This is a genomic window from Metabacillus schmidteae, from assembly GCF_903166545.1.
GTDB classification, from domain to species: domain Bacteria; phylum Bacillota; class Bacilli; order Bacillales; family Bacillaceae; genus Metabacillus; species Metabacillus schmidteae.
The window spans coordinates 3309953-3425295 of the sequence record NZ_CAESCH010000001.1 but is presented as its reverse complement, the minus strand read 5'-3'; the positions used below and the strand labels follow the sequence as shown (position 1 = coordinate 3425295).

Below are 115343 nucleotides of genomic sequence, written 5' to 3'. Positions count from 1 at the left end.
ACTCAGGACGAAGGAATGATCATTGGTTCAACTTCTGGTGGAGGGGTATTCGTTTGCTCTGAAACTCACTATCTTCCTTATATGAATCTTAGACCATTTCGTGTCAACGCTGGAGCTGTTCACTCATATGTATGGCAACCTGAAGATGCAGCTGAATATTTAAGTGATTTAAAAGCAGGAGATAAAGTGCTGTGTGTTAATACAAAAGGCGAAACACGTGTGTTAACAGTTGGCCGAATTAAAACAGAGGTACGTCCAATGTTACTAATCAAAGGAAAAGTAGGAGACCGTGAACTAAATGTAGTCGTACAAGATGACTGGCATATTCGTATTATGAGTGCAGACGGTAAACCACGTAATGCTTCTACGATACAACCTGGTGATGAATTATTATCCTATGTTTGTGAACCAGGCAGACACGTTGGCGTAAAAGTAAGTGAAACAATTATTGAAAGATAGAATATTGGAGGAATTAAAATGTCCGGAAAAGAAATTCGTCTAAAAAAGCTATATCATCATTCCGACAAATTACTCATTGTACCAATGGATCATGGGATTACAATCGGACCTGTAACAGGGTTAACGGATATTAACAAGACTGTTGAAGCTGTATTCGACGGTGGTGCTGATGCGATTGTTGTTCATAAAGGGCTTGTTCGATATTTAACGGATGCCATTGGTTCAAACAAAGGTGAGCTTATTATCCACTTATCAGCATCAACAGCTTTAGCTCCAGAATCTCAAACAATGAGAAAAGAACTCGTTTCCTCTGTAGAGCATTCCATTCGACTTGGTGCAACGGCTATTTCAACACATGTTAACCTGGGCTCTGAATTTGAAGCAGAACAAATAAAGGATGTAGGTCTTATCGCGGAAGAGTGTGATAAATGGGGTTTGCCTTTATTAGCCATGATGTATGTCCGTGACGGTTGCAAAACGCATGAGTTTGACCCGGAGCGAATCGGCCATGCTGCACGTGTAGCAGAGGAACTTGGAGCAGATATTGTCAAAGTCAATTATAGTGGTTCACCTGAAACATTTAAACAAGTCGTTTCCGGTGTGAAAATCCCAGTGTTAATTGCTGGAGGAGAAAGGTTATCGTCAAACCAAGATTTAATTACTATGATTGACGATGCTGTTAATGCAGGCGCGAATGGAATCTCAATTGGTCGAAATATTTTCCAAGATGAAGATCCACAGAAATTATGTGAAAATATACGATCTATTTTAAATCAATCATGAGGTGAAAAATGGATAAACAACAATTCACAAATGAAGCAATTGGAAATCTATCAAAAAAAATCTCTGAGTTAAAGAAACAAGGAGCATCTGGAGAACAAATTCAAGGTGCTGTATTTGATATGCTAAGTGAACTCGGTATTAAAATCCCATTAGATAAACTTCCTGAAAACTTAAGAGGGGGACAAAAGGATAATGGATAGAACGGAAATTAGACAAATCGTTTTAACTTTTAAAGAGCAAATTCAAACTGCGTTAGATGGTGAAAATCAAGCTGATGAAATTAAAAATGCAGTTAGGGAAATGTTAACTTCTTTAAATATTCAACAACCATAATTTATATTTTGTAAGGTGAGAAAGAGATTGGGTAGTTGTCCAATCTCTTCTTTAATTTAGGAATGATTTTTAGAAAATTAGCCATACTAACATGGGATAAAAAACCAAATATGAAATCGGAGGAAACCTCATGTTGAAAAAGCTTGTTTTCGCAACATTTGTTTTTTTTGTGGCAATGCCAACTGTATCACACGGGCAAATAAAAACATTTAAAGAACCGCCATTTGAGTTTTATAAAGTGTCAAAAGGAGATACTTTCTGGTACATAGCACAGCGATATGGCTTAGATTATCGAAAATTAATGGAATTAAATCCTAATGTTCAGCCAAGGAATATGCATGTTGGTGAAGTTATTCGTCTTAAAGCTTCAGCCGGGAGTGTTAGCAACTTCCAAGCGCAAGTTGTTCAATTAGTAAACCAGGAACGTGCAAAAGCTGGATTAAGACCTTTAACACATCGAGCGGATGTGAAAAATGTAGCACAGAAAAAAGCAGAGGATATGATTAACTCTAATTACTTTTCACATACCAGCCCAAATTACGGGTCACCTTTTGATATGCTGAAAACATTTGGAATTAGCTACTCATATGCAGGAGAAAATATTGCAAAAGGTCAAAAAACACCACAAGAAGTCATGAATGCTTGGATGAATTCCTCGGGCCATCGTGCAAACATTTTAAAACCGGAATTTGATGCTATCGGAGTAGGCTTCTATCATGGAGCATGGGTGCAAATGTTTATTAAAGGCAGATAATAAGGCGTGACAAAATCCTCTTTCTAATCTTAGAAGGGGATTTTGTTGATTTTTGGAGACTAATGTCTAATCGTAGATAAAATATCAGAATCGAAGATAAAACCCGCGTAATCGAAGATAAATTTTCAGAATCGAAGATAAAATGTCAAAATCGTAGATAAAACACAATTTCAAGGCAGGCAGCCACTTTTATTATCGCTGCCTGTCCATATTTAATTTTTGTTACTTAAAGACATCTCGACCATCTGCTCCTACTGAGTCATCAGTATTTGTTCGGGAATTAATTTTTTCATCATTTTTATAAATTCCATGTGACGGCTGTTTAGAACCAAGATATTGCGATTTATGTTTTTCCTCCGTTTTTATAAACTCATCAAAGTTTTCGTTTACCATGAGATTCACTCCTTTTTATAAATTCACTTTTAGGTTGTCCAATCAAGGTATTTTCATCACAAAGCAATAAAAAGAGCACCGCCTTAAGCGATGCTCTTAGCCATTTATATTTAATTAAAATCTACCAGTTCCGCCACTCATTGATTGTTGAGCCATAGATACTAAGCGTTTTGTGATTTCGCCACCAACAGAACCATTTGCACGAGATGTTGTTTCACCACCAAGATTTACACCAAATTCACTTGCAATTTCGTATTTCATTTGGTCGATCGCTTGAGAAGCACCAGGTACTACTAACTGATTAGAATTGTTGTTACTGTTGCTTGCCATAATAAATCCATCTCCTTTAGTAATGTATTGTGTGGTGGGTTAGGGTGGATTTGCACCATCCATTAACCAGCTAGGTTAACCCTTAAATGAGTTGCTTTGTTTAGTTCTCGTTTGTTGATATTTAATATTGCTCGGTTGCAAATCATTTATTCAAAGTTAGACTATGAAAGTTTTTCCAATTATATGGGTATTCAGATGATGTTGAGGAACACTACTTGTAAGGAATTGTATAAGGAGGAAACAACATGCCTACGGTAGAATTAAAAAATGGAAAAACAATAGCCTATGATGATATTGGAAACGGTATGCCGCTTCTTTTTATTCATCCGCCAGGAATGGGAAGACATGTGTTTTATTATCAAAGGAAACTTAGTCACAGTATGAGAGTAATATGTCCAGATTTAACCGGACATGGTGATAGTTCACGGATTGAGGCAACTAACATCTCATTAAAATATTATGGAGAAGAACTAATGTTACTATTAGATAAACTTGGAATTGATCGTGCGATAGTTTGTGGATATTCAGCAGGTGGAATGATTGCGCAATATATGAGTATTCATTTCCAAGATCGGGTAAGCGGGCTTATTTTATTTGGAGGATATCCGGCTGTTTTAGATCGATTATTTCAATTAGAACATAAAATAGGAATGAAGCTAGTGAAACACAATCGTGATTTCCTTAGTAAAATGTTGGCTAGAAGTCATACGAAAGATAAAAAAGTGAGAGAAGTACTCGTAACCCATATGAGAAAAGCACAGGTTGAAGTATGGTCAAAATATTACTTTGAGGTATTACAATCTAACATAATCAAAGAGCTTAAAAATATCTCAGCACCAGTTTTAATCATAGATGGTTCGAAATCAGAATTTACAAATAAATATCATCCTTATTATAAAAAAAGAATTAAACAACTCAGATTAGTGATTATAAACAAAACGAATCATCAAGTACCAACAAAAAGATGGAAGATTGCAAATAAAGAAATCGAATTATTTTATAAAAAACTAAAAAATAAGGCAGGAAAAACGGAATAATTGATTAATTATATATGTTAGTGCTTTTTTACTTTTTAAATTTTATCTTCCTTGCAGGAAAGCGCTATCTAATAAAAGATAAAATAGTTCAGCTATTGAAATATAGAAAACTGTAGGAAGAATGAGGAGAGGTATTGATGAAACTAATAAAAGAAATATTTGGAGAGTTAAAAGGGGAAACAGTCTACTCATTTACGTTAGAAAATCGTAATGGTATGAAAGTATCATGTATAACACTTGGATGTATCATAACAGACATAATTGTTCCAGATAAAAACGGACAATTTGAAAATGTAGTGCTTGGGCTTGATACTGTTGAAAGTTACATAAATGATTCGCCTTATTTCGGTGCTGTTTGTGGACGTGTAGCCGGAAGAATAAGTAACGGACGTTTTGAATTAGATGATCATATTTATGAATTACCAAAAAATGATGATAACAATCACCTACATGGAGGCCCGGAGGCTTTTGATCAAAAGCTTTGGAACGCAAAGGAAATAAATGATACCGACCTAGTTGGTGTGGAATTCTCGTATGTTAGTGAAGATGGTGAAAACGGTTATCCGGGTAATTTGTCTGTGAAAATTACCTACACATTAAATGAGCAAAATGAGCTTAAAATCTCATATCATGGAACAACTGATAAGAACACCTTGGTTAATTTAACGAATCACAGTTATTTCAATTTAAGTGGAAATCTAAAAGAAGATATCTTATCACATAAATTAGCTGTGAAGAGTAACGAAATTCTTGAGTTAAATGAGAATGTCGTTCCAACAGGAAATCTAATGAATGTCGCGAATACACCTTTCGATTTTAGAACGGCTAAAAGTATTGAAGAAGCTGTATCCTCCACACATGAGCAAATTAAACGTGTAGGACAAGGCATTGACCATCCATTTCTTTTAAATGATCATCAAAATGAAGAAATTATGTTAGTTGATGAAAAGAGTGGCAGAAAGCTTGTTATTGAAACAGATCAACAAAGCGTTGTCATTTACACAAGTAACATGTTGGAAGAGTCTATTAATATTAGGGGCGTAAAAGCAAGAAAGTACTTGGGAATCTGCCTTGAAACACAAGGTCTTCCTGATTCAATTAATCATCCGCAATTCTCACCATGCATTTTAAATGCTGGTGAAGAGTACAATACATCAACGACTTATAAATTTACTGTATAAAAAAAGCCCTTTTTGGGGCTTTTTCGTTGTTTACCAAGAATTTATAGATTTCTTAAACTGTGTATGCGTCTTAATCTCCATATGGATAAGATATATGAATACTATCTACTGTACCGGGCTCATCTTGTATATTGTTATTTGATGTCATATAGTCTTCAAACTCTTTTCGTATTTCTGCAGGAGCACCTTCTTTTAAATGCCAATTTCCTGGCTCATCAACGAAATAAATGCTATTCATAAAGTCAGGTCTTTTAATTGTCACGATATCCCCCATTCCTACTATTTTAGGATTAGTTTTACCTATTATAAAGGGAAAAACTCGCTTTTTTACCTGTTTAATATCTTTTCTTTTTCCTTTTTTTCGTCCGATTGCTCTTTGTTTCGTATTGAAGAGGATCTATTAAAAAGCTGTGAAAAGTAACCTGTAATTTGTCGGTAGTTTTCTTCTATTTTTTCGACAACAAAACTAATTCTTTCAAAAATAGTAGCCTTTAAGCTATCCAGTTCACGTGACGTTTTTAAATTGATGGCCTCTTGCTGGTCAATGCGCTCTAAAATTGTTTTGTGAAAACTTTCTTGTATTTCAATTGTATTTAAAATTTGATCATTAATTTCTTTTTGGCTTATTAACTGTTCACTTACGTTTGAATGTTGTTCCTTAAATTGATCTAGTTTTTTAGAGAGTTGATTCATGGCTGTATCTTGAAGGGTAAGTTGATCAATGATTGTCTGATTAATTAATCCTTCTTCTTCATATTTTTTAATTATATCCTGATTAAATGAGTCAATAGCAGCAAACCTTTGGATGAACATTTCGTATGCTTCCTCTTGTTTATTGATGTTTTCAAGTAATGGAATCGTTCTTTTTTCTTGTTCAACAAGTTGGTTTGTTAATTGATGATAATGCTGATGCTGTACATTTTTTGATTCCTCTAGTAGTGTATTTAAATGTGTAGAAGCTTTTTTTAGTTCTCCGTTCAAATATTCCTGATTTTTCATAAATTCATGTAAATAATTTCTTCTGAAAACTTGTTGATTCGAGCTGGCTTCCACATTTATTGGTTGTTTATATAGAAGAGGTTTTTGTTGATTTTTTATATAAACCAAAAAACTCACTCCTTCCACTCTTCGTTAGAAATGATGTTAATATCATATGTAAGGGCCTAGCTGTTTGATCATTCTTTTTTTGTTTGAACACGGAATTCTTATATATGAATTTTTGCTAAAAATTTATAAAGTTTACAAAAAGAAGGACATACTACAAATGAAATAACGAAAAAGGTGGTATGAAGGATGAGTATGGAGTGGTTTGATCGTGTTAGTAGTGAGCTTCAAGAACATTTAGAATCGATTTGTGAAAAATACGATCAAGAAGGGCATATGTCAATAGATCGTGGTGCAAAACATCCTAGAATTGAATTTTTTATTGAAACAGAGGATGAGGATCGTGAATATTTTTGCACATTGTTTTTTGACCCTTTTAATGAAGAATTCTATCTTGAAACATTTGATTTTGAATATGAACAAACCACTAGGACCATTTTAGCCGACATTGAAGACATTATCGAAGCGGTACATGAGAGTTTTCATATATATCAAAATGATGAAGACTTTGAAGATGTTGAATATGATGAAGAGGATACAGATATTCTGGAAGAAATTGATGTTGAATGGGAAACCCCTGAAGTGACTGCCTTTATTTATGAAGATGAGGTTGAGGTTACATATCAGTTTGGAGTTGTGCAAGAAACTGGAGATGGGGTACTGCGGCGTATTAATCGTATTAAAACAGAAGATGATGATCTTATTAAAGATGAAACTAATTTTATTTTTAGTAAGGAAGAAGCGAGTACGATAATCGCCATGATTGCGAGTCATATGGATTCCTTGTCTGAATTTGATTTTCAATAATCATTTTGTACAATAATGAGATGTTAAGAATGAAGGTATTCATTCTTAACATCTTTTTTAATTCCATCAGGCTGGTTTAAAATGTATAAGAGATGATGACAGAAACACTTTGTAAATGTAGGAATTTTTTGAGGTCAAATTGAACTATTAATACGTAAGAAATGAAAGGCGGGGTTAAATGGATTCAGTTGAATTTCTGGCACATCATCCTTATATGAAGGTTACAAGGGTAATTGAAGATAACATTCAAAAGCATAGGGAAGAAGAGCACATAATGAAGTTATCTACAAATGGAATCGAAACGACCTGTGATACCTTTTCACTTGATGAGGTATTAGATATTTCTTATCGTGATATTTCGCAACAACTTGGTCATCTCTACCTTCATACAACAAAGGGATTGTACGCCTATGTTGTAAGAGTAAATCCACATTTATTTATTTTGAAATTCAGGAAAATAAAAGCAATTTAAAAAATCGGGACAAATTCTTTAAGAATCTATCCCGATTTTTGTCCTTAATGTTTCATTTTCTCTATCGTTTTATTCTTTAAAAAAGAAGAAAATTCTTGTTTACTAATACCTGATTTCATCGCTTCTTTAACCAGCCGAATAATTTCATTATCTATTGTGTTTTTTTTCTTATTAGGCAAGTAATCCACCCCCGTGCAAATTTAAATTAAATCATATCTAAATACTTTACTCGATAACTAAATTGTTGAAACATAGTTTTTATAATGTTAACCAATTATACCATAAAGTTTACGTAAAAAGAAAAACCACCAATATTCTGGCAGCTTCAAAGTTACTTCATATCCTTACAAGTAAATCCTTGCTGATGTAACATCTGCGGAACATCAGGGTACTGATTATCATAATGCTTTACACGATAAAATTTCGAGATCCTATTTGACCAATTACTATCATGTTTTCCGTTCGTCTTTTTAAGTTGATGTTGTTTGAATATCTCATTATAAGATTTAATATACTGAATCTGATTTGTTTCATAAGTTTCATCATGTCTGAATGACTCCTTTGGAAGTCTTGGATTCAGTCCAGGATCTTCTGATGGATAACCTACACATAAACCTGCAATTGGTATTACGTATTTAGGGATTTCTAACAGTTCTATAACATCTAATGGATTTCTTCGTATGCCGCCAATTGGCACTGTACCTAGCCCTAATGATTCTGAGGCAGCAATTGCATTACTTAAAGCAATTCCAACATCAGTTGCCCCAACAAGTAATGCGTCAGCATCATTTACTATATCAAATGACTTCTCTTCTATCTCACTTGCCAGTTTTGCACGATAAAAATCAGCACAAAATACTAGAAAAATAGGGGCCTGGTTGATGTGTTCTTGATTTCCACAGAAGGAGGCTAATTGCTTTTTCTTGTCCTTATTTTTTATCACAATTACAGACACCTGCTGTCCATGAATCCAGGAAGGAGCAGCCTGTGCTGCTTGGAGAATAGCATCTAGATCTTCATCTGTTATCGGTGTATCATTATATTGACGAAACGAACGATGATTTGTTAAGGTTTTTAATACTTCGTTCAAAATATGATTCCTCCTTATATATATTCTAATTAAATACTTTACTTGAAATGTAAGTCACATTCAAAGATTGAGTTTTTGGATAATAAACAATCCTATAAAGGATGTGAAAGGCTATGGGTAAGAAAATATCAATTTTGAATTTTTTTAATAAAATAAAGACTATATCAACAATAAAAAGAAATAACAGCTTATTAATTGTGGCCCACCGAGGAGCATCAGGTTACGCTCCTGAAAACACGATTTCTGCTTTTGAAAAAGCCTTGCAAATGAAGGCGGATTATCTTGAGTTAGATATCCAAATGACTAAAGACGGGAAATTAGTTGTTATACATGATCCTACTGTTGATCGAACAACGAATGGAACAGGTGAGGTACATCATTATACATATGAGGAGCTATGCAAATTAGATGCAGGAGGGTGGTTTCATAACAAATTTTCAGGTCAAACTATTCCAACTCTTGAAGAAATTATAGAAACTTACAAAAGTAAAATAGGCTTACTAATTGAAATTAAGAATCCAATGATGTATCCGAACTTAGTTTTGAAGTTGGAGGAAGTATTAAAAAAATGTCATGTTGATCGTCCGATGAATAATGAGATTATCATACAGTCCTTTGACTTCGAATGGCTGGAAACTTTTCACAAAAGCTTGCCACATGTACCGCTTGGACTGTTAGTGAAATATAGAGTTCACGGAGTTTCAAATGTTCAATTAAGAGATTGGTCGTCATTAGTGCAATACATAAATCCTAATAAGGCGCTTGTTACAAAAAAATTAGTGAAACGAATTCACTCATATCATATGAAAGTAATCCCGTATACTGTGAGAGATAAAAAGTCAATTAAAAATCTAGTAGATTCTAACGTGGATGGGATCATAACAGATTTTCCAGATTATTTTACTTAGAAGGAAGTGACATTCAGGGAAGCCCCTGAATGCTCAAAGATTTTCTTGTTGTTGACCAATTTCTTTTTCTGCTAGTATTGAATTTGCTACTTCCTGCTGCTTATGTTTATTTACTGAATCTCCATCAATATTTTTCAGATTAGGAAATGTGCTGTCTGTTTGAATCGTAATATTTTCTTCCTTTGGAGCATTTGATAAGTATTGGTCTGCTTTTCGCATATAAATGTCCTCCTTTATTTAACTTGGCGACGAGCCAAGTTTTTCTTCTTTATCCTTTTCCAAATCATGAATTATCATACGAAAAGTGATTAATTGGAAGCGCTGTAACGGCAATATATAATAGTAGAAACTCGTCTTAATTGTAATCCCCATAATTTACAAAATATCTATCGGTTGATTAATGATATAATACAAAGTGGCCGACAATTGTGAAATGATCTTGTCAGCCCTTGTTTATTATTGATATTGTTCAAGCATTGAGAAAAAGTCTTTTACAAATTTATAAAATACTTTTTCTGAAGGTGCGAGCTCTCTTTTTTTAGAAACAATGATTCCAACTGATCTTCTAACTAGAGGAAGTTCAATTGGCACCTTTACAGTAAAGCGGGGGATGGATTCGTGAAACGTACTTTCTGGTAGTAGGGTAACACCCATTCCGGCGGAAACTAAACCTTTAATAGCATCAAAATCCTCACCAACTGAGGAGATATTAGGCACAAAGCCTGCTTGCTTACAAGCATCCACAACAATTTCCTGTAAAATATATCCTTTAGGAAATAAAACAAAGGAATCGTTTCTTAATTCATTCAATAGAATACTTTTCTTTGATGAAAGTGGATGTGTTGAAGGCAATAAGGCTAATATGCTTTCCGTAAATAAAATAGAACCTTCAATATCAGGATTGTTTTGTGGTACAGGCCCTAGAAATGCTAGATCTATTTCTCGATTAATAACAGCATCAATTAAAAAATTATAGGATCCCTGCCTCAAATGAAAGGCAACATTAGGGTGTTTTTCTTTAAATGCTGAGATGACAGTCGGAAGCAAATGGCTTGCAAGACTTGTTGGAAACCCAATTTTAATTGTTCCTCTCTCAGGGTCTAAATACTCATCGATTTGTTTTGTTGCATAATCGATCGCCTTCATGGCCGTTTTTGTATGTGTAAGAAATACCTTTCCAATTGGTGTAAGCTTAACGTTTCGCCCTTCTCTTTCGAATAAGGTAACACCTAATTCTGCTTCTAGATTCGCAATTTGTCTGCTGATAGCAGACTGCGCAACATGTAAATATTGTGCAGCTTCTGATACATGTTCTCGATCAGCAACTTCCATAAAATACCGTAATTGACGTAATTCCATTTTTGGCCTCCGATCATATATATCAATATTAGATTGATTTCATCTAAATTATATATTGTTAACATTAATTTTGAAAGATATAATGTAATTATCTGAAAATTATCGGGTGTAAGATTATCTAACGGGGGGAGATATACATGACTTACAATCAAATACCTAAAGCACAAGGTCTCTACCGTCCTGAATTTGAACATGACGCATGCGGTATCGGTTTATACGCTCATATTAAAGGCCACGCTACACATGATATTGTAAAAAAAGGACTAAATATGCTTTGCCAACTAGATCACAGGGGTGGACAAGGCAGTGACCCATTAACAGGAGATGGCGCTGGTTTAATGGTGCAAATTCCTGATGCGTTCTTCAAGAAGGCTTGCAAGGAAATGACTCTTCCTGAAAAAGGCCGCTATGGTGTGGGAATGATGTTTTTCTCAGACGACGATTCTGAACGCCAGCAAATTGAAGAGCAACTAAACAAATTTATTGAAGCTGAAGGTCAGACACTTTTAGGATGGAGAGATGTACCAGTAAATGCTGAGGAAATTGGACCAGTTGCAAAAATGAGCTGTCCGGTTGTACGCCAGGTATTCATTGGAGCAAATGAATCAATCCAAGACAATATTACATTTGAACGTAAATTGTATGTTATTCGTAAACAAGCAGAAAATTGGGCTAGAGAGCGTGAATTGCGTTTCTACTTTACTAGTCTTTCAAGCAGCACAATTGTGTATAAAGGACTTTTAACACCTGAACAAGTTGATGCTTTCTACTTGGATTTACAGGATGAAGATTTTGTTTCTGCATTTTCACTTGTACATTCACGTTTTAGTACAAATACATTCCCAAGCTGGGAAAGAGCACATCCAAACCGCTATTTAATTCATAACGGTGAAATTAACACTTTACGTGGAAATATGAACTGGATGAAAGCGAGAGAGCAACAGTTTGTATCAGAAGCATTTGGTGAAGATCTTGATAAAGTACTTCCAATTCTTGATGCAGACGGTAGTGACTCTTCTATCCTGGATAACGCATTTGAGTTTTTCGTATTAGCAGGGCGTAAGCCGGCACACGCTGCAATGATGATGATTCCTGAGCCTTGGACAGAGAATCCACATATGAGCCCTGAAAAAAGAGCTTTCTATGAATATCATAGCTGCTTAATGGAACCATGGGACGGACCAACAGCTATTTCATTTACAAACGGTAAACAAATAGGTGCGATTCTTGACCGTAACGGTCTTCGTCCAGCACGTTATTATGTAACAAAAGATGATTACATCATTTTCTCTTCTGAAGTAGGCGTTATTGAAGTAGATGAAAAAGATGTTCTATACAAAGATCGCTTAAGCCCAGGTAAAATGCTTCTAATTGATTTAGAGGAAGGGCGTATTATTTCAGATGAAGAAATTAAAGACGAAATGGCTAAAGAAGAGCCATATCAAGAATGGTTAAATGAGCAGCTTATTAAGCTTGATGATCAATCAGATGTTTTAGAAGAAGAAGTCGTAACTGATATTGCAGAGCGTCACCGTGCTTTCGGTTATACGTATGAAGATATCCAAAAGTATCTGCTTCCTATCATTACAGAAGGTAAAGATCCACTGGGCTCAATGGGTAACGATACGCCATTAGCAGTATTATCAGATCGCCCTCAATCATTATTTAATTACTTTAAACAATTATTTGCCCAAGTTACAAACCCGCCAATCGATGCGATTCGTGAGCAAATTGTAACATCTACAATGACATTGCTAGGAACTGAAGGGAATATTCTCCATCCTACTAAGGAAAATGCACGCAGAATTCAGTTGGATTCTCCTGTACTTTCTAATGTCCAACTAGCACAATTACGTTTAAATCTAAATCCTGGATTTAAGAGTAAAACAATTCAATCATTGTTTACTGATAATTTAGACGAAGCAATTGTGAAATTATGTGCTGAAGCAGATGAAGCGATCGAGAACGGTGTGAATATACTAATCATTTCCGATCGAGGAATGAATCCTGAAAACATTGCAATTCCTGCATTATTAGCTGTTGGTGCACTTCATCAGCACTTAGTGCGTCAAGGTACACGTACAAAAGCCAGCCTTGTTATTGAATCAGGTGAGGTAAGAGAAGTACATCACTTTGCAGCTTTAATTGGTTATGGTGTAGATGCGATTAACCCTTATCTTGCATTTGCAACTTACAAAGAGGCAGTATTAGATGGAAGCTTATCTAATAGCTATGAAGAGGTTGTTGCGAAGTATATCAAAGGTGTTACTGAGGGTGTAGTAAAAGTAATGTCTAAGATGGGGATTTCAACAGTTCAAAGTTATCGTGGAGCACAAATTTTCGAGGCTGTTGGTATTAGCAAAGATGTGATTGATCGTTTCTTTACTGGAACAGCATCACAGCTGGGCGGAATTAATCTTGAAACAATTGCAAAAGAGGCAGTTTTACGTCATCAGGATGCTTATTCAGAAAAAGTTGACAAAGCTTTGGATTCAGGAAGTGACTTCCAATGGAGAAAAAATGGAGAGCATCATGCCTTCAATCCAACAACGATCCACACTTTACAATGGGCTTGTCGCAAAAATGATTATAGTTTATTTAAAAAATATTCAGATGCAGCAAATGAAGAAAGAATAGGATTCTTACGTAATCTGTTCTCATTTACAAGCAATAGACCATCAATCTCAATTGATGAAGTAGAATCTGTTGATTCTATCGTAAAACGATTTAAAACTGGTGCTATGTCATTTGGTTCCTTAAGCAAGGAAGCACATGAAACGTTAGCGATTGCGATGAATCGTCTTGGAGGTAAAAGCAACAGTGGTGAAGGTGGAGAAGATCCTAATAGATTTATTGCTGATGAAAATGGTGATTTACGTCGAAGTGCAGTGAAACAAATTGCTTCAGGCCGATTTGGGGTAAAGGGTCATTATTTAGTAAATGCTGATGAGCTTCAAATTAAAATGGCACAAGGTGCTAAGCCTGGTGAAGGTGGGCAATTACCTGGAAACAAAGTATATCCATGGGTTGCTGATGTTCGTGGCTCTACACCTGGTGTAGGATTAATTTCACCACCTCCTCACCATGATATTTATTCAATTGAGGATTTAGCACAACTTATCCATGATTTGAAAAACTCTAACCGTGATGCACGTATTAGTGTAAAGCTTGTTGCAAAAGCAGGAGTTGGTACAATTGCGGCTGGTGTAGCAAAAGGTGCAGCAGACGTTATTGTTATTAGTGGTTATGATGGCGGTACAGGGGCTTCACCAAAAACAAGTATTAAGCACACAGGTTTACCGTGGGAGCTTGGCTTAGCTGAAGCACACCAAACATTAATGCTAAATGGTCTGCGTGATCGTGTTGTATTAGAAACTGATGGTAAATTAATGACAGGTCGTGATGTTGCATTAGCTGCTATCCTCGGTGCGGAAGAATATGGCTTTGCAACAGCTCCGCTAGTTGTAATGGGTTGTATTATGATGCGTGTTTGTCATTTAGATACTTGTCCTGTTGGTGTAGCAACCCAAAATCCTGAACTTCGTGATAAATTCACTGGAGATCCGGATCATATTGTAAACTACATGCGTTTTGTTGCTCAAGAAGTTCGTGAAATCATGGCAGAGCTTGGCTTCAAAACAATGGACGAAATGGTCGGCAGCACAGATGTACTGGAAGTTAGTGAACGTGCTAAAGCTCACTGGAAAGCTAAACACTTAGATTTATCTACACTTTTATACCAACCGGAAGGTGCTCGTACAGCTAGAATTAAACAAAACCATAAAATTGATCAATCTCTTGATATGGTTGAAATTTTACCAAAGGTTGAGGCATCTATTGCTGCTGGTTCACCTATTGATGCTTCATTTAACATTAAAAACATCAACCGTGTTGCTGGAACAATTGTTGGTAGTGAGATTTCTAAGCGTTATGGTGAAGAAGGCTTACCAGAAGATACAATTACACTACGCTTTACTGGATCTGCAGGTCAAAGCTTTGGAGCATTCGTACCTAAAGGTGTCACAATGCACTTAACTGGTGATGCGAATGACTACATCGGAAAAGGACTTTCTGGCGGTAAAATTATCGTTAAACCTTCAGATGATTCAAGCATAGTTGCTGCTGATAATGTGATTATTGGAAATGTTCCATTCTATGGTGCGACAAGTGGTGAAGCATATATCAATGGCCGTGCTGGTGAACGTTTTGGAGTTCGTAACAGTGGTGTAAATGTAGTTGTTGAAGGTGTAGGAGATCACGGTTGTGAATACATGACAGGCGGCCGTGTTGTCATCCTTGGTGAAGTTGGTAAAAACTTTGGTGCAGGTATGTCAGGTGGTATTGCGTACGTACTTGCTGATAATAAAGAAGAATTCAAAGCAATTTGCAATGATGAAATGATTGAGTTTGAGAGTTTAGTAGATGACAAGGAAATTGAATTCCTAAACGAAATGGTTCAAAATCATTTCCATTATACAAACAGTCCAAAAGCTCGATTTGTTCTAGACAACTGGAATGAAACACTTCCGAAGTTTGTTAAAGTCATTCCTAAAGACTACAAGCGTATGATGAATCGAATTGCTGAACAAATGGAAGCTGGTCTTACAAGTGAAGAAGCAATCATGAGTGCGTTTGAAGCAAATGCTAAATCTGATAAAAAAGGTTCAGTGACAAAGCCGTCACGTTCCAAAGCAGTAGTACAGTAGAAAGGGGAGAGGAAGATGGGGAAAGCAACAGGATTTTTAGAATTTAAACGTGAAGAGTCAGCAGAACGCGATCCTCTCAAGCGTTTAGATGACTGGAAAGAGTATTCAGCTCCTTTCTCTGAGGAAAAGTTAAGCAGACAAGGAGCGCGCTGCATGGATTGCGGCACTCCTTTCTGTCATATTGGTACTGAGATTAACGGTTTCACTTCAGGATGTCCAATTCATAACTTAATTCCTGAGTGGAATGACTTAGTCTATCGTGGTAGATGGAAGGAAGCACTTGAACGTTTATTAAAAACGAATAACTTTCCAGAATTTACAGGTAGGGTCTGTCCGGCACCTTGTGAGGGTTCTTGTAACGTTGCAATTTCTGACCCGGCTGTTACCATTAAAAACATTGAAAAAGCTATTATTGACAAAGGCTTTGAAATGGGATGGATTACACCGCGTATTCCTGAAAAACGTACGGGTAAAAAGATCGCTATCGTTGGTTCCGGCCCGGCTGGCTTAGCTGCGGCAGATCAACTTAACCAAGCAGGTCACACAGTTACTGTTTATGAGCGTGCTGATCGTGCAGGTGGTTTGTTAACTTATGGTATTCCTAATATGAAGCTTGATAAAGGCATTGTAGAACGTCGTGTAAACCTGTTAACTCAAGAAGGTATCACGTTTATTACGAATACTGAAGTAGGAAAAGATATTACTTCAGAAGAATTACGTGAGCAACATGATGCTGTAATCCTTTGTGTTGGTGCCCAAAAACAACGTGATCTACGTATTGAGGGAAGAGAAGCGAACGGAGTTCACTTTGCAATGGATTACCTAACAGATGTAACGAAGAGCTACCTAAATACTAATTTTGAAGATAATCAATTTATTAATGCTGAAGGCAAAGATGTTATTGTTATCGGTGGTGGAGATACAGGAGCAGACTGTGTAGCAACTGCACTTCGTCAAAATTGTAATAGTGTTGTTCAATTTGGTAAACATCCTAGATTACCAATGTCTCGTACAGTTGAAAATATGTGGCCGGAGGCTCCGCATGTCTTTACGATGGAATATGCGTATGAGGAAGCAGAAGCAAAATTCGGTGAGGATCCACGTCAATACTGCATCCAAACAACAAAGCTTGTATCAGATGAAAATGGTAATTTAAAAGAACTTCACACAATTCAAATGGAAAAACTAAAAGATGAACAAGGTCTATACTATTTTAAAGAGGTTCCAGGTTCTGAAAAAGTATGGCCAGCTCAACTAGTTTTCATTGCGATTGGTTTTGAAGGTGCTGAACAACCTGTATTAAAGCAGTTTGGAGTTGATCAAACTGCACGTAATGTTGTTGCAGCGAAATACGGCGATTTCCGTACAAACATTGATGGAGTCTTTGCTGCAGGCGATGCTCGTCGTGGTCAAAGCTTAATCGTGTGGGCAATCAATGAAGGCCGTGAAGCTGCACGTGAAGTAGACCTTTATTTAATGGGAAGTACCGTTTTAGCTTAATATTTCTCACAAAGGGATCAAGGCAAATATTTGCCTTGATCCCTTTTCCTATTCATTAAAGATTACGTTTATTTTAGCAATAATTCCTATTGGACGACATAAAGCTTTTTTAGTAGAATTAACAATTGGAACAAATTAAAAAGAGAAAAATAATAGTACAGGTAACATAAATGTTTAACCAATCGTTAAGGAGAAGCTTATGGTAAATAAGTATAAAATTCTATTGTATTATGTGCTATTCAGTTCACTATGGATACTTGCTACAGATAATTTACTTGTTCTATTAAACATACCTAAGGGGACATTATTAGTATTCCAAAATGTAAAAGGTTTCTTGTTTGTACTTTTCACAAGTATTTTTATATATTATTTAGTCTTAAAAAGAGAAGCATATAAAAATGAAAAGCTAGAAAAAGATAAATTAAATATCTTAATCAATTCAATGGTTGATTTTGTGAATTTTAAGGACGGAGAAGGCCGTTGGACGAAAGCGAATGATTTTGCACTTGCTTTATTCCAATTACAGGGTATAGATTATGTTGGGAAAAAGGACTCAGAACTAGCTGAGTATACGGAGTTTTATGCAGAGGCATTAAGATACTGTGAAATCTCTGATGAGCAGGCATGGCTTAAAGGAACAAAAAGCCGATGTATTGAAGAAATTCCAATGCCAGATGGAAGTGTAAAGACATTTGATACTATTAAAATCCCAAGCTTCTATGAAGATGGCTCACGTAAAGAATTAGTAGTGATGGGAAGAGATGTGACAGAAAGAGTTCTTGCTGAAAAAAAATTAGCAGAAAGTGAACAAAAATATAAATCTCTATTCGATTTTAATCCTGAGCTAGTGTACATGATTGACTTAAAAGGCAAGCTCACTGATGTAAATGAGCACTTTTTCCGTTTTACTGGATTTACAAGAGAAGAATATGTAAACAAAACGGTATTACCACTTATATCGAAGAGAGATCGGTGGAAGGTCTATAGGTCTTATAAACACATAATCCTTAAAAATCGATCTTTTACAAATGAAGAGATTGAAATTGTTATGAAAGACCATACGATGAAAACATTGAGATGTACTTCGGTACCAATGATTATTAATAATAAGACAGTTGGAATTATTGGATATGCTGTAGATATTTCAAAAGAAAAAGAAACAGAAAGACTGCTGCGGAAAACCGAAAAATTATCAGTAGTTGGTGAGCTTGCTGCAAGTGTAGCTCATGAAATTCGAAATCCTTTAACTTCATTAAAAGGTTTTGTTCAGATGTTAAAGGATAGGAACAAAGAGCAGGAATTTTATTATCGTATCATGTTGGATGAACTTGAGAGAATTAATATTATTGCGAGTGAATTACTTGTACTTGCAAAGCCTCAAAAAATTCAGTTTCAAGAAAAGGACATAAATCTTCTATTGAAGGATGTAAAATCCTTACTTGAATCAGAGGCAAATCTTTATGGAGTAACATTGGATATCCAGGTAAATGAGACTCTTCCAATCATTGACTGTGAACCAAATCAATTAAAACAGCTTTTTATTAACATAATGAAGAATTCAATTGAAGCATTATCTAAAAATGTACATGTTTATCTTGATATGAATGATGAAAAAACGATAAAGATACTTTTTAAAGATGATGGTTGTGGAATTGATGAGGAACGATTAAAGCATTTAGGCGAACCATTTTACTCTATGAAAGAAAAAGGTACAGGACTTGGTTTAACGGTGAGTTATCGAATTGTAGAGTTTCATAAAGGAAAAATATCCTTCAAAAGTTCTGTAGATCATGGAACCGAAGTTGAACTACTTCTACCTATTCATAAAGGAAAAATGCCCTAAGAATAACCTTAGGGTTTTTTTTATTGGGAAATTTGATATTGGAATACCTGGAAGTTTAACCAGTCAAGAAGGTTTAAAAAATGAGTGGATCGATTTTATCATTAATTTCCACCTGCCTTTATGCATTTTGTCATTTTTTATTCTTTATTCTTTATTACCTCGATTAGATTTGTCATCACAACTTTTAGTGATTTCCGTATATTGGTAGGAGAACCTTAAAAAGGAGCTGTAAATATGCTGCCAATATATTGTCATCCTATGTATTTAATAGTACCCAATTATTATGGACCAAGACAAGACTACCGTATGAACTATCCTTTCAACAGACAATTTCCTGATGTTAATCCGACAATGTTTGAACAATCTGCAAAATCGATGCAAATATTAATGAAAGAGGCAAGCCTGGTATTAAATAAGCTTGCTCAATCAAAGGATTTTGCTACAAAAGTTATGTACGCAGCACAACAGTCAAATATGAATGAAGTTGATAAATTAATAAAGTCAACTGGGATCAAATCAACTGTAAAAACTTCTTTTAATCCTGATGGTATTCAGATGAAACTAACCTCATCAATTGGTGAAGCAGAATGCTGCCATTTGACGGTTTCTTTGAGGTGGCTTTAGGTATTGGTTGAAAAGCTAAAGAAAATAAGCATAACAAGAATGGATGGATAAATAATAACTACCAACAAGCTTAAAGGAGAATAAAAGTGAGAAAAAGATCCATAATTCTATCCATTCTTTTTGTTTGTTTAGTTGTGGCAGTTGCATATTTTACAATTGTAGGAATTGAGTATGCGTATGTACCCCCGGACTCAAAAGTTGATAGCATAGAGAGTCATTCATTTGATGGATTTTAAAAAAATGACAAATAATGTGAAAAACCAACCTGATCATGAATTAATTCAAAGTGGCAAAAAAATGTTTTATGAAGAAACATTCGGAAATGAGGTTTTTTACAGATATTATGGGAGTGTTTGATGGTGCTTTCACGATTTCCAATTTAGCAAAAGCGATTATAAAATTAAACGGAAAAGGTACAGACAATCTTCAGGTACCTGCAGAAAAGACTATGCAAATTGGGGACATGACAATTAAAAAAAGGTGACTAGATTGACACAGGTCTTGATGTACCTAAGGGTGCATTAGTTCCTCTTGGTGTAAAGATTAGATATGAGGATGGACATGTAAAAGCAGGTATTAGTTGTGCGGTATGTCATGCTTCGGTAAATGATCAAAAAGAGGTTATTCATGGAATACCTAATAAAGATTTGAATATAGGTTTAATTGTTGCATTAGGAACAAATTCTGCATCGTATTTTACCCATACAGAGATGAAAAGTATTCAAAATTTCATCTATTCAACGGATCGCACAGTCAAAAGCTCAGAGGGGATAGATCTAAATTTACCCGATATGAAGCACTTGAGAAGTATGTTGATAAAGAACTCATAAAATGGCCAAGAGGAGGAAATGACACAACAATTGATTTTGTAAATAACCCTGTACAAACTCCAGACGCAAATACTTAACAAATAATCAATTACTTTCTCCTCAGGAGATTGGGACAGAAAGTTCACGAGCGATATCATTTAAAAAGACAGAAAGGTTCTTTACTAACCCTGCTTTATATGATCCTAAGACACCAGTACCATTACCGAAAAATCCAATTGCAAGAGAGCTAGAGATATCAGATAATCAGAAAAAGCATCTTAATAGAAGTTGGGCACATGATGGTTCAGATGGTGCATATAAGGTTCCAAGTCTATTTGGATTATATTGGACACCACCTTATTTACATGATGGGGGAGTAGCTGTTGGGGAGAATCTTAATTTGGAGATAGATGTTGCTGCTACTTTATATAGTGGAAAGAAAGCTAATCCTATGAATAGTCTTTTGGCTATGATTGATTCTGAGCTACGGGAAAGAGTAATTAATGAAAATAGTAAAAATTAAACGTTAAGGTCAGCTCATGTTACTGGAAGGGGTCATAAATACTGGGTTGATCAAACCACAGGTTTTACAAAAGAGGAGCAACAAGCCCTCATTCTTTATCTACTTACAGTAACTGATCAAAAACAGAGAGGTAATCAAAATTGAGAGCAGTAACATATCAAGGGTTTATGGATGTAAAAGTAAAAGACATGCCAGATCCACAAATAAAAAATAAGGATGACCTCATTGTTAAAGTAACTCATTCATCAATTTGTGGTTCTGATCGTCATTTCTATCACGGTATGGTACCGAGTATGAAAAAGGATTATATTGTTGGACATGAAGCAGTAGGAAATGTCCACGAAATTGGTTCTGAAGTACATCATCTCAAAAAAGGCGATAAAGTTGTTTTACCTTATAACATTGCTTGTGGAAAATGTATAAACTGCAAGAATAACCTCGAGAGTCAATGTATACGTTCGAACCAAGGTGGAGAAATAGGAGGCTGTTACGGCTGCTCCAGATTGTTTGGAGATTATAATGGAACACAAGCAGAATTTGTACGTGTTCCTTATGCAAATTATGGGACTTTCAAGGTACCCGAACATAACGAAGTAAAGGATGAGGAATTATTACTTTTAACTGATGCCTATTCATCAGCCTATTGGGGAATACAACAAGCAGGAGTAAAGAGTGGAGATACTGTAATTGTTTTAGGATGTGGTCCGCTCGGATTGATTACACAAAAGCTTGCTTGGTTTAAAGGGGCAAAAAGAGTTATTGCCGTTGATCACGTTGCATACCGACTGGAGCATGCAAACAAATGGAATCATGTAGAAGTTTTTAACTTCAAAGAAAATAAAGAGCTAAAATCTCACCTAAAGGAAATAACAAAGGGTGGTGCAGATGTAGTCATAGATTGTGTTGGCATGAGCGGGAAAATGAAAACGTTAGAAATTATGGAAACGGCTCTTAGGTTTCAGGGGGGAGCTTTAGGTGCGATTGAATTTGCAAGCCAGGTTGTACTCGCAGGTGGAACAATTCAATTAATGGGCATATATGGTACAAGATATAATCAGTTTCCATTGGGTGATTTATTTGCACGGAATATTACGCTAAAGATGGGGCTTGCTTCTGTTACACACCTAATTCCTTATCTGTACGAACTCCTTCAAACGAAACAATTAGATCTAATGGACGTTATCACACACCATTTTCCGTTAGAGGAATCAGAGCATGCCTATAGAATATTTAATGCGCATAAAGAAAAATGTTTGAAGGTTATTCTGGAACCGTAAAGCTAAGAAGAAGGTGTATATATAAAAAACTTTTAGGTCTATTAAGTGAAAAAGTACATATTGAGCACTGGTGAGGAATATGTAGTGTATAAATGGTTTGCATCATGAATCATTAATCGAATAAGAAAGAAGGTTTGAAAAATGGCCAATCATTTATACAAAATAGAAGTCGATCATCCTATACGTTCAATTTGGAACTTTGTAAGTGTAATGGATCATTGGGCACCATTAGTCCCGGGATATCTAGATCATGAGATAATTAGTTTAAAAGAATCCACTTGGAAATTTAAAACAGACTTAGGTGTTATTAAAAGAAAAATACATTTAAAAGTAGACATTACAGCATGGATTGCACCGTCAAAAGTGGAGTTCAACTTAACCGGAATCAATGAGAAGATTTCTGGAAAAGGATATTTTGAAGCACAATCACTTGGACCCAATAAAACGTTGATGACTGGCTTTCTTGATATTACACCAGAAGGTGCATTAGCAAAAATGGTAAGTGGTAAATTAGAAAAAAATTTAGTCGAAATAACAGAAGAATTAACTGAAGCAATAGTGGCAAAAATTGATGTAAGAGAAAATGTTCTTCGATAAAAAATTGTTGATGTTAAAAATATAAATGAACAAGTGCCGAATGGGAATGTCGTGCTAAAATTCCTTCATTCGGCTGCTTTTATCTCTCTATAGAAAAATCGGATAATTAGAGGGGTATTGAAAAAATTGTCTAACTGCAAGAGAAACTCCTTTGGCAATATTAGTTGTCATTGTATAAATTAGATGCAAATTTGTATGAAATAATGTGGAATGATCCTGGCAATCCTTTTCAAGGACAACCCCCATAATACTACAATCACCGATTGAGGGAAGCTTTTTTCCTAATCCTTCGCCAGGCAAGATAGGTCCTTCTTTAACGACGATAGACTGCATCATGTTTTTAGAGCCTAAAACACTATCAATTGCAATAACGAAACTATTTTGTGGAAAGCAGATCTTAGTGTATTCACTCACAAGGTTTGAGGCATCTAATGGAAATTGAAGATTTCCTAAGACAGTTAAATGACTTGGGAATTTGTGTTGCAGTAGTGTGCCAACAAAAGGACCGAGGCTGTCACCGTTTATTGAGTTCGATCCGATTCCTATTACGTAAATATGTTGTGTTGTTTTGGGGATTTGTTGGAATAAAGCATTTCGTATTAAAAACGGGGCAATCTTGTGATTATATGGAATAATACCTTGATGTATGACATTACTGCTTCTCTGTTGATGAACGAACAATCGCTTCCCCTCCAAAAAACAATTCTCTCTCAATAATATAATTTAGTAATGTATTCTCTCTTTTAGTTCAACTATCCTCCTTAAAATAATGATAAACTCTAATAGTTTATCTAGAAAATTTTTACAATTATTCTCTCTCGTGACCTTTAAAGAGAAAGTGTGCTACCAAACCTCAAGGTTGGTATACTAGAGAAAGATTAAGTTTAATTAGGAGGGGAATTAAGTGAAAATTGCATTTATCTCAGACATACATGGTAATGCTGTTGCGCTTGAGGCAGTGTTAGAGGATATGAAAAAGAAAAATATAGAAAAAGTATTTGTTCTTGGTGATATTTGCTATAGAGGTCCTGAACCAAAAAGAGCACTAGAACTTATTCGTTCATTGCAAACGAAAGTCATAAAAGGAAATGCGGATGAATGGGTTGTGAGAGGAGTTCAACAGGGAGAAGTACCTGATCATGCTCTTGATATGATGAGAAAGGAACGTGATTGGATATATTCTAAACTTGATGCAACAGACATCGACTATTTATCCCAATTACCAACAGAGTTATACTTAAATGAAAAAGGAATTGAACTCTATGCTTTTCATGCAACACCAACCGATCTTTTTGAGGTGATCCCTCCAAACGCAGAAGATAGATTATTACATGAAAAAGTGTTGTCAAAAAAAGATGCAACGATTTATCTCTATGCTCATATCCATAAGCCGTATATCCGTTATATTAATGGTAAGGTGGTTATGAATATTGGCAGTGTTGGTTTACCGTTTGATGGTGTTACAAAGGCATCCTACGGGGTAATTACAATAGCTGAGAGTGGGTTTAGCACATCAATTGAACGAGTTGACTACGATACTGAAAAAGTGATGAAGCAATATTCAGAAGTAAACTATCCAAATGCGGAAAAGATGATTCAGGTCCTTAAAAAAGGGAGTATATAAGTAGATTTATTTCTCGGGAAAGCGCAAAACTTGACAGGATTAAACAACTTTGTCGTAACTTGTTGATTTATGATATTGTTGATCCTTGATGTTATATGTAATAACAGATAGAGGCTCTACCGTTTGTTTTCAACAAATTGGTAGAGCAAATTTATTTCCTCTTTATGTGTGATACCTTCATCTGATGTGTTTCAAGAACAAAAGGAGTCGTTGATAGAAAATCTAATTGAAGTAATTTTGCAAAATCATCACTTTCGATGTAACCATTATTAAAAATATTAGCATGTCTATCTTTTCTTGATCTTAGTGGATATTTGGAATTATTCAAGTGTATGGCTGCTAGAGCATCAACAAAACCTAACTCAATAGCTTTTTCCCAAAATTCTGCATTTTGGTCCCCGCTCCATAAACCACTTGCAAACGCATGACAAGTGTCTAGACAAAAACCAATTTTTTCAGGATCATCGATAAGGTTTCTTATTTGAGTAAGTTCCTCTAATGTTGTCCCTAGAGCCCCTGCTGCACCTGCGTTATTTTCAATTAATAGCTTGCATGTTCCATTCCATTGAGATAAAACGAGATTTATCATTTCGATCATTAGTTGATAGCTTGTAAGTGGGTTATCTTTATCGATTAAATGTCCAAAATGGACAACGACACCAATGGATCCACAATATTCAGCAATTTCTAAGTCATTTAACAAAGATGCAATCGTTATTTCTCTTTTGTCTGAAGATGGAGTAAGTGAAGTTGGATAGGGTGTATGTGCTATAGATAAAAGATCATGTTCTTTGCAAAAATTAAAGCATTGAATCGCATCACTTTGATTAAAGCGTTTCACTGATAAACTTCTTGGATTCTTTGGGAAATACTGAAATGCCTTTGCGCCAATGTTGAAAGCGTGTTTGGCAGCAGCAAAGTATCCATTTTTTATACTTACATGACAACCAAATTTCATTTAATCATCCTATCTGCATCTTAAATTCATGTTCATCAACTTATTATTTAGTAAAATAAAACACTTTATTCGGTTATAAACTAGGAAGTATAGATGGTAAGTCATATCATTTGTTATTTCGTATTATAAATATTAACCTTATTAAATAAAAAGTTAGTTCATTTAATTAATAGAGGAGGGCTTTTTTGGATTCTCAGCAAACAAAAGCATTACATAAAGAAAAAATTTGGACACGTGACTTTATATTAATCTGTATATCGAACTTTTTCATTTTTCTTGGATTTCAAATGACATTGCCAACGATTCCGCTATATGTTGAAGAGTTAGGGGGAAATGATCAGTTAATAGGGGTAGTTGTGAGTATTTTCACCTTTTCAGCGTTATTAGTAAGGTCTTATGCCGGGCATGCTTTAGAATCTAAAGGAAGAAAATTTGTTTATTTAACCGGTTTATTAATCTTTATATTTTCTGTTGGTTCATTTGGATTCTTACCAGCCATTGTGTTTTTATTTTTTATGCGATTCGTTCAAGGGATAGGGTGGGGATTTTCAACAACAGCCTCCGGTACAATAGCAAGTGATATTATTCCACCTAAGAGACGTGGAGAGGGGATGGGATACTATGGCTTATCAGGAAACATCGCATTAGCCTTTGGCCCATCGTTAGGACTAACTTTAGCAGGAGTTTTATCGTTTACACAATTATTTATCATTTGCGCACTCTTAGGGCTAATAGCGTTCCTTCTATCATCAAAAATACGCTATAAAACCATTGAAAAAACACAACAAGTAGTTAAAAAAGAAAAATGGGATTTCTACGAAAAAAGCGCTCTAAAACCATCGCTATTGCTATTTTTTATCACAGTAACTTTTGGGGGAATTGCTTCGTTTCTCCCATTATATACAGCTCAAAAAGGTATCCCGGGAATTCAATGGTATTTCCTTGTTTTTGCTTTGGCTTTAATGGCGTCAAGAACGTTTGCAGGAAAAATATATGATTTAAAAGGACATCGCGCAATATTTATTCCGGGAGCCATCTTAATCGTCCTAGCAATGATTTTATTAGCTTGGTTATTAAATACGACCGTCCTTTTAATTGCTGCCGTACTATATGGATTTGGATTTGGTTCTGTGCAACCTGCTTTACAAGCATGGTCGATCGAAAATGCGCCGGTGCACAGAAGAGGGATGGCAAATGCAACTTTCTTTTCTTCCTTTGACCTTGGTGTCGGAATTGGTGCCTTAATGTTTGGTCAAATTGGCCATATGTTCGGTTATCATACGATTTATTTGGTATCAGCTTTTTCGGTTTGTATGTCAATCCTGTTGTATGTATTACTCGTCTATAAAAAATAAAAGGGAAAATGTAAGATATTCTATCAATCTGATCCTAAAAATCATGTGAGATAATCTCACAAACTACTTCTAACATGCGAATTTTCTGATAATATAAAAGCAATAGATCAGAGAGAAAGGGTTGTGGTCTTAATGACGATCAGAGAAATAAGAGAAAACATGGTAAAGAAAGTAGCAGAAGATTTTAATATTACTCCAGAACAAGCGATTGAACTAATAAACAGTAGTTTTGAAACAGGGGAACCTGAGTGATCCAATAAGATCTTCTAAAGTAGAAAACGTTCCCGGGTGATCAACACAAGTTTCATTTAAGAAAAAAAGTAATATAAGAGACATCTAAAAGTAGATGTCTCTTCATCATTATGCGCATTTTCTATTGTCATTTTTTCTTACGTAAAGGCTTTAAGTTTATGACATTGCAAAATGAAGAGTAAGTTGAAAACTCTATAGCTATTTTTTAGTTATAAAAGTCGAAATATTTCCAATTGATTTAAAATTTCGCAATTAATTCTTGTTAGAAAACGGTTACTGTTGTTAAAGTAATAAGATGATTCTAATGTAAAAAATTATCATTCATAAGAGGGGATTCATGTGGAGAAAAGTATGTCATATCGTGATAAAAAAGTAATGTCAATGGGAACAGTATGTGAAATTACAGGATTATCTGAGAGAAGAATCCGCTACTATGAAGAGAGAAAATTAATTTTTCCAGACCGAACTTCAACAGGTTTTCGTAAATACTCTTTTTCAGATATTGAAAAACTAATGGATATTGCTGAAAAGGTTGAAGAAGGTGTCCAAACAGACGAAATACGAAGAGATTACCGTAAAAAGGAAACGGATGCTGAATTAAAGAAAAAAATGATTAGAGGACAACTAAATTCACATTTTCAAAGAAGTGGTTTTAAGTAAATGTTCATAACTGAAAAAGGTAGAGAAGAAGAATGCTAGAATAAATGCATTCTTTTTTTAATCTATAAGTATATGAGAAGAACACTTCTTTATTCCCGTATAATGTTCAATTGTGATAAACTTATTTTCAGAAAAATAGCAATTGGGAAATAATTATTGGGGGTATAAAGGTGAAATTTTCAGTATCAAATAAAATGAGTTTTTTTCAGCCATCAATTTTTAGTGAGCTTGCTCAATATAAAAAAAAGAAAATGGAAGAGGGAAAACCTATAATAGATTTAAGCATTGGAAGTCCTGATATGGCTCCTCCATCCTTTGTCAGAGAGTCTTTATCAGAGGGGGTGTTAGCACAAGATCAGTATGGCTATTCTTTGACAGGAACGAAAGAATTTAATAAGGCCGTTTCCACATTTTATAAAAATAACTACAATGTTCAACTGGAATCAAGAGATGAAGTTCTATTGTTAATGGGATCACAGGATGGACTTGTTCATTTCCCAATGGTATTTGCCGATCCGGATGATATCATTTTAGTACCTGATCCCGGTTATACAGCATACGCTGCTGGCATTGCGATGGCGGGAGCAAGTCCATATTTTATGCCACTAAATAAGGAAAATGATTTTTTACCAGATCTAGAGAAGATCCCAGAAGATGTAGCGCAGAAAGCAAAAATAATGATTTTGAACTTCCCTGGAAATCCAGTGCCTGCATTAGCATCAAGTGACTTTTTCAAAAAGGTGATTGCATTTGCCAAGAAGTTTCAAATCATCGTTTTGCATGATTTTGCCTATTCAGAACTCTATTTTGAAGGCAACAAACCGATTAGTTTTTTGTCGGTTGAAGGAGCTAAGGATGTTGGAGTTGAGATGTCTTCTTTTTCTAAAAATTATAGTATGGCTGGCACTCGAATAGGTTATTTAGCAGGGAATAATCAAATTGTTCAAGCAATGAATCATTTAAAAAGTAATTTAGATTATGGTGTATTCCTCCCTGTTCAACAAGCAGCAATTCGTGCGCTTCAAGAAGGTGCTGACTTTTGCGAACAAAGTAGAAAAGTATATGAAGAACGCCGTAATATACTGGTTGATGGGTTACAAAATATAGGATGGGATATAACAAAACCTGATGCGGGTATGTTCATATGGGCAGAAATACCAAAAGGGTGGAATTCATTGGATTTTACATACACACTAATAGATCGGGCAAATGTCGTGGTTACGCCTGGACATGCCTTCGGACCTAATGGGGAAGGATATGTTCGGATTGCACTTGTTCAAGAAAAAGACAAATTAAAGCAAGCTATATCCTCTATAGAAAAAGCAAATATTTTTTGAAAAGAAATTATTCATTCGAATGAATTGTGAGAAGCAGCTAAGATATAAGATTCCTTCAACAAAATGCATGATCTATTTCAACAAATAACGACGAATTTTTGTAAAATTAACAAAAATATTACAAAAGTCTTAATCTAGCTTCAAATAAACCTAGTAACCTTTTAATGTTAAACAAAAATAGGGAGGTTGCTAGGTTGAAAATTCAGCATTTTATGAGCAAAACAATACTTGCTGCTGCGACAAGTGCACTACTTCTTTCTCCAGTTCTAACATCAGCAGCAAGTCTGGAAATGAAATATGATGAGAAAAATGGACAAAGTCTACATGTTGAATTACTTGGGAGATATTCAAGTGGAGCCGGAATTGCTGAGGGAGGGACTGAGATTGTTGCATACGATGCCGTTTCGAAACATGCTTTCTCAGTTAATGGTTCAGCAAAAGCATTGGATATTATTGATTTAAATATTCTTAACGAAAGTAATCAGGATATCCCCCGTTTAAAACAAGTCACTTTAGCTGATTTAGGTGTTGCTGCTTCTGATGTAACAAGTGTAGCGATTCATCCAGAAGGTGGTTATATTGCTGTTTCGGCACCTGCTGAAAATAAAGTTGATCCAGGGTTCGTCGTTTTCTTATCAACTGAAGGAGAATATCTTTCACATGTAACAGTTGGCGCATTACCGGATATGCTAACGTTTACTCCTGATGGCTCTCACGTACTTGTTGCAAATGAAGGAGAGCCGAGTGATGATTATCAAACCAATCCAGAAGGTTCAGTAAGTATGATTGATGTTTCGAATGGTGTAGAAGGATTAAAGGATGATGCTGTCACAAATATTCAATTTACAGATGATGTAATAGAAAAGGATGTACGAAAGGTTTCGGATTCATCTACATATGCTCAAGATCTTGAACCTGAATACATTGTTGTTGATGAAGAAAGTAAGTACGCTTTTGTTGCTTTGCAGGAAAATAACGCAATAGCAAAATTAGATCTTCAAGCAAAGAAGTTTGTCCTAGTAAAAAGCCTTGGATATAAGGATTTTTCTGTAGAAAAAAATAAACTGGATGCTTCAAATGATGATAAAAAGATAAACATTACGAATTGGCCGGTTTTATCGATGTACCAACCGGATGGCATGGCATCTTACAATGTGAATGGACAAACATACATATTATCTGCTAATGAAGGTGATGCTCAGGATTATGATGGTTTCTCAGAGGAAGAGAGAGTGGCAGATCTGACAGATTCCTATGAACTTAATGCTGAACTTTTTGAAGGGTTTACTCAAGAACAACTCGATCAGCTTGTAGAAAATGGTCTTTTTAATGATGAACAATTAGGAAGACTGAATACTACAACATCAGCACCAAAGAATGAAAATGGTAAATATGAAGCAATTTATAGTTATGGAGCTAGATCATTTTCTATTTGGAATGCGAATTCTTTAGAGTTAACTTATGACAGTGGTTCTGATTTTGAGGAAATTACACAGCAGGCATATGGTGAGAAAAATTTTAATTCAAATAATGATGAAAATAATTTTGACTCCCGCAGTGATGATAAAGGACCAGAGCCTGAAACGGTAACAGTTGGTCAAGTTCAAGGTAATCATTATGCTTTCATTGGCTTAGAGCGGGTAGGTGGAATCATGGTCTACAACATTGATAACCCTGAAAAACCGGCATTTAATAAATACTTCTCTTCTCGAAACTTCAATGGAGGGGAAGAGGTAACGGCGGCTAACGGTGACACTGCTCCAGAAGGATTAACATATATTCCGGCAAATGAAAGTCCTACAGGTCAAAATATTCTATTAGCAGCACATGAAGTCTCCGGAACAATTGCTGCTTATCAAATCGGGATTGAAGTCAATGAAGATCCTAAAGATCCGGTTCCAAATGAAGAAACTGAAGATAAAGAACCTGAAGATAAAGATCCTGAAGAAAATCAAAAACCAACGCCTGAGAAAGAACCAGAAGAACAAAATAATAATGATAATGAAAACAACAAAAATGATCAGGAAAAAGAATCAGCAGTGGATAGACAAGAAGAAAACAATAATGAACAAGTATCAACAGAGCAAGAAACTGACCAAAATGTAACAAACACACAAGATAAAACAGACAGTAAAAAAGAATATTCCTTACCAAATACTGCTACTAACAGCTACACTATTCTTATGCTGGGAATTGTAAGCATGATTTTCGGTATAGGTTTATTTGTAAAGAAAAAATTGATGGTGAAAAAATAAAGACATTAAATTAGAGCAGGATAAAACCTGCTTTTTTTAATATCTTAAATGATGTGGAAGTTTTTAGGTCCATCATATATCTAATGGAAAAAGTGGTGTGATTAGGTAGTTTAATATTTAAAAATAACGATAAAATTGGTCTAATATAATATTTTTATTGATTATTTTGAATCTTTTGTCGAAAAAGAGTTGTTATCTCCCTCATGAAAGTTATAAAATAGAGAAATATAGAAACTTGAATGAACATACTTTAATATGCTCATATGTTGTGTTGACGAAGATAAATTATTTGATTGGGAGAGTTAAGACATGATGACGAAAACTAAAATCGATGTAACATTAAGTAAAACGAAGAAGGAAAAACCACAATCAGATCAATTAGAATTTGGACGTGTGTTTACAGACCATATGTTTACAATGGATTATAGTCCAACTAAAGGTTGGCATGATGCTAAAATTGTTCCTTATGAGCCTATTTCCCTAAGTCCTGCTTCAATGGTATTCCATTATGGGCAAACTGTTTTTGAAGGATTAAAAGCTTACCGTACGCAAGATGACAAAGTATTGTTATTTAGACCCGAAAAAAATATGCATAGATTGAATTTATCAAATGAACGTCTATGTATCCCGCAAATTGATGGAGAATTTGTCATCGAGGCATTAAAACAACTGCTTGCAATTGAAAAGGAATGGATTCCAACAGCTGAGGGCACTTCATTATATATTCGTCCATTTATTATTCCGACAGAGTACTTTTTAGGTGTAGCACCATCTAAATTCTACCGTTTTATGATTATTCTTTCTCCTGTTGGTTCTTACTATAAGGAAGGAATTCATCCTGTAAAAATCTTTGTAGAAAACCATTATGTGCGTGCAGTCGAAGGTGGTACAGGTAAGGCAAAAACTGGTGCAAACTATGCTGCAAGCTTAAAGGCACAGGAAGAAGCTACACAAAAAGGTTATTCACAAGTACTATGGTTAGATGGTGTCGAGAAGAAATATATTGAAGAAGTAGGCAGTATGAATATCTTCTTTAAAATCAATGGTGAGGTTGTCACACCTGTCCTAAATGGGAGTATTTTAGAAGGTGTAACAAGAAATTCAATTATCGAATTATTGAAATACTGGCAGGTTCCAGTGTCAGAACGTAAATTATCGATGGAAGATGTGTATGAAGCCTATAAAAATGGCCAGCTTGAGGAAGTATTTGGTACTGGTACAGCTGCTGTTATCTCACCGGTTGGTGAACTTTTATATAATGATGAAAAAATTGTCGTTAACGATGGTTTAACTGGTGAATTATCTAAAAAACTATATGATACGTTATCAGGTATTCAAAGAGGAACTCAGCAGGATCCATTTGATTGGGTGGTTAAAGTAAAATAATACTAAAAACCGCATGTTAAATGCGGTTTTTAGTTTGTAGACAAAGTAAAAATCGCTAGCCCTTCAGACTGATTGCTAACGCTTGCTTTCGAGGCACGAAGCCTTGTGAGGAGCGGAGTTACCGGGATTGGTAATGAGCACCGCAGCAAGGTGAGTAACGAAGAAAGCGAGCGTTTGTCAACAGTCTGAAAACCGCATGTTAAATGCGGTTTTTTTAATACCCCTAACTCTGAAAACAAAATCTACAATTCTCCTATAACGAACAAAACCCCTTAAACAAAAAACTTTTCTAACAGTTGTAATAAAATTGAAACATTTTATATCTGTCGTTCGTCTTACATATATATTGAATATACGTTTTCTCCAAGAAAAATATTTAATTATTTAAGGGAATTTTTAACAAACAGGAAGGATATTTTGATTAGAGGCGAAATATAATTGTAATGATTGTAAAAATAATGATGTTATATATAATATTTTTATAGTTTTCGAAAATTCAAAGGGAAATGTGGGAGTGCAATGCGAAAAAAATGTGTATCGACAATGATTCTCTTATTTATGATGGCAGGTTGTAGTTCGAATGTGGCAAGTGGCAGTCAAGAGGAAGAAATTTTACCTGTTAATGAGATGACCACACATTTGTCACAATTATCAGAGAAAAAAGTAGAGTTTGCAGTGAAATTATTACATCCAAAAACGAAAGAAATCCTCTATTCCTTTATCCCAACTGTTCATGAGAATCAAGATGAATATAAAAAAGAGATTGCTGAAATTGCAGATCATTTAGCAAACAGTTTAGACCAGGCGTTGGTCCCTGCAAAATATACAGGTAATGGAAACTTATCTGAAGGTAAGAGCCGTGTTCTTTTGGATGAAAGTAAATTAGTTGATATGCTTCTAAATGTAGGTCCGTTAGACAAAACTTTAGATCTTCCAATGGAAGTTACAGAACCTAATGTAACAGCTGAAACTGTTAAAGGTGTAAATGAAGCAGTAATCGGAAGTTATAAAACTTCTTTTGATCCTAGTGTTACAGGACGTTCACAAAATATTTTCCTGTCAGCAAATGAAATTAACCAAATTGTGCTGGGACCTGGAGATCGTTTCTATTTTAATCTTGTCGTTGGTGAACGAACAACTGCTAGAGGATATCAAAAAGCGAAAGAGATTGTAAATAAAGAATTTGTTTATGGAATTGGTGGAGGAATTTGCCAAACATCTTCTACGCTATATAATGCTGTTGCAGATGCAGGTTTGGAAATTATTGAGCTCCACTCTCATTCACGGTCTGTTGGGTATGTTCCGGCTGGTAGAGATGCAACAGTTTCCTGGGGAGGTCCGGACTTTAAATTCATGAATAACAAAGATTATCCAGTGATGATCAAAACAATTGTGAATAAACAATCTGGATCAATTGAGGTTCAAATTTTAGCATCAAAACAAAATGCTGCAAAGATATAATAAAATTATCTTATTTAAAACTGGTGTGAGTTTCTTACAACCAGTTTTTTTCAATTAAACAGGAAAGCATCCTTTCGATAAACACTCTCCCCAAAAAAGTCTTTTTATAGTACGATAGTAAAAGATTGCTTGAAAGAAAGGAACTTATAATATGTCTTATAAAATGATTGTTTTAGATTTAGATGATACATTACTTCGTGATGATCATACGATTTCTGATCGAACTAAAGAAGCTCTAATGAGAGCACAAGAAATTGGAGTAAAGGTTGTTCTGGCTTCTGGACGTCCTACATTCGGGATGAGGCATATCGCTCAGGAATTGAACTTGAGTCAATATGAAAGTTTTATTCTTTCATTTAATGGAGGGAAAATAATCAACTGCTCTTCAGAGGAAGAAATGTTTAGCAGTACACTAAGTCCTAAAAGTATCCATAAGTTATTTGAAATTAGTGTAAGAGAAGGCGTATATATTCACACGTATATTGGGGACGAAATTATTACTCAAGATGAAAATCCCTACACGGATATTGAAGCAAAGTTAACAGGTTTACCAATTAATGTTGTTTCTAATTTCATTGATGCAGTGAATGAACCTGTTGTGAAGAGCTTGATGGTGGGACCACCTGAACAATTAAAGGATGTAGAAAGTAAGCTACAAAGAGAACTTAAAGAAGAATTTAGTATTATGCGTTCAAAACCTTATTTCTTAGAGTTTACAGAAAAAGGTGTAACAAAAGGGACAAGCTTAAATCAATTAATTCAGGCTTGTGGAATCAAACGTGAGGAAGTTATTGCTATTGGTGATAGCTACAATGACTTAACAATGATTGAGTTTGCGGGACTTGGAGTAGCAATGGGAAATGCTCCTGATGATATTAAAGAAATAGCTGATTATGTAACAGATACCAATATGAACGATGGAGTTGCAAAAGTAGTAGAAGAATTTATTCTATTAGCCCATCAGGTTAAAGCGTAACAAATACAAATAAACGGAAGCAACCAAAACTACCTCTTTATTAGTTTTGGTTGTTTTTTTTATTTAACTTTAAAAAATCCCTAAAACTATGTAACAAAACCTTACAAATCTATAACGTTTAAACTCCTTCCAGTGTATAATTTATCTAATCTAATGTAGGAAAAACTTTACAAATCTATGATAACGAGCAAGAAATGTAGGAGTTTGTTATATTTTATAACATTTTACTAAATCAAAACGAATGAATTCACTCTATTAAACTAAACGAAAACAAACACATATGTCGGATGTAATGACAACTTATCGGTTCACGTAATAAATGCCGAAATGCGAAAAGGTGGGAGAGGATGAGAACAGATATTTACCAAATACTTGAAACGATCTCACAAACAACGTATAAAATGGTTTTGGCCACAATTGTAAATGTTGAAGGTTCTGCCTATAAGAAATCTGGCTCCATGATGCTTATAGACGAAATTGGGATACAAACAGGATTATTGAGTGGAGGTTGTCTAGAAGAAGATGTTCTTGCAAGATCAAATGAGCTAATGAATAAACAAACATCAGCCATGGTGACTTATGATTTATCTGCAGAAGATGATCTTTCCTGGGGGCAGGGTGTAGGCTGTAACGGTAAAATTAGTGTTTTGATTGAACCGGTATCATTAATAATGAAGACCCACATGGAAAAAGTAAAGAACTATATCGAAAATGGTCAACCTGTCACATATGTAAAAAAGATGACAGCTGAAGGTGTTGTTACAGACTATCTTTTTTTTACAGCAACATCAGAATACTTTGGTGAGTGGAATAGAGAAGTACCAAACATTAATGAATTACCAGAAAATAAATTAATCAATTCAAAAGATGAACTTTTCTTTAAACAGGTAATATCAGCAAGGCCGAGACTGTTTATTTATGGTGCAGGAATAGATGCACGCCCACTTGCCAATCTCGCCCATTTAGGTGGTTATCAAGTCATCGTTGCAGATTGGAGACAGGGATTTTGTCATAAAGACAACTTTCCTTTTTCACAAACGGAAGTTGTTACACCATCGGAATTTCTAGGTAAGTTTACCTTCTCAAGTTTAGATTCTATCGTTTTGATGACACATCATTTTCAAAAAGATGCTGAATTAATAAGGTTATTACTCAAGACTCGAATTCGTTATTTAGGATTATTAGGCTCAAAGGATCGAGCACGAAGATTATTTAATGGGATAAATCCTCCCGAGTGGGTTCATTTTCCTGTTGGGTTAGATATAGGAGCGGAAGGACCTCAAGAAATTGCCATAAGTATAATGGCTCAATTAATACAAATTAAGGCGAGAAGGAGGGATTTAAGTGTCCTCGTATAAGCAAATAGTCGGCATATATTTAGCCGCAGGTCATAGCTCAAGAATGGGAACTTGTAAATTATCCTTACCACTGGCTGGCTATCCACTTGGAACAATGGCACTAAAGGAAATTGTCCAATCAAAAATCAATTCCTTAATTATTGTAACAAAAGATATTCAAACATCATGGCTCAGATCAGTTGAATCGGTATTAACAAGCTCTGTACATTGGGAGAATATCATTTGTTTACAGGCACATTTAGGTCAATCCTATTCTCTGAAAATTGGTATTCAACGAGCAATCCAAATTGGAGCAGACTCGGTTGTTATTTTTTTAGCAGATCAACCATTTATAACCTCACATATGATCGACCACCTCATCCAACAATCAAAGAAGGAAAAGGATTTTGTGGCAGCATTTGATGGTGAACATATAAAACCCCCTATTTTATTTCATCAAAAAGCATTCCCATATTTGTTATCAATCTCTGGTGATCAAGGGGCAAGAAGCCTATTAAAGAAAGGAGTACTAAAAGGATTAAATGTCCTTGTAGATCCAGCAAAATTAATCGATATTGATACAAAAGAACACTATGAAAATATACAAAAGCGGTATAACGAGGTGATCATTTGAATAGTGAATATGCAGGGTCCATATTAAAATCTGAAATGATCGTAAAACATCCAATATTTATTAAGGATGCACTAATACACAAGAAAGGTCAAAAAGATTTATTTGTGGCAGGAGGCACGTTGCTTCAAGTGCAATGGGAGTCGGGAACTCCGCTTCCAAATACACTAATAAATCTCTTGTTACTTCAAGAGTTAAGAGGAGTTACCTGTCAAACTGAAGGTGATTCTTCAAGAGTAACAATTGGTGCTTTAACTACAATTGCTGAGTGTATAAGTCATCCAATCATAGCCGAACACGTCTCATTACTCAGTAAAGCTTGTCGTACTATTGCTGCTCCTGCCGTACGGAACCGTGCAACGATTGGAGGAAATGTGGCAAGTTTAGCAGGTGATACAATACCAGCACTTTTAGCGCTAAATGCAGAGGTAAAACTGGCATTAGAAAACGATATTTACGTTATGTCTCTACGGGATTGGCTAGCTAATCCAAATCAACAGCAATCCTGCATTTTACTGGAGATCATGATTCCCGTTTCTTCTAAAGGTACAACGAATGACTTTTATCGTAAGGTTGGGCGAAGAGAGGCGTTTATCCCTTCTCTACTTACAATAGGTGGACAATGGGAACTGAACAATAAGGGTGAAATTCAATTTGTCCGTATTGCAGTTGGAGGTGGAAGTCATCGACCTATCAGGCTTGAAAGAGTGGAGACAATTCTCAGAGGAAAAACAGTAAATCAAGAGATTTTGTATAAAGCAATAGTAGAAGAATTTCAATCTTATTCAGATCCGTTTGTATCAGAAACGTATAGAAAAAAGGTTGCAGTAAACATAATTATGTCAGAATTTTCAGAGGTTTTAGGAGGGAAGGGATAAGGTGAAATTAAACAGAGACAATTATGGAGAAAAATGGCGAGTGCGTCCGGATGGATTTGACAAAGTAACTGGATCCTTAAAATATTTAACTGACTATACCTTTCCAAATATGTTATATGGAAAAGTTCTTCGAAGTTCTTTTCCTCATGCAAAAATAAATTCTATTTCAACTGTAGAAGCAGAGAAATTAGAAGGTGTAAAAGCCGTATTAACATATAAAGATGTCCCGGGTATGAATCGTTTTGGACTTATTTTCCCAGATCAACCTGTGCTTTGTGAGGATGTTGTTCGTTATGTAGGTGATGCAGTAGCAGCAGTAGCGGCAACTAGTGAGGAGATCGCAGAAAAGGCTCTTTCTCTTATCCAGGTAGAGTATGAACCTCTTCCTGTAATGGATAGTCCGGAAAAATCACTAGGCAGTTCCAGTATATCGTTACATCCAGCTGGAAACATTCTTCATCGGGCAAGCTATAAAAATAGTGAACACGTGTTAAAAGAGCTCAAAAATTGTCCGTATGTTGTTGAAGATACGTATGAAACACCGAGGCAAATGCATGCTTATATGGAAACTGAGGGAGGAGTTGTCGTCCCTGAAGAAAATGGCAGATTGACAGTTTATGCAGCTACACAACATGGATTTAAAGACCGAATGCAGTTAGCGAGAATTTTATCCATGCCAGAAAGCAATATACGTGTCATTTCAAGTCCAATTGGTGGTTCATTCGGAGGAAAAGACGAGCTAAATATTCAACCGTATGCAGCTTTACTTGCAATAAAAACAAAACAACCGGTGAAACTTCATAATAAACGGAGTGAATCGGTTAGAGCAGGTATTAAACGACATCCAATGAAAATAAAAATGATCACAGGCGCAAATAAAGAAGGGAAGCTAGTTGGTCATTATGTCCGAATTACAGCAGATACCGGCGCATATGCAACGCTTGGTCCGGCTGTTTTAGATTTTGCAGTAGAGCATTCTACAGGACCATATATTATTTCACATATTGATGTTGAAGGCATATCTGTTTTTACAAATAACGGAGTAGCTGGTGAATATCGTGGCTTTGGAGGAAATCAAGTGACCTTTGCATTAGAGACACAGATTGAAAGGTTAGCAGAGTTAATGAAGGTAGATTCGATTCAGTTTCGTGAAATGAATATCCGCGAAGCCAATGATCCAGGGCCATTAGGCCAACGAATTGTTAAAAATGATGGGGCAAAATCAGTCCTTTCCATGATAAAAACATCACCTTTATTGCTTGATGAAACAAAAAAACATCCGAATAAGGTAACAGGAAAAGGAGTAGCGCTCACAATGCATGGAGGGGGGCTTGGTTTCGGTAGACCTGATCCGTCAGGGGCAAGGCTTTCGATAACAAAGGATGGGAAAATCGAAATTGCATTTGGATTTGAAGAGTTTGGGCAAGGCTTACTTGCATCGATTGAATTAATGGTGACGGAAGCACTGAATTGTAGCAAAGAAGATATGAAAATCGTAATTGGTGATACTGATCATGTTCCTTCATCTGGATCTTCAACAGCATCTCGTTCAACAAATATGATTTGGAGTGGAATTCAGAAACTAAAAGCCCCATTTATGGATAAAGTAATCGGATTAGTTGCCGACTATACGAATACAACAAAAGACCTTCTTTATTTAGGGGAAAAAGGAGTGTGGAGAAAAGGAAAACAAAATCAATTAGTCTTAAGTTACAGAGAGCTTGCAAATTATGCAGACCCGTCTCTTTTGACGTTTCAAACCCATTTTCATTTTCCCACAACACCTGATGCTGTTATTGGTGGACATTATTTATATAGTTTTGCTGCAGTTGCAGCTGAGATTGAAATTGATTTAGTAACAGGTCAAATAAAAGTGATCAGAATGGATCATGCTGTCGCTGCAGGGCCTGTAGTCAATCCACTTGGTTATTTAGGACAAATTGAAGGTGGAGCAGTTATGGGATTAGGTTTTACTTTATTTGAAGATTCAGTGATGGAAAATGGGCGCTATCATACAGAAAATTTCGATTCTTATTTAATACCAACGATTAAAGATATTCCAACCGAAACAAGTGTGATGGTTGACGAATTTTTAATGGAAGGTGATATGTTTGGGCCGCGAGGTGTCGGTGAAATAGGGACGGTTGCGATTGCACCCGCTATAACAGCAGCGATTCATCAAGCTTGTGGGATATGGGTGAAAAAACTTCCCGTTTCTTCCGAAGAAATATTGGATGCTCTTGCAATTCTTCCTTTACAGAACAAAGAGCAGGAGGTGCTTTAAGTGGCTGAAAGTGTTGAATATAGAAAAAGAATGGATGGGAATAAAATTGAAGTAACATTCAATTTAAATGGAGAAAAAACCGAAGTAATCATACCTGCTGCTTATCGATTAGTTGATATTCTCAGAAAAGATTTACAATTAACCGGAACCAAAATTTCTTGTGAAATAGGGAGATGTGGTGCTTGTTCTGTATTGTTAAATGATCAAGTTGTAAATTCTTGCTTAATTATGGCGTATCAGCTGCAAAATGCAAAAGTGGAGACGATCGAATACATTTCAAAAAATGATTTACACCCCATTCAGCAGGCATTCTTAATAGAAGGAGGGCTGCAATGTGGTTATTGTACACCAGGGATGATTGTAGCACTTTCAGATTTACTGGAAAAGAATCCTGATCCAACTGAGGAAGAGGTATTAGAGCATTTATCAGGTAATCTTTGTCGATGCACGGGATATACAGGCATACTTCGTGCAGTTAAACACTATAAAACGATAATTGTAAAAAAAGAGAATGATAACTCTATCTGAAAAATACAAGGGGAGAGTGATGGCTTGTGATAACTATACATGAAGTAAATGAGCTTTCTAAAAAGGACTTTGCTTTAAAGTTTAGCTGGATATTTGATCAAAAGATGGTTGAGAAAGTATCAGAATTACGCCCATTTCCTTCCTATCAATTTCTTCATCTTGCTATGAAAAAGCTTGTGAAAAAAAAGTCAATAGAACAGAAATTATTGTTATTACAAGCTTTTCCTGATTTTGTTGACATGATTACCAATGGCAGCTCACAAAAAACAGTCATTAAGCAAGCAGGACTTTACTCTCTTTCTTCACGTGAATATAAAAAATTTGTTTCGTTAAACAATAAATATGAAAAGAAATTTGGCTTTCCTTTCGTTATCTCCATCAGAGGCCATAATAAAGAATCGGTATATGATTCAATGAAAAAAAGGGTAAAGCAAACAGAATCTGAGGAAATTTTAACCTCACTTGACGAACTATTGCGGATTTATTTTTACCAACTAAGAGAAACCATTCAAAATGAAGAGAGTCTTCAATTAGAAAGAAAACCAATGTAAATACAATGTAATATAGAACATTTTAATGCCGTTCATCTATTGGACGGTATTTTTCTTTATGAAAATTTATCAATTAAACTCTTTTCTTTATTTAGGGTATTTTAACAAAACTATTTAGGGTGATTGGAGCGGAAGGTGCGAGACTCCTGTGGGAGTAGCGGGACAGGTGAGATCCCACAGGCGCCTGCGCCGAGGAAGCTCACCGCCCGCCCCACGGAAAGCGAGCATCCTGTAGAGGAAATCAACCACACCTACACTTTTTATAAAGTGTCAAAGTTTTCTAAAACAACAGTTAATAATAGGAAATTTGCAGGTGAAAATGCTGAAAAGTTGTTTTAAAAAAACTGGCTAAATGTTCAAAGCCAGTAATTTTTAACAAGGATTTTCTCTAATCTATTTACATCTTGTTTAAATCTCTGTAAGCTATTGTTTGAATAGTAAGAGTTTTTTTACTGCTTAGGAATTTATAAAATACTTGAACTGTGGATAAGCGCTTCGACATCCAGCTCTAGCGCCTAGCCCCTCGAGGTCATAAGCCAATTTAGAATTGAAGGCAAAGAACGCCTTCTATTCTAAATTGTCTTATGCTTGTCGGGGCTGGTCAAGGCGCTTGCGCTTTTGTTCATTAGGTAAAGTAAATATTGGGGGAATAAAAGTGATTAAAGCAATTTTCTTTGATTTAGATGATACGTTACTATGGGATCAAAAAAGCGTAAAGGAAGCATTTGTTGCTACATGTGAAGTAGCAAAGCAGAAATACGGAATTGATCCAGTTGAACTAGAGGAAGCTGTTAGAAAAGAAGCTCGGGAGCTTTATTCTTCTTATGAAACCTATTCATTCACACAAATGATTGGAATTAACCCGTTTGAAGGACTATGGGGAAATTTCCTTGATGATGAAGAAAATTTCAAAAAAATGAAAGAAATTGTTCCAACATATCGAAAAGAGGCTTGGACAAGAGGGTTAAAAGCATGTGGAATTGATGATTCTGAATTTGGTCACAAATTAGCTGAAGAATTCCCGGCTCAAAGACGAAAAAAACCGTTTGTATATGAGGAATCGTTCTTAGTATTAGATAAACTAAAGGAAGATTACCGATTGTTATTATTAACAAATGGGTCACCTGATTTGCAGAATACAAAATTAGAGATTACTCCAGAACTTGTCCCTTACTTTGAACAAATCATTATTTCTGGTGCATTTGGAAGAGGAAAACCTGACCCAACGATTTTTGAACATGCATTAGAAAGAATGAATCTTTCTAAAGACGAAGCGATTATGGTAGGAGATAATTTAATGACAGATATCCTTGGAGCATCAAGAATCGGAATGAAATCAGTTTGGATTAATCGTCATAATAAAGAGAGAAACGAAGTAATACCTGATTATGAAATCACTCATCTGGAAGAACTTTATCCAATACTTAATCAATTAAACAAAAATTAAAATTTGACTTCTAAAGCTGTCTGGGGAAGGTTTTTACCGTAATTAAGAATTCATCAAATCGAATTACTTGATTAATACAATCTATACCAACTATAGTATAAATGTGTAACAACTTGTGCTGGCAAGAGGGGGAAGGTAAATGTTATTTTTCATTGGGGGATTAGCACTTATTTTCATGATTTGTTTTCTTTTTGTACAAAGAACTAGATGGCTCAAAAACGTCCCATGCGTTGAAGTCGAGAATCATGATCAGTCAAGTCAAATTGTTGATGTTCGTGATTATAATAATCTGTCCACAATGATTGTATCAAATGCAATTGTGATACCAATACCATATTTAAAACGCTATTATCATGAGATTCCTACAAAAAAGGTTCATTTAATCGCAGGAAGTCAGCTTGAAAAAAATATTGGTGTAAGGTTTTTGCAAAAAAACGGCTTTGATGTAACAGGATATAGTCTTGCAGAATGCACCTGTTCAAGTCATTCCAAAAACATAGCTTTATAAAAAGCGTTTTATGAAAGTGGGAACTAGTTAGTTTCCGCTTTTTTTGGCATTTTATTATGTAACATGATATAGTATGGTTCGTTATAAATAAGCTATTGAAAAGCAATTTTTTTGTAAGGAAATGATCAAATGAAATCTACAAGTGTTTACATAAAGTTATGGCAGAAAGCATTACGGGCAGAAATAATGCATCTCAAAAAATATGGAAGTACAAAATACGCTTTGAAGAATGGGCAGTTAATGTCAACTACTGATGGCTTCACGTATTATTTTGAATCACTAATTCCTCTTAAAATACCGGTTGGTTCTACAATAAAGATAGAATTTGGAAAATTGAATATTAATGGAAGAATTTTATCATCAGAAGGGAAAAGTGTCATTCTTACCTTGGAGAAATCTTTAGGTTCTCAACTTTCTGATGTATATTTACTTCATGATCCTTGGGAATTATTAGATCAGCTTCATGAAAGACTTGATGAAATGAAGGAAAGTAAGCGGAAGCGGACAAGAGTTAAAAGGTTGATGGATCCTTCTAACGAAGCCAAACATCCTATTTCTAAGATAAAATCACCTGTTCACGAGCTAGTATTACGGAGTAAATACAATCCTGTAACATTTGTATGGGGTCCCCCGGGAACTGGAAAGACGTATACATTAAGCAGAGCGGCAGCAAATAAATATAACAAAGGAGATTCTGTCTTAGTTTTATCACAAAGTAACCAAGCTGTTGATGTTCTGATGATGGAAATCACCCGGTTTATCCATAAAAAGGGATTGTACCGAGAGGGAGATCTTGTACGATTTGGGTCACAATCAATGTTACATACAGACAGCCATTTAACAACAAATGAACTAATTCAAAAAAGACATCCTGATTTAGCTAATCAAAGAACTGAACTTTATGAAGAAAGAAGATTAATGAAATTAATTCTGGCGGATTCATACAGTCGAAGAGACTCTGAGCAGCTTCTGGAAATTGAGCGGAAATTAACAAATGTATCAGAAAAGATTCGCCAGAAAGAAATAGAACTCTTACGTGATGCAAATATAATAGGAACTACTCTAGCTAAAGCAGCCAGCGATCCCACCATCTATGAAAAAGAATTCGATATTGTTATGATTGATGAAGCTAGTATGGCGTATGTTCCACAAATCGCTTTTGCAGCATCGTTAGGAAAGCGAATCATTATCTGTGGAGATTTTAAGCAACTACCTCCAATTGCATCTGCCAAACATCCTCTTGTAGATGAATGGTTAAGAGATGATATCTTTCATAAAGCAGGTGTTGTTGATTGGTTAGAGAAAAACACAAACCAATCTATGCATCCCCATCTATTTCTTTTAAAAGATCAGAGACGAATGCACCCTGACATTTCTTCATTTACAAATAAATATGTGTACAATTCTCTCGTTGGCGACCACGAGAGTGTGAAAACGGCTAGACATGAAATTGTTGAACGTAAGCCATTTGCAAACTCAGCATCCATTTTATTAGACAGTAGTTTTACAGGAGAGCATAGCTTAAGCGAGAAATCATCAAATTCAAGATATAATGTATGGCATTTACTTTTATCTTTTCAAGTCATCCATGAATCTTTTATCTCTGGATCGAGATCAATTGGTTTTGTCACACCTTACCGATCACAAGCTATCTTGATGGAGACATTATTGAGTGAGATCTATTCTCTTGAATTGGGAGAAGCCGATATTATTTCCGCAACAGTTCATAAATTTCAAGGAAGCGAACGTGATGTGATGATTTTTGATACGGTCGATAGTTATCCACAAGAACGTCCGGGTATGCTTCTAATAGGAAAGGATAGCGAAAGGTTAATTAATGTTGCAATGACCAGAACAAGAGGGAAATTTATTCATCTTGCTGATAAGCACTTTATTCAATCCAAGGTCTATAGGGGCAAAATAATTCGGCAGCTTGTAGACCATCAAAGTGCAAGGAAACAAGAGATTTCCCCGCATCAGATTGGTACGTGGATTAAACATCAACATCCACGGGTCACATGGGTACATGCCAAGAAAATTGATTTAGCAAAAAAAGATATTCTTCAAGCAAAAAAATCAATTATCATTGGAATTCCAACAGGGAAAGAGCTCCCGGTAGATTGGAGAACAATATGTGATGAAAGAAAATCAACTGTTACCTGCTCAATTGTCACTAATGACTCTGCACCAGGAGTTCGATGTGACAGATTAGTAAAGAGAACTGTTCCGTTTCCATTCATCATCATCGATAAAAAATATCTATGGTTAGGAATGCCGTATGAACTTTCAGAACATGTAAAGCCTCCCTATGTTGCTGTTCGTGTAGTCTCAGAAAAGTTGGTAGAATTCGTTCTTGAACAAATAGTTGAATAACCAGCTTTGTTATAAAAAAGAATTGGCAGGCTTGACAGCTGCGAATTCTTTTTTTATCATTTAGTTATATAATATGAACATATATACATATTTGAATATATAATAAAGTAAGAGGTGACTGGAATGGATGAATCTAAAAATCATGAACAAAAGAATGCAGATCAGTTAGATGAGGAAACGCTATTTATCGTTTCACAGACATTTAAGGCATTAGGAGATCCAACAAGAATTCGAATTCTTCATTTATTGTCCCAAAAAGAGCATTCGGTTAATGATATTGCTGAAAAACTTTCTCTTCTTCAATCAACTGTTTCACATCAACTAAGGTTTTTAAAAAACCTAAGATTGGTTAAATATAGACGAGAAGGTACAACGCTATATTATTCTCCTGATGATAATCATGTGATGAATGTCCTGCAGCAAACCATTCACCATGCGCAACATCATTAAACACTCATTGGAGTTGAGAGGAAATGAATGAATACAAAGTCAAAGGATTAACTTGTGCTAATTGTACAAGAGAACTTCAAGAAGAAATTAATAAATTGCCATCAGGTGAATCTGCATCATTAAGTTATAATACCGGAAAGCTTAAGGTGGATCATTCTGTTGATTTAAATAAAGTAAAAAAGATTTTATCTTCTGACGGTGCATATATTGAAGCCGAAAATCATGACCATCATGACCATAGCCATCAGACAGGAATTAACTGGGTTGTTCTTTTAAGCATATCAGCTGTTTTGTATGTTGTTGGTTTTGTTACAGAGAATATGTTTAATGAGTATGTCGCAATTGGTATGTTCCTAGCGGCAACGGTTTTAAGTGGTTATCAAACTTTTTTAAAGGGACTTAAAAACTTAATTAAATTAAAATTTAATATTGAAACGTTAATGACAATTGCCTTAATTGGAGCATTAGGGATTGGTGAATGGAAAGAAGGCGCATTGGTTGCCATATTGTTTGGACTAAATGAATATTTAGAAGGCCTGGGAATGCAAAAAGCAAGGAAATCGATGGAAAAGCTGCTTGAAATCGCACCTAAAGAAGCGACCGTCATTGAGAACAATGAGGAGCGTATCGTAAGTATTGCATCATTGGACGTAGATCAAATTGTATTAGTTCGAGCTGGGGAAAAAATACCATCTGACGGAATCGTGATTGAAGGGAAAAGTTCAGTTAACGAAGCGGCGATTACAGGGGAAGCAATGCCTGTTGAAAAAGGAATAAATGAACCAGTCTTCGGCGGAAGCATTAATAACGAAGGTGTATTAAAAATAAAAGTAACAAAAGCATATGAAAACTCATCACTTGCGAAAATTCTTCACCTTGTTGAAGAGGCTCAGGAAACAAAAACTCCTACAGAATTATTTATTAATAAATTTGCAAAGTATTATACACCACTGATCATGATTATTGCAGCAATTGTTATGCTAATTCCACCATTACTAATGGATGGCAGTTGGGGTGATTGGTTTTATCAAGGTTTAGCTGTATTAATTGTTGGTTGTCCTTGTGCATTGGTCCTATCTTCACCAATTGCGATTGTTTCTGGAATTACGAAAAACGCCCGCAATGGAATACTAATAAAAGGTGGAGTATTTCTAGAACAACTAGGAAAAGTCAAAACCATTGCTTTTGATAAGACGGGAACATTAACAAAGGGAGAACCGTATGTAGAGGACTATATTGAGTATCACCACAGTTTTCTACAAATAGCTGCTTCTATTGAGAAAAACTCATCACATCCAATTGCAAAAGCCATATTGAAAAAAGCAGAAGGGATATCATACTTGCACGTAGACGAATTACAAACAGTGACTGGTAGCGGATTGGTTGCAAAAATAGATGGTATAACCTATTTTCTAGGTAATGAAGAACATTTGAAAGATTTCCCTTTCAAACAAGAGGTGACAGATCAGATTAACCTTCTTAAAGAAAGAGGAATGACAATTGTCATTTTAGCTACAAACGAAGAAGTTTACGGAATGATGGGAATTTCTGATGAAATTAGAGAAGAAAGTGCCAATGTGATCAAAAATCTTCATTCAGCTGGAATTCAACATACTGTCATGCTAACAGGTGATCACGAAAAAACGGCGGAAAAAGTAGCAAGTAAAGTAGGCGTAAAATCTTATTTTGCAGGTTTGCTTCCTGATCAGAAAGTAGAAAAAATAAAAGAGATATCTCAATGTGAAAAAGTCGCAATGATAGGTGATGGAATAAACGACGCACCTGCACTTGCAACAGCTGACTTAGGTATTGCGATGGGAAAAGGAACAGATAGTGCAATTGAAACCGCTGATATCGTCTTAATGCAAAATCACCTTGGAAAACTACCAAATGCGATCAAATCAGCCAAAAAGGTTAATTCAATCATTAAATTAAATATTGCACTAGCATTGGGTTTAAAACTCATCGCACTTCTCCTCACAATCCCGGGACTATTAACACTATGGATTGCGATTCTTTCAGATATGGGAGCCACTATTCTTGTTACACTGATCAGTTTAACTGTTTTGTACGATCAAAAGTAATATTTAAAAGGATTGAGTAACTTTTCTTGTTACTCAATCCTTTTTAATTCTATAATGAAACTTGTGTTTCATCTGTCTCAAATCCAATGGAAGTTGTTAAGTCAACAACGTCTATTGAGATAATGGCATATTCATAATCAGAAATATTATGAATGTCCTCTTCATTTAAAGAGAAGCTCAATTTAGTGGTTTCTTCTGATGTTATTTCATACAATTCAACTAACTGCTTACCACTTTGATAATCAAATAACTCGAGGTTTAATCGATATGCAACGTTTTCCCTTGATGAAACAGAGAAAATGATATCTTGATCATTCCACTCGATGAACTTCGGCGAGTCGAGAGTTCGTGATAAATCAATAGGTATTCCTGTTTCCTCTTCCAAAAAAGAGTGTAGCTTCTTGTTTTCCAACACATTTGGAATTTCCTGATTTTCATGCTGTGTACGTAAATAGAATGCTTCATTTGACACAATTTCATCTGAATCCAGTTCACTCGTGGCTCCGTATAAAAGAACATAATCATCTGCAATAATTTCTTGTGGATAAATCGCGTGAAATTGTTCGTCATAGTTCCAAAAAGCATCCCATCTCATATCCGTAACGTCAATGCCTCGTATTCTTTGCCACTTTGAGAATGGAAGGTGATGTGTTGGAAAATAATAATAAGCAAAATGATGTCCGTATTCATGTGATAATGTTTCACGGTAATCAAGGGGCTTATCAAATGTAGCACCTTGATATAAAACAATCGTTTGGTTTAGAGAATGATAACTTCCCTTAGTATTAGTACTTGAATGAGTCCCACCTAAAATTCTAATTTCGTTTAATTCCGTTATTTCTTCTCCATGTTTATTTAATAAAAGCTCTTTATATAAATCTTTTAACTTTTTTTCATCCCATGAAGGTGTATAGCTTGTGAAATAAATTCCTTCTGGCGATATATAGGAAGCGAGGGGCTGGTTATCTATGGTTTCAAAACTGACTAAAAGGGGAAATGATAATAGTAATATAATGAAAACTGACTTAAAACTCATTAATCTATCACATCCTTCAGTTTATTTTAACATGAAAAATAGATTAAGATATTGGTATCATTTGCATGTCAATAAGGGGAATAGGTAATAATACAGTTGTGAAAAAAATAGAGACTTGTGTAGAAAAATGGAGAAGATATTTCCATTAATAAATTTTTAAAAAATAGTTTTCAAAATGATTAATTTCGTGTATTATATAAATAATCAGAAAATACAGAATTGATTGAAAAATAAAAAGGTGAGGTGCTTTAAATGAATTATTTCAACACTCCATATGAAAATCTTCTAGAAACAAATCCTTTCGTTCACTATTTACAGGAGGGAGATCTACAATATACAACTGAAAATGAAATCATTTTAAAGCATTTACACGAGTTGCCACAAGATTTTATGGAAATGACATTATTTGATATAGACGGTTGTGGATGTGTTTACACATTCTCACATATAACACAGCAAACACAAGGGGATATCACCATACAGACGGCTGTATTTAAAAAATTATAAGAGAAAAGGAGTGACTTCTAAAAAGTCACTCCTTTTCTTTATTTGGCTGTAATTCTTCTATACTTTTGATCTGATCGAAATTCTCAATTAGCTTTATAAAAACTTCTGCAGTCATGATCGCATCATTCAAAGCATGATGGCGTTCACGTTCAGGAATGCCAAAACGAACGACAAGTTCATCCAAATAGTTTCGCAAACCCTGAAATTGTTCATTTGCAAGAAGATGTGAATCCACGTAATTGACAGAGAAATTAGGAAGGTTCCATAGTTTAATTGTCGTTTTCAAAAATTCAATATCAAAGGTAGCTGGATGGGCAACCAAAATACTCCCTTTACAAAAATCGAGGAATTTTGAGATGCCAACAGGAAAAGGTTCTGCTTTATTTAGGATATCTTCTGAAAGACCTGTCAGATCTTGAATTCCTTTTGGTATTCTGCCAATAGGTTTAACGATTGTATAAAAGGCTTCATCATATTGTATTTTGAAGTTTTTGACCTTAATAGCACCGATTGAAATGATTTCATCACCTATAGCTGGAAAAAATCCAGTTGTTTCCAAATCGAATATTGTAAATGTGCAAGAAGCAACGGGTTGTTTCATTAGTCCTTGTTGACTAGTTAGAAAATCTTCGATTGATTGACTTGCAGTACTATACGAGGGTAATTGGGCCATTTTTTTTATATGATATTTTAGAAAATAATGATCCCAAAGAAAATACTTTATGACTTTAATATCATCTGGCAAACTGACTACACCACCCGGTTTCTGTTGAAGCTAATTTTTGTTACTTGTTGCATTCGATGAGCAACCTGTAATGCTTCTTTGAGCTTCAATCGGTCCTCTTTTGTAAGTTCATGAATCGGAATGTCGTTTGAAACATAACTGTTGTTTTCTAATTCTTTCAGATTTTGCCTAAGTCTAAAATAATGCAAATAATGAAGGGCTGTTTTTGCGTTTTCAACATCTCGAGGATGCATCGCTTGTAAGTTTTTTAATGCATTTAATCTTTTAATCGTACTTACTTCATTAATACCATATTTAATCGCATTAATTCGAGTGGAATAGATAATTTGTGTGAGACCGGTTTTTTTGACATTAATTTTTTTATTCTTCTGCTTCAAATTTATTAAACCAAAAGGATGAGCGGAAACTTTAAATCGAAGGGCATCCTTCATTAAAAGCTGCTGCAGAGTTTTAGAATGCTGAGCTTTTTCATTTAAGAATGCTCTAACCTCATCAGCTAATGAAAAATCTCCATAAATAGGTCTGAAATCATAGAACATAGTGAAATTTTGGATTTCCTGAGCATCAAGTTCATTTCTCCATGTTTGAATATCAATTTTCCATTGTGATACCGATTTTCTCCATTTTTCCTCTTTCGCCATAATCCCGCCTGTACACTCCGGAAACCCTAATTCTCGAAGGGATGAATTCAATTTTTTAGTAAAGGTAATAAAATACTCTTCAATCCATTCTCGATTAGATAAGTGCTCATAATTGGCTAATATCATACCGTTATCTTGATCAGTACGAAAGCCTTGTTCATTTCTAGCTTGACTTCCCATAACGATAAAGCAGTAGTTAATTGGAGGTCTGCCATATCCTTGTTGTTTCATTTCATTTTCTGTTAGCTTTATCAATTGTCTATGAAGATTGTCATTATGGTTTGTTATCATTTCCGACACATTATAAGCATAGCTTTCTTTTTCAACCAGATTTTCTACAAAGGCATGTAAAGTGGTATTCACTAGAGGACCTTGCTTAACTAAGGCATCAAGTGATGTTGTTTTTTGTACATTGTAGGTTAGATCTAAATAGCTGGAATTTTCAAGATTTAAAAATGAGCGTGACGTCAATATACCGATCACATGTTGGTTGTTGAGAACAGGAATGCAATGACTGAATTTGTTTTTAATAAATGATAAAGCCTCGAAAGCAAAAGCATCTGCATCAACATATACAGGAGTTGTATTCATCCAATCACTAACAAAATGAGATGTTGGTGTAGTTGAAGTATAGTTTAAAATCTCATCGTAAGTTATTATTCCAAGCATCTTTGCAGAATCTTTACTTACGATTAATCCAGATTCATTTCGTTCTTTTAACATTTTGGCAGCTTGGTTCATCGTGAGATGTGGCTGAATAAAAAGCGGTGGTTCCATAAGTATTTTTACACGTGTCTTTAGTAAATGAACATTTTCTTCATCATCCGCTTGTGAAGCCTTATTCTTCATCTCATTATATAAAGACTTTGTTCGTTCGCCGATACTTCCCCAAATAACCTTAGAAAAATCATTGTTACGTGTCATAATTTCGAAAAAATGACGTTTATTAAATTTGAAAACTGTACAATCTTCAAGAGCTTGCACAGAAAAATTTAGTTCACCGCTTGTAAACATCACCATCAATCCAATAATATCACCTGGATAGTAATATCTTAGAGATAATTGTTTCCCATTTGATTGGTGAAGAATATTTTTTGCTAATCCTGAAACAAGAAAGTAGAGGTCAATCTCTTCAACAGCCTCATCTTCATGAAATATAAATTCATTCTTTGAAAAATGCTTTTGTGAGGCCTTTTCAGTTAATTCTTGAAGTTGATATTCAGTTAAAAGTGAAAAAGGGTAGTAATCCTTCAAAAGATGCTTAAGTTCAGACATTGTCAAGTTAGACACCACCTATATCAATCTTGTATACTTTAACGGTAACATACATAACGGCTTTTATGAAGGCTTGAGAAAGTATTCATACATAACAGTTTGGAAAGGAGCAAAATATGAAGAACAGGTTCAATCTATTAATTTTTTCTTTGTTACTTATCTTGTTAGTAGGCTGTGGTGCAAACGAGCAGGAGGGAACAGGCACAGAGCCACTCAAAAAAATTGAGGAAAATCCAATTGCAACGATTACAATGGAAAATGGTGATGTTATAAAAGTTGAACTTTACCCAAATGTTGCCCCTAATACAGTTAATAATTTTATTTCTTTAGCTAATTCCGGGTTTTATAATGGACTTATTTTTCATCGGGTTATACCCGGTTTTATGATACAGGGGGGAGATCCGGAAGGTTCAGGAATGGGTGGACCTGACTATAGTATTGAAGGCGAATTTTCTTCAAACGGCTTTGAAAATGATGTAAAGCACGAGAGAGGTGTCATTTCGATGGCACGAGCACAGGACCCTAATTCTGCAGGGTCACAGTTTTTTATCATGGTTGCAGATTCTGCTCAATTGGATGGAGATTATGCAGCTTTTGGGAAAGTAACCGAAGGAATGGATGCAGTTGATAAAATCGTCGCTGTAGATACAGACGAACAGGACAAGCCTTTAAAAGAACAAAAAATAAAAGAATTGACAGTTGAAACATTTGGGATTGAATATCCTGAACCGGAAAAAGTCGAATAATTTATAGTTTAAATGGAAGTAGTTAAAAGGCTTTATCACATGAGAACTCTGTTTATAGAGTCTATGTGTTAAAGCCTTTTTTCTATAAAAAACATAAGATTCCGAATACTTCCTATTGTATTGACCCGCGCTTCTTTGTGAGATAAGTTATTATAGGATAACAATGAACGGGGGCTTTATATGGATTTTATAAAAAAACTCGCTTTTGTCTTTATTGGTCTAACTTTAACTTCATTGGGCATTAAACTATTATCTGATCATCATTTAACATTTGGTGGAACAGCCGGTATTTCAACAATCTTCTCGTTTCTATCTCCTCTATCCTGGGGAACACTCTTTTTTATAGTGAATCTCCCTTTTTTCTTTCTATCAATTCGTGAGCTTGGAAAATGGTTTACGATTTCAAGTTTATTATCAATAACAGGTATCTCTTTACTTCGTGAATGGTTTGATCAAATCATACCTATAATGGAAATGAATATGGCGTTTGCTTCTATCATCTCAGGACTGCTTATTGGAATTGGAGTAACGTTTGTATTAAATAACGGATCTTCATTAGGTGGTATTCATATTTTAGGCTTATATATCGATAAAAAATTCGGAATTAATAGAGGCCTCGTTTTATTTGTTTGTGATTCTTTAATCATTTTATTTGCATTAACCTTAGTTGGTTGGACAGGTGCTCTTTTTTCAATATTATGTATTTTTATAGCAAGTAATATTATCGGAAGATATAAGAAATCACCTATAAAAGAAATGGATCGTGATCAAGAAGATACAGTAAAAAGCCATGCATAAAGATTGGTAACATTTAAAACTAGTATTTTTGTTCGAACTCAACTAATCTAGTAAAAAGAGGTGAGGGAGACAAATGAATTATCTTACAGTAAATCAAATCTCACAATCTCAAGCTTCTATAGAGGCAAAAACATATTTAAAAGAACTATGGTATGCGATTGTTGAGGGGCATTTTGCTATGTCACGTCATTATAGAATGTATAAATATCAATTGTTACACCTGCAAGCAAGTGCACCAGAAGATTGGCAGCTTGAATGGAATGGTATTCAATTTACTTTAACGAAAGATTTTGAACATCATGCAAGAGTAACCCTTATGTTAAGACCAAATGGTTCGATACAATATTATTTTTCTTAAAAAACCTAGGATTAGTCTAGGTTTTTTTTATTTGAGAAGATAAGAAAAATGAATGAATAATTCGATTTCGTTAGTGGGATTTTAAATTTGGCTTTAAAAAATGATTTAAGGGGGTTTTACCTTGCAAAGCCAAATGCAAATGAATCAAGTAAACATTGGTGCACATGAAATTATGGAGTGTCATGAAGTACTTAGCTGCATGATCAATGGAATAAATCAATTTCAGCTCCTAATACCACACTGTCAAGACCAAAACTTGAAGAATATTCTTCAAAATCAGCTTTCATTTATGACAAATGAGTATACAACTTTTGTCAACACGCTGCAGCAAAAAGGAAGTCAAGGTCAGCTTCAGTCTGTACAAACATCATTTAAAGCAACACCAACGTATGGAATAAAAATGAATGGAGTACCTGAAGCACCTAATGCTTCCGTGAATCAATTAAATGACCGAGATATTTCTGCTCTTATGCTAGGCACTCATAAATCTAGTGCTGTGGTGAAAATGCATGCTGCATTAGAATTGACGGACTCTCAAATGAGAGAAATGCTAGTTCAAAGTTCAAGAAATTGTGCAGATCAGGCATATGAAACTTGGATGTATATGAATCAAAATGGTTATTATCAAGTTCCTACCTTTGATCAAGCGACAACTAAAGCAATGATCAATAGCTATCAACCAAACGCACTTTATAGCAATCAACAACAAACATATTAATACACGGAGGGATTTTTATGCATACACCACAACATGCCATGCAACAAATTAATGAATGTCGTCAAATCGTTCAACAATTAATACAGCAAACACAGCAAGGTACACAATTATATAAGCAAATGCTGCAACAAGAACAACATAATGTACAAGTTATTCAACAAAGCTTACAGGGTCATAATCAAGCATTACAGCAATGTCAGCAAATCTTAAACGTTTGCAATCAAATGCAACAGGAAATTTCGGTTGGAGCATACAGTTCAACTCCAGCTTATATGCAAAATGAACAATTACACACTCAAAACCAAGTTCAATCACAAATTCCAAGTTACCGTCATTTCCAACAGCAAAATAGACAATTTATACAACAGTAAAAAAATAAGGGTTAACGAATCTCGTTAACCCTTATTACATAATAATCATAACTTGACGTGCTAATCATATTCATATATAATTATCTTGAAATCGAGATATTTTATATAAGATAATTAAAAATTGAATAGGAGATGAGTTTCATAATGAGCATAAAACCTTTAAAAGGGATTCATCATGTCTCTGCCATAACTGCAAATGCAAAAGCAAATTATGAATTTTATACGAAAGTGTTAGGACTTAGATTAGTAAAGAAAACCGTGAATCAAGATGATACATCTGTTTACCATTTATTTTATGCGGATGAGCGTGGAAATCCTGGTACAGATTTAACCTTTTTTGAAATCCCGCGTGCAGGTAGAACATATCCGGGAACAAACAGTATTTCAGGGACATCTCTTCGTGTCAAAAACGACGAAGCTATCCAATATTGGAAAAAACGTTTTGGGGAGTTAGAAGTCGATCATGATGAAATTCAAGTAGAAGGGGGACGTTCTACTCTCTCATTTCGTGATCATGAGGGTCAACGATTGATTCTTGTTTCTGATGAAACGAACTCCGGAGTTGAGGGGGGAATACCTTGGGATAAAAGCACTGTTCCAACTGAAAAGGGCATAGTTGGACTTGGACCTGTGGTACTAACAGTGTCTCGTCCTGAACGAACTATTAATACACTAACAGATTTAATGGGATTTAGAGAAAAGCAAGGCTATACAAGAAATGAAGATCAAAAACAAGTTCGTGTTTTTGAAACTGGTGAGGGTGGAACAGGTGCTGAGGTTCATATAGTAGAAGATGGTGAAAATAATCGCGAAAGACCTGGGAGAGGCAGTGTGCATCATGTTGCATTTCGGGTTGAAGATGAGGAAGAGTTAAAAAAATGGGTCGAACGTTTAAAAAGCAGTCACCTTCCTAACTCAGGATTTGTAGAATGCTATTATTTCCGCTCATTATACTTTAGAGAACCAAATGGCATTCTTTTTGAGCTAGCAACAGATGGTCCCGGATTTGAAGGGGACGAGGATTTCGAGCATCTAGGTGAGCGTTTAGCGTTGCCTCCTTATTTTGAATCACAACGACAAGAAATTGAAGCGAAATTAAAGCCGTTAGATACAAAAGAATCGTGACCAAAGGAGGAATAATGATGAAACATATTTATATTGAAGGAAAAAATATCAATGCTCCCACATTGCTTTTATTACACGGTACAGGTGGAAACGAAAAAGATTTATTACCGATTGCAGAAATGATTGCTCCAGAAGCATCAGTTCTTGGAGTTAGAGGTAATGTATCTGAAAATGGCATGCCTCGATTTTTTCGTCGTTTATCTGAAGGCGTGTTTGATGAAGAAGATCTAATTTTTCGTACAAAAGAATTAAATGATTTCTTAGATAAGAGTGCAAAACAGTACAATTTCAACCGCAATCGTATACTGGCAATTGGGTATTCAAACGGAGCGAATATTGCAGCAAGCTTAATGTACCATCATGAAAACACTTTACAAGGAGCTGTATTGCTACATGCTATGGTGCCTATAAGAGGTGTGCAAATTCCAAAACTATCAGGAACACCAATTTTTATTGGAGCAGGTGTGAATGATCCTCTAATACCTATGCAGGAAACGAAGGAATTAGCTGAAGCGTTACGAAATGCCGATGCAAATGTAACAGAACATTGGGGTCAAGCCGGCCACCAATTAACAAGAGAAGAAATTGAGCAAGCAAAAAACTGGTATGAAATGAACTTTAAATAAGCTAAAAAAGGAGTTGTCTACTACATTTCAACATATAAGTCGAAGTGTAAGTATAACTCCTTTTTATTTGCTATTAATAGGCTCCAGGCATTCTTTTACATCATGTAAAGGGGAGTTAACCATATTGGATACTTTATATGCTTCCATTGAATCTTCGTCAAAAGGTACAAGCAAAGATTTTAATTCTTTTACTTTATGAAAATTAGGATCGAGCCACATATTTAAGTCATCTTTCCGCAAAATAACAGGCATTCTATCATGAACATTCTCCGTTACTTTATTTGCTTCTGTTGTCAGAATGGTGCATGTGAATAGCGGTTTCTCATCTTGTTTCCAACATTCCCACAGGCCCGCTAATGCAAAAGGTCGTCGATCTTTCATGACAAATCGATAAGGTTGTTTATCCTTGCCATTCTTCTTCCATTCATAAAACCCATCACTGATAATTAAACATCTCTTTTTTAAAAAAGGTGTTTTGAAGGTAACTTTTTCATCAATCGTTTCTGACCGAGCATTAATCATTTTATACCCTATCTTCATATCTTTTGACCAAGGTGGCACAAGTCCCCAACGCATTAATCTTCCAATTCTGTCCTGTCCGTTGGAACCAATCACAAACACATCCTGAGAAGGAGCAATATTATATCGATAAGAAAGTTCTTCCTGAATCAGTACATCAAATTGTTCTTCAATAACAGATTGTTCTGTTGCTAACGAGAATCGCCCACACATGGACATGACCTCCATTAAAAGTTATACATACAGTTTATCTGATGAAAATGAAAAAAGGAACTAATAAAGATCTTATTTAATGTAATTTGCCTATAACGTGGAAGAGTATTGTTACATATAGTATATAAACAGTTCTGGAGGTGATAGTATGGGCGGCGCAGGCGGATATGGTTACGGAGCAGGATTTGCTCTAATCGTTGTATTGTTTATTCTTTTAATCATCATTGGAGCTTCTTATATTGGTTACTAAAATGTAAAAAAGGACCCAAGATCATGTACATGATCTTGGGTTTTCTTTTTTTAGCTAGGTAGGATAAAAACGAAAAGGTTGAAGAAATTAAAGTTTAGATTGAAAAAGGGAGTTTGGTCAAAATATGATTAAGAAAATTTGGTTTCTTTTGTTTTTAATGATAACTCTAATTACATCTACGTTTTCACTTAGCAAATCATATGCCATTGAGCTTAAAGCGGAAGGAGTAACAGAGCTTCAATCCTTTTTATCAAATGATCAAATGCTAAAAGGAGCGATTGCTGGTATAAGTGTACGATCAGCTTCAACAGGTGATATATTGTATTCTTATAATGGTGAGACAAGCCTAACACCAGCATCAAGTTTTAAATTATTTACAGCAATTGCATCGTTAACAACTCTTGGCCCAGACTATAGGTTTAGAACGGAAATTAGAACAAACGGGAATGTAAAGAAAAATGGTGTATTGAAAGGGAATTTATATATAAAAGGTGGAGGAGATCCTTCACTTACCGTAAAAGATATTGAATCCATAACAAAAAAATTAAAAGAAAAAGGCATCCGAAAGATTGTTGGTGATTTGGTTGCAGATGATACACACTATGATAAAGTTCGATATTCCATGGATATCCCTTGGTCAGATGAAACTGCCTATTATGGGGCACAAATTTCTGCTTTAACGGTTTCTCCTGATGAAGATTATGATGCCGGAACGATTATTGTCCAAGTAAAACCAAGCCAAAAAGGGAGAAAACCTGAAGTCACAATATATCCTATTACTGACTATGTCCTGGTACATAATAAAGCAAAAACAACAGAAGCAGGGAGTAAAGAAAAAATAAACATAACACGTGGTCACGGTAATAATGAAGTGTTAATTGAAGGATCAATTCCTGAAGAAGGTACATTGGTTAAGGAAAGGATTTCAGTTTGGGACCCTACAAGGTATACACTGGCGCTATTCAAAAAGGAATTAGCTAACCAAGGAATAGATGTGAAAGGAAATTTTATTACAGATAAAACCCCACTTAATAGCAAGAAGTTGCTTTTACAGGAATCAGAACCACTTTCAGAAATCCTTTTTCCATTTCTAAAATTAAGTAATAACACCATAGCTGAAACACTAGTGAAAGAAATGGGACAACTCACAAAAAATCAAGGTACTTGGGAAGCAGGTTTAGAAACCGAAAAAAATGCTTTAGCACAAATCGGAATTGAGATAGATAACACAGTTTTTAGAGATGGTTCAGGGATATCACATGTAAATACAACACAACCAAATACGTTAACTCTGTTATTATATAGGTCTCAAAACAAAGAATGGTTCCCTTTAATGTCTAAATCACTACCTGTTGCAGGGGATAAGGATAAATTAATAGGGGGGACATTACGTAAAAGAATGATAAATTCTCCTCTTCAACAAAAGGTTCAAGCAAAAACCGGCACATTGACAAATGTAAGTTCTTTAACAGGGTATTTGCAAACAAATAATGGTGAAAAAGTTATTTTTTCAATTATTTTAAATCATTTGCAGGATGAAGAAGAAGGGAAGGTCATTGAAGAAAAAATACTTTCTATCCTGCTAAATGGGTTAGAATAGAAACAAAATTTTTGAACTATTATTGATTGTTTGAAATAATTGTACAAAAGAAGGGAGATGAAATAATGAAGGTATTAGTAGTAGGTGCTAATGGACAAATTGGACAAAAGCTAACGGAAATGTTAAATACACATGAAGAACACACAGTTTTGGCTATGATTAGAAATCAAAATCAAAAAGAAGTATTTGCTAATAAAGGAATTGAAACGGTTATTGCCGATTTAGAGGGCAGTGTTACTGAATTACAACAGGCAATAAAAGGGTGTGATGCAATTGTTTTCACAGCAGGATCTGGAGGTAGCACAGGTGCGGATAAAACATTATTAATCGATCTTGATGGAGCTGTAAAAACGATGGAAGCTGCCGAATTAGCTGGTGTTGATCGTTTTATCATGGTGAGTGCACTTCAAGCGAATAATCGTGAGAATTGGAATGAAGCAATAAAGCCGTATTATGTCGCGAAGCACTATGCAGATCGTGTGCTTATGCAGTCAAATCTAACATATACGATTATCCGCCCAGGAGGACTTCTTAATGAACAAGGAACGGGAAAAATTTCAGTTGGTGAAAAGCTTGAAAGAGGCTTTATACCTCGTGAGGATGTAGCAAAAACGATTGGTGAGTCCTTAACAAATGAACATACGAAAAACCGTTCTTTTGATTTAGTAGCAGGAAAAGATCCAATTACAGAGGCATTAAATAATCTTTAAGCATCCAACTGGGGTGCTTTTTACATATCTATTCAAATCATAATAAATGAATAAGGTTATCTGGCTTTATTTAGCTTGGTTAGAATCAAATGATTGTCTTTTTTTAAAATGGGTAATATAAACATGTAAGCATGACTCGGTATAAATTTCATTAAGGGGGAAGAAAGATGAAACTGACTCCAGAACAACGCATTCAATTGCATGGATTTAATAATTTAACAAAATCGCTAAGCTTTAATATGTATGATGTATGCTATACAAAAACAAGGGAAGAGAGAGAGGCATATATTGAATACATAGATGAGCAATATAATGCCGAACGGCTAACGAATATATTAAAAAATGTGACCGATATTATTGGTGCCCATGTACTAAATATCGCCAAACAAGATTATGTCCCTCAAGGGGCAAGTGTAACCATTTTAGTATCGGAAGGTCCTGTTGTGGAAGTGCCGACAGAGTCTTTTGATGAATCCCCCGGTCCTTTACCAGAAGCGGTTGTAATGGGTCTGGATAAAAGTCATATTACCGTTCATACATATCCTGAATACCATCCAAATGAGGGAATTAGTACGTTTCGTGCGGATATCGATGTATCAACTTGTGGAGAAATATCTCCCTTAAAGGCATTGAATTATTTAATTCATTCATTCGATACAGACATCCTAACAATGGATTATAAAGTACGCGGCTTTACCAGGGATATTAAAGGAGATAAATTATTTATCGATCATGATATTAGTTCGATTCAAAATTATATACCTGATGAAGTAAAGGAAGAATTTGATATGATTGATGTAAATATTTATCAAGAAAATATCTTCCATACCAAATGTAAACTCAAGCAATTTGACCTAAATAATTATTTGTTTGGATATACGAAGGATAAGCTAAGCAAAGAAGAGCAGGAACAAATTACGGCTAGTCTGACAAAAGAAATGGATGAAATCTTTTATGGAAAGAATATGAACTAAAGGAAAAAGGGATTGAACTATTATCGTTCAATCCCTTTTTAATCAATTATGCTTTTGCAGCTTGAAGTTGAAGGGAAACCTTGATTTGATCTCCAACAAGTACTCCGCCTGCTTCTAATGTAGCATTCCAAGTTAAGCCATAATCGCTGCGTTTTAACTTACCTTCTACACCAAAACCTGCTTTTTCATTTCCCCATGGATCTAGACCAGTTCCTTCAAAAGTAACGGCAAATGTTTCGGATTTTGTTACTCCGTGTAATGTTAAGTCACCTGTAACGTTGTATTCATTATCGTCTGTTTTTTCAATTGAAGTTGATGTAAATGTCATTGTAGGGTGATTTTCTACATCAAAGAAATCTGCAGAACGCAGGTGATTATCACGATCTTCGTTACGTGTATCAACACTTGCTAAATCAATTGTAAAGGTAATATCAGCTGTTGTTAAATCTGTTGGATCAGCTTCGATGTCAGCATTAAAGCTTTTAAAGCCGCCTTTAACTGTTGCAAACATCATATGTTTAACTGAAAAATCAACGCCACTGTGTGTTGGATCAAGATTCCATTTCGTTTTTGTCATTTTTTTCTCCTCCAATAAAATAACTTAGTTTAAAATATCTCAACTTAAAGATTTATAACTCCGAGATAAATTATATAATGGAATAAATGGAAAGTCAACGAAAAAAAGTAGGGAGAGAACCTGTATTTTAAAGATAACTTATTGGAAAGTAGAAATATTTTATTTAAATAAGGTGGAGTTTATTGCATCCATAGAAGAGCAAACAGAAAAAGATTAAATCATCATGAACTTCTACTAGTACACTAGATTAATAAAGTTGAGAATAAAAAAAGGATAGCCATGAGCTATCCTTTTTTATTATTTTACAATAATTATTTTGAAAGTAATGCTTCGATTTTTTGGTTCCGTGTATTTTTCTCTTCATCGGTTGATAAATCATATTTTTTTAGTAAATGGAATAATTCATTTAAATCAGCTTGACTAATATCTGTGGATAAAAAACGGGAACATTTCTCCACTAATTGACTATTAAGGTACGTTGATTGTTCTTGTAATTTTTGCTTTACATCTTCAGTAGAATGATCGATTTTACATGTACTCATAATGATGAATTACCCTCCAATATGTGACATTTCAATTTTATTTCTTGTCGGGGATGCCTCACTACGCTCAACAGAATATTGATCTTTTCGTCCTCGCCATATTGCTTTAATATGCTCGGCAAGCTCAATGTCTGTTTTTGGGGAACGAATCTGCTCACGTAAATCATGACCAATTGAAGCAAACAAACAAGTATATAAAGAACCACTTGCCGATAATCTCGCTCGATTACATGTTGAGCAAAATGCATCGGATACTGATGATATCACACCAATTTCTGCTTCAGACCCGATATAGCGGAAACGACTTGCTACCTCGCCAGTATAATTAGGATCAATTGGCTCAAGCGGCATTACTTGGTGGATATCCTCAATGATTTGTTTTTTAGAATAAACATCCTTCAAATTCCATTGATTTGTATTTCCAACATCCATAAATTCAATAAACCTTAAAATATGGCCTTTTTCCCTAAAATACTTAGCCATTGGAATAATTTCATGTTCGTTCATTCCACGTTTAACGACCATATTAATTTTTACTTTTAAACCAACTTCGGCTGCAGCGTCAATACCATCGATAACAGATTTGACAGAGACACCGCGTCCATTAATTTTTCCAAATACTTCATCATTGAGGGAATCAAGACTAATTGATACTCTCTTTAATCCTGCTTCTTTTAATTCTTTCGCATATTTAGGTAAAAAATAACCATTTGTTGTCATGGCGATATCTTCAACGCCATTTATTTGGTTAATCTGATCTATAAGTATAGACAAATCCTTCCGCATTAACGGTTCTCCACCAGTAATCCGAATTTTTTTAACCCCTAGAGATTGGACAAAAATGCTAGTTAAACGTACTATTTCTTCATAAGATAGCAAGTCATGTCTCTTTAAAAAAGGATAATCCGGCCCAAATATTTCAGCTGGCATGCAATAGGTACAGCGGAAATTACATTTATCTGTAACCGAAATACGCAGGTCACGCAGGGGGCGATCAAAGTAATCATAAGTAGTATCACGATTGGTCAACACGATTCCTCCCTTATTAATTGTCAATAATCCGTTCTGGATGGGAATAAACATTAAATGAAGTTCCTCTAATAAACCCTACTGCTGTAATATTTAAATCATCCGCAAGTTTTATCGCAAGGTCGGTTGGTGCTGATTTTGATAGAACAATACCAACCCCTATTTTTGATGCTTTAACAAGGACTTCTGAAGAAATTCTTCCACTAAATACTATAATTTTATCACGTACAGGAATTTCTTTCAAAATACTATATCCGTATAATTTATCTAAAGCATTATGTCTGCCTATATCTGATCTGCTAACAATCATATTTTCCGGGGTACATAAAGCTGCGTTATGGACTCCACCTGTTTCTTGAAAAACAATACTGCTTTTCTGCATTTCTTTCATTAAAAAGATACATTGTGAAGGTGTTAGTGTTTGTTTACTCATTGAGGTCTTTGACGTTTTAACATCATTCTGAAAGTAAAACTGTCTGCTTTTACCACAGCAGGATCCGATAAATCTCTTCGAATAATATTGTTGATTTGTAGCAACATCATGATCGAGTTTTACATAGGCATAACCAGCAGATTCATCAATTGAGATCGTTTCGATTTCACGGTAAAAACGAATAACACCTTCAGATGCTAAAAAACCTACGACCATTTCTTCAAAATGTGTAGGGGTGCACACCATTGTTGCAAACTCCATGTCATTTACAAATATTGTTAATGGGAATTCGGTAACGATATGATCGGTTGTATCAAATAAATTTCCATTTGAATATTTACGGATATTTTGATTTACACTCATTTTCATGTCCATTCACCATCTCACCTAAACTATAAGATACATAACATATAATCATATTATGTAGACATTAACAAGTATGAAAGTTTGTTTTTGATAACAGGAGAAGGTGTATATAACGGAAAATTAATGTTGCATAAGAATTGATTACATGATACGATTTCGATACAATGTTCATGATATTGTAACATTTTGATCCCGAGATAGCGATCCTGTCGTCGGTTCAAATTGTCGCAAAAATGAAAGCGATTAACAGTTGGTCCGATAGTAGCGAATCCTGCTTGATACTAACCGTCAATCACCCTATAGATAGATAAGCAATTTTGTTATCTATTTAGGGGGATTGACGGTTTTCTTTGTTTTTATTGATGTAAAAAGTTTTAAAAGTGAGATAGAGTTCAGCACTAAAAACCACTGTTATTCCATTTATCGTTAAATATAAGGAACTTGGCTTTGCTGTTTTATTAATGATGCTCTTTTCTCGGTCTACAAGAGTGGCGATTTCAAGTTTCTTAAAAATGGGGGATTGACTATATGAAAAAGACAAAAAATCGATGGTTAATTGCTGCATCTGCAGTTGGGATCCATATTTCCATTGGATCTGTTTATGCATGGAGTAACTTTACAAATCCAGCTTATGGATGAGTTTGGATGGAGTGCTTCACAAGTACAATTAACATTCAGTATTGCTATTTTATTTCTTGGGTTATCTGCGGCCTTTTTAGGTCATTTTGTTGAAAAATATGGTCCAAGAGCTGCTGGTTTACTTGCCGCTGGTTTTTTTGGTGCCGGGATAATTGGTTCGGGCTTTGCTGTTAGTTTAGGCTCACTTCCTTTTCTTTACGTTACATATGGTGTTCTTGGAGGAATTGGGCTTGGTGTAGGTTATATTGCGCCTGTATCAACATTAGTAAAATGGTTTCCAGATAGAAGGGGACTTGCAACAGGTCTCGCGATTATGGGATTTGGATTCGCTGCAGCGATTGCCAGTCCAGTAATGGAAGGGCTGATTAATTCTGTAGGAACAGCCAACACATTTTATATTCTTGGGGTTTCATATTTCATTATTATGACATTATCCTCCCTCTATTTAGAAAAACCAGCTGCTGATTGGGAACCAAGAGGACTTGAAGATAAGATAAAATCAGGGAAAACACGAATTAAAGAAGATTTATCACAATTAACGGCAAATGAAGCGGTTAAAACAACACGATTTTATTATTTATGGTTTATGTTATTCATTAATGTAACATGTGGAATTGCAATTTTATCTGCGGCTAAGCCCTTAGCGGAAGAAAGTATTGGACTTACATCTGCAGAGGCAGCAACACTTGTTGGAATTTTAGGGATTTTTAATGGTTTGGGTCGCTTAGGTTGGGCCTCTATTTCAGACTATATCGGCCGTCCAAATACGTATACAACATTCTTCGTCTTGCAAATTGCATTATTTGCATTATTACCACATACAACAGAAGCATTTTTGTTCCAGGTTATGTTAGCTGTTGTGTATACTTGTTATGGTGGAGGATTTGCAGCTATTCCTGCATATATTGGAGATTTATTTGGAACAAAGCAATTAGGAGCCATTCACGGTTATATCCTAACTGCATGGGCTGCAGCTGGTTTAGCAGGCCCAATGTTTGCTGCTTGGATGAAAGATACAACAGGAAGCTATGGAACAAGCTTAACATTTTTCTCAGGATTGTTTGTCATTGCCTTAGTTGTATCACTTTTGATTCGCAAAGATATAAATCGACTTCGCAAGCAAAATATAGGTGCCAAAAATTCCATTGCAGGATAATAATACTTCCATTACTGCATGAAGATATGGTAAAATACCTCATGCTAAAACCTCTATTGGGTAGGAGGATATGATGAACAAGTACGAGGCAGAATTTAGTAATATCGTTCGCTCTTTTCGAAAAAAGCACATGGGCAAAGGTCCAAGTAAAATAACAACAACGTTCTGTAAAAACTGGGCAATTTGTGAAATGGAAGGAAATTTATCACCTGTCGAAAGATTTATTGCCAGTGCTGATGAAGGGAAACAGGCGTTACGATCTGCAAGAACGGAAATGGTAAAACAAATGTACAGAAAGAACCCTCCTATAGAGATGGAAGAGTTTTTAGGTTGTAAATTTGTTGATTTATTTGTTGATATCGATATTGACAGAGACTTCGGTATGTCCATCTTTGTCTTTGATGAAGATTTACAGCAAAAGTTTAATAAATAATGGCCATTATAAAAATTTGAGTAAGATTCATAAAAAAATAGTTTGAAAGACAAAATAATGCCCCAACTTGAAAAATATGTAATAAAATAATAATTATTGGTATGGCACTTAGTAGCGACCCTGCAAAAGACTAACCACCGTTTTACTCTGCATCTTATCATTGTTAGAGTCTACGGTGGTTTTTTCTATATCTACCATCTTAACAAGGAGTGATTCAAATGGGAGAGACCAAACATCAAGGACCAATAAAAGCGACTAAAACCCCACAACCAAAGCACTGGGTTAGTCCAATTCCATTTGGTCTTGGTAAAGTAAAGCCCCATCATTTTAGAGATACAATGAAAGTAGCTTGGGATAACAAAGACAATATTGGATATGCATCACGAATCTTAACACAAGGTGTTTGTGATGGTTGTGCCTTAGGTGTATCCGGTTTACAAGACCAAACATTAAAAGGGCCGCATATGTGTACAACGAGAATGAATGTTCTAAGACTGAATACCATGCCTGCTTTAAAAGAGGAAATTGTTCATGCTGACATTGATGAATTACGAAAATATAGTAGCACAGACTTGCGAAAATTAGGGCGTATTCCATACCCGCTTATTCGTCGTAAAGGTGAAAGAAGGTTTTCTCGCATAACATGGGATGAAGCAATGGACACCATTGCTAGTAAAATGAAGCAACTAGATCCGAAGCAGTATGCATTTTATTTAACATCAAGAGGTATTACAAATGAGTCTTATTATGTTGCAGGAAAAGTAGCTAGATTCCTAGAGACAAATAATATAGATAATGCATCACGCATTTGTCACTCACCAAGTAAAACAGCCTTAAAGCGTTCCATTGGGGTGGGAGCATCAACTGCCAATTATCAAGATTGGTTTGGTACGGATGTATTAATGTTCTGGGGAAGTGTTGCATCAAATGCATCTCCAGTTTCGACTAAATATATGCTTGAAGCGAAAAAAAGAGGAACAAAGATTATCGTGGTCAATCCATATAGCGAACCAGCGATGGATAAATATTGGATTCCATCAAATATGGAATCTGCACTGTTCGGTACTAAATTAGCTGATGATTTCTACCAAGTTAATATTGGCGGGGACATTGCTTTTATGCATGGAATTATGAAACATTGGTTTGAGATGGAAGAAGCCCAATATGGATCAGCAATTAACCATGAGTTTGTGCAACAGCATGTAAATGGATATGAACAACTAGTAAATCATGTGAACCAACAATCATGGGATGAAATCATTAAATCTTCCGGTATCTCAAGAGAGAGAATAATTGAGCTTGCAGAGTTACTAGCAAATAGTAAAAATGCAGTTTTTGCGTGGGCTTTAGGTCTAACTATGCATTCGTTTGCAACAGACAATATTTCTCAAGTAGCAAATCTCGCCTTATTACGCGGATATCTTGGTCGTAAAAACAATGGCTTAATGCCATTCCGTGGTCATTCTTCCGTACAAGGGGCAGGAGAAATGGGGGCAGATCCATTTGTATTGCCGGGAAGTGGGTTTGACGAGGAAAACATTAAGCGAATGGAGCAAATTTGGGGCTTTGAATTACCAAAATGGCAAGGTGATATCGTTGGGGTTACATTGGAAAACATCGTTCTGCCGGAAGATCACGAACGAAAAATTAAGCTTTATTATTTATCAGGTGGAAATTTCCTAGAAACAATGCCAGATCCTGATTTTGTTGAAAAAGCGTTATCTGAACTGGATATACGTGTGCATCAGGATATTATCTTCAATACATCTACACTTGTTGATGCAAAAGAAGCTGTTATTGTTCTCCCTGCAAAAACAAGGTATGAGCAAGAAGGAGGGGGCACATCAACCTCAACTGAACGAATGGTTTATTTTTCACCTCAAATTGAAGGGAATAAAAACGAAATAAAAGAAGCCCGAGCAGAGTGGAAGATTTATATTGATTTAGCGAAACGGGTTAAGCCGGAAACAGCTCATCTTGTTGACTTTAAATCTGGACAGGAAATTCGAGATGAAATTGCAATTGCAAATCGTGACTATGATGGAATTCAACATTTGAAAAAACAAGGGGATGTATTCCAATGGGGGGGCGCATGGCTTTGTGAAGGTGGAGTGTGTCCAACCTCTGACGGGAAAGGAAGCTTAATATCTGTAGAGATCCCTGAATTAGGGAAGAAAGAAGGACAATTTGTCGTTACTTCCCGACGTGGTAAACAATTTAACTCTATGGTTTACAAAGAAACAGATCCTTTCAACGGTGCTGATCGTTACGACGTGCTAATGAATGCTGAAGATGCAAAAAAATTAAGTGTTGCAGAGGGTGAAGGCATTGTTGTCTACAATGGTTTTGGTGTCTTCCAAGGAAGAGCAAAATTTGTTGACATTGCTAGAGGAAACCTTGAGGTACATTTCCCTGAAGGAAACTTTCTTTTACCTAGAGGAAGATATGAGAAATTTGCAGGAATACCGGATTATAATATATCTGTGACAGTTGAAAAAGCGGATCGTTATAATGCGCGTAAAGATATTCAATATGTAGAAAAACCAATAGATGATTTAGAAGTAAATGCACCCGTTTAAGTCAAAATAGGCAGAACAATTTTTGTTCTGCCTATTTTGATGAATCCCGATCATCTCCTAGAATGGATAATTGAAGTGTGATTAACTTTTCTTGAATAATTAGTAAGTTCTGTCTCATCTTCACTTTAAGAAGTTGATCTTCAACCTCAGTTGTCTTTAATTTATCCAATTCCTGCAGAACAGAAATGAATAATTGCGTCACTTCATTATGTTTAAGGATTAAATTCATTTTATCGAGATTTTGTTGGCTATTCATTGGCTCTCCTTTTAAGTTAAAAGTTTAAAGAATGTCGTTACTTTGTAACACAAAATGATATACCTTAATACCAACCATTCAAAGAAAAGTGTCCTCATCACACATGTGAGAAATCTTCGTCTGCAAAACCTCTAGTTTTATCATTCTACATTTGGATAAAATATCCTTTCAATCCTGTTCTTTTTATTCAAACACTCATAAATACCTATAAGAATGAAGAGCAACTGTTTTCTAACATAAAGACTCTGTTAATTGGATTAAGAATTTGCAAACGCTCTATTAAAATAGGAATGATACGAAAAATATGTCAAAGTATCACTACATAGGGAGGAGAATTCGGTATATGTATGTAGTTGTTAAAGAAAATTGTGTCATTTCTATTCCAAAGAATATATCAACGTCTGTCCAACATGCCATTGATATGATTAAAAGAGATCATGAGAAGATATTCGGCTGTCAGCCTATACAAAAATTAGGAGCAGATCAGGATGCAACGATTATACTTTATTATGCAAAGAGTGAAAAAGAATGTCCTATGCGACCAGAAGCATTTAGTTTCCGCTTCCATCAGAAAGATGGAAAATGGATTCTAAACATCATCGGGTATGATGATCTTGGATTAGTATATGGATTACTTCATTATAGCCGACAATATCTGGGTATAGATCCTTTTTGGTTTTGGGGAGATTTAAATGTTGAACAGAAGTCGGAAGTGCTTATTCCTGCTAACAATTATGAATCTAAAGAACAACATGTAAAATATAGAGGCTGGTTTGTAAATGATGAGGTCTGCTTAATTGGCTGGAAAGAAGAGTATCCACCATCTAAAGAGGTTTGGTATCCGGTATTTGAAGCATTATTAAGATGTGGCGGGAACATGGTGATTCCTGGAACTGACCTTCCAAAGGATGGGATTCATACCGAATTAGCAGCAGAGATGGGGTTATGGGTAACACATCATCATGCTGAACCATTAGGAGCAGAAATGTTTTTACGTGCGTATCCGGGTAAAACACCAAGCTATAAAGAACATCCTGATTTATTTGAAGCATTATGGTATGAGGCTATACAGAAGCAAAAGGAGCAAAAGATTGTATGGGTTCTTTCCTTTAGAGGACAAGGTGATGCACCTTTCTGGGAGTATGATCCGGAATTTGATACACCTGAGAAGCGGGGTGCTATGATATCGAAGGTAGTTCTTAGACAATACGAAATGTTATGTGAAGAGATTGATCAACCGGTTTGTAGTATGGCTCTTTATGGTGAAATAGCTGAGTTATATAAACAAGGACATATTCAAGTGCCTGATGAAATTATGAAAATATGGGCGGATAACGGATATGGAAAGATGGTATCGAGGAGACAAGGAAATGAGAACTATCGGATCCCTTCTTTACCTACCGAAGATGATTCTGGAGAGCATGGAATTTATTATCATGTCACATTTCACGACCTTCAGGCGTCGAATCATTTAACAATGTTTCCATCTCCACCTCAATTAATAAAAGAAGAAATTGAAAAATCATTTTCTTCAAGTGCTACATCTTATCTTTTGTTAAATAGTGGTAATATTCGTCAGCATTTATATCCACTAGATCTTGTCAGTCAATTATGGACATCTGGTACAGTTGATGTTGGAGAGCATTATCAACAGTTTATTAATCGGTTTTATTCAAGTCATCATGATGAGCTGATCAAGCTATATAAGAGCTTTTTTGAGAAAACAATCAAATATGGTCCGAATGAGGACGATCGGGCAGGAGAGGAATTTTATCATCACAATGCAAGAAAAATCATTGGTCATTGGCTTCAAGGAAGAGGAAATACACCTAACGGTAAGTTATTTTGGGCAACGAATGAAGTTCCATTTAGTGAACAAGTAAATTGGTTCTTACAAAAATGCCAAGAGGGTTTAAATGGCTGGCAAGACTTATTAAATCAATGTCGAAAACTTTCAGAACAGCTATCAATCTCTGATCAGCAAAGGTTTTATGATCTTTTTGTTTCACAGGTTGAATTACACGTGTCTGGCTGCAAAGGGTTCATCTCACTGTGTAAGGCTTATACAAGTTTTACTAATCATCAACATCCACTGGCGTTTGTTCAGGTGTCACAATCCATTTGGGATTATCAAAATAGTTTACTAACTTTTCAAGAGTCAGAACATGGGAAATGGAAGGGTTTTTATCGTGCAGACTGGCTAACAAATGTTAAAAGCACACTTTATTCACTTGAGGCTTTACGGAAGTATCTTAGAATGCAAGGAGACAGCCCTGATTTTTTCCTATGGTATAAAGAATATATAATGCCCGAAACTGAAAAATATATTTATTTAGAAAATACGCATCGAAAACCGTTAAGTGATGATGAACTAGCCAAAAGGTTATCTGAAAAGTTTTAGGAACTGATGGATTAAACGATGGCTCTATAAAAATATAAAACCTTAAAAAGCTCCTTTAATTATATAAGGAGCCTTTTATTTTTTAGGTTTATTCGTTCTTAAGTGTTTTAAAATTGTCTGAAGAGACCTGTCAAACTTGAGTAGCTCTTCGGTTTCCATCGATAAATTCTCAAGTAATTGTGTAGGAATACATGTTGCTTTTTCTTTTAAGACTTTTCCTTCATCAGTAAGAGAGATAATAACACTTCTTTCATCTTCTAAAGAGCGTTTACGTGTAATGAGTTGGTTCGCTTCCATCCTCTTAAGCATTGGGGTTAAGGTACCAGAATCCAAAAATAATCTCTGACCAAGCTCCTTTACAGTAACAAAATCATCTTCCCACAAAACTAATAAAACTAAATATTGCGGATAGGTAATGTCAAGGTCTGCAAGTAAATCACGGTAAAGGCGTGTGATTTCTCTTTCAGCTGTATATATTTTAAAGCAAATTTGATTTTCCAACTTTAGCATTTCACTCATCTTATAGTGATTCCTTTCAAAAATATACAATTATTATAGTACACAATATGTTTTAATTCAAAAATGATTGTGCACAATCATTTTGAGTGATGGAATTTTAGATAAATGGAAAATCATTTACATCCGAAAAAAGGTTGTCATGCTGTTCAAATATAAGTAAACCCGTTCAGTTTTTTCGTCATACTTCCAAGAAGGATAATAAAAAGTTACTGAACGGGCATTTTTCTATTTATTTATTCTTCATCATTAATTTCACCATCACCAATTTCGTCTTCCCCTGGCGCATCATCACATGCAACAACAGAAGTAGCAAGAAGAGCTGCAAGTAAAATAGCTAAAAGCTTTTTCATAATAAGGTTCACCTCATTTCACAATAACTTAAAAAATCAATTATTATTTTTCTCAAGAACATGTTTGATTATGTGCCTAGAGGTGTATTTATTATCCTTAGCAAATTTGATGTGAAGGCCAAGTTTTTTTAAAAGTACACAAATAATTGGAAACTATCTGGGCTTTTATCATATTGTATGATGTTACTAACTTTAAGGAGTGAATAGGATGTTCCATAATCATCATGGACTGGTTCTTGAAGCTGCAAAATACAAAATGTTAGCGGATTACTTTAGGTATTCGAATCCACACTTGCATAATTTCTATGAGCAAAAGCATCTAATATGTGTACAGCAGTTAGCACAAACTGAACTGCAAGCATATCACTACAGTTTAATGAGCAGGGCAGGAGAGCAAAATGCTTTTATTAGGTTATTCCATGCTTCACCTGATACATCCGGAGTTGATGTGTATGTAAATGGAAATAAATCTATCACAAATTTAGTATTCGAGGAAACAACGGATTATTTATCATTACCTGCTGGTAGGTATACTTTAGAGGTATATAAAACAGGTGATACAACAAGCCCAATTCTTAAAGAACAATTATCCCTTACAAGAAATACGTACTATACTGCGGCGGCAACTGGCTTATTAAATAATATTACATTATCTTTCTTTATTGATAAGCCGTATGTTAGTCGAAATCAAACGAAGATAAGATTTATTCACCTATCACCGGATGCTTCAAATGTGGACATTGCTGTACAAGGAGGAAATATTCTTTTTACAAATGTTTCATACGAAAGAGTAACGGATTATTTAACACTTTCTCCAATGACTGTAAATTTGGAAGTGAGAGAAACTGGTACAAAGAATGTAGTTTTCACAATTCCGCAGGTCCAATTAAAAGCAGGAGAAACATATACAGCTCTTGCAGTTGGTTTTGCCAGTGGATCTCCAGAACTAGAAGTGATTTTTTTAATGCCATAATAAAAAGGTACTTTTGCTTTATCTATTTATTTAAAAGGGGAATAGAGATGTTTTTTATAATAAGCATAGTCATTATTTTTATAATCCTCCTGATTATTTTAGGAAAGTCTTTTAATAAAAAGAAAATCGTGCAAAGTTATTCTGTTCAGAGTTTCTTACAAGGATCTAATCATGATGATGAAGACATCTACAAAGAGGAATCTATGTTTGAAAAAGTAAATCATTTTTTTGAGAGCAATAAGGAAAGCAGCGATAGTGGAGACGATGGTGATGATAGTTGTGATGAATGATATGGAATGGTGTGATGCTTACACATTTTCATACCCATTTATCGACAATCGTGATAAAATAAAGAAGTTCTTATACATAACAGGAGGAAAAGAATGGACGCTGTAGCCAAAAGATACATAGAATTATATCTTTGTTTTTCCGAAGAATTAGGCAGGTTTTTAACTGAACCTGAACAGGAATTCTTAAAATGGCTTGTATCAAGTGAATAAGATCTTTGATGAAAAGGTTAACAATGTAAAAGGGTTAGCCTTTTTATTTTGTAATGATTTGATTTGAAACCTTTTTAAACTAAATCCGTATAGTTAGTATACACTAAAATGTTTGGAGGGAGATCATTGAGGAAATTTCTTATGTTTTTTGCTATCTTTACATTAATGATAAGCTCAGCTTGTTCTGTAGTTGATGAGGTAAGTAAATCGGTTAATTATGTGGATGAAACAACGAGTTATTTAACTTCAGTAAGTGATTTTGCTGAACAAGCACCAGGATTAATACAGGATGCAGCGAATGATGAAGCTGCTAGAGATGAACTTGAAACAGAGCTTACTTCTCTACGTGAACAAATTGAAGAGTTCAACAAATTAGAAGCTCCGACGGTTGCTGAAGACATACATCAAGACATCGTGACAAAAAATGAAGAAGCATTACAAATGATTAATGATATTTATAAGGATGGGGAAGTGGTCGTTGAGGAGTTACAAAACTCAGAAGTGATCCAAACTTTCCAAGATCTAAGCTCACTTATGAATCAAGTGGAGAATTTAGAATTATAGAGAAAAATGGTGTTATGGAGCTAAGCTGATGCTGCACATGAATGTGTTTTGAGGCTTAGCTCCATGTTTATTTTTCTCCATTACTGATACACTCCGCTAACCTTTTCTTTTTCTTATATATAGTATAAGATATATCTATGTGATACTATGACCAAGTCATAATATTACTATTCTATTTTCTTATTTCTAATTAACACATTTATATATAGAACTATTTTTCACAAGAGGAGAGACTTTATATGAGGAAAAGAGTTGTTGTTACAGGTATTGGGGCTGTTACTCCGTTAGGTAATGATGTTCGTACGACATGGGAGCAAGCCAAAAATGGTGTTTCAGGAATTGCTGAATTATCAAGAGTAAATCCTGATCCCTTTAATGTAAAAGTGGCAGCAGAAGTGAAAGAATTCTCACCACAGGACTATATTGATCACAAAGAAGTTCGTAGAATGGCCAGATTTACACATTTAGCGATTGCAGCTAGTAAAATGGCAATCATTGATGCAGGGATTGATATTGGTAAAGATGTATCAGCTGAAAGAGTAGGGGTTTGGATAGGTTCTGGTATTGGTGGACTTGATGAATTTGAGGAACAGCATAAGCGCTATTTGAGCAAGGGGCCAAAGCGTGTAAGCCCTTTTATCATCCCTATGTTTATTCCTGATATGGCTTCAGGACGAGTGTCGATAGAGTTAGGTGCAAAAGGAATAAACAATTGCTCTGTTACTGCATGTGCTTCGGGTGCAAATTCGATTGGCGATGCTTTTCGGGTCATCCAAAATGGTGGTGCAGATGTAATGGTGACAGGAGGTGCTGAGGCGTCCATTACTGAAATGACGATTGCAGGATTTTCAAATATGACGGCCTTATCAACTAATCATGATCCTGCAAGTGCGAGTCGTCCTTTTGATCAAAATCGGGATGGTTTTGTTATTGGCGAAGGCTCTGGAATCTTAATCCTAGAAGAGCTGGAGCATGCATTAGCACGAGGTGCAAAAGTATATGGAGAGCTTATTGGATATGGTGCAACAGGGGATGCTTATCATATCACCACACCTGCTCCTGAGGGTGAAGGTGGCCAAAGAGCAATGAAGCTGGCACTGGATGATGCAAATCTCTCACCAGATCAGGTTGATTATATCAATGCTCATGGAACAAGTACGTATTATAACGATTTGTATGAAACAAAAGCGATTAAAGCCGTTTTTGGTGAACATGCTTACTCTCTTTCAGTAAGTTCTACAAAGTCCATGACAGGTCATTTGCTGGGTGCCGCAGGTGCAGTTGAAGCCATTTTCTCACTATTAGCTATAAGAGAAGGAGTTATTCCGCCAACAATTAACTATGTAACTCCTGACCCTGAATTAGACTTGGATTATGTTCCAAATCATGCGAAAGAGGCAAAAGTTGATATTGTTTTGTCAAACTCACTTGGGTTCGGCGGACATAATGCTACATTATTATTTAAGAAATATGAATAAAAAAGTAGATAAGCACGCCATTATGGCGTGCTATTTTTGTACATAATGCTATTTCTTCCTTTTCCTTTTTCCGATTTCTTCTGTTACGACAAAAGCAAGCTCTTCATTTCCATATAAAGATAAAACATTAAGAAGTGTTTGATCAGGGATATGTTCGGATTCTTCTTTTGGCACTGTTAAATCCATTGTTTGCTTTAATGCATAATTTGCTGGTTGGTCCGGATACGCTCTTACATATACCTCTGTTGGATCCAGATCATGATTTACACACCATTGGGCAAAAATCAGAATCATCATTTGCTCATCTTTTTGATAGTTTTCAATAATTTTTTGTTCTACTTCTTTAGAATTCACCCTAAAAACTCCTTTGTTAGATATACAAACATTATATCGAAATGAATATTGTTTTCCTACCTAGAATACTTTTTCAAATAGGCATTCACCCTTGTAAGATAATCTACATAAAGTATGGGTAAAGGTGTTGAAAGGGTGATAAGATGACAAATTCAGTTCGTCATTATTATGCAGGTGGAAATACAGCGAAAGGCTTTTATAGTTTATATGATTCTGTTTTAGCAGACTTAGAGAGAGTATATATATTAAAGGGTGGTCCAGGAACTGGTAAATCTTCATTGATGAAGAAAATTGGTCATCTTATGGAAGAGAAGGACCTGGAAGTAGAATATTTGCATTGTGCTTCAGATAACAAGTCGATTGATGGTGTTCTTTTACCAACATTAAAAATAGGAATCGTCGATGGAACAGCTCCACACGTTATTGAACCAAAAGCGCCAGGTGTAATTGAAGAGTACGTAAATCTTGGTGTTGCGTGGGACTCAAGTAAACTTTCCGAATATAAAGATGAAATACTGGCACTGAACCGAAAGATTTCTGATAAATTTAACGAAGCATATGATACATTTGCAGCTTCATTACGTGCACATGATGATATTGAAGAAATATATATTTCGAATATGGATTTTTCGAAGGCAAATCAATTAACAGAGGACTTAATTGTGCGTTTTTATGGAGAGCAATCACTTGCAAAGGAACCGAAAGTACAGCACCGGTTTTTAGGAGCAGCTACTCCAAACGGGGCTGTTGATTTTATTCAAAATCTGACAGCAGATATTTCAAAACGCTATTTTATTAAGGGGAGAGCGGGTTCCGGTAAATCAACGATGCTGAAAAAAATTGTCGCAGCAGGTGAAGAACGTGGCTATGATGTTGAAGTATATCATTGCGGGTTTGATCCCAACAGCCTAGATATGGTGATTCTGCGTGAATTAGGAGTGGCCATTTTTGATAGTACTGCTCCTCATGAGTATTTTCCTGATCGCGAATCAGATGAGGTCATTGATATGTATGAAACATGTATTACACCTGGAACAGATGAAAAATATGAAGCTGATATTGCAAGAACAACCAAAGCATATAAAGATAAAATGAAAGAAGCGATTTCCTATTTAGCAGAAGCTAAACAATTACGCGACAAACTTGAATCTTATTATATCGATGCTATGAACTTCGATATCATTAATCAAATAACAGAGAAATTAACAACTGAAATAGAGTTATTTATTTCAAAAGAGAAATAAAATGAAGGGGCAGTCTAAAAAATAGACTGTCCCTATTTTAATAGATAAAAACAGCTGATAAATTCGCTTCAATTTCGATTTTATTACTTTGGATAGGTGGAGCAGCCCCAGTAATAGATTCTGAAGTAAGAGCAAATGAAACTTGCCGTGGAGAAATTGTACCTGTCTCTTCATTTACTTTCACAGGAATCTGGTTTATGTTTACTCCAATTTGTTCTCCAAGCTTTGTTGCTTTTTCCGTTGCCTTTTTCATCGCTTGTTGTAATGCTTCCATATATAGAACATCACGGTTCGAAACATCAAAGCGAATGTTTTCAGCGATGTTTGCTCCTGCTGCAACTGCTGCTTCATATACAGGCCCAAGATTCATTAGGTTTTTAATTGTTATTTCAAGAATATGTTGAACCCTATATCCGGTCAGAATTGAAGCTCCTTCTGTAAATTCATAGACTGGTTGAATCGTATATGAAATCGTATTAATATCTTCGTTTAAAATACCTATTTTGTTTAATGCTGAAATAACATTGTTTGAAATAATTGCATTTTGTGATTGAGCGGTCTCGGCTTCTTTCGATTCGGTAACAATTCCAATTTGAATGATAGCCTGGTCTGGTGAAGCCGTTATTTTTCCACTTCCTGTAACAGTCATTCTTCCACGTTCTGTTGATGTCATTCTGGTCATTGAAGCGGTGGAATGGAAGTATGGGTTCGCATAAAAGGCCAAATTTTATCACCCTTTCAATAAATATTTATAAAAATTTGTATGAAGGTACCTGTAATTGGTAAGATAATGAAGTAATCGTATTAAATGTACGCGTGAAAGGGGCATTTATTCATGGATAAAATTGAAGTAGGGGAAATATTTTCGATCACAGATGAAAACAATGAAGAACATGAAGTCGAGGTGCTTGCTGCCATAACAGTAGAGGGGACTGACTATGTTGCTGTTGGGTTTGTTGAAGATATTCGTGATGAAACGGATGAAGATATCGATGTATTTTTTATGAAGTTAGACAATGAGGGAGATTTATCCCCGATTGAAAGTGATGAAGAATTTGAAAAAATCTCAGCCGTTTTCGATGATATCCTGGATGAGGAATAATAATTGCGCGGAATAGGGAGTAGGGGACCTCTCTATTCCGTTTTATTTTTTTACCATTATGCGTTTGATTTCGGAGTCAACTACGGTATAGCCAAGTCGAGATAGGTGTTTACGAATACCGCTTCGTTCCCATGTCATAAAAAGTGAATGCTCTAATGCATGTTTCGGATAAAAAATACCAATTCTTGTTAACTCATCGAATGAAATGCCCTTTTGGACAAATTTTTCAATTACTTCATCACGATGATCAATAATTGAAAGGTAATTGATCATAGCATGGTGAAATTCATTCTTTTGAAATGTCCCTTTTTGATGTCCGGTGATATAGTATTTTGCATCTAGAGAAAGCAGGCGCTTGGCTGAGGAAATAAATTCTTCAATGCTACCATCTGTGCCATTATACCAGGGCCCAAAAGATGTCATATCATAATCACCTGTAAAGACAATCCCTAAATCAGGAAAGTAAGGACAGCAAAACCCTTTTGTATGACCAGGGGTATGTAAAAAATGAACATGAATATTTCCAAATGAATATTGTTTTTCATATTCATAAAATCCGTTAATCTGAGTTAGACTTTTTATCCATATTTCAGGAATTTCTTTTTCCCATTTCTTTACACCTTCAGGACCCCATTCTTGAAAAATTCCATTTGCTTTTGCAATTCCTTCTATCGTCAGGGGCATATGAAATTCAATTGTATTAATCCACTTTTCAGTTTCATGAAAAAGAACATTATGACGAGTATGATCAGGGTGATAATGTGTATTTATAACCAAATCAACACCCGAATCCGCTTGAATCTGCTTTAATAGGGTTGAATCTGCACCAGTGTCGATTAATACTTTTTCAGCAGATCCTTCAATATAAAGACTTCTTGAAAAAGGAACTTTACTTTTGGATGGACCTTCAATTAATTTTACCGGACCAATTTGTTTCATGGCCATCACCTCTAATTGATTTATGAATGAATACTCATTCATTCTATCATAGGCATTTGGAAATGGAAACTAACTTTTATACATTCGTGAAAAAGGACAAGCATATGATAAGGAGAAGACAAAAGGGTGTGAGTGAAATTATGATGTTTAAAGGGAAAAAGATTGCTGCATCTTTATATGCAACAATGTCGATTACATTCTGGGGTGTCTCATTTGTATCAACAAAAGCTGTGTTAGACAAGCTGGATCCTTTTACACTATTAGTCATAAGGTTTGGAATTGGTGCTGTTTTTCTTTTCCTCCTCTTAATGGTCCTAAAAGAGAAATTGTCTATCAATATAACCTATATTCCTCATTTACTTATTTTAGGGATATTGGGAGTTTTTATCCATCAAGTTGTACAAGCAAGTGCACTCCTCACAATAGATGCTTCATCTGCAGGATGGATGATTTCATTGTCGCCCATTTTTACGGTTATCTTATCCATGGTTTTTCTACACGAAAAAATGACTTTTTTCAAAGCCATTGGGATGATTCTCGCATTATTTGGTGTGTTAATGGTGACGACAGCTGGAAGTGAAAAATCATTTGAACCGGCTTTAAATCTTGGCTATTTACTCATGTTATTAAGCACGTTAAATTGGGCCATTTATTCGGTACTTCTGAAAAAATTAAATATACCATTGTCTCCGCTTGTAATTACGTTTTACATGAGTTTGATTGGATTTATACTAACCCTTCCTTTCTTAATACGGAATAAAGGCTGGGAATCCATTCCACTATTACAAGCAGGGGAATGGGTTCATTTATTGTTTTTAGGCATCTTTGTTTCAGGAGTAGCTTATTGGTATTGGGCAAAAGCACTTCACGTGTTAGAGGCCACACAAGTGTCTGTTTTTCTATATTTAGAACCATTAGCAACGTTGATTGCCGCTGTGGTATTACTACATGAAAAAATTGTTCTCATAAGTGTATTAGGAGGCATCATAATTATTATTGGAGTTGTTTTTGTCAACGGGCAGCTACATTATATGTTGAAATTTTTTCATGGAAGAAATAAACGACCATAACCTATTTTTACTCCTTACTAAAGAATAGACAGATTTGCTCGTTCCAACATAAGGAGGTTAGTTGAATGCACTATCAAATACGACTTGATGGAATTTTAGGGAAATTGCAAAATCCTACAAGTGAACAGCTAAAAGATGCATTATTAGAGGCAAATGTTCAGCTTAAGGAATTACAACCTGAACTAGGGACGTCAAAGGGGAAACCGTATTATCGAAAATTAATTTATCAAAATGAACATGTTGAGCTGCTCGTTATGAATTGGTCTGAACTTGAATGTGCTCCACATGATCATGGTCATTCCTTTGGATGGATTCAAGTACTCGATGGAACGGCAAAAAACACAGTGTATAAAGTAAATGGTGACACCTTGCCACTAGAACTATTCACAGAATTTCAAGAGCAAGGAAAAGCATTTTTTGCACCTAAAAATGGTGTTCATAAAATGTCTGTATCAAATGATGGCAAATTAGTCACGCTCCACCTTTATTCACCACCAATAACCGGGATGAAGGTCTATGATTTAAAGAAATGTGCCGCATGTATCGTATCTGATGACTGTGGGGCATGGTGGCCAGAGGCTACAAGGCAAAAAGTAAAGGAAATAAAGCTAGAAAAAGCTGCAGATTAATTCTGTAGCTTTTTTTCACTACGCAAAACCTTAGATTATTTTAGGAAAATACTATATGATTATTATTTAAAAGAGAAACTGAATTAAGGAGTTTGTTAGATCCTATGAAACTTGTATCATGGAATGTGAATGGAATTAGGGCTTGCGTGAAAAAGGGATTTTTAGATTATTTTCACGAGGTTGATGCAGATATTTTTTGTATTCAAGAAACAAAAATGCAGGAAGGGCAATTAGATTTAGAGCTTGAGGGATATTATCAATATTGGAATTATGCGCTCCGCAAAGGGTACTCAGGCACAGCTGTTTTTACAAAGAAAAAACCTATACGTGTTTCTTATGGTGTTGGAGAAAATGAAGAAGAAGCAGAAGGAAGAATCATTACGCTGGAATATGAAGACTTCTATTTAATAAACATGTATACACCAAATTCAAAACGTGACCTGACAAGACTTGAAGAAAGACTTGCTTGGGAAGAAGATGTAAGATCCTATCTTACAATGTTGGATCAAGTGAAACCTGTTATCTTATGTGGTGATTTAAATGTCGCACATCAGGAAATCGACTTAAAAAATCCTAAATCGAATAAAGGAAACTCGGGGTTTACAGATGAAGAAAGAGAAAAAATGTCCCGTTTATTAAGTGTTGGTTTCGTTGATAGTTTTAGACATTTGTATCCGGACAAAACAGATGTATATTCATGGTGGTCTTATATGAGTAAGGTTAGGGAAAGAAATATTGGGTGGAGAATTGACTATTTTATTGTTTCAAACAAATTGAAGGATCAATTGATTGATTCACAAATACATTGTGACATATTAGGAAGTGATCACTGTCCTGTTTGTATAGAGATGAATCTGTAGAAACTTGTGTAAATTGGATATACTATTGTCATAGAAACTTTCGTGAATGGAGGACAAGCTTTGTTAAAGGAACGGTTACAAAAAGTAGTAGAGCAAGACAATATTGAATTATTTGAGGAAGAAAAAGCATTACTAGAGAACGATGGGTTACTTTCTAATAATCAGCTTTCAGGGTTAAACGTAAAAGAGTCGTCATCTAGATTTTCGGAGGTATATATTGAGAGAAGTCTGAAGGAAACAGATGAACTTGTCAGCACAGAAACAGGGAGTTTTTTAGAAAAGCCACTACATGATCTGAAAGAAAGTATGGCGGAATTTATTTATGTTGAATCAAAGTGGTTTGATGTGATCGGTATAGATGCCATTTCTTTGGAAGTAGATGATGTATTTGGCACCTATGAGGCAATGTTTGGCTTAAAGCTTAAGAAGAATGAAGAAACAAAAATCAGAGATTATGTAAATGAAAGCAGAATAGGTGAAACGATAAAATATAATCTGTTGTTTAACCAACAAGATGGGCTATGGGATATGAATCTTACGTTAGATCATATAAAAGGTTTTGATGAAAAGATGACATTCGGTGAGGTATTTTGTTTTATATATAAGTATTTATTCCGTTTGGTTTTACAAATAGAAAAAAAGTAGATGACGAAGAAAAAGGAAATGTTCTCGAATGTGAGCATTTCCTTTTAATCATATTATTGTTGAAGTCTTGTCCGTTTTTTATTATTCACTTAAATACGAACAGCAATAATCAACAACGGTATGTGCCTTTACCAGAAAAGATTCATTTGCCGGAACATAAAAAACACCTTGTCCATCAATTGTTTTCCAATCTTCACCTTGTAATTTATAATCTAATCGCCCTGAAACAATATCCATTTCTTCTTTCATACTTGTGGAAAATTCATATTCGCCAGGTTGCATGATTCCCAATGTTTTCTTCGTTCCATCACTAAAAAGAAGAGTTCGACTTGTAACTTTCCCTTCGAAATAAAGATTTGCTTTCTTTTCAATTGTTATATTTTCAATACTCGACATTATTCTACATCCTCTCCAAGTAGTCTCGTTTAATTTATCACAAAATTTAGAATAGTGGAATATAAATATTTTTTTATGTAGAATCGTAATTTAACAGTTTGCTTAAGTGATAGATATTAGGTAAAATGTACAGTATTGTTAATTAGGTGAAGTATGAATAGCAAGGAGAAGTTAAGTTGGACAGTTTTAATTTGCAATTTTTATATTGTGTTTTAATTATTTCACTAGGTTATATTTTAAAAAGAGGAAACATTATTAAGGAGAAAGATGGGGAAGGATTATCAAGAATTATTTTTAATCTCACCTTACCTTCTTTAATCATTGTTACTTTTTCTGATATAACATTAGAACCATCATTATTTCTACTCATTTTAGCTGGTTTTCTATATGGGATACTAATTGGGTTTTTAGGTCTTTTTGTTTTTCGTAAAAAGAAAAAAAATGTAAAAGGGATGCTGGGAATGATGGTACCCGGCTTAAATATCGGCCTATTTGCCTATCCGCTCGTTGAGGTTATCTTCGGGAAAGAGGGTATAACCTATTTTGGTATGTTTGATGTCGGGAATGCCTTTATTGTGTTTGGCTTAAGCTATTTAATAGGGAGCTTTTACTCAAATGAAGAAGTAAAAATGGATTTTAAGACAATTGTTTCAAAAATGACAAAGTCTATTCCGCTAATGACATATATTTTAGTTGTTATCATCAATTTAGTAGGTCTAACTTTGCCTTCAGTCATAGTAGATGTAGCAGGTATTATCTCGGGTGCTAATATGCCTTTATCTTTATTGCTTTTAGGAATCTATTTGAATTTTTCATTTGACAGAAGTTATGTCAAGTTGATGCTGCAATATCTAGGTCTAAGATATGGTGCAGGATTGCTTATAGGTATTTTATGTTTCTTTCTGTTACCATTTGATGATATGTTTAAATATACGTTACTGCTAGGCTTTTTATTGCCAACATCTATGTCCGTTTTACCCTACTCAGTTGAATTTGAATATAATCAAAAGTTTGTTGGAACTTTATCAAATTTGACTATTATCATTAGCTTTATTTTACTTTGGTTGTTAGCGAATCTTTTTATTTGATGGCTTACCTTTAGGGCTTTATTTTGGTAAAATCATTTTAATGTACTGCAAGAGAGAAAGAAGGAAAGGCTCCATGGAATCATTTTTACAACAGCATTGTAAGGAAATGCTGAACTTTATTGAAAGATTAGTAAATATTGATAGTGGCTCTTATGATAAACAAGGTGTTGACCAAATAGGAGAATTGTTAAAGACTTGCTATGAAGAATTGGGTTTTTATGTTAAGGTTATTCCTCAAAAAGAGTTCGGCAATCATTTAGTTATTGAACATAAAGATTCAATGAACCCTGGTATTGTTATTCTTGCTCATATGGATACTGTCTTTCCAAAAGGAACCGTTGAGGAAAGACCGTTTAAAATAGAGGGTAATCGCGCATATGGACCGGGTGTTATTGATATGAAATCAAGTCATGCTACGGTTTTATACGCGATAAAAGCGTTAATAAATGAGGGACAAGAGGCATATAAGCATATAAAAATTGTCCTAAATAGTGAAGAAGAGATTGGCTCACCAACCTCAAAATCGCTAATCGTAAAAGAAGCAAAAAATGCAAAATATGCCCTTGTCATGGAACCGGCACGAAAAGATGGTTCACTAGTCTCGGCACGAAGAGGAAAGGGAAATTACACGCTTATTGTTGAAGGAAAAGCAGCACATTCCGGTATTGAACCTGAAAAGGGAAGAAGTGCTATTGAAGAATTAGCACATAAGATTATACAACTGTATGAGCTTTCAGACCATGAAAAAGGAATTAGTGTGAATGTGGGCCTTATTGAAGGTGGATCAAGTGCGAATACTGTATCTGACCATGCTGAGGCCCAAATTGATGTTAGGATGAAGGAAATTGAACAAGTAGAGTTCATTGAAGATAGGCTTGAAAAAATTTGTTCAACGACAGAGGTAGCAGGCACAAAAATTCTTCTTGAAGGGGAAATGAACCGACCTCCTATGGAAAAAAATAAAAAAACACGTGCGTTGCTTAGATTAATACAAGCAGTAGGAGACGAAATTGGCATTGAAATTGAGGATACGTCAACAGGAGGTGGCTCTGATGCCTCCTTTACGTCCTCTTTAGGAATCGCCACAATCGATGGTTTGGGTCCAATCGGTGGAAACGCACATAGTGACAAAGAATATTTGGAAATCCCAAGCCTTGTGGAGAGAACTCATCTATTAGCAACAATCATGAAACGACTGGCTGAAAAACAACATGCGTAAAAAGACAAACATGATGTTTGTCTTTTTTATTTTATAGTTTATAATCTATTATTCTTATTTGGTAAAGCTGAAAAAGAACTATTTTTAAATCGTTCACCTAAAAAATACATAGGACTTATTTATTGTTAAAAATTAAATGGAATGATATATTGAATATAACAACTATACTAAAAGGTGAAAAAACATATGAAGACTCCACTTTATGAGCAAATCTATGACTACATTATTGAACAAGTAAACAAGGGATTTTTAAACTATGGTGATCGAGTACCTTCTGAAAAAGAATTATCAGATAAATTTAATGTAAGTCGAATTACCTCGAAAAAAGCGTTGGATTTACTTGCCCAAAATTTAATTATTGAAAGAATAAGAGGGAAAGGTTCATTTGTATCTAAACGAAGTAATGAGGAACAAGAATACGAATTAGTAAACACTTCTATCTCAAATGAAAGTGAAAAACGGTACACAGTTGCTCTTGTCATTCCAGGCTTTTCTGATAATTTTGGAACGACATTGGTAAAAGCAATTGAAAGGGCTTGTACTGAAAAAAACGCAAATCTAATTATAAGGCAAACACACGGGAAAATAGAAGAGGAAGAAAAAGCAATCAAACAGTTAGTAAATGATTCAGTAGACGGTCTTATTATTTTCCCGGTGCATGGTGAGAATTATAATGTCGAGCTGCTCAAGTTAAGCTTGAAAAACTTTCCGCTCGTTTTAGTAGATCGCTATTTAAAAGGAATTCCGGCCAGCTCAGTTTGTACAGATAATCGACTAGCCAGTGAGCAGATTACCAATTATTTATTCACTTTAGGTCATCAAAACATAGGCTTTATTTCATCCTCACCCATTGGTACTTCAGCAATTGAAGAAAGAATTCAAGGGTTTCAACTTGCCTATTCAAAGCAAGGGATTCAATTAAAACAAGAGTTTATGTTGTTGTCGCTTCTAAATAGTCTTGATCAGGAACAAGATAACGAAAGTTTATTTAAAACAAATTACGAAATCATCAAAAAGTTTATTCAGTCTACCCCTTCAATTACAGCCTTTGTAGCTTGTGAATATGATTGGGCTATATTGATTACAAAAGTATTACAAGATTTAGGGCACCAAATACCTACTGACTATTCACTTGTGTGTTTTGACTCACCAACCCACCCTTTCAAACGCCCAGATTACACTCATATCAAGCAAAGTGAAGGAGATATTGCAAATAAGGCAGTTGATATATTATATGAGCATATCTCTTTAGGGAAAAAAGACCCGAAACATATTGTCATTGATTTCACATTCCTCGAAGGACTTTCAACATAATCTTCAGTAAACATATAAGATTGATAGAAATAGGGAGCTAACTGAATTTAGTTAGCTCCCTATTTTTAATTTTAAAACTTTTCAAAATGTTATTGACATACTATTATTACCTTGTTAATCTAACAACATACCATTAATAATATGTTAACCAAGTTGTTATATCATTTATTCGGCGTGTAAATGTAAGCGCTATTATTTATTGGTGGTACATACAGCCTTGTTTTGACAGAAAAGAACGTAGAGAGAAAGGAGGACAAATGTTTTTCTAATAAGCTTTTCATCACAATTTTGAGGGGGATTGGAATGAAAATGAAAAGAAAGTTAGGATTTATAACAATGATATTTCTTATGTCTTTTTCACTTATTATGACAGGCTGTTCGTCAAACTCTAGTTCATCTGATAGCAAAGATAACGAAGGCAAAACAACCGTTACATTTTGGCATTCTATGACAGATGTTACTGGTGAAGCTGTGACAGAAGTTATTAAGGCTTTTGAAGAAAAAAATCCGGATATTAAAATTAATGCTGTATATACAGCCAATCAAGGGGAAGGTCAAAACGAAAAATTATTAACAGCTGTATCTGGAGGAAATCCACCGGATGTTGCTTATTTTGATAGATTTGAAATTGGCTCGTGGGCTGCACAAGGGTCATTGGAAGACTTGACAGAGCTTGCTGAAGAAAGCGGCGTAACAAAGGATATGTATTATCCATTTGCATGGGAAGAGGCAAGCTATCAAGGGAAGCTATATGGGTTGCCTACATCAACTGACTCTCGCTTAGTATATTTTAATATTGATCATTTTGAAGAAGCAGGCTTAGACCCTAATAACCCTCCTAAAACAATCGCTGAGCTGGAAGCTGCAGCTGAGAAACTAACGATTAAAGAGGGAAGTAGATTTCAACGAATTGGGTTTATCCCTTGGTTTGGTCAAGGTTGGTTATATGGCTGGGGCTGGGCGTTTGGCGGAGAGTTCTTCAACCCTGATACAAATACTGCAACAGCAAACGATCCAAAAGTAGTGGAAGCATTACAATGGATGACAGATTATGCTCAAAAATATGATGTGGAGGATATTGCAGGCTTTACAGATTCTCAAGGTACAGGTGCAATGGACCCGTTTCTAACGGGACAACTTAGTATGAAAGTTAGTGGTCCATGGGAGGTTTCTGCTATTAAAAAATTTAAGCCTGACTTGAACTATGGAGTGTTCCCAATGCCAACTCCAACTGGTGAAAACCATACAACATGGTCTGGCGGCTGGTCAGTCGTTATTCCAAAAGGAGCGAAAAATAAAGAAGCAGCTTGGGAATTTTTAAAATTCTTTAGTGGTGAAGAAGGACAAAAGATATTTAGCGGTATTTCAAGAGACTTTTCTGTGATTGACTCTGTCAATGAAGAGCTAGGATACAAAGAAGATCCAATTTTAAAAGAATTTGTTGAAATTTTACCTGTTTCTCATCATCGACCTGTAATGACACAAGGTTCCTTATATTGGAATGAATTAGCAAGTGCAGTTGAAAATGCAACAAGAGGAAATGGAACTCCTGAGGAGCTGTTAACAAAAGTGACTGATAAGGTTAACAAAGAGCTCAATAAATAAAAAGAGGGGAGAAGTTTTTCTCCCTTGCCTTTAATAGACGGGAGGGTATTGCAGGTGAAAAGCAATCCGATTAATGAAACAACGACACAACATGTCCAAATTCATCCAAAGCGTAAAAATATGCTAGCAAAGTTTACGGAGTATAAATATGGAATTTTATTTGCTTTACCATGGATTCTTGGACTTATTATTTTTTACGCAATTCCTTTATTTTCTTCAATCTATTTCAGTTTTACAACATATAGCATTCTTCAACCCGGGGAATTTATAGGACTGCAAAATTACAAGGATTTATTTCAAGATCCTTTGTTCTGGAAATCAGTGTACAATACGATTTATTTCACCGTACTTTTTGTCCCATTAAGCATTATTTTGGGTGTGGCATTAGCTATGATGTTGAATATGAAAGTGAAAGGTATGGCCATATACAGAACAATCTTTTTCCTACCGACTCTTGTTCCGCATGTAGCACTTGCAGTGTTATGGATGTGGCTTTTAAATCCTGGCTTCGGATTAGTTAATGGCTTATTAAATATGATCGGAATCGAAGGACCGGCGTGGCTTGGAAGTGAAACCTGGTCAAAGCCTTCCCTTATTCTTATGTCATTGTGGGGTATTGGGCAGGCTGTGGTTATTTATCTTGCCGGGTTAGGAGATATACCTGATGATTACTATGATGCAGCAGATGTAGATGGTGCCAATTGGTTTCAGAAAACCATTCATATCACGTTGCCACTTTTAACACCTGTTATCTTTTTTAACTTAGTTATGGGAATCATTGGTGCGTTCCAGCAATTTACATTGCCGTACACGCTAACTCAAGGACAAGGTACTCCTGCAAATTCGTTAACTTTCTATGTGATGTATTTATATGACAATGGATTTAAATTCTTTAAGATGGGTTACGCATCAGCAATGGCTTGGATTTTATTTATTATCATTATGGCTTTAACTGCATTCGTATTTATGACATCTAAGCGCTGGGTTCATTATCAAGGAAAATAGGGGGGAAGTATATGGATGGAACAGCGAAAAAAAACGTTTCTAAAAGTTTGGCACATATCGTTTTAATTGTCGCATCTTTCTTTTTTCTTATTCCATTTATTTGGATGGTATCAACCTCTTTAAAGCCTCTGGATCAGGTGTTTACATTTCCGCCTGAGTGGATTCCAAATCCTGTACAATGGAGTAATTACATTGATGCAATGAACTATATTCCGTTCTTCACCTATTTAAAAAACACGATTCTCATTACATTGTTCAGTACACTTGGTGCAGTGCTGTCCTGTCCACTTGTTGCCTATAGCTTTGCAAAACTAAAGTGGCCGGGCAGAAATGTTCTTTTCATCATCACAATTGGTGTCATGATGATACCAGGACAGGTTACAATGATTCCGCTTTTTCTACTGTTTGAGAAGCTAGGATTAGTTGGGACACCTTACCCTTTAATTATCCCTGCATTTTTTGGTATACCGTTTTATATCTTTCTATTAAGACAATTTTTTATGGGGCTGCCTGATAGTTTAAGAGAAGCAGCAAAAATCGATGGTGCAGGTGAGTTTAGAATCTACTGGCAAATTATGCTGCCACTCGCAAAACCGGCAGTTCTAGCAGTTGGATTATTTCAGTTTATGGCGAGTTGGACTGATTTTATTGGTCCATTACTCTATTTAACTGATTCCGTTCAGTATACGTTATCCCTTGGACTTCAGCAATTCCAAAGTCAAAAAGGCTCTGAATGGGGATTAATGATGGCAGTTTCAACAATGATGACAGTTCCAGTGATTATTTTATTCTTCTTTTTACAGAAGACCTTTATTAAAGGTATTACATTCAGTGGTATTAAATAGAATAATAGAGAACAAGTTGGAGGCGAAGAAAATGAACAGACAAATTGGAATGAGGATTCCACCAAAACTTGGAGCAAATGGATTTGAAGCACTAGCAAAATGGGCATCAAATATAGGAATCGATGTGATTGATGTCCCTTATTACAATGAGGAGGTTAAAACAACTCTAGAAACAAACGGGTTAGAAGTAGGATCAATAGATGGGGTTGGGGCAGTAGGGCAAACAAAGCTTTTAAGCGCTGACGAAAAGGTACGTTTGCAGGCAGTAGAGTTATTAACAGCTCAATTTAGTGAGATTGCAAGCTTAGGTGGTCGTGTTATCTTTATGTGCTTAGTACCGGAAGATATCACGATGAACAGAAAGAAAGCGTTGTCAATTTGGAAAGAAACATTTCCATCTATTGTGAAACATGCTGAAAAAGAAAATCTTTATATTGCTCTTGAAGGATGGCCAGGACCAGCTCCTTATTATCCGACACTAGGAACAACACCTGAAATGTTAAGAGCGATGTTTCATGAAATTCCGTCCAAGCATTTCGGTCTGAATTACGATCCTTCACACCTAGTAAGGCTAGGTATTGACCATTTGCGAGTATTAACTGAGTTTGGAGATCGAGTGAATTATTGTCATGGGAAAGATACAGAGATTCTTCATGAAGATTTGTATGAATATGGCATTCTACCGGCAACATTTGGTACAACATACGATTTCTCTGAAGGATCTTGGCGCTATACAATACCAGGTCAAGGAGAGGTTGATTGGGGGAAGGTTGCTGTTCGCTTAGAGAGAATCGGTTACAACGGTCCAGTTAGTATTGAACTGGAGGATCATCGTTATTGGGGATCAATTGAAGCGGAACGTCAAGGAATTATAAAAGCAAAAGAACATCTTTCTATCTATTTTAAATAATGTTTGAGGGGGAATTTAATATGTCAAAGACAGTAAAAGTAGCGATCATTGGTTGTGGGGGAATCGCAAATGGAAAGCATTTGCCAAGCTTAAGTAAAGTAGATGCTGTTGAGCTTGTTGCCTTTTGTGATGTCATAGTGGAACGAGCTGAAAAAGCAGCACAGCAATATGGAGCACAGGATGCAAAAGTGTATGAAAATTATCAAGACTTACTTGAAGATGGAACAATTGATGTTGTACACGTGTTAACACCGAATGATTCACATGCTGAAATTTCCATTGCTGCTTTAGATGCAGGGAAACATGTTATGTGTGAAAAACCGATGGCAAAAACGTCCCAAGAGGCACGCGGCATGCTGGAAGCAGCAAAGCGTTCCGGAAAAAAACTGACAATCGGATATAATAATCGCTTCCGACCAGATAGCCAGTATTTACATAAGGTATGTGAGCGTGGAGATCTTGGGGAAGTCTATTACGCAAAAGCGCATGCAATTCGCAGACGTGCTGTTCCTACATGGGGCGTTTTCCTTGATGAAGAGAAGCAAGGTGGAGGACCATTAATTGATATTGGAACACATGCACTTGATTTAACATTATGGATGATGAATAATTACAAGCCAAAATCTGTTATGGGCTCAACATTCCATAAGCTTAGCCAAAAAAGAGATGCAGCAAATGCATGGGGACCTTGGGATCCTGACAAATTCACAGTTGAAGACTCAGCTTTTGGATTTATTACAATGGAAAATGGAGCAACAATTGTATTAGAGGCTAGCTGGGCACTTAATTCCTTAGAGGTGGATGAAGCTAAATGTTCACTTAGCGGTACAGAAGGTGGAGCAGATATGAAAGATGGGTTAAGGATTAATGGCGAAAACTTCGGAAAGCTTTATACAACGAATGTTGATCTTGGACCTGGTGGAGTAGCATTTTATGATGGCAATGTGGAATCTGATGCAGATTTAGAAGCACGATTATGGATTGATACGATTCTTAATGATACTGAACCGGTTGTAAAGCCGGAGGAGGCTTATGTCGTAACGCAAATCTTGGAAGCAATCTATGAATCTGCAAAAACAGGTAAAGCGATTTATTTTGATGAAAAGGCAGCCCTTTTGTCAAAATCATAATGTATTAATCCACATCTAAATAGCTTTATGTAGATGATAAAGGGGGATCTTCATGACACAAGTTATTCAAATTGGCATCATTGGAAGTGGTGGAATTGCGGCTGCACATGCACGGGCTTATAAGCAAATGCCTGAGGTGAAGATTGTGGCTGTTGCCGATGTGGTACCCGGTAAAGCAAAGGAATTTATTCAAAGCCTTGAACTGACAGATGCAGTGGCATTTGATGACCATCGGGAACTTCTACAATTAGATATCGATGGAGTAAGTATTTGTACACCAAATGTTGCTCATCACTTTACAACAGTAGATTCATTAAAGGCTGGTAAGCATGTATTAGTTGAAAAGCCGATGGCAGTTACATTACAGCAAGCGATTGAAATGGTTGAAGCGTCAAAACAAGCTGATCGAATGTTAACCGTAGGCTTTCAACCAAGATATGATCCAAATATGCAAGCAGTAAAAGAATTAGTTCAATCAGGGCAACTAGGAAATGTTTATTATGTTCAAGCTGGGGGAGGACGCAGACGCGGCATGCCTGGTGGTACGTTTATTAATAAAGAGTTGGCAGGTGCAGGCGCCATGGCAGACATTGGCTGCTATTCTTTGGACTTGGCGCTGAACACACTCGGATATCCAAAGCCACTAACAGTCTCAGCGTATACATCTAATCACTTTGGAACCAATCCTCTCTACCATCGGGAGGCAGATAAATTTAATGTAGAGGATTTCGGTTCAGCCTTTATTCGATTAGAAGGTGGAATGGTCCTAAACTTTAAAATATCCTGGGCCATGCATATGGATTCACTTGGACCAACACTCTTTTTAGGAACAGATGCCGGATTAAAATTAACACCCGCAGGAAATGGACCATGGAGTGGAGTTTGGGACGGCGGGATAGGTGAAATTAGCTTGTTTCATGACATAAAAGGTCATCATGTTGAAACAGAAATTCCAGTTAAACAACATCAGCTTGATATCTTTTATGAAAAAGTCCGAGATTTTGTTATAGCCATAAAAGAAGAGAAATCTGCTCCAATACCTGGTGAGCAGATTGTGATTAATCAAGCTATTATTGATGGGATTCTCAGGTCATCAGAGGAAGGCCGAGAGGTATCAATTGAGATTCCGGATTTTAAATAGTAAGACCAAAGAGAGAAAGAGTGATCTTTCTCTCTTTGTATTGGGCAGTATGTTGTTCGAGAAATGTCTAGTCAAAAATATATTTCGGATTTCGAAAATAAATCTTTATATTTTTCAATAAAATGATAGAATCAAAGATAAAACCAACTATCCTAAAAATAAATTCCACAACATCCATAAGTTTTTAAGCCGAGAAAGGGAGATGAATTATTATAAATTCTCAAGATGACACCTTATCGACCAAAAAGATTCTCATGTTCTTTGTTCCATTAGGATTGTCAGCAAGTTTAGTTACGTTTTCCCATATGATTATTAATGGAACCTTAACGAGAGGGAATGACGCAGAAATTATTATTGCAAGTTATGTTGTAGCCATGAGTCTTTTTGGCATAACGGAACGTTTAGGGGTACTGCTGCGAAATGCTTGTTCAGCATTGGTACGTGACAAAGTTTCATTCCGTGCAATGTCAATTGTAAGCGCTTATGTAGTAGTGAGTTTGATGCTGGCTGCTGCTTCAGTTGCTTTTACACCTGTAGGAAAATGGATTTTCTCAACATTGTTTGGAGCAGATCAAAGCATGATCTCGGAAATTATTAGTGTGTACCAAGTTCTCATCTTTGTCACCTTTTTTTCAGCTATACGATGCTTGTTTCAAGGTGTCATTATTTTGAACAGGCAGACAAAATGGTTAACCATTGGAATGGCCATCCGTTTAATTGTTATGTATCTCTTATCACTGTATTTTATTCAAACAGGAAATATCGACGCAAGAACAGGTGCTATTATCTTTTTGTCTGGAATGGTGGTAGAAAGTTTAATCAGTTTTCTGGAGGGGAGAGTGCTGGTAAAAAAAATGGTCGATAAAGATCCAACACATTCGATCCGAACGAAGAAGCAGATTTTTCAATTTTATCATCCACTTATTCTTTCATCACTTATTATTGTTATGGTTGGACCGGTAATCAATGCTTTTTTAGGGAAAACGAATGAAATAGAATTAGCGATTGCGTCTTATGCAATTGCCTTGAGCATTGCTCAATTATTTCTAAGCTTTTTTACATATATACATCAAATCGTCTTAACCTTTCATAAAGATCATCCGCAAAAGGTACAGCAGTTTACGGTTATGATTGGCTTTATTCCGACTATTATACTAGCGGTTTTTTGCATAACACCGATTGGAGCGTTTGTTATTAAACATCTTTTAGGGGCAAGTGATCGGTTAGTGGCGGCAAGTCTTGAAAGTCTATATGTCTTCATGCTTATGACATTAGCTTTTCCGTTTATCGATTATTGTAATGGTTTACTAATGGTGAAGAAAAAAACGAAGGTAATGGTTTACTCACAATCTACAAATCTTATTTTTACGTTTATCATTCTTGTCGTTACTTCAGCTATTTTTCCGCACTGGAATGGAAAAATTGGGGCATTGGCACAATCTGTCGGTATGGTTTCGGAACTTTGTATATTAGCCTTCATTTTGTACAGCGGAGGAAAGAAAAATCAGCTTCGTCACACGGAGAAGAATTTTGTGAATGGATAATCAACTTATTCAATAAAACAATACGCCACAAAGCCTTAGTAATTAGGGGCATGTGGCGTTCTTTTGTTATCCATAGAAGAATACATTCAATTTATCTTTATTATCAACAGTAGCCAAGAGAACTTCTTTAACGTTTGTTTGGTACAAGTTCTCTAATTGAGAAGTAATCCACTCTTCATCCTTTCGAATTTCCTTTAATTCAGCGATAAGTATGATTCCTTCTTTAATGATGGTTCTTGGATGTGTGAAGGGTTCGGTTTTTATACCTAATGTCTCAGGTGTTACGTTTTGATACTTAGGATCCAGTAAATATGAGACTTTACCATTTGCTTCCCATGTTGCTAAAACGACTTTTTTTACATCTTCTATCTGATTTTCTCGTAATTCTTCTAGGAGAACATCTAAGGAGATTCTTGCCTTTTTCAACCCTTCGTAGCGAATTTCTCCGTCCTTTACAATGGTAACAGGAGGACTATTCACTAATTTTCTAAACCATGGCCACTTCAGAAGCATATAAACGCCGCTAATATATAAAACCATTAAGACAGTCGTAGTAATAATAGATCCTTTAAGTCCTAGATGTTGATCTGACAAGGGGTGGGCAATAATGTTTCCAATGACAAGGGCAATGACAAAATCTAGAATTCTTAATTGAGAAATTGTTCGCTGACCTAATGTTCTTGCGATAATCAGTAAAAAAATAAAACCTATAATAGCACGTAAAACCCATTCAAACCAAGTAAGAGTATCTTGGCTGCTGAAAAAATCCAATTTCTTACACATCCTTATTGAGAGGGATTTTATCCTTATTGTTCCAATATAACGGGGCAATAAACCTTTTACTTAATTAAATTTTATTGAAGGGATATTAGGAAAAGGTTAGATGGACAGAAGAGAATACTTTTCAACTTTCAATGAAAAGAAAATTGCCATGAATTTGATAACGCTTACATATAATGTTTTCAGTAGTATGTTTGACCAAAGGTGAAAATATCAACTGGGAGGGAAAAGCATGCATGCTGTATGGCTAGCTATTATTGGAACAATTGTATTTTGGTTAGGATATCGGTTTTACTCAAAGTTTGTCGCAGAACGAATTTACCGACTTGATCCAAACTTTGTCACTCCTGCACATGAGTATCAGGATGGGGTAGATTTTGTTCCTACAAAAAAATCTGTCTTATGGGGACACCACTTTACATCAGTTGCAGGGGCAGCTCCAATTGTTGGACCTGCAATTGCTGTGTATTGGGGTTGGCTTCCAGCTTTACTGTGGGTATTGTTAGGAACAGTTTTTGCGGCTGGAGTTCATGATTTTGGAACACTGGTCCTTTCAGTCCGTAATAAAGGCCAATCTGTAGGGACATTAGCAAACAAGTTGATCGGCAAACGGGCAAAGTTATTATTTCTATTCATCATTCTTATATTAGTATTAATGGTTAATGCTGTATTTGCCTGGGTCATTTCAAATTTATTTATCAAGTTCCCGGCAAGTGTTATTCCGGTGTTTATTGAAATTCCGCTAGCTATTTGGATTGGTTATGCGGTTTACAAAAAGAAAGGAAGCATGCTGATTCCATCGATTGTTGCTCTAGTAGTGATGTATGGATCAGCTGTATTAACAAGTAAAGTGCCGGCTTTACAAATTGATTTGGTGAAATACTTTGGCGGGGCCGAAGCTACGACTCTGTTTGGGTTAAACGGTGTTTCGCTTGCATTCTTTGTTTGGATAGTGGTTTTAATGATTTATTGTTATTTCGCTTCCACTTTACCGGTATGGAAACTCCTGCAACCGAGAGATTATATTAATTCACATCAATTAGTCGTTGGTTTATTGATTATGTATGGAGGACTTTTATTTTTAAATCCCGAGATAACTGCACCAATTACAAATCCTGATGCAACCGATAAATCATGGTTTCCGCTATTATTTATCACAATTGCATGTGGAGCCATTTCAGGATTTCACGGTCTTGTTTCGTCAGGAACTTCTTCTAAACAGCTAGACAAGGAAACAGACGCACGTTTTGTTGGCTATTTAGGTGCTGTAGGGGAAGGCTTTTTAGCTCTTATTGCTATTATTGCATGTGTAACGGTATTCTCTAGTGCAGGTGAGTTTAAAGAAGCTTATAGTTCATTTGCAGCAGCAAATGGCGGTGGTCTCGGCAACTTTATAGCGGGTGGTGCACAGCTTGCTACAGGAATAGGCATTCCAGCTGATATTGCAGGGACAATCATTTCAATCATTGTTGTGAGCTTTGCCGCAACAACTCTTGATTCGTCTGTTCGGTTAATGAGATATATCATTGCAGAGTTAGGTACAGAGTATAAGGTACAACCACTAACAAAACCACATGTTGCCACATCGATCGCAGTTATTTCAAGTGCGGCACTAGTTTTATTACCGAAAGGTCCGAATGGGTTTGGTTCTGGTGGCTATTTATTATGGCCTTTGTTTGGTACGTCAAATCAATTGTTAGCAGGTATAAGCTTACTTCTCATATCAATTTGGCTCAAACGCCTTGGCCGTAATTACCTCGTTTCGTTTATTCCAATGGTGTTTATCTTATTCATGACAATATGGGCAATGATTCAACAAGTTGTGTTTGAGTGGTCAGGTTTAGGTGCTGCTGATATGAATCTACTGTTGTTTATCTTCGGAAGCATCATCTTAGTTTTTGCCATCTGGATAATGTTAACAGCCTTCAAGGAATTAACCAAACGAGACAATCAAACAAACCTATAAATTGAAAGAGGGGGAACCTAGTTTAACAGGTTCCTTCTCTTAATAAGGAGTTGAAAAAAGTTCATGAAGAGTTTTTCCGCTATAAAAAAACTTCTCTTACTCTACGATGAAATCTTATCTGTACAACATAAAACAGAAGTTGCAAGAGAAATCCAGGATGAAGATGATTTATTTCTTTTTCTATGTTTATCTGAAACTTTGGGTCTTCCGAATCCTGCGTTTTACTATACGTTAGAACTTTATCCATATATGATTGAAAAATTCCATGATTGGCACTTGAGAATGGGAATGGATAAGTCGCCATTAGATGGATTTCGCTGTTGTTAAGGATGATAAGTAAGGAGGTTATCGTTTTGAGAGAAAAGATTTTATTTATAGGCGGAAAAGGTGGAGTGGGTAAATCAACAAGTGCAGCTGCGATCGCTTTAATGCTCGCACAACAGCGAAAGAAAACACTATTAGTTTCAACAGATCCAGCCCATAATATAGGGGATATTTTCCACCAGCCACTTAAAAATCAGCCAATAGAGGTTTTTCCAATGCTGTTTGCGTTAGAAATTGATCCCGGTATTGAAACAAAAAAGTATATAAAAAAAGTAAAAGAGAATATTCAAGGTGTAGTGAAATCCCATATGCAAAGCGAAGTATTTCGCCAAATTGATTTGGCAAGCTCCACTCCGGGTGCTGAAGAGGCCTCATTGTTTGATCGAATCGTTTCTATAATCCTTGATGAAGGTGAAAATTATGATCACATTGTCTTTGATACTGCACCAACTGGTCATACGATCAGGTTATTAACACTTCCGGAGATTATGGGTGTTTGGATTGATGGAATGCTGGAGCGACGAAAAAAACGAAATGAAACCTATACACAGCTACTAAATGATGGTGATCCAATTGAAGATCCGATCATAACTGTGCTGCAACATCGCAAGCAACGCTTTATGAACGTACGTCATATTCTTTTAAACAAGAAGCAAACAGGATTTATTTTTATTTTAAATGCTGAACGACTATCTATCCTTGAAACGTCAAAAGCAATCAAAATGTTGGCAGCTCATCAACTTAACGTTCATACATTATTTGTTAATAAAATATTATCAGAAAATGATGAAAGTCAATTCTGGAAAAAAAGACAACAAACAGAACGTGAATATTTAAAATGGATAGAAACCGAATTTGTTAATCAAGAAAAACATTATATTCCATTATTTGAAACAGATATTCATTCCATTTCATTATTAAAGGAATTCGCCAACTATTTAAAAGAGCATATATCTATATACTAGGTGGAGCTTTGTTGCTCCATTACCTATCAGTTAACATAATATAATTATGAAAACTTAAAATCCGAATGTGTATGTTTGTAAATAAACGATAAAAAAGGATACAATATAGAGGATTGGAGGGAGATCATGGATCGTCTAGATGAGTATATACAACAAGGTATCCACGGACCACGAGAAATAAATCCGGATGAACGTCGTAAGTTTTTAGGAACATTGCGTGAGCGAGTTGTTGTCGTCCTTACAAAGTCACAAGTCAGAGAGCCTGGTACATATAAGGAAGTGGAAAATTTAATGTCTAAAAACAACGAGGCCACACTTTTTCTCAATGGAAATATGAACTACTCCTACCTTTCTGACTATATTAAATTAGCCAACAAAGTTGGAAATAAATTTTCACTTTCAACAAATAAAGAGCATGATAGTGACTTGGGTCTTGTATTAGCATATGATCATGCAGTGAACATAGAGGATATCTACATAACAAAAGATGAGAAAACAGAACGAAAAGAAGAACATGATGAAAATAGTGTCATTCGGTTTTTTAAAAAGCTTTTTTAGAAAAATATAAAATGAAGTAAAAAACACACGTTTGTCCCAGAGCATTTCTTTATATCCATCCGTATTATATGGAAACAACCTATGGATGGAGTTGAAGAAAATTGGCAAAAAGATATAGAGGAAAAACATTAAAATCATTGCCTTCAAAAGGGCGGGGAACATGCCCCTTATGTGGAAAAACAAGAATTAAGCTTGTATATCCTCATCGAACAGTAGAAAATGAGCTAATAAAGGTTTGTAAATTTTGTAGAAATAAGTAAAAAAGCCAATGCAAATTGTGTTGGCTTTTTGTTATATTTACCTGATTTATCTAAATAATCAAAATACTATATTTCGATTATAACGTCCATTTTCCCGAATAAGATAGTAATAAGTAAAGAATTTATTATGTTCAATAAAAGTGAGGGGAAATTATGAGCAATATAGATGCCAATATGGCAGGTAGTATATGGAAAATTCTTGTGAGTGTCGGTGACAACGTGGAAGCTGGTCAAGAGGTCGTAATCTTGGAATCAATGAAAATGGAGATTCCAATTGCTGCAGACACAAAAGGGATTGTCAAAAAGATTCTTTTCAATGAAGGAGATTTTGTGAATGAAGGAGACACTTTAATTGAAATTGACTAAAAAGGAGAGGATATGTTGAAATGGCCGCAAGCTGTAACAATTAAAGAGGTAGGTCCTCGTGACGGGTTACAGAATGAAGAGATTTTTGTACCGACAGTAGATAAGGTGCATTTGATTAATCAGTTGTCACGTACTGGTTTATCATATATAGAAGTTACCTCCTTTGTTCATCCAAAGTGGATACCAGCTTTAGCAGATTCAGAACAAGTCGTCAAATCGATCAATCGTGAAAAAGGGGTACGATATGCAGCACTTGTACCGAATCAAAAGGGACTTGAAAAGGCTATAGAGTCAAATATTGATGAAGTGTCTGTTTTTCTCTCTGTAAGTGAGACACATAATATGAAAAATATGAATAAATCAATTCAAGACACTCTACCAATCTTACAATCTGTTATTCATGATGCAAAACGTTCAGGTAAATCTGTTCGAGGATATCTTTCTACAGTTTTTGGTTGTCCATATGAGGGAGAAATTTCTCATCAAAAAATCCTTAAACTATGTGACAAATTACTTGAAATGGGTGTTTATGAAATTTCTTTAGGTGACACAATCGGTGTAGCAACTCCCAAGCAGGTACAAGAGTTACTAAATACATTACTTAAAAGGTTTTCAGCAAAGCAAATTGCCATGCATTATCACAATACAAGAGGAACAGCGCTCGCTAATGTAACCGCTTCCTTGGATGCGGGGATCATAACATTTGATAGCTCTTTAGGTGGGTTAGGTGGTTGTCCCTATGCACCAGGGGCTTCAGGAAATGTCGCAACAGACGATCTTCTGTACATGCTCCATAAGATGGACATTCAAACAGGAGTTGATATGTCTGAACTCCTCAAAGCGTCGGTATATATTCAAGAGCGACTCGGCAGACCTTTATCAAGTCATAGTTTACTTGTTTATCAGAATAAAAAACACTAAAGGAGGGACTGTCATTGTCAAATGACGAAACATTAAGGAACCGCATTCAGCAAATAAAAACAGGCGGACCAAGCAAGTATCATACAAAAAACAAAGAAAAAGGAAAACTCTTTGTTCGCGAACGACTCCAATTATTACTTGACGAAGGATTATCATTAGAAGATGGTCTTTTAGCTAACTTTCAACAAGACGGATTCCCAGCTGACGGTGTTGTAACAGGAATCGGAAAAATCAATGGGCAAACTGTTTGTGTAATGGCAAATGATTCTACCATTAAAGCAGGATCATGGGGAGCAAAAACAGTTGAAAAAATGATTCGAATTCAAGAAACAGCAGAAAAGTTACTTGTTCCAATGCTTTATCTTGTTGACTCGGCCGGAGCGAGGATTACAGATCAAGTTGATATGTTTCCAGGTCGTCGTGGTGCAGGGAGAATTTTTTATAATCAAGTTAAGCTATCTGGAAAAGTGCCGCAAATTTGCTTGTTGTTTGGCCCTTCAGCCGCCGGTGGAGCCTATATTCCTGCTTTTTGTGATGTTGTAATTATGGTAGAAGGAAACGCTTCAATGTACTTGGGATCACCCCGGATGGCTGAGATGGTCATAGGGGAAAAAGTCTCGCTTGAAGAAATGGGTGGAGCTAGAATGCATTGCTCTGTCTCAGGTTGTGGAGATATCTTAGCAAAATCAGAAACTGAAGCGATCACTCTTGCACAACAATACCTCACATACTTCCCTGCAAGTTACCTGAAAAAACCACCAATTGTTGAAGCAGTACCTCCCAAACAATTTGAACAATCGATCGAAGAGATCATTCCAGCAAATCAAAATGCACCTTTTAATATGTATGACCTCATAGAGAGAGTCATTGATGAAAATTCATTTTTTGAAATCAAGCAACTTTTTGCTCCTGAGCTGATTACTGGGCTTAGTCGGATAAATGGTCAATCTGTTGGGATTATTGCGAATCAACCCCGTGTGAAAGGCGGCGTGCTTTTCCATGATTCTGCAGATAAAGCAGCAAAATTTATTTCGTTATGTGATGCTTTTCATATTCCGTTGCTATTTTTAGCAGATATACCAGGCTTTATGATTGGAACAAAAGTCGAACGGGCAGGTATTATCCGTCATGGAGCAAAGATGATTTCTAGTATGGCTGAAGCGACTGTACCAAAAATCTCGATAATTGTCAGAAAGGCATATGGTGCAGGTTTATACGCAATGGCCGGTCCGGCGTTTGAACCTGATTGTTGCTTAGCATTACCAAGTGCATCCATTGCCGTTATGGGTCCTGAAGCAGCTGTGAATGCAGTCTATGCAAATAAAATTGCTGAGCTTTCGGCCGAAGAGCGTGGTCGTTTTATTCAAGAAAAGCGTGAGGAATATCGGGAAGATATTGATATTTACCGACTAGCATCAGAAATGATTATCGATGGTGTCATTCCTGCGAATGCTTTAAGGAGTGAATTACAAGTTCGTTTTGAAGCATATTTTTCAAAGTATGTCATCTTTTCAGAAAAAAAGCACCCTGTTCACCCTGTTTAAACAATCATGTAAATCACCTTAAATGAAAGGGGTTTGTGAGAGGATGGATTTTACATTATCAAAAGAACAAGACATGATACGGAAATTAATACGTGATTTTGCTGATGAAGAAGTTGCACCAGGTGCAGATGAAAGAGATAAAACAGGGGCATTTCCAAAAGACGTATTTGATCAATTAGCAGAATTAGGAATGATGGGACTGCCTTTTCCAGAGAAATATGGTGGTGCTGATGCAGATACAACATGCTTTGCGATCGTTGTAGAAGAATTGAGCAGGGTTTGCGGCTCAACTGGTATCACCTATTCGGCTCATATTTCATTAGGAGCAGCACCGATTTATTTATTCGGAACTGAAAAACAAAAAGAAACCTATCTTGCTCCTTTATGTAAAGGAGAATATTTAGGAGCTTTTGGATTAACTGAACCAAATGCCGGCTCTGATGCAGGCGGGACTCAAACAACTGCCTTATTAAAGAACGAAAAATGGTTATTATCTGGAAGTAAATGTTTTATAACAAATGCCAGCTTCGCAAAGAATTTAGCGATCACAGCTGTGACAGATCGAACGAAAGGTACCAACGGTATAAGCGCCTTCTTAGTTCCGACAGATGCAGATGGATTTACAGTAAACGCTAATTACGAAAAGATGGGCTTGAATTCATCAAATACAGCTGAACTTATTTTAGAGGATGTGACAATTCCAAAGGAAAATCTTCTTGGAGAGGAAGGAAAAGGCTATAAGCAATTTTTAGCTACTCTTGATGGGGGAAGAATTGGAATAGCTGCAATGGCAGTTGGGATTGCTCAAGGTGCCTATGAAAAGTCACTACAATATGCTAAAGAGCGGAAACAGTTTGGCAAAAGTCTATCTAGCTTTCAAGCGATCCAATTTAAGCTTGCTGATATGGCCATGAATATTGAGCTGGCAAGAAATATGGTATACAAAGCTGCCTGGCTGAAAGATCAAGGTAAGGTTTTTAAAAAGGAAGCGGCAATCGCGAAATTATTCTCTTCTGAAATGTGTATGAAGGTATGTGATCAGGCTATCCAAATTCATGGAGGATATGGATATATGAAGGAATACCAAGTGGAAAGGTTTTTTCGGGATGCAAAATTATTAGAAATCGGTGAAGGGACTTCAGAAGTTCAACGAATGGTCATTGCTCGACAAATTGGGTGTTAGTAAAAAGGACAGAGAAAGTGAGCTGGGAATATGTTCAAGAAAATCCTTATAGCCAATCGAGGTGAAATTGCCGTACGAGTCATTAGGACATGTAAGAGGTTAGACATAAAGACAGTTGCGATTTTTTCAGAGGTAGACGAAAAAGCCCCACATGTAAATCTAGCTGATGAAGCCTATCTTGTCGGTGGCCCCCGGGTAACAGAAAGCTATTTAAAGATTGATAATATCATAGAAGTGGCAAAAAAGTCAGGTGCCGAAGCAATTCATCCCGGTTATGGCTTTCTCTCTGAAAATCCCTTGTTTGCAAAAAGATGTGAAGCAGAGGGAATTGTGTTTATAGGTCCCTCTGCTAAAGCCATTGCCTCGATGGGGAGTAAAATTGAAGCTCGACTTACAATGCAACAAGCTGGAGTTCCGATTGTACCTGGCGTCACAACTTCCATCACCAATACAGAAGAAGCTTTGGAAATAGCCCAAAAAATAGGTTACCCAATCATGTTAAAAGCCTCTGCGGGTGGCGGGGGTATTGGAATGCAGATTGTGAAGTCTGATACGGAATTGACGAAAGCGTATGAAGGAAATCAAAAACGGGCAAAAGCTTTTTTTAGTAATGAAGAGATGTATCTGGAAAAATATATTGAAAATCCAAGACATATTGAGGTTCAAATTTTGGCAGATACGTATGGGAATACTGTTTATTTAGGAGAAAGGGAATGTTCGATTCAACGTAGACATCAAAAAATCGTAGAAGAAGCACCATCACCGTTTCTTGATGATCATCTAAGAAGAAAAATGGGGGAGGCCTCCATTCAAGCAGCTAAAGCAATTGGCTATACAAATGCCGGAACAATCGAGTATTTAGTTGACGAAAACTCAACGTTCTATTTTTTGGAAATGAACACAAGATTACAAGTGGAGCACCCTGTCACAGAAGAAATAACTGGAATTGATATAGTCGAACAGCAGCTGCGGATCGCAGCTGGGGAACCATTACAGCTTGATCAAAGTGCTATAAAGTGTAATGGTCATGCCATTGAAACGAGAATTTATGCAGAAGATCCAGTTACATTTTATCCTTCGCCAGGAAGTATCACAAAGCTTAGTCTACCTGAAGGAGAAGGGATCAGACATGAACTGGGGGTACATGGAAAGTCAAACGTCTCACCGTTTTATGATCCAATGATTGCGAAGCTTATTGTGAAAGGGGAGAGTAGAAAAGAGGCCCTTACAAAACTTGAAAGCGCACTTTCCAACTATACCGTAGAAGGTATCAAAACCAATATCCCATTACTAAAAAAAGTGGTTGCACATCCTGCTTTTCATAAAGGAGAAACAACGACAGATTTTATTGATAAGTATATTAGAATTTAGGCATAGCTATATAAGTTTTAAAAAATGTCCATCACGCATGGGATAAAGGAAAATAAGATGTAACATGATTTTGTAGATAAACTGTAATATGTGTCATAAAAAGGTTATGATTTTGTATTCTTAACCAATCATAAGCCCTCAACGACTAAAATATAATATATTTGAGAGCAAATCTTACAAACTAATAGTTGAAGCATATCCTGTAGTTGCTAAATACGAATCTTTCTAAAGCTCCAATATTGAAACAGGAGGGCAATCATATGAAGTGTAAAAGCTGTGATGGAAGTAAACATTTCAATTGCAAAGACTGTTCTGGAGAAGGGTTTAGGCTTGTAGGTAACCAGCCATGTATTACTTGTGACGGTCAGGGGATTATCGCATGTGCCACATGCGAAGGCCAGGGCAAAGTTGGTTTATTAAAATGGTTAAAATCTAGTTAACTATAATTATGTTTATAAACAAAAGGTGAATGAAAAATGCTGGTAAACCACATTTTTTATTCACCTTTTTCTATGAGGTGTTTATGAATTTGCTTAACTCTACAGCGCAATGGAACGGACTAATTTTTACCTTGAACTGATAAAAAAAAATCAAATATGTGTAAACAGCTTTATTTAAAATGTGTTTATATATAAAGTCCTATTTTTTCGATATTAGTAAAGAGGTATGTTAAAATATTCCTATAAGATATTTTAAAAAGCAAAAGAGGTATACAATGGAATTCAAAAAGTTAGCCAATATGAATCGGGGTTCTGCATTTCTAGCAATCATTTTTCTTAGTTTATTTTTAGTCATCTTCTTTCGTTTTGTTTATATCATGGTCACTGGATCAATAGATGGTGTAAACCTTGTTGAAAATAAAGAAGCACGAATAACCAAAGAGGGTATTTTAGAAGGTAAAAACGGAGAAATACTAACAAGGGATGGTGAAAAAATTGCAGTAGATTCACAAGTATACACGATTATAGGTGTACTTAGTGATAAAGCTCCAAATCACATCAAAGATATTCCAAATACGGCAAAGCAATTAGCGAAAGTATTAGATACGGATCCTGAAGAAATTGAACAATTATTAAGTGATAGTAAAGCATATCAAGTCGAATTAGGTAAGATAGGGAGAAACTTAACCTTTTCGCAAATGAAAGAAATTAGTGATCTTGAACTTCCAGGCATAACATTTGCTCCAGACATTCGAAGAACGTACCCTTTAGGTGATTTTTCTTCACATATCGTAGGAATTACTGATTTTGATGGTAAGGGAATTTCGGGAATTGAGAAGGAATATTCCAAAGAATTATTGGGAACTGACGGGTACATAAAAAGGAAAATTGATGGGTTTAATGGATTTGGCTACGAACTACCACAAGAAGAAACAGAATCTAAGTCTCCTCAAAACGGGAATAATATTTATACAACTTTGGATATGAACATTCAGACGATTTTAGAAGATTCTATGAATAGTGTTGTTAAAAAATACAATCCTGAAAAAATTATCGGTGTTGTTATGGATTCTAAAACAGGTGAAATACTTGCACTAAGTAATCGCCCTTCAATCTATCCAAATAAAGAGAATGAAGTGAATTATTTAAACTATGCAATGTCATATCCATTCGAACCGGGTTCTACTATGAAAATTTTCACATTGGCAGCTGCCATCAACGAAGGTGTTTATCATGGCAGTGAAAAATATAAATCAGGTTCCATTGAAGTTACAGGTGAATTAATTCACGATCACAATGATAACGGATGGGGAATGATTACATTTGATGAGGGAGTTCAGCGTTCATCAAATGTTGCATTTACGATATTAGCTAAAGATAAATTAGGATTTGATCAATTTTATCATTACTTACAGGAATTTGGATTTGATAAAAAAACAGGTATAGAATTGAGTAATGAAGAAAAAGGTGAAATTTTGTACAAATATCCTGTTGAAAAAGCAACAACAGCATTCGGACAAGGGTCTATTTTTACTCCTCTTCAATTAGTAACCGCAGCTTCGTCAATCGCCAACGATGGTAAGATGATGAAGCCATACATCATAAAGAAAATGACTGATGAAAATGGAAAAACACTTAAAGAAAACGAACCTAAAGTAACGAATAAACCTATTAGTGTAGAAACAGCAAAAAAAACAAGAGATTTACTTGCTTCTGTAGTAACGGACGGTACAGGAAGTTATTTTCAATTAAAAGATTTTCAGGTTGCCGGTAAAACAGGAACTGCCCAAATACCTGATGGACAAGGGCATTATCAGGTTGGAAGAAACAATTATATCTTTTCATTTTTAGGTATGGCTCCTGCAAAGGATCCAAGGCTTATCGTTTATGTAGCCGTAGAAAAACCTAATCTGAAAGCAGATCAAGTTGGAGCAAATGCCGTATCTGAAATATTTAACCCGGTTATGGACTATGGTTTGAAAACGTTAAATGCTACATCAGATGTGAATAATACAAAAAGCAACAGTAATGAAGTAACATCAATCACGATGACTGCAAACAAAGATCAGTCTGTTAAGAATACTATCAGCATTCTAAAAGAAAAAGGCTTGGATCCAATCGTACTTGGCAAGGGAGAGAAAATAGTTCAGACAGATCCAAATGAAGGTACTGAGCTGTTAAAAGGGTCAAAAGTATTAATTAAAACAGACGGAAAAACAGTAATGCCTGATATCATCGGATGGAGCTTATCTGATGTTATGAAACTAGGCAGCTTAACCGGCTTAGAAATCGAGCATGAGGGGAACGGGTATGTGACCTCACAAAGTATTCCTAAGGGTAAAGAAACGAAAGGGAAAAAACTTTCCATAAAATTAGAAAGCAAAAGATAGTGTTTTATTTTGAGAAAAGGCAGCTAATGCCTTTTCTTGGTTTAGAAATGGATGTATCTAAGGAAATGAAAGGTCAAAATTGAAGTTTCCATTCAAAGAAGGCTAAATGGAATTTTTAGCGAATATAGTGTAAAGATAGAAGTAACTTGGATAGGAAGGGGAAAGCGACATGACAATTACATATAAATCAAGAGAAGAAGTACCAGACCAAGAAAAGTGGGATCTGTCTGATCTCTACTCAAACATAACCGATTGGGAAAAAGACTTTCAATCCATCACTGAAAAAGCGGAGGAATTAAAAAATTTTGATGGAGAAATCCATGATGGTTCATCACTATATTCCTTTTTAAAGCAAAAGGAAGAGCTCTCTTTTACGTTTAATAAACTGTATGCATATGCGATGTTAAAAGTGGATGAAGATACAAGACAGACAAGTTCACAATCATTATTAGATCAAGCGAAACAATTAAGTATAAAGGTTGGCTCTGCTACTTCATTTTTTATGCCTTTTCTTTTAAGTTTAAAAGAAAATACGTTAAAAGAGTATATCGCATCAGAGGAAAAGCTTGATTATTTTGAGGAAGATTTATGGGAAGCTTTTCGATATAAGAAACATGTCTTAAGTAAAGAGCAAGAAGAAATTGTTTCTAAGCTAGGCGAAGCCCTTTCTGCTCCAAGTAATACTTTTGGAATGATTAACAATGCAGATATAAAGTTTGGAGACGTGACGAATGATGAGGGAGAATCCGTCGAGCTAACAAGAGGAATGTATGCAAAATTAATAGAGGATGAAGATCGAAACAAGCGAAAGGAAGCATATAAAGCATATTATCAGCCATATATTCAGCTAAAGAACTCGATTGCTTCTACACTTTCTGCTGCAATAAAAAACAATGTAACGATGGCAAAACTTCGTCATTATCCTTCCGCACTTGAGAAAGCGTTATTTGGTGATAATGTGCCAAAAGAGGTCTATGTTAATCTGATAAAGTCAACAAAGGAAAATCTTTCAGCCTTGCATCAGTACTCAAAGGTTCGAAAACAAACATTGAAGCTTGATGAACTAAGGCAATATGATATGAGTGTTCCACTTGTAAGCGGTGTTAAGCAAGTAATTTCCTATGATGAAGCATATGAGACCATGTGCAAAGCACTTTCTCCATTAGGGGAGGACTATATCAAAACACTAAAGGAATTTAAACAGTCACGTTATCTGGATGTTAGAGAAACACCAGGTAAGAGATCTGGTGCATATAATTTAGGAGTTTATGGCGTTCATCCTTTTATTTTATTAAATCATCAAGATAATTTAGATAGTTTGTTTACATTAGCACATGAATGCGGACATGGAGTACATAGTAAATTAAGCTCGTTGCATCAGCCGCAGATTTCAGCGAGGTATAGTATTTTTGTTGCTGAAGTAGCATCAACAGTGAATGAAGTCCTTTTGATTAACTACTTATTAAACACTGAAAAGAATGTAGATATCCGTAAGCATTTAGTTAATCATTTTATCGATCAATTTAAAGGAACGTTCTTTACGCAAGTGATGTTTGCTGAATTTGAAATGAAAACACATGAATTAGCTGAACAAGGTCGTCCTTTAAATGTAGATGTCTTTAATGAAACGTATGAATCACTTTTTAGAGAGTATTATGGTGATGATGTCGTATTCGATGATGAAGTAAAATACGGCTGGTCAAGGATTCCTCATTTTTATAGACCATTTTATGTGTATAAGTATGCAACAGGCTTTGCATCAGCGATTTCTCTTGCAACAAAAATTCTTGAAGGTGATCAGGAAACACTTTCCTCCTATTTAGAGTTCTTGAAAAGTGGAAGTTCTGATTATCCTTTAGAGTTATTAAAGAAAACAGGTGTAGATTTAACAACGTCAGAGCCTATTGAAAAATCACTTAAAAAGTTTGCAGAATTGGTAGATGAGCTGTCACAATTATTAAATTAACGAAAAAACAGAGACGATGACTATAATCGTCTCTGTTCAGACTGTTGACAAACGCTCGCTTTCTTCGTTACTCACCTTGCTGCGGTGCTCATTACCACCCCCGGTAACTCCGCTCCTCACAAGGCTTCGTGCCTCGAAAGCAAGCGTTAGCAATCAGTCTGAAGGGCTAGCGAATTTTACTTTGTCTATAAACTGAACAGAGACGATGACTATAATCGTCTCTGTTTTCATTTATATTCTTTTCACTAAAACTGCCTCACGCATTTTCTTTAACGCTTCTTTTCCTTCCTTGCCACGTTTCATCAAGATATTTACATATAAAATGTCAATTAATGTTAACTGAGCAATTCGTGATGACAATGCTTCAGAACGATATTCCGTTTCCTCTGATACAGTATAAAGAGGAATATCAACTGCAGCACTTAGAGGAGATTTTGCATAGTTCGTAATCGCAATCATCTTTGCTCCAGTTGATTTGACGACATTTAAAATATGAAGAATATCTTTTGATGATCCTGAATGTGAAATAAACACCGCACAATCCTTTTCTGTCATTTGTGAGGCAGCCATAAGCTGGAAATGTGTATCAATAACAGCATGGACCTTTAAGCCTGTACGGACTAACTTATGATACGCATCGAGCGCAATAATGCTGGAACCGCCACTTCCAAAAAATTCAATTGTATTTGCACTGATTAAACTATCCACAGCTAATTGAATTTGTTCTTCATTTAAGATCGAGAGAGTATCTTCAAGAGTTTTCATATTTGAGCGAATGACTTTTGTTGCAATTGTATCTACACTATCACCCTCAGTGACTTTTTCATGAATATCTTGAAGAGGGGAGACAACTTCAGAAGCAAGCGCTATTTTCATCGCTTGATACCCTTTATAACCTAATCGTTTGCAAAAACGAAAAACAGTTGAATCAGCTACCTCTAAGTCCTCAGCTAATTGATTTATCGAAGAATGAATAATCTTATTAGGATATTTTAAAATATAATCGGCTATTTTTCTTTCTGTCACACTAAACTTTGGATAAAGCTTTCGAATCGTGACGAGACATGGATCTTGAGACTTTTTCATCATGCTTCCTCCTGATAGGGCTTTCTTCTATTATACAAAATTTCAGGTGAAGAAAAAATATTTTTCTGAATACGCTTGCAAAAAGAATTTTTTTTCTTATAATAAAAGTATCAAGAAAATAAATTCCGTATCAGTTAGGATGAGTTAGACATGCAAATTGGAATGATAGGCTAAGGAAAGATGGGGATACCAGTTATCTCTTAATTTAGTAGATAAAGAAATGATGTCGTAGCCTTTGATATAAATCAAAATTCCATGAAAAAGATTTCTTCGAAGAAGGTCAAAACAGTTTACTCTATTAAACTACTTATTATGAGTTTGCTGGTCACGAAGTAGAGAAAATATAATTTTTTTCATAAACAAGATAAGAATAAGAAGAAAGCGTTTTAGAAATTTACGCATACTTCTTACCCTAATGATACGTTACATTAAAGAGAGGTAGTGAAATAATTATGTCAGATCAAATGTTGATTTTAGTGGCATTAGCCGGAATTTTTCTATTGTTATTTTTAGTCATTCGAACAAAATTACATGCATTCGTTTCATTATTATTAGTCAGTTTAATCGTAGGTGTTTTAGCAGGAATGCCATTAAATGACGTTGTTACGTCCATGCAAAATGGAATGGGTGGAACCCTGGGATTCGTAGCAGTTGTAGTTGGTTTAGGAGCTATGTTTGGTCAAATGCTTGAAGTATCTGGTGGTGCTGAACGTCTGGCCCAAACTCTTGTCAAAAAGTTTGGTGAAGACAAATCTCAATGGGCATTAGGTGTTACAGGGTTTTTAGTAGCAATTCCAGTATTCTTTGACGTAGGTTTTATTATTTTAGTTCCAATTGTATACGGATTAGCAAAGAAAACGGGAAAATCTCTATTATATTATGGAATTCCTTTACTGGCAGGTTTAGCGGTAACTCACAGTTTTATACCACCAACACCTGGTCCAATTGCTGTAGCTGATTTAATTGGAGCAGATCTTGGTTGGGTCATTTTATTCGGAACAATTGCAGGTATACCGGCCATGATTATTGCAGGACCGCTTTTTGCGAAGTATATCTCAAAAAAATTACATGTTGTTGTACCAGATTATATGAATCTTGAAGAAATAGAGTATGATAAAGAATTACCAAGCTTTAAACTAATTGCTTCATTAATTATGATTCCATTAGTATTGATTTTACTGAACACGGTTTCAGGTGTATTATTAGATGAAGGAAATATCGTTCGTCAAATTCTAACATTTTTAGGTCATCCTTTTGTTGCTTTAACAATTGCGACAATTTTAACATTTGTTCTCTTAGGTACAAAAAGAGGATACTCTCGTCAAGAAGTACAGGATATTGCAACAAAGGCTTTAGAACCAGCAGGGATTATTATATTAGTTACTGGTGCTGGTGGTGTGTTTAAGCAAGTCTTAATTGACTCTGGTGTTGGTGAAGTACTTGGTGAAATGATGGCAGGTTCTCCATTACCACCAATTTTGTTAGCGTTTTTAATTGCAGCAGCAGTTCGTGTTGCGCAAGGATCAGCGACCGTATCAATGGTAACAGCTGCAGGGTTAATGGCACCACTTATTGAGATGTTGGCTTTAGAAGGTCCAGTTTTAGGATTACTCGTTATTGCAATCGCTTCTGGTGCAACTGTATTATCACATGTTAATGATTCAGGCTTCTGGTTAGTAGGACGCTATTTTGGATTAAGTGTTAAAGACACATTGAAATCTTGGACGGTGATGGAAACACTCATCGGTTTAGTAGGTGTCGGTGTTGCATTAATCTTAGGAATCTTTATTGGATAATTATGTGAATAACGTGAGCTTTTGACTAATTTATAAGATTTCCAAGATTATTAGAGAATGAATATTAGGCAATTAGTCTTTGTAAAATGCTGTTTTCGTAAAGATTGTTGTTTATAACACTGTTTTTTACTCTACAGTGGAATGGAGCGGAAGACACTCGACTCCTGGAGCGACCGAGCATAGGTCGTAGCATATAGCGGGTGGGATTCCCGCCGAGAAAGAAGTAGCCTCTCACTCGTAGCGAGTCTTGGAGAGCAGGTGGTAACACTCTGCTTTTAAGCGTAGACAGTTAGATAATGGGCCGTAAACCAATAAGGTTGAAGGGATTGAGCTTCGAAATGAGTGTGAATTCGGGAAGGCCGATGTACTCGGGAGTGCAGAAGGCAACATTGTAATTCTTGTTAAAGGCGAGAGAATTAACAACTTCCCCGGAGTCGATGACCATGGCACGTTATACATTGATATGTTACGGCAACTCGGGAGATCCTTTAGGTCTCACCATACTATGAATGAGTAATGACGAACAAGCGATAACAAAGTGAGGGCTGTCAAATGCCTAAAGGAAGTCGGATAATGGCATAGTACCAATGAAGTCGGGTAATTCTGATGGAGGAAAGGCCACTACCTGTCACCACCCTTGAATGGGGAAACATTAACTACACACAGAGGTAGGTACGTAATGGAAACAAAACTAACAAGGATAGCAGAATTAGCAAAAACAAATCAGGATATGGTCTTCACTTCATTAGCACATTTACTTAATGAGGAATTCCTTATTCAATGTCACCACGAACTTCCAAGTCGGAAGGCAACAGGTGTAAATGGTGTCACCAAAGAGGAATACGGCAAGGAACTAGATGAGAATATTAAAAGGCTAGTAGAGCGTTTAAAGAAGAAAGCGTATCGACCTGTTCCGGTTAAACGAACTTACATCAATAAACCTGGTTCAAAGAAGAAAAGACCGTTAGGTATTCCTGACCATGAGGATAAAATTGTACAACGTGCCTTAGCCAAAATTCTTAACTCTATTTATGAGAATGAATTCCTAGACTGTTCCTTTGGATTCCGTCCAACCCGAAGTTGTCATGACGCCCTAAAGATTCTTAATGTGTACATTGAAGGGAGATACACAAATTATATTGTTGATGCTGATATTAAAGGATTCTTTGATAATGTAAACCACGAGTGGATGATGAAATTCCTTAATAAACGTATTAATGACCCAAGTCTCCTTAGAATAATCACCAGATTTCTAAAAGGTGGATACATGGAGGAAGGTAAACACTTTGATACAGACATAGGAACCCCCCAAGGGAGACCTCCGAAAAAAGATCACAACACTACCCCTAACTGGTATAAAATGGTGTTATAAGGAAGTTTAGGAGGGGAATAAAATGCTTCAAAAAGACACTTCGAAACAAATATCTGGATTTGATCAATATTATTATGACAAGGTTATTCCACAAAACCACCTTTTGAGACAAATTGATGAAACAGTAAACTTTTCTTTTATTTACGACATGTTAGCTGAGCGTTATTCACCAGATCGTGGACGACCTGCAGAAGATCCAGTGTTCATGTTTAAGATTTGTCTTTTAGAGTATTTATATGACCTTTCAGATGTACAAGTTGTTGAACATATACCTTTAAATCTAGCTTATAAATGGTTTCTTGGTTTAAATGTAGAAGACACAGATATTCCTGATGATACAACCATCAGCTATTTTCGTGTTAAACGAGTAGGGCTTGAGAAGTTTGAGGGAATTTTTCATCAATTAATTGATCAATGTATTGAAGAAGGTCTAATTACTCCTAATCGCCGTGCAATCATTGATGCCACTCATATTATTGCAGATGTAGCTATTCCAACATGGCTATCTCTAGTTCGACAAGCTTTTGATCGAGTGATTAAAGAACTACATATATTTGAACAGACAAAAGCGATTCATTTTGAACAAAAATTTGATCTTCTATGGGAAGAGTTAAAAGGTAAAACTCGTGATCAAAAACTTCCCCATGTATTGGATTTAGCACAAGAATTATTCGAAGTTGCACAAGATTACCTTGAGATAAATGAAGATGAATATTCGGCACTTTATTCCTTAAAGAAAGTTATATCTGACCGAAATGATAAAGCAAAAGATAGAATGATAAGT

At 35.6% G+C, this 115343-nt stretch carries 113 protein-coding genes and 1 pseudogene (2 of these 114 running past the window's edge); 88 read left to right on the top strand and 26 right to left on the bottom strand.

The window, feature by feature from the left end; all coding sequences use genetic code 11:
* From HWV59_RS16565 to HWV59_RS16545, 5 genes are all read left to right on the top strand, one after another.
* A protein-coding gene (locus HWV59_RS16565) for a 3-dehydroquinate synthase II (RefSeq protein ID WP_175639529.1) crosses the window boundary here: on the top strand, positions 1-459 show its final stretch. Its footprint begins 648 nt before the window's first position; 459 of the gene's 1107 nt are visible here — the last part of the coding sequence; its start codon lies beyond the left edge, outside the window; the stop codon is at positions 457-459.
* Positions 460-477: 18 nt separating this feature from the next.
* Entirely contained in the window at positions 478-1242 is a 765-nt protein-coding gene (locus HWV59_RS16560; protein ID WP_102228981.1) for a 2-amino-3,7-dideoxy-D-threo-hept-6-ulosonate synthase, read from the top strand.
* 8 nt (positions 1243-1250) lie between these two features.
* Positions 1251-1442, top strand: coding sequence for a hypothetical protein (locus HWV59_RS16555; RefSeq protein WP_102228980.1), 192 nt, complete (start codon positions 1251-1253; stop codon positions 1440-1442).
* Positions 1435-1575 (top strand): hypothetical protein, encoded by a 141-nt coding sequence (locus tag HWV59_RS16550; RefSeq protein ID WP_175639528.1) that lies wholly within the window; start codon positions 1435-1437, stop codon positions 1573-1575. Before HWV59_RS16555 ends, HWV59_RS16550 begins: the two co-directional genes overlap by 8 nt.
* Before the next feature lie 130 nt (positions 1576-1705).
* Complete coding sequence (locus tag HWV59_RS16545; RefSeq protein WP_175639527.1) at positions 1706-2329, top strand: CAP domain-containing protein; 624 nt, start codon at positions 1706-1708, stop codon at positions 2327-2329.
* A 222-nt stretch (positions 2330-2551) separates the two neighbouring features.
* Here the strand turns inward: HWV59_RS16545 and HWV59_RS16540 are convergent, their stop codons facing one another.
* On the bottom strand, positions 2552-2722 hold the full coding sequence (locus tag HWV59_RS16540; RefSeq protein ID WP_175639526.1) for a hypothetical protein: 171 nt from the start codon (positions 2720-2722) through the stop codon (positions 2552-2554).
* Between the two features lie 114 nt (positions 2723-2836).
* The gene (locus tag HWV59_RS16535; protein ID WP_102228978.1) at positions 2837-3052 is read right to left on the bottom strand and encodes an alpha/beta-type small acid-soluble spore protein; all 216 of its coding nucleotides are present in this window, start codon (positions 3050-3052) and stop codon (positions 2837-2839) included.
* Between the two features lie 245 nt (positions 3053-3297).
* Between HWV59_RS16535 and HWV59_RS16530 the strand changes: the two genes are divergently transcribed.
* Positions 3298-4089, top strand: a complete 792-nt coding sequence (locus HWV59_RS16530) for an alpha/beta fold hydrolase (RefSeq protein WP_102228977.1) — start codon at positions 3298-3300, stop codon at positions 4087-4089.
* Positions 4090-4226: 137 nt separating this feature from the next.
* On the top strand, positions 4227-5270 hold the full coding sequence (locus HWV59_RS16525) for an aldose epimerase family protein (RefSeq protein WP_102228976.1): 1044 nt from the start codon (positions 4227-4229) through the stop codon (positions 5268-5270).
* Positions 5271-5340: 70 nt separating this feature from the next.
* Here HWV59_RS16525 and HWV59_RS16520 read toward each other — a convergent pair whose 3' ends face one another.
* Together HWV59_RS16520 and HWV59_RS16515 are read right to left on the bottom strand one after the other, a co-directional pair.
* Positions 5341-5532, bottom strand: coding sequence for a hypothetical protein (locus HWV59_RS16520; RefSeq protein WP_102228975.1), 192 nt, complete (start codon positions 5530-5532; stop codon positions 5341-5343).
* Between the two features lie 65 nt (positions 5533-5597).
* Positions 5598-6377, bottom strand: coding sequence for a hypothetical protein (locus HWV59_RS16515; RefSeq protein WP_175639525.1), 780 nt, complete (start codon positions 6375-6377; stop codon positions 5598-5600).
* Between the two features lie 186 nt (positions 6378-6563).
* Between HWV59_RS16515 and HWV59_RS16510 the strand changes: the two genes are divergently transcribed.
* Together HWV59_RS16510 and HWV59_RS16505 are read left to right on the top strand one after the other, a co-directional pair.
* Positions 6564-7181, top strand: a complete 618-nt coding sequence (locus HWV59_RS16510) for a hypothetical protein (protein ID WP_175639524.1) — start codon at positions 6564-6566, stop codon at positions 7179-7181.
* A gap of 178 nt (positions 7182-7359) precedes the next feature.
* Positions 7360-7653 carry a hypothetical protein gene (locus HWV59_RS16505; protein WP_102228972.1) on the top strand — a complete coding sequence of 98 codons (294 nt, stop codon included), beginning with the start codon at positions 7360-7362 and terminating at the stop codon, positions 7651-7653.
* Between the two features lie 44 nt (positions 7654-7697).
* Here HWV59_RS16505 and HWV59_RS16500 read toward each other — a convergent pair whose 3' ends face one another.
* The gene (locus tag HWV59_RS16500) at positions 7698-7832 is read right to left on the bottom strand and encodes an anti-repressor SinI family protein (RefSeq protein WP_102228971.1); all 135 of its coding nucleotides are present in this window, start codon (positions 7830-7832) and stop codon (positions 7698-7700) included.
* A 152-nt stretch (positions 7833-7984) separates the two neighbouring features.
* Complete coding sequence (locus HWV59_RS16495) at positions 7985-8743, bottom strand: NADPH-dependent oxidoreductase (RefSeq protein ID WP_102228970.1); 759 nt, start codon at positions 8741-8743, stop codon at positions 7985-7987.
* A 113-nt stretch (positions 8744-8856) separates the two neighbouring features.
* Here HWV59_RS16495 and HWV59_RS16490 point away from each other — a divergent pair, with 113 nt between their 5' ends.
* Entirely contained in the window at positions 8857-9651 is a 795-nt protein-coding gene (locus HWV59_RS16490) for a glycerophosphodiester phosphodiesterase (protein WP_175639523.1), read from the top strand.
* A 33-nt stretch (positions 9652-9684) separates the two neighbouring features.
* Here HWV59_RS16490 and HWV59_RS16485 read toward each other — a convergent pair whose 3' ends face one another.
* The gene (locus HWV59_RS16485) at positions 9685-9870 is read right to left on the bottom strand and encodes a hypothetical protein (RefSeq protein WP_175637771.1); all 186 of its coding nucleotides are present in this window, start codon (positions 9868-9870) and stop codon (positions 9685-9687) included.
* 237 nt (positions 9871-10107) lie between these two features.
* Entirely contained in the window at positions 10108-11010 is a 903-nt protein-coding gene (locus HWV59_RS16480) for a LysR family transcriptional regulator (RefSeq protein ID WP_102228967.1), read from the bottom strand.
* 137 nt (positions 11011-11147) lie between these two features.
* Here HWV59_RS16480 and gltB point away from each other — a divergent pair, with 137 nt between their 5' ends.
* The 9 genes from gltB (at position 11148) to HWV59_RS16440 (ending at position 22889) form a co-directional block, all read left to right on the top strand.
* On the top strand, positions 11148-15716 hold the full coding sequence (gene gltB / locus HWV59_RS16475; protein WP_175639522.1) for a glutamate synthase large subunit: 4569 nt from the start codon (positions 11148-11150) through the stop codon (positions 15714-15716).
* Between the two features lie 15 nt (positions 15717-15731).
* On the top strand, positions 15732-17216 hold the full coding sequence (gltD, locus tag HWV59_RS16470) for a glutamate synthase small subunit (RefSeq protein WP_175639521.1): 1485 nt from the start codon (positions 15732-15734) through the stop codon (positions 17214-17216).
* Between the two features lie 199 nt (positions 17217-17415).
* Positions 17416-19059, top strand: a complete 1644-nt coding sequence (locus tag HWV59_RS16465; RefSeq protein WP_102228964.1) for a PAS domain-containing sensor histidine kinase — start codon at positions 17416-17418, stop codon at positions 19057-19059.
* Between the two features lie 234 nt (positions 19060-19293).
* The gene (locus HWV59_RS16460; RefSeq protein ID WP_175639520.1) at positions 19294-19683 is read left to right on the top strand and encodes a hypothetical protein; all 390 of its coding nucleotides are present in this window, start codon (positions 19294-19296) and stop codon (positions 19681-19683) included.
* Between the two features lie 86 nt (positions 19684-19769).
* On the top strand, positions 19770-19919 hold the full coding sequence (locus tag HWV59_RS16455; protein ID WP_175639519.1) for a hypothetical protein: 150 nt from the start codon (positions 19770-19772) through the stop codon (positions 19917-19919).
* 86 nt (positions 19920-20005) lie between these two features.
* The gene (locus tag HWV59_RS16450) at positions 20006-20167 is read left to right on the top strand and encodes a hypothetical protein (RefSeq protein ID WP_175639518.1); all 162 of its coding nucleotides are present in this window, start codon (positions 20006-20008) and stop codon (positions 20165-20167) included.
* A 725-nt stretch (positions 20168-20892) separates the two neighbouring features.
* Entirely contained in the window at positions 20893-21015 is a 123-nt protein-coding gene (locus tag HWV59_RS27315) for a hypothetical protein (protein ID WP_268921768.1), read from the top strand.
* A gap of 140 nt (positions 21016-21155) precedes the next feature.
* On the top strand, positions 21156-22292 hold the full coding sequence (locus HWV59_RS16445) for an alcohol dehydrogenase catalytic domain-containing protein (protein WP_175639517.1): 1137 nt from the start codon (positions 21156-21158) through the stop codon (positions 22290-22292).
* Between the two features lie 141 nt (positions 22293-22433).
* Positions 22434-22889 carry a CoxG family protein gene (locus HWV59_RS16440; RefSeq protein ID WP_175639516.1) on the top strand — a complete coding sequence of 152 codons (456 nt, stop codon included), beginning with the start codon at positions 22434-22436 and terminating at the stop codon, positions 22887-22889.
* Between the two features lie 87 nt (positions 22890-22976).
* Here the strand turns inward: HWV59_RS16440 and yyaC are convergent, their stop codons facing one another.
* Positions 22977-23570: a spore protease YyaC gene (yyaC, locus tag HWV59_RS16435; protein WP_235991762.1), complete on the bottom strand. Its 594-nt coding sequence runs from the start codon at positions 23568-23570 to the stop codon at positions 22977-22979.
* Positions 23571-23793: 223 nt separating this feature from the next.
* Between yyaC and HWV59_RS16430 the strand changes: the two genes are divergently transcribed.
* The gene (locus tag HWV59_RS16430) at positions 23794-24513 is read left to right on the top strand and encodes a metallophosphoesterase family protein (RefSeq protein WP_102228959.1); all 720 of its coding nucleotides are present in this window, start codon (positions 23794-23796) and stop codon (positions 24511-24513) included.
* Between the two features lie 151 nt (positions 24514-24664).
* Here the strand turns inward: HWV59_RS16430 and HWV59_RS16425 are convergent, their stop codons facing one another.
* Entirely contained in the window at positions 24665-25471 is an 807-nt protein-coding gene (locus tag HWV59_RS16425; RefSeq protein WP_175639515.1) for a deoxyribonuclease IV, read from the bottom strand.
* Between the two features lie 185 nt (positions 25472-25656).
* Between HWV59_RS16425 and HWV59_RS16420 the strand changes: the two genes are divergently transcribed.
* The 18 genes from HWV59_RS16420 (at position 25657) to HWV59_RS16335 (ending at position 48224) form a co-directional block, all read left to right on the top strand.
* Complete coding sequence (locus HWV59_RS16420) at positions 25657-26826, top strand: MFS transporter (RefSeq protein WP_175639514.1); 1170 nt, start codon at positions 25657-25659, stop codon at positions 26824-26826.
* 603 nt (positions 26827-27429) lie between these two features.
* Positions 27430-27738, top strand: a complete 309-nt coding sequence (locus tag HWV59_RS16415; protein ID WP_102229531.1) for a MerR family transcriptional regulator — start codon at positions 27430-27432, stop codon at positions 27736-27738.
* 170 nt (positions 27739-27908) lie between these two features.
* On the top strand, positions 27909-29075 hold the full coding sequence (locus tag HWV59_RS16410) for an LL-diaminopimelate aminotransferase (RefSeq protein WP_175639513.1): 1167 nt from the start codon (positions 27909-27911) through the stop codon (positions 29073-29075).
* A gap of 194 nt (positions 29076-29269) precedes the next feature.
* Entirely contained in the window at positions 29270-31330 is a 2061-nt protein-coding gene (locus HWV59_RS16405) for a choice-of-anchor I family protein (protein ID WP_175639512.1), read from the top strand.
* Between the two features lie 312 nt (positions 31331-31642).
* Positions 31643-32716, top strand: coding sequence for a branched-chain amino acid aminotransferase (locus tag HWV59_RS16400; protein WP_175640096.1), 1074 nt, complete (start codon positions 31643-31645; stop codon positions 32714-32716).
* A gap of 519 nt (positions 32717-33235) precedes the next feature.
* Positions 33236-34177 (top strand): VanW family protein, encoded by a 942-nt coding sequence (locus HWV59_RS16395; protein ID WP_175639511.1) that lies wholly within the window; start codon positions 33236-33238, stop codon positions 34175-34177.
* A gap of 151 nt (positions 34178-34328) precedes the next feature.
* The gene (locus HWV59_RS16390; RefSeq protein WP_175639510.1) at positions 34329-35153 is read left to right on the top strand and encodes a Cof-type HAD-IIB family hydrolase; all 825 of its coding nucleotides are present in this window, start codon (positions 34329-34331) and stop codon (positions 35151-35153) included.
* 347 nt (positions 35154-35500) lie between these two features.
* Complete coding sequence (locus HWV59_RS16385) at positions 35501-36511, top strand: XdhC family protein (RefSeq protein WP_175639509.1); 1011 nt, start codon at positions 35501-35503, stop codon at positions 36509-36511.
* Positions 36498-37124 (top strand): NTP transferase domain-containing protein, encoded by a 627-nt coding sequence (locus HWV59_RS16380; RefSeq protein WP_175639508.1) that lies wholly within the window; start codon positions 36498-36500, stop codon positions 37122-37124. The genes HWV59_RS16385 and HWV59_RS16380 overlap by 14 nt, the downstream gene beginning before the upstream one ends.
* On the top strand, positions 37121-37999 hold the full coding sequence (locus tag HWV59_RS16375) for an FAD binding domain-containing protein (protein WP_175639507.1): 879 nt from the start codon (positions 37121-37123) through the stop codon (positions 37997-37999). The genes HWV59_RS16380 and HWV59_RS16375 overlap by 4 nt, the downstream gene beginning before the upstream one ends.
* A gap of 1 nt (position 38000) precedes the next feature.
* Positions 38001-40283 carry a xanthine dehydrogenase subunit D gene (pucD, locus tag HWV59_RS16370; RefSeq protein ID WP_175639506.1) on the top strand — a complete coding sequence of 761 codons (2283 nt, stop codon included), beginning with the start codon at positions 38001-38003 and terminating at the stop codon, positions 40281-40283.
* The gene (locus tag HWV59_RS16365; protein WP_407941583.1) at positions 40284-40811 is read left to right on the top strand and encodes a (2Fe-2S)-binding protein; all 528 of its coding nucleotides are present in this window, start codon (positions 40284-40286) and stop codon (positions 40809-40811) included.
* Positions 40812-40837: 26 nt separating this feature from the next.
* Positions 40838-41362 carry a 2-oxo-4-hydroxy-4-carboxy-5-ureidoimidazoline decarboxylase gene (gene uraD, locus HWV59_RS16360; protein WP_175639505.1) on the top strand — a complete coding sequence of 175 codons (525 nt, stop codon included), beginning with the start codon at positions 40838-40840 and terminating at the stop codon, positions 41360-41362.
* Between the two features lie 655 nt (positions 41363-42017).
* Complete coding sequence (locus tag HWV59_RS16355; protein WP_102228947.1) at positions 42018-42809, top strand: HAD family hydrolase; 792 nt, start codon at positions 42018-42020, stop codon at positions 42807-42809.
* Positions 42810-42948: 139 nt separating this feature from the next.
* Entirely contained in the window at positions 42949-43317 is a 369-nt protein-coding gene (locus tag HWV59_RS16350) for a rhodanese-like domain-containing protein (protein ID WP_102228946.1), read from the top strand.
* A gap of 129 nt (positions 43318-43446) precedes the next feature.
* Entirely contained in the window at positions 43447-45690 is a 2244-nt protein-coding gene (locus HWV59_RS16345) for an AAA domain-containing protein (protein WP_175639504.1), read from the top strand.
* Between the two features lie 123 nt (positions 45691-45813).
* Positions 45814-46140 (top strand): ArsR/SmtB family transcription factor, encoded by a 327-nt coding sequence (locus HWV59_RS16340; protein ID WP_102228944.1) that lies wholly within the window; start codon positions 45814-45816, stop codon positions 46138-46140.
* A 23-nt stretch (positions 46141-46163) separates the two neighbouring features.
* The gene (locus HWV59_RS16335; protein WP_102228943.1) at positions 46164-48224 is read left to right on the top strand and encodes a heavy metal translocating P-type ATPase; all 2061 of its coding nucleotides are present in this window, start codon (positions 46164-46166) and stop codon (positions 48222-48224) included.
* Positions 48225-48273: 49 nt separating this feature from the next.
* Here HWV59_RS16335 and HWV59_RS16330 read toward each other — a convergent pair whose 3' ends face one another.
* On the bottom strand, positions 48274-49260 hold the full coding sequence (locus tag HWV59_RS16330) for a hypothetical protein (protein ID WP_102228942.1): 987 nt from the start codon (positions 49258-49260) through the stop codon (positions 48274-48276).
* A gap of 252 nt (positions 49261-49512) precedes the next feature.
* Here HWV59_RS16330 and HWV59_RS16325 point away from each other — a divergent pair, with 252 nt between their 5' ends.
* Positions 49513-49767 carry a hypothetical protein gene (locus HWV59_RS16325; protein ID WP_102228941.1) on the top strand — a complete coding sequence of 85 codons (255 nt, stop codon included), beginning with the start codon at positions 49513-49515 and terminating at the stop codon, positions 49765-49767.
* Between the two features lie 25 nt (positions 49768-49792).
* Here HWV59_RS16325 and HWV59_RS16320 read toward each other — a convergent pair whose 3' ends face one another.
* Together HWV59_RS16320 and HWV59_RS16315 are read right to left on the bottom strand one after the other, a co-directional pair.
* Positions 49793-50512, bottom strand: coding sequence for a 3'-5' exonuclease (locus HWV59_RS16320; RefSeq protein ID WP_102228940.1), 720 nt, complete (start codon positions 50510-50512; stop codon positions 49793-49795).
* Between the two features lie 5 nt (positions 50513-50517).
* Positions 50518-52428 carry a DUF294 nucleotidyltransferase-like domain-containing protein gene (locus HWV59_RS16315; protein ID WP_235991840.1) on the bottom strand — a complete coding sequence of 637 codons (1911 nt, stop codon included), beginning with the start codon at positions 52426-52428 and terminating at the stop codon, positions 50518-50520.
* 116 nt (positions 52429-52544) lie between these two features.
* Here HWV59_RS16315 and HWV59_RS16310 point away from each other — a divergent pair, with 116 nt between their 5' ends.
* The 7 genes from HWV59_RS16310 (at position 52545) to HWV59_RS16280 (ending at position 57170) form a co-directional block, all read left to right on the top strand.
* The gene (locus HWV59_RS16310) at positions 52545-53174 is read left to right on the top strand and encodes a peptidylprolyl isomerase (protein WP_175639503.1); all 630 of its coding nucleotides are present in this window, start codon (positions 52545-52547) and stop codon (positions 53172-53174) included.
* 180 nt (positions 53175-53354) lie between these two features.
* Entirely contained in the window at positions 53355-53972 is a 618-nt protein-coding gene (locus HWV59_RS16305; RefSeq protein ID WP_175639502.1) for a YitT family protein, read from the top strand.
* A 73-nt stretch (positions 53973-54045) separates the two neighbouring features.
* Positions 54046-54330, top strand: a complete 285-nt coding sequence (locus HWV59_RS16300) for a hypothetical protein (protein ID WP_102228937.1) — start codon at positions 54046-54048, stop codon at positions 54328-54330.
* A 121-nt stretch (positions 54331-54451) separates the two neighbouring features.
* Positions 54452-55048 (top strand): spore coat protein, encoded by a 597-nt coding sequence (locus tag HWV59_RS16295; protein WP_217708469.1) that lies wholly within the window; start codon positions 54452-54454, stop codon positions 55046-55048.
* 17 nt (positions 55049-55065) lie between these two features.
* The gene (locus tag HWV59_RS16290) at positions 55066-55419 is read left to right on the top strand and encodes a hypothetical protein (protein WP_175639501.1); all 354 of its coding nucleotides are present in this window, start codon (positions 55066-55068) and stop codon (positions 55417-55419) included.
* Positions 55420-55563: 144 nt separating this feature from the next.
* A complete protein-coding gene (locus HWV59_RS16285; protein ID WP_175639500.1) occupies positions 55564-56544 on the top strand; it encodes a ring-cleaving dioxygenase in 981 nt (326 codons plus the stop codon).
* A 14-nt stretch (positions 56545-56558) separates the two neighbouring features.
* Positions 56559-57170: an alpha/beta hydrolase gene (locus HWV59_RS16280; RefSeq protein ID WP_175639499.1), complete on the top strand. Its 612-nt coding sequence runs from the start codon at positions 56559-56561 to the stop codon at positions 57168-57170.
* Positions 57171-57233: 63 nt separating this feature from the next.
* On the opposite strand, the gene HWV59_RS16275 is transcribed toward HWV59_RS16280, so the two are convergent.
* Positions 57234-57902, bottom strand: coding sequence for an SOS response-associated peptidase (locus tag HWV59_RS16275; RefSeq protein ID WP_175639498.1), 669 nt, complete (start codon positions 57900-57902; stop codon positions 57234-57236).
* A 148-nt stretch (positions 57903-58050) separates the two neighbouring features.
* On the opposite strand from HWV59_RS16275, the gene HWV59_RS16270 reads away from it, so the two are divergent.
* The 4 genes from HWV59_RS16270 (at position 58051) to speD (ending at position 61436) form a co-directional block, all read left to right on the top strand.
* Positions 58051-58152, top strand: coding sequence for a YjcZ family sporulation protein (locus HWV59_RS16270; protein WP_084042975.1), 102 nt, complete (start codon positions 58051-58053; stop codon positions 58150-58152).
* 124 nt (positions 58153-58276) lie between these two features.
* Positions 58277-59752: a D-alanyl-D-alanine carboxypeptidase/D-alanyl-D-alanine endopeptidase gene (gene dacB / locus HWV59_RS16265; protein WP_175639497.1), complete on the top strand. Its 1476-nt coding sequence runs from the start codon at positions 58277-58279 to the stop codon at positions 59750-59752.
* A gap of 65 nt (positions 59753-59817) precedes the next feature.
* Positions 59818-60462 (top strand): SDR family oxidoreductase, encoded by a 645-nt coding sequence (locus tag HWV59_RS16260; RefSeq protein ID WP_175639496.1) that lies wholly within the window; start codon positions 59818-59820, stop codon positions 60460-60462.
* 167 nt (positions 60463-60629) lie between these two features.
* Positions 60630-61436, top strand: a complete 807-nt coding sequence (gene speD / locus HWV59_RS16255; RefSeq protein WP_102228930.1) for an adenosylmethionine decarboxylase — start codon at positions 60630-60632, stop codon at positions 61434-61436.
* Positions 61437-61482: 46 nt separating this feature from the next.
* Here the strand turns inward: speD and HWV59_RS16250 are convergent, their stop codons facing one another.
* The 4 genes from HWV59_RS16250 to fdhD all read right to left on the bottom strand — a co-directional run bounded on the left by HWV59_RS16250 (position 61483) and on the right by fdhD (position 64392).
* The gene (locus HWV59_RS16250) at positions 61483-62013 is read right to left on the bottom strand and encodes a YceI family protein (RefSeq protein ID WP_102228929.1); all 531 of its coding nucleotides are present in this window, start codon (positions 62011-62013) and stop codon (positions 61483-61485) included.
* A 311-nt stretch (positions 62014-62324) separates the two neighbouring features.
* Positions 62325-62555 carry a group-specific protein gene (locus HWV59_RS16245; RefSeq protein WP_175639495.1) on the bottom strand — a complete coding sequence of 77 codons (231 nt, stop codon included), beginning with the start codon at positions 62553-62555 and terminating at the stop codon, positions 62325-62327.
* 9 nt (positions 62556-62564) lie between these two features.
* The gene (gene moaA, locus HWV59_RS16240) at positions 62565-63587 is read right to left on the bottom strand and encodes a GTP 3',8-cyclase MoaA (RefSeq protein WP_407941582.1); all 1023 of its coding nucleotides are present in this window, start codon (positions 63585-63587) and stop codon (positions 62565-62567) included.
* A gap of 13 nt (positions 63588-63600) precedes the next feature.
* Positions 63601-64392, bottom strand: coding sequence for a formate dehydrogenase accessory sulfurtransferase FdhD (gene fdhD / locus HWV59_RS16235; RefSeq protein ID WP_102228925.1), 792 nt, complete (start codon positions 64390-64392; stop codon positions 63601-63603).
* Between the two features lie 519 nt (positions 64393-64911).
* Here fdhD and HWV59_RS16230 point away from each other — a divergent pair.
* The 3 genes and pseudogenes from HWV59_RS16230 to HWV59_RS16220 all read left to right on the top strand — a co-directional run bounded on the left by HWV59_RS16230 (position 64912) and on the right by HWV59_RS16220 (position 69190).
* Positions 64912-66178, top strand: a pseudogene (locus HWV59_RS16230) (L-lactate MFS transporter).
* Positions 66179-66251: 73 nt separating this feature from the next.
* Positions 66252-66611 (top strand): DUF2294 domain-containing protein, encoded by a 360-nt coding sequence (locus tag HWV59_RS16225; RefSeq protein WP_102228923.1) that lies wholly within the window; start codon positions 66252-66254, stop codon positions 66609-66611.
* Positions 66612-66829: 218 nt separating this feature from the next.
* Positions 66830-69190: an FdhF/YdeP family oxidoreductase gene (locus HWV59_RS16220; protein ID WP_175639493.1), complete on the top strand. Its 2361-nt coding sequence runs from the start codon at positions 66830-66832 to the stop codon at positions 69188-69190.
* Positions 69191-69221: 31 nt separating this feature from the next.
* Here HWV59_RS16220 and HWV59_RS16215 read toward each other — a convergent pair whose 3' ends face one another.
* The gene (locus HWV59_RS16215; protein ID WP_102228921.1) at positions 69222-69446 is read right to left on the bottom strand and encodes a hypothetical protein; all 225 of its coding nucleotides are present in this window, start codon (positions 69444-69446) and stop codon (positions 69222-69224) included.
* A gap of 343 nt (positions 69447-69789) precedes the next feature.
* Between HWV59_RS16215 and HWV59_RS16210 the strand changes: the two genes are divergently transcribed.
* Positions 69790-71847: a glycosyl hydrolase 115 family protein gene (locus HWV59_RS16210; protein ID WP_175639492.1), complete on the top strand. Its 2058-nt coding sequence runs from the start codon at positions 69790-69792 to the stop codon at positions 71845-71847.
* Positions 71848-71922: 75 nt separating this feature from the next.
* On the opposite strand, the gene HWV59_RS16205 is transcribed toward HWV59_RS16210, so the two are convergent.
* Positions 71923-72366 carry a MarR family winged helix-turn-helix transcriptional regulator gene (locus HWV59_RS16205; protein WP_102228919.1) on the bottom strand — a complete coding sequence of 148 codons (444 nt, stop codon included), beginning with the start codon at positions 72364-72366 and terminating at the stop codon, positions 71923-71925.
* Positions 72367-72924: 558 nt separating this feature from the next.
* Between HWV59_RS16205 and HWV59_RS16200 the strand changes: the two genes are divergently transcribed.
* The 4 genes from HWV59_RS16200 to fabF all read left to right on the top strand — a co-directional run bounded on the left by HWV59_RS16200 (position 72925) and on the right by fabF (position 76231).
* Positions 72925-73689: a DUF4397 domain-containing protein gene (locus tag HWV59_RS16200; protein ID WP_175639491.1), complete on the top strand. Its 765-nt coding sequence runs from the start codon at positions 72925-72927 to the stop codon at positions 73687-73689.
* A 47-nt stretch (positions 73690-73736) separates the two neighbouring features.
* Positions 73737-73979 (top strand): hypothetical protein, encoded by a 243-nt coding sequence (locus HWV59_RS16195; protein ID WP_175639490.1) that lies wholly within the window; start codon positions 73737-73739, stop codon positions 73977-73979.
* 336 nt (positions 73980-74315) lie between these two features.
* Entirely contained in the window at positions 74316-74753 is a 438-nt protein-coding gene (locus HWV59_RS16190; RefSeq protein WP_175639489.1) for a DUF6376 family protein, read from the top strand.
* A 239-nt stretch (positions 74754-74992) separates the two neighbouring features.
* Positions 74993-76231 (top strand): beta-ketoacyl-ACP synthase II, encoded by a 1239-nt coding sequence (fabF, locus tag HWV59_RS16185; RefSeq protein ID WP_175639488.1) that lies wholly within the window; start codon positions 74993-74995, stop codon positions 76229-76231.
* A gap of 48 nt (positions 76232-76279) precedes the next feature.
* Here fabF and HWV59_RS16180 read toward each other — a convergent pair whose 3' ends face one another.
* Entirely contained in the window at positions 76280-76585 is a 306-nt protein-coding gene (locus HWV59_RS16180; RefSeq protein WP_175639487.1) for a hypothetical protein, read from the bottom strand.
* Between the two features lie 143 nt (positions 76586-76728).
* On the opposite strand from HWV59_RS16180, the gene HWV59_RS16175 reads away from it, so the two are divergent.
* Positions 76729-77829 (top strand): PRK06851 family protein, encoded by a 1101-nt coding sequence (locus tag HWV59_RS16175; protein ID WP_102228913.1) that lies wholly within the window; start codon positions 76729-76731, stop codon positions 77827-77829.
* Positions 77830-77866: 37 nt separating this feature from the next.
* On the opposite strand, the gene HWV59_RS16170 is transcribed toward HWV59_RS16175, so the two are convergent.
* On the bottom strand, positions 77867-78553 hold the full coding sequence (locus HWV59_RS16170) for an SIMPL domain-containing protein (RefSeq protein WP_175639486.1): 687 nt from the start codon (positions 78551-78553) through the stop codon (positions 77867-77869).
* A 111-nt stretch (positions 78554-78664) separates the two neighbouring features.
* On the opposite strand from HWV59_RS16170, the gene HWV59_RS16165 reads away from it, so the two are divergent.
* Positions 78665-78931: a DUF1292 domain-containing protein gene (locus tag HWV59_RS16165; protein WP_102228911.1), complete on the top strand. Its 267-nt coding sequence runs from the start codon at positions 78665-78667 to the stop codon at positions 78929-78931.
* A 42-nt stretch (positions 78932-78973) separates the two neighbouring features.
* Here HWV59_RS16165 and HWV59_RS16160 read toward each other — a convergent pair whose 3' ends face one another.
* Positions 78974-79870 carry an MBL fold metallo-hydrolase gene (locus HWV59_RS16160; RefSeq protein WP_175639485.1) on the bottom strand — a complete coding sequence of 299 codons (897 nt, stop codon included), beginning with the start codon at positions 79868-79870 and terminating at the stop codon, positions 78974-78976.
* A gap of 140 nt (positions 79871-80010) precedes the next feature.
* Between HWV59_RS16160 and HWV59_RS16155 the strand changes: the two genes are divergently transcribed.
* The 4 genes from HWV59_RS16155 to HWV59_RS16140 all read left to right on the top strand — a co-directional run bounded on the left by HWV59_RS16155 (position 80011) and on the right by HWV59_RS16140 (position 83074).
* On the top strand, positions 80011-80940 hold the full coding sequence (locus HWV59_RS16155) for a DMT family transporter (RefSeq protein ID WP_407941638.1): 930 nt from the start codon (positions 80011-80013) through the stop codon (positions 80938-80940).
* Between the two features lie 65 nt (positions 80941-81005).
* A complete protein-coding gene (locus HWV59_RS16150; protein WP_175639484.1) occupies positions 81006-81569 on the top strand; it encodes a cysteine dioxygenase in 564 nt (187 codons plus the stop codon).
* 104 nt (positions 81570-81673) lie between these two features.
* Positions 81674-82429, top strand: a complete 756-nt coding sequence (locus tag HWV59_RS16145) for an exodeoxyribonuclease III (protein WP_175639483.1) — start codon at positions 81674-81676, stop codon at positions 82427-82429.
* Positions 82430-82489: 60 nt separating this feature from the next.
* Positions 82490-83074, top strand: a complete 585-nt coding sequence (locus HWV59_RS16140; protein ID WP_175639482.1) for a branched-chain amino acid aminotransferase — start codon at positions 82490-82492, stop codon at positions 83072-83074.
* A gap of 81 nt (positions 83075-83155) precedes the next feature.
* On the opposite strand, the gene ppnP is transcribed toward HWV59_RS16140, so the two are convergent.
* Positions 83156-83470 carry a pyrimidine/purine nucleoside phosphorylase gene (ppnP, locus tag HWV59_RS16135; RefSeq protein WP_175639481.1) on the bottom strand — a complete coding sequence of 105 codons (315 nt, stop codon included), beginning with the start codon at positions 83468-83470 and terminating at the stop codon, positions 83156-83158.
* Between the two features lie 176 nt (positions 83471-83646).
* Here ppnP and HWV59_RS16130 point away from each other — a divergent pair, with 176 nt between their 5' ends.
* From HWV59_RS16130 to HWV59_RS16085, 10 genes are all read left to right on the top strand, one after another.
* Complete coding sequence (locus HWV59_RS16130) at positions 83647-84558, top strand: AEC family transporter (RefSeq protein WP_175639480.1); 912 nt, start codon at positions 83647-83649, stop codon at positions 84556-84558.
* Between the two features lie 73 nt (positions 84559-84631).
* Positions 84632-85777 (top strand): M20 family metallopeptidase, encoded by a 1146-nt coding sequence (locus tag HWV59_RS16125; RefSeq protein ID WP_175639479.1) that lies wholly within the window; start codon positions 84632-84634, stop codon positions 85775-85777.
* 186 nt (positions 85778-85963) lie between these two features.
* The gene (locus HWV59_RS16120; protein ID WP_175639478.1) at positions 85964-87091 is read left to right on the top strand and encodes a GntR family transcriptional regulator; all 1128 of its coding nucleotides are present in this window, start codon (positions 85964-85966) and stop codon (positions 87089-87091) included.
* A gap of 303 nt (positions 87092-87394) precedes the next feature.
* Complete coding sequence (locus HWV59_RS16115; RefSeq protein WP_235991760.1) at positions 87395-88696, top strand: ABC transporter substrate-binding protein; 1302 nt, start codon at positions 87395-87397, stop codon at positions 88694-88696.
* A 120-nt stretch (positions 88697-88816) separates the two neighbouring features.
* Positions 88817-89701 carry a carbohydrate ABC transporter permease gene (locus HWV59_RS16110; RefSeq protein WP_175640091.1) on the top strand — a complete coding sequence of 295 codons (885 nt, stop codon included), beginning with the start codon at positions 88817-88819 and terminating at the stop codon, positions 89699-89701.
* A gap of 11 nt (positions 89702-89712) precedes the next feature.
* Positions 89713-90546, top strand: a complete 834-nt coding sequence (locus HWV59_RS16105; protein ID WP_102228902.1) for a carbohydrate ABC transporter permease — start codon at positions 89713-89715, stop codon at positions 90544-90546.
* Positions 90547-90577: 31 nt separating this feature from the next.
* Complete coding sequence (locus HWV59_RS16100) at positions 90578-91456, top strand: sugar phosphate isomerase/epimerase family protein (RefSeq protein ID WP_175639477.1); 879 nt, start codon at positions 90578-90580, stop codon at positions 91454-91456.
* 20 nt (positions 91457-91476) lie between these two features.
* Entirely contained in the window at positions 91477-92586 is a 1110-nt protein-coding gene (locus tag HWV59_RS16095; protein ID WP_175639476.1) for a Gfo/Idh/MocA family protein, read from the top strand.
* A gap of 52 nt (positions 92587-92638) precedes the next feature.
* On the top strand, positions 92639-93727 hold the full coding sequence (locus tag HWV59_RS16090) for a Gfo/Idh/MocA family protein (protein WP_175639475.1): 1089 nt from the start codon (positions 92639-92641) through the stop codon (positions 93725-93727).
* 254 nt (positions 93728-93981) lie between these two features.
* A complete protein-coding gene (locus HWV59_RS16085; protein WP_235991759.1) occupies positions 93982-95271 on the top strand; it encodes a multi antimicrobial extrusion protein MatE in 1290 nt (429 codons plus the stop codon).
* Positions 95272-95337: 66 nt separating this feature from the next.
* Here the strand turns inward: HWV59_RS16085 and HWV59_RS16080 are convergent, their stop codons facing one another.
* Complete coding sequence (locus tag HWV59_RS16080; protein WP_102228897.1) at positions 95338-96042, bottom strand: DUF421 domain-containing protein; 705 nt, start codon at positions 96040-96042, stop codon at positions 95338-95340.
* 241 nt (positions 96043-96283) lie between these two features.
* On the opposite strand from HWV59_RS16080, the gene HWV59_RS16075 reads away from it, so the two are divergent.
* The 11 genes from HWV59_RS16075 (at position 96284) to pepF (ending at position 110305) form a co-directional block, all read left to right on the top strand.
* Positions 96284-98017, top strand: coding sequence for a carbon starvation CstA family protein (locus HWV59_RS16075; RefSeq protein WP_102228896.1), 1734 nt, complete (start codon positions 96284-96286; stop codon positions 98015-98017).
* Between the two features lie 63 nt (positions 98018-98080).
* Positions 98081-98344: a cory-CC-star protein gene (locus HWV59_RS16070; protein ID WP_102228895.1), complete on the top strand. Its 264-nt coding sequence runs from the start codon at positions 98081-98083 to the stop codon at positions 98342-98344.
* Between the two features lie 26 nt (positions 98345-98370).
* Entirely contained in the window at positions 98371-99306 is a 936-nt protein-coding gene (locus HWV59_RS16065) for an ArsA family ATPase (RefSeq protein WP_407941581.1), read from the top strand.
* Positions 99307-99432: 126 nt separating this feature from the next.
* Positions 99433-99864: a YueI family protein gene (locus HWV59_RS16060; RefSeq protein WP_175639473.1), complete on the top strand. Its 432-nt coding sequence runs from the start codon at positions 99433-99435 to the stop codon at positions 99862-99864.
* 413 nt (positions 99865-100277) lie between these two features.
* The gene (locus HWV59_RS16055; RefSeq protein WP_175639472.1) at positions 100278-100490 is read left to right on the top strand and encodes an acetyl-CoA carboxylase biotin carboxyl carrier protein subunit; all 213 of its coding nucleotides are present in this window, start codon (positions 100278-100280) and stop codon (positions 100488-100490) included.
* A 12-nt stretch (positions 100491-100502) separates the two neighbouring features.
* Entirely contained in the window at positions 100503-101411 is a 909-nt protein-coding gene (locus HWV59_RS16050) for a hydroxymethylglutaryl-CoA lyase (RefSeq protein WP_175639471.1), read from the top strand.
* Positions 101412-101425: 14 nt separating this feature from the next.
* Positions 101426-102955: an acyl-CoA carboxylase subunit beta gene (locus tag HWV59_RS16045; protein ID WP_175639470.1), complete on the top strand. Its 1530-nt coding sequence runs from the start codon at positions 101426-101428 to the stop codon at positions 102953-102955.
* 43 nt (positions 102956-102998) lie between these two features.
* On the top strand, positions 102999-104138 hold the full coding sequence (locus tag HWV59_RS16040) for an acyl-CoA dehydrogenase (protein WP_175639469.1): 1140 nt from the start codon (positions 102999-103001) through the stop codon (positions 104136-104138).
* A 30-nt stretch (positions 104139-104168) separates the two neighbouring features.
* Positions 104169-105509, top strand: coding sequence for an acetyl-CoA carboxylase biotin carboxylase subunit (locus tag HWV59_RS16035; protein ID WP_175639468.1), 1341 nt, complete (start codon positions 104169-104171; stop codon positions 105507-105509).
* A gap of 715 nt (positions 105510-106224) precedes the next feature.
* Complete coding sequence (locus HWV59_RS16030) at positions 106225-108339, top strand: penicillin-binding protein (RefSeq protein ID WP_175639467.1); 2115 nt, start codon at positions 106225-106227, stop codon at positions 108337-108339.
* Positions 108340-108508: 169 nt separating this feature from the next.
* On the top strand, positions 108509-110305 hold the full coding sequence (pepF, locus tag HWV59_RS16025) for an oligoendopeptidase F (protein ID WP_175639466.1): 1797 nt from the start codon (positions 108509-108511) through the stop codon (positions 110303-110305).
* A gap of 231 nt (positions 110306-110536) precedes the next feature.
* On the opposite strand, the gene HWV59_RS16020 is transcribed toward pepF, so the two are convergent.
* A complete protein-coding gene (locus HWV59_RS16020) occupies positions 110537-111391 on the bottom strand; it encodes a MurR/RpiR family transcriptional regulator (RefSeq protein ID WP_102228886.1) in 855 nt (284 codons plus the stop codon).
* A gap of 452 nt (positions 111392-111843) precedes the next feature.
* On the opposite strand from HWV59_RS16020, the gene HWV59_RS16015 reads away from it, so the two are divergent.
* The 3 genes from HWV59_RS16015 to HWV59_RS16005 form a co-directional block, all read left to right on the top strand.
* Positions 111844-113187: a GntP family permease gene (locus HWV59_RS16015; protein ID WP_102228885.1), complete on the top strand. Its 1344-nt coding sequence runs from the start codon at positions 111844-111846 to the stop codon at positions 113185-113187.
* 679 nt (positions 113188-113866) lie between these two features.
* Positions 113867-114559 carry a reverse transcriptase domain-containing protein gene (locus tag HWV59_RS16010; RefSeq protein WP_175639465.1) on the top strand — a complete coding sequence of 231 codons (693 nt, stop codon included), beginning with the start codon at positions 113867-113869 and terminating at the stop codon, positions 114557-114559.
* Between the two features lie 22 nt (positions 114560-114581).
* Positions 114582-115343, top strand: the start of a protein-coding gene (locus HWV59_RS16005) for an IS1182 family transposase (protein WP_175639464.1). Its footprint extends 777 nt past the window's final position; 762 of the gene's 1539 nt are visible here — the first part of the coding sequence; the start codon lies at positions 114582-114584; the stop codon falls past the right edge of the window.

Excerpts from the sequence above, each read along its gene's own strand:
- HWV59_RS16560 (WP_102228981.1), top strand. The coding sequence starts at position 478 with ATGTCCGGAAAAGAAATTCGTCTAAAAAAGCTATATCATCATTCCGAC.
- HWV59_RS16555 (WP_102228980.1), top strand. The coding sequence starts at position 1,251 with ATGGATAAACAACAATTCACAAATGAAGCAATTGGAAATCTATCAAAA.
- HWV59_RS16550 (WP_175639528.1), top strand. The coding sequence starts at position 1,435 with ATGGATAGAACGGAAATTAGACAAATCGTTTTAACTTTTAAAGAGCAA.
- HWV59_RS16545 (WP_175639527.1), top strand. The coding sequence starts at position 1,706 with ATGTTGAAAAAGCTTGTTTTCGCAACATTTGTTTTTTTTGTGGCAATG.
- HWV59_RS16540 (WP_175639526.1), bottom strand. The coding sequence starts at position 2,722 with ATGGTAAACGAAAACTTTGATGAGTTTATAAAAACGGAGGAAAAACAT.
- HWV59_RS16535 (WP_102228978.1), bottom strand. The coding sequence starts at position 3,052 with ATGGCAAGCAACAGTAACAACAATTCTAATCAGTTAGTAGTACCTGGT.
- HWV59_RS16530 (WP_102228977.1), top strand. The coding sequence starts at position 3,298 with ATGCCTACGGTAGAATTAAAAAATGGAAAAACAATAGCCTATGATGAT.
- HWV59_RS16525 (WP_102228976.1), top strand. The coding sequence starts at position 4,227 with ATGAAACTAATAAAAGAAATATTTGGAGAGTTAAAAGGGGAAACAGTC.
- HWV59_RS16510 (WP_175639524.1), top strand. The coding sequence starts at position 6,564 with ATGAGTATGGAGTGGTTTGATCGTGTTAGTAGTGAGCTTCAAGAACAT.
- HWV59_RS16505 (WP_102228972.1), top strand. The coding sequence starts at position 7,360 with ATGGATTCAGTTGAATTTCTGGCACATCATCCTTATATGAAGGTTACA.
- HWV59_RS16490 (WP_175639523.1), top strand. The coding sequence starts at position 8,857 with ATGGGTAAGAAAATATCAATTTTGAATTTTTTTAATAAAATAAAGACT.
- HWV59_RS16485 (WP_175637771.1), bottom strand. The coding sequence starts at position 9,870 with ATGCGAAAAGCAGACCAATACTTATCAAATGCTCCAAAGGAAGAAAAT.
- HWV59_RS16480 (WP_102228967.1), bottom strand. The coding sequence starts at position 11,010 with ATGGAATTACGTCAATTACGGTATTTTATGGAAGTTGCTGATCGAGAA.
- gltB (WP_175639522.1), top strand. The coding sequence starts at position 11,148 with ATGACTTACAATCAAATACCTAAAGCACAAGGTCTCTACCGTCCTGAA.
- gltD (WP_175639521.1), top strand. The coding sequence starts at position 15,732 with ATGGGGAAAGCAACAGGATTTTTAGAATTTAAACGTGAAGAGTCAGCA.
- HWV59_RS16465 (WP_102228964.1), top strand. The coding sequence starts at position 17,416 with ATGGTAAATAAGTATAAAATTCTATTGTATTATGTGCTATTCAGTTCA.
- HWV59_RS16460 (WP_175639520.1), top strand. The coding sequence starts at position 19,294 with ATGCTGCCAATATATTGTCATCCTATGTATTTAATAGTACCCAATTAT.
- HWV59_RS16450 (WP_175639518.1), top strand. The coding sequence starts at position 20,006 with ATGAGGTTTTTTACAGATATTATGGGAGTGTTTGATGGTGCTTTCACG.
- HWV59_RS16440 (WP_175639516.1), top strand. The coding sequence starts at position 22,434 with ATGGCCAATCATTTATACAAAATAGAAGTCGATCATCCTATACGTTCA.
- HWV59_RS16425 (WP_175639515.1), bottom strand. The coding sequence starts at position 25,471 with ATGAAATTTGGTTGTCATGTAAGTATAAAAAATGGATACTTTGCTGCT.
- HWV59_RS16415 (WP_102229531.1), top strand. The coding sequence starts at position 27,430 with ATGTCATATCGTGATAAAAAAGTAATGTCAATGGGAACAGTATGTGAA.
- HWV59_RS16400 (WP_175640096.1), top strand. The coding sequence starts at position 31,643 with ATGACGAAAACTAAAATCGATGTAACATTAAGTAAAACGAAGAAGGAA.
- HWV59_RS16395 (WP_175639511.1), top strand. The coding sequence starts at position 33,236 with ATGCGAAAAAAATGTGTATCGACAATGATTCTCTTATTTATGATGGCA.
- HWV59_RS16390 (WP_175639510.1), top strand. The coding sequence starts at position 34,329 with ATGTCTTATAAAATGATTGTTTTAGATTTAGATGATACATTACTTCGT.
- HWV59_RS16385 (WP_175639509.1), top strand. The coding sequence starts at position 35,501 with ATGAGAACAGATATTTACCAAATACTTGAAACGATCTCACAAACAACG.
- HWV59_RS16350 (WP_102228946.1), top strand. The coding sequence starts at position 42,949 with ATGTTATTTTTCATTGGGGGATTAGCACTTATTTTCATGATTTGTTTT.
- HWV59_RS16345 (WP_175639504.1), top strand. The coding sequence starts at position 43,447 with ATGAAATCTACAAGTGTTTACATAAAGTTATGGCAGAAAGCATTACGG.
- HWV59_RS16340 (WP_102228944.1), top strand. The coding sequence starts at position 45,814 with ATGGATGAATCTAAAAATCATGAACAAAAGAATGCAGATCAGTTAGAT.
- HWV59_RS16335 (WP_102228943.1), top strand. The coding sequence starts at position 46,164 with ATGAATGAATACAAAGTCAAAGGATTAACTTGTGCTAATTGTACAAGA.
- HWV59_RS16330 (WP_102228942.1), bottom strand. The coding sequence starts at position 49,260 with ATGAGTTTTAAGTCAGTTTTCATTATATTACTATTATCATTTCCCCTT.
- HWV59_RS16325 (WP_102228941.1), top strand. The coding sequence starts at position 49,513 with ATGAATTATTTCAACACTCCATATGAAAATCTTCTAGAAACAAATCCT.
- HWV59_RS16315 (WP_235991840.1), bottom strand. The coding sequence starts at position 52,428 with ATGTCTGAACTTAAGCATCTTTTGAAGGATTACTACCCTTTTTCACTT.
- HWV59_RS16310 (WP_175639503.1), top strand. The coding sequence starts at position 52,545 with ATGAAGAACAGGTTCAATCTATTAATTTTTTCTTTGTTACTTATCTTG.
- HWV59_RS16305 (WP_175639502.1), top strand. The coding sequence starts at position 53,355 with ATGGATTTTATAAAAAAACTCGCTTTTGTCTTTATTGGTCTAACTTTA.
- HWV59_RS16300 (WP_102228937.1), top strand. The coding sequence starts at position 54,046 with ATGAATTATCTTACAGTAAATCAAATCTCACAATCTCAAGCTTCTATA.
- HWV59_RS16290 (WP_175639501.1), top strand. The coding sequence starts at position 55,066 with ATGCATACACCACAACATGCCATGCAACAAATTAATGAATGTCGTCAA.
- HWV59_RS16285 (WP_175639500.1), top strand. The coding sequence starts at position 55,564 with ATGAGCATAAAACCTTTAAAAGGGATTCATCATGTCTCTGCCATAACT.
- HWV59_RS16280 (WP_175639499.1), top strand. The coding sequence starts at position 56,559 with ATGATGAAACATATTTATATTGAAGGAAAAAATATCAATGCTCCCACA.
- HWV59_RS16275 (WP_175639498.1), bottom strand. The coding sequence starts at position 57,902 with ATGTGTGGGCGATTCTCGTTAGCAACAGAACAATCTGTTATTGAAGAA.
- HWV59_RS16270 (WP_084042975.1), top strand. The coding sequence starts at position 58,051 with ATGGGCGGCGCAGGCGGATATGGTTACGGAGCAGGATTTGCTCTAATC.
- dacB (WP_175639497.1), top strand. The coding sequence starts at position 58,277 with ATGATTAAGAAAATTTGGTTTCTTTTGTTTTTAATGATAACTCTAATT.
- HWV59_RS16260 (WP_175639496.1), top strand. The coding sequence starts at position 59,818 with ATGAAGGTATTAGTAGTAGGTGCTAATGGACAAATTGGACAAAAGCTA.
- speD (WP_102228930.1), top strand. The coding sequence starts at position 60,630 with ATGAAACTGACTCCAGAACAACGCATTCAATTGCATGGATTTAATAAT.
- HWV59_RS16250 (WP_102228929.1), bottom strand. The coding sequence starts at position 62,013 with ATGACAAAAACGAAATGGAATCTTGATCCAACACACAGTGGCGTTGAT.
- HWV59_RS16245 (WP_175639495.1), bottom strand. The coding sequence starts at position 62,555 with ATGAGTACATGTAAAATCGATCATTCTACTGAAGATGTAAAGCAAAAA.
- fdhD (WP_102228925.1), bottom strand. The coding sequence starts at position 64,392 with ATGGACATGAAAATGAGTGTAAATCAAAATATCCGTAAATATTCAAAT.
- HWV59_RS16225 (WP_102228923.1), top strand. The coding sequence starts at position 66,252 with ATGAACAAGTACGAGGCAGAATTTAGTAATATCGTTCGCTCTTTTCGA.
- HWV59_RS16220 (WP_175639493.1), top strand. The coding sequence starts at position 66,830 with ATGGGAGAGACCAAACATCAAGGACCAATAAAAGCGACTAAAACCCCA.
- HWV59_RS16215 (WP_102228921.1), bottom strand. The coding sequence starts at position 69,446 with ATGAATAGCCAACAAAATCTCGATAAAATGAATTTAATCCTTAAACAT.
- HWV59_RS16210 (WP_175639492.1), top strand. The coding sequence starts at position 69,790 with ATGTATGTAGTTGTTAAAGAAAATTGTGTCATTTCTATTCCAAAGAAT.
- HWV59_RS16205 (WP_102228919.1), bottom strand. The coding sequence starts at position 72,366 with ATGAGTGAAATGCTAAAGTTGGAAAATCAAATTTGCTTTAAAATATAT.
- HWV59_RS16200 (WP_175639491.1), top strand. The coding sequence starts at position 72,925 with ATGTTCCATAATCATCATGGACTGGTTCTTGAAGCTGCAAAATACAAA.
- HWV59_RS16195 (WP_175639490.1), top strand. The coding sequence starts at position 73,737 with ATGTTTTTTATAATAAGCATAGTCATTATTTTTATAATCCTCCTGATT.
- fabF (WP_175639488.1), top strand. The coding sequence starts at position 74,993 with ATGAGGAAAAGAGTTGTTGTTACAGGTATTGGGGCTGTTACTCCGTTA.
- HWV59_RS16175 (WP_102228913.1), top strand. The coding sequence starts at position 76,729 with ATGACAAATTCAGTTCGTCATTATTATGCAGGTGGAAATACAGCGAAA.
- HWV59_RS16165 (WP_102228911.1), top strand. The coding sequence starts at position 78,665 with ATGGATAAAATTGAAGTAGGGGAAATATTTTCGATCACAGATGAAAAC.
- HWV59_RS16160 (WP_175639485.1), bottom strand. The coding sequence starts at position 79,870 with ATGAAACAAATTGGTCCGGTAAAATTAATTGAAGGTCCATCCAAAAGT.
- HWV59_RS16155 (WP_407941638.1), top strand. The coding sequence starts at position 80,011 with ATGATGTTTAAAGGGAAAAAGATTGCTGCATCTTTATATGCAACAATG.
- HWV59_RS16150 (WP_175639484.1), top strand. The coding sequence starts at position 81,006 with ATGCACTATCAAATACGACTTGATGGAATTTTAGGGAAATTGCAAAAT.
- HWV59_RS16145 (WP_175639483.1), top strand. The coding sequence starts at position 81,674 with ATGAAACTTGTATCATGGAATGTGAATGGAATTAGGGCTTGCGTGAAA.
- ppnP (WP_175639481.1), bottom strand. The coding sequence starts at position 83,470 with ATGTCGAGTATTGAAAATATAACAATTGAAAAGAAAGCAAATCTTTAT.
- HWV59_RS16125 (WP_175639479.1), top strand. The coding sequence starts at position 84,632 with ATGGAATCATTTTTACAACAGCATTGTAAGGAAATGCTGAACTTTATT.
- HWV59_RS16120 (WP_175639478.1), top strand. The coding sequence starts at position 85,964 with ATGAAGACTCCACTTTATGAGCAAATCTATGACTACATTATTGAACAA.
- HWV59_RS16115 (WP_235991760.1), top strand. The coding sequence starts at position 87,395 with ATGAAAATGAAAAGAAAGTTAGGATTTATAACAATGATATTTCTTATG.
- HWV59_RS16110 (WP_175640091.1), top strand. The coding sequence starts at position 88,817 with ATGCTAGCAAAGTTTACGGAGTATAAATATGGAATTTTATTTGCTTTA.
- HWV59_RS16105 (WP_102228902.1), top strand. The coding sequence starts at position 89,713 with ATGGATGGAACAGCGAAAAAAAACGTTTCTAAAAGTTTGGCACATATC.
- HWV59_RS16100 (WP_175639477.1), top strand. The coding sequence starts at position 90,578 with ATGAACAGACAAATTGGAATGAGGATTCCACCAAAACTTGGAGCAAAT.
- HWV59_RS16095 (WP_175639476.1), top strand. The coding sequence starts at position 91,477 with ATGTCAAAGACAGTAAAAGTAGCGATCATTGGTTGTGGGGGAATCGCA.
- HWV59_RS16090 (WP_175639475.1), top strand. The coding sequence starts at position 92,639 with ATGACACAAGTTATTCAAATTGGCATCATTGGAAGTGGTGGAATTGCG.
- HWV59_RS16085 (WP_235991759.1), top strand. The coding sequence starts at position 93,982 with ATGTTCTTTGTTCCATTAGGATTGTCAGCAAGTTTAGTTACGTTTTCC.
- HWV59_RS16075 (WP_102228896.1), top strand. The coding sequence starts at position 96,284 with ATGCATGCTGTATGGCTAGCTATTATTGGAACAATTGTATTTTGGTTA.
- HWV59_RS16070 (WP_102228895.1), top strand. The coding sequence starts at position 98,081 with ATGAAGAGTTTTTCCGCTATAAAAAAACTTCTCTTACTCTACGATGAA.
- HWV59_RS16060 (WP_175639473.1), top strand. The coding sequence starts at position 99,433 with ATGGATCGTCTAGATGAGTATATACAACAAGGTATCCACGGACCACGA.
- HWV59_RS16055 (WP_175639472.1), top strand. The coding sequence starts at position 100,278 with ATGAGCAATATAGATGCCAATATGGCAGGTAGTATATGGAAAATTCTT.
- HWV59_RS16050 (WP_175639471.1), top strand. The coding sequence starts at position 100,503 with ATGTTGAAATGGCCGCAAGCTGTAACAATTAAAGAGGTAGGTCCTCGT.
- HWV59_RS16040 (WP_175639469.1), top strand. The coding sequence starts at position 102,999 with ATGGATTTTACATTATCAAAAGAACAAGACATGATACGGAAATTAATA.
- HWV59_RS16035 (WP_175639468.1), top strand. The coding sequence starts at position 104,169 with ATGTTCAAGAAAATCCTTATAGCCAATCGAGGTGAAATTGCCGTACGA.
- HWV59_RS16030 (WP_175639467.1), top strand. The coding sequence starts at position 106,225 with ATGGAATTCAAAAAGTTAGCCAATATGAATCGGGGTTCTGCATTTCTA.
- pepF (WP_175639466.1), top strand. The coding sequence starts at position 108,509 with ATGACAATTACATATAAATCAAGAGAAGAAGTACCAGACCAAGAAAAG.
- HWV59_RS16020 (WP_102228886.1), bottom strand. The coding sequence starts at position 111,391 with ATGAAAAAGTCTCAAGATCCATGTCTCGTCACGATTCGAAAGCTTTAT.
- HWV59_RS16015 (WP_102228885.1), top strand. The coding sequence starts at position 111,844 with ATGTCAGATCAAATGTTGATTTTAGTGGCATTAGCCGGAATTTTTCTA.
- HWV59_RS16010 (WP_175639465.1), top strand. The coding sequence starts at position 113,867 with ATGGAAACAAAACTAACAAGGATAGCAGAATTAGCAAAAACAAATCAG.